Source organism: Deinococcus betulae, assembly GCF_020166395.1.
GTDB lineage: Bacteria > Deinococcota > Deinococci > Deinococcales > Deinococcaceae > Deinococcus > Deinococcus betulae.
The window spans coordinates 1-112,754 of sequence record NZ_JAIQXU010000008.1 but is presented as its reverse complement, the minus strand read 5'-3'; the positions used below and the strand labels follow the sequence as shown (position 1 = coordinate 112,754).

Here is a 112,754-nt window from a genome sequence, read left to right as displayed (position 1 = left end):
TTCACGGCGGCGCAGGACAGCGCCGGGCAGTGGCAGGTGGCCGCCCACGACCATGACCCGCAGGCGGTGATTGCCGCCTTCACGGCGCGGGGCGGCGGCGTGGCTCTTATCCGGGAACGGGCCGACCGCTTTCCCGAGGTGGAGCTGAACGGCGTGACGGTCACTGACCTGCACGCCCGTCTCCCCTTCTCGGCCCGCACCCCGCAGCACGTGGGCTTTGCCACCGAGCTGGGGGAAGGCGAAGGCTGGGTGCTGCTGCCCGGCGGCGAAGACCCGGCAAAGGTGCCGGCCCTGCTCAGTATTCACGGCGGCCCTCACACGGATTACGGCCACGCCTTTACGCACGAATTTCAGCTGCTGGCGGCGCGTGGCTACGGGGTGTGCTACAGCAACCCGCGCGGCAGCGTGGGCTACGGGCAGGCCTGGGTAGACGCCATTCATGGCCGCTGGGGTAGCGTGGACGCCGACGACCTGCTGAGCTTCTTTGACCGCTGCCTGGCGACGTTTCCAGTGCTGGACGACACGCGCACGGCGGTCGTGGGCGGCAGCTACGGCGGCTATATGACCAACTGGCTGACCGGACACACCACCCGCTTTCAAGCGGCGATTACCGACCGCTCTATCTGCAACCTGCTGTCGTTTGGCGGCACCAGCGACATCGGCCTGCGCTTCTGGGACGATGAATTAGGCCTGAATTTTCACCGCCGCGCCGACGCCCTGCGGCTGTGGGACATGAGCCCGCTGCAGTGGGTCGAAGACGTGCGCACGCCCACCCTGATCGTGCATTCGGTGCTGGACCACCGCTGCCCCATCGAGCAGGCCGAACAGTGGTACGCCGCCCTGACGCTGCACGGCGTGCCGGCCCGCTTTGTGCGCTTTCCCGGCGAGGACCACGAGCTGTCGCGCTCGGGCCGCCCCGACCGCCGCCTGACGCGCCTGACCGAATACCTGGCCTGGCTGGAGCAGTGGCTGACCCCGGAGAAAGTTACGGCGGGGCCTGAAGCTGTGAGCCGGTAGGAGTTCTTCCTTCCAAGGGCAGGCGGTGCCGGAGGTGGCGGGCCGCCTGCCCTTGTCCAGAGTCCATCTGCTCCACCCACACCCCAGGACCGGTGTAGAGGCTCCACGCCTGGACCCCACCCTCCTTCCTCCCCGGCTTATCGGCGCTTGCTCTGGCCGGCCGTAACCCGCTCGTAAATCTGTTCCAATGCCCTGGCGCGGCCGGTCAGGTCGTAACGGCCAGCGCTGGCCCGGGCACCGGCCTGCAGATTCAGGAGGCGATCTGGGTGCAGGGTGTCAAGTAGGCCCCCCGCCAGCGCGCTGGGCGAGGCGTCCCGAACGGTGCCGTTCACGCCTTCTTCGATCAGGTCCAGGGCGGCCGGGCTGCGGGCAGCCACCAGGGGCGCACCGGCGGCCAGCGCTTCAATCATGCTCATGGGCAGGACCTCGCTGGTGCTGGCGGTCAAGAAGGCGTCGGCGGCGGCCAGGGCCTCGGGAACGCGGGCGTAGGGCACGGGGCCGGTAAAGGTCACGCCTTCGCGCGCCTCGCGTTCCAGGGCGGCGCGGCTGGGGCCGTCGCCCACCACCAGCAGACGCAGTTCCGGGCGACTGGCGCGGGCCTGGTCAAAGGCGCGCAGCATCACGTCCAGATTCTTCTCGGGGGCTAGGCGGCCCAGCGACACCACCAGCGGGGTCTCGGGGGCAATGTGAAACTGCGCGCGAAACGCCGCGCCGTCGGCAGCCTGAAACGAGGCGAGGTCCACCGGATTCGGAAACAGCTCGACCTCGCCTGCGTAACCGTACTCGCGCAGCATGTCCACCATCGCCTGACCGGGGGCCAGCACCGCCGAGACCCGGCGGGCAAAAGCGCCCACATGCGGGCGCAGCACCGCGCGGCCCACCCGCTTGGGCATGGGCGCGTAGTGCAGGTACTGGTCGTACTGGGTGTGCGCTGTGTAGACCACCGGCGCCCCCGCCAGGCGCCCCCACTTGAGGGCCAGGCCCCCGGCCAGGAAGGGGTGCATGGTGTGCAGCACGTCCAGATCGCGCAGCGGCAGCCGGGACGTGAGCAGCGGCCCCGGCGCCAGCATGACCGGGTAGTCGGCCGGGGCGCCCAGCGCCCGCGCGCCGGCAAACGAGGAATTCAGGCGGTAAACGCCGTCCTCGTGGGGGGGCATCTGGGGATGACGCGGCGCAAAGATCCGCACGTCGTGGCCACGTTCACGCAGCCCCCGGGCAAAGAGGGCGGTGCTGGTCGCCACCCCATTGCGGGAAGGCAGGTAAGTGGCCGTGACAATCCCAACGCGCACGGAGGCAGTGTAGCCTTCCCGCGCCGCACCTGTGGCTGGCCGCCCGTATCCTGGGGCCCATGAGCCTGCCGCCTGCCCCCCTCATCATTCCCTGCGTGGACATTCAGTCGGGCCGCGCCGTGCGCCTGTATGAGGGCGACCCCGAGCGCGAAACCGTGTATTTCGAGTCGCCGCTGGAGGCCGCGCGCCACTGGGCAGGCCTGGGGGCCGGGCTGGTGCATCTGGTGGACCTGGACGCCGCCACCGGGCGCGGTGAGAACCGCGCCGTCATCCGGCAGGTGGCCGCCGAGCTGGGCGTGCCGGTGGAGGTGGGCGGCGGCATTCGCAGCCGGGACGCCGCCGAGGAGCTGCTGGCGCTGGGCGTGGAGCGGGTGGTCATCGGCACCGCCGCCGTCAAGAATCCCGAGCTGGTCCGCGACCTGATTGCCGCCCACGGCCCGGAGCGGGTGGTGGTCAGCCTGGACGCACGCGGCCTGGAAGTCGCCACCCACGGCTGGGCGCAGGGCAGTGGCCTGGAGGTCGCCGAGCTGACCCCCGTGCTCGCCGAAGCGGGCCTGGAAACCCTGATTTTTACCGACGTGACCCGCGACGGCACCCTCAGAGGCCTGGACCGCGACCTGATGCGGCAGGTGAGGCAGCTCTGGACCAACACCCTGATTGTGGGCGGCGGCGTGGCGGACGTGGCCGACGTGGCCTTGCTGCAGGAGGAACGCATCGAAGGCGCCATTGTGGGCCGGGCTATCTATGAGGGGACCCTGCCCTATCCGGTGAGGCTGGGCGTGGGCACGAGGCAGGAGGATTTGGGACAACTGGGGTGAGGGGCGGGGACAGTTCCCCAGCTGAGGGCGACGGACACCAGCAAGGCGGAGTGGAATCCTCCTTCCCCTCGCCGTCTGTCAGAACTCCTTGTTCACGTTCCATAAGCGACTTCCTACTTTCCTTGCGCCCACCCCCGGCCCAGCCGTACCAGCAGCAGCAGCGCGAAGGCCACGGCCACCATCACAGCCGACAGCACCAGAGCCGGGGCCAGGTCCGATTCCAGGGCGCCGTAAATCGCCAGGGTGATCGTGCGGGTCTGCCCCTGAAGCGACCCGGCAAACAGGATGGTCGCGCCAAACTCGCCCACGGCGCGCGCCCAGGCCAGCACCAGCCCCTCGAACAGAAAGGGAAAAGCCAGCGGCCAGGTAATCAGGCGGAACACCGCCCAGCGCCCGGCGCCGTCGGTGCGGGCGGCGTCTTCTACCTCTGGCTCGACGGCCAGAAAACCCGCCTTGGCCGTGCGCAGATAAAACGGCGCCGAGACAAACAGCTGGGCCAGCACCACCGCAGCCGGCGAAAACGCCACACGGATTCCCGCCAGTTCCAGCGGCGGCCCCAGCAGGCCCTGGCGCCCGAAGACGAGCAGCAGCCCCACCCCGGCCACCACAGGCGGCAGGACGATAGGCAGGTCCAGCAGCGTTTCCAGCGCCGCCTTGCCCGGAAACTCGAAGCGGGCCAGCGCCCACGCCACAGGCGTCACCAGGCCCACGACCAGCGCCAATGTGCAGCCCGTGGTCAATAGGCTGACGCGCAGGGCGTCCTGCACAGCGGGGCTCTGCACCGTGGGCAGAAAATCGGGCCGCACGCCCCGCATGAGCAGCGCCAGCACTGGCAGTACCAGAAAAGCCACCAGCACCGCCCCCAGCACGGCGGGCAGGACAGGAAGACGGGCGGGCTTTCGGCTCAGGGTCTGGCCGCCGGGGGCGCCAGGAAGCCCCACTTCTTCAGAATCTTCTGGCCATCGCTGGAGAGCACAAACGACACGAACTCCTGCGCCGCACCTGCATTAGCCGACGTTTTCACCGTGCCGATGGGGTAACTGGCACTCTGGTTAAAGCGGGTGGGCAGCGGAATGACGCGCACGCTGGGTTTCAGCGCTGGGGTCACGTCGGTCTGGTAGACCACGGCGGCGTCGGCCTCGCCCAGCTGCACCTTGAGAGCCACCTGGCGCACGTTGGGTTCCTCGCTGACCACGTTCCTCAGGGCGCGCGCCGAGAAGTCGGTTCCGTAGGCGCGCGACCCGTCAACGGCGCTCAGCATCCGGCGGGTGTAGTCGCCCACCGGCACCGCCTTGTCGGCAATCACCAGTTTCACGCCGGGCCTGGCGAGGTCCTGCATGGTGGTCACGGCCGTGTTGCTCCTGGGCACAATAATCGCCAGGCGGTTGCTGACAAAGAATTGGCCTGGGTTCACGACCCCGGCCTTGACCAGCGGGTCAAACTGCGCGGTGTTGGCGCTGGCGTACACGTCGGCCCGTGCGCCCTGGTCCAGCTGGGTGCGCAGCGCCTGAGACCCGGCGAACTGAAAGGTCGTCTTGTGGCCTGTGCGGGCGTCAAAGGCCCGGCCCAGTTCGGTGAAGGCGTCGGTCAGCGAAGACGCGGCGAATACAGTGAGGCTGGCGGCCTGGGCCGAGCCGGCTAGCAGCAGGGCGAGTAAAACAGTGGAGCGGGTCATGGGATCTCCTTGGGGGGTTGGGGGGCGGGACCAACGGTCTGCCAGAGGTCGCCGGCGTGGGCCGGGTCGTAGCCACCCAGCGCGCACAGGTCGCTGCGGAAGGCCGGCTGACGCACGGCCGCGAGCAGACGGTGCAGGCCTGGGTGGGCCAGAAATTCATCCGGCACCACCAGGTCAAAGCGCTCGGTTTGCAGGGGCACGAAGTCCAGCCCCAGCGCCAGGGCCGCCGAGCGGGGACCAGGCGCCACGTCGGCGGCGCCTGCCGCCACCCGTTCGGCGGCGGCCAGGGGCGTGCCGACCTCGTGACCGTAGCCGGCCAGGTCCAGGCGGCGCTCAGGGCCAATTCCGGCCGCGTCCAGCCAGCTGTCCAGCAGCAGGCGGCTGCCGGCGTCCGGCTCCCGGTTTTGCAGCCGCAGGCCAGGCCGCAGCAGGTCCTCTACCCCGGTAACGCCACAGGGATTGCCCGGCGCCACCATCAGGCCTTGCTCCCACATCCAGAGGGTCAGCACGTGGACCGCGCGGTCGGGCAGGGCCCGCTCCACGAAGGGCAGGTTGGACACGCCGCTGCGGGCGTCATACAGGTGAATGCCCGCCGCGTGGGCCTCGCCAGCAGCCAGGGCGCGCAGGGCCGCCAGGCTGGACAGCGGACGTAGCAGCAAGTGGCCCTCCTGGCGGGCGGCGTGGGTGCCCAGCAGGGACAGGGCTGGGTCACAGCCAGCCACCACCAGCGTCTGGGCCGCCCGCTGCGGGTCGCCCAGCAGTTCCACCTGGGCCAGGCCACCTGCCGCAGACTGGGCCAGGCCATCGGCAGCTTCGCCTAAACCCGCCTGACCACTCAGGGGAAAAGCCAGCAGCTCAGGGCCGACCTGGGCCAGCCGGACGCGGGCGGGCGGCGGGGCCTGGCCTACCAGCCGGGCCTGCACCCCAGCGGGCGCCAGGGCGAACAGGTCCTCTACACAGCACGACAGCACCCGCGCCAGTTGCAGGGCGGTGAGGGTGTTGGGCACGTAGGCGCCAGTCTCAATGGCGTGCAGTGCCTGCCGCGTGATGCCGGTCAGGCGGGCACACTCGCCCGCCCGCAGCCCCAGCTGTTCTCGCCGCGCGCGCACCTGGGGCGGCTGAGTTGTCGGTGGGGCGCTCAGGGTGACCCCTTATGCAGGCGGCGCCGGTTCATGGACCCAGGGTAAAGTCAACCGGACACTGCGTCAATGAAACCGGACAGAGCTGGAGGTCAGGTCCCTTCTGGGCTTTACCGCCGTTTGCCTCCAGTCAGACCCAGGAGCCGCAGCACAATCACAGCCGGCACGGCCAGCAGGGCCAGCACGACGTTCCACAGCGCGGCGCGCACCGTGGGCAGCACCCGGCCCTCGTCGTGGCGGGGCACCGGGGGCAGCACACGCGGCAACCGGGGGACTTTGACCCCCAGCACCCGGCCCCGCGCGTCGCGGACTGGCTGGTCGGTGGCGTCCTTGGCCGCCCGCTCCTGGGGACTTTCGGCGGCGCTGATAGCCACGCCCTGCTCGACCAGCGCTTCTTTTTTGGCGGTGTTCGCCGCGCCGCCCGCGCGGGTGCCGAATTTCTGGGAATACACCCAGGTCACCTCGGCCCCAAAGAAGAAAATCATGGCCGAGTAATAGATCCACAGCAGCAGCAGCACCAGTGACGCCGCCCCCGCAAACACGCTGTTGGGCGCCGCCTGCCCCAGGTACAGCCCGATCCCCAATTGCCCCAGCGTAAAGAGGGCCGCTGTAAAGATGCCGCCCACCCAGACCTCGCGCCATTCCAGCTTCACGTCGGGCAGCACCTTGTAGATGCCGGCAAAGACCGGCGAGAGAAACAGCGTGGAGAGCAGGGCCGTCCCCGCCCGCACAAAAAAAGCCCCGGCGCCGATGCGGTCACCCAGCCCCTGTGCAATGGCCGAGAGGTAGGTATTCAGGGCCAGAAAGGCAATCAGGATCAGCCCGATGCCCAGAATCATCAGGAAGGATTTCACCCGTGTCCACAGCACATGCACGAAGCCCTGCGGCGGCGGTGGGTCGGCGCCCCACATGGTATTCAGGGCGTCTTGAAGCTGCACAAAGAGGCCTGTGGCCCCCATGAACAGGGTGACAAACGCCACCACCGAGGCCACAGCGCTGCTTTTTTGCAGGCTCTCGGGCTTAATCAGGTCGCGCAGAAAGGCGGCGGCTTCCTCACCCAGATTCTGGGTAATCAGGCCCACCGGCCCAAACAGCTGCTCTAAAAACGCCTCGTTGGTCAGAAAGCGGCTGGCCACCGTGACCGCCAGCAGCAGCAGCGGCGCCAGGCTGAACATGGCGTAGTAGGCGATGGCCGCCGCCAGCCGCGGGGCCTTGTCCTGCCCGAAGGCCAGGAAGGCCTCGCGCAGCAGGGTGAACAGGTCGGCGGGCTTGAGCCTCATGGGGGGCAGTGTACGGAGGCGCGCCCCGCCGTCCGGCAGGAATGGATTAACACTCTGTCCATAAAGTGCTGCGGCCCTTACCGTAGACCCCATGCGTCCCATTCCTGCCGGCTTTATCCAGACCCTGACCGTGCGCGTGACCAGTGAGATGACGGTGGATTTTGGCGAACTGGGCCGGGTGCATCCGGTGTACGCGACCTACTGGATGGCCAAGCACTTTGAAGAAGCTGGGCGCAAAATCATCCTGCCGTTTCTGGAAGACGGCGAGGGCGGCATTGGGATGCAGGTGGAAGTCGTGCACACGGCTTCGGCGCTGCCCGGCATGACGGTGACGGTCACCGCCACCTTTCAGCGGCAGGAAGGCCGGCGCATTTACGCCTCCATGGTCGCGGTCAACGAGCTGGGGGACGAGATTGGGCGGGGCACCAGCCTTCAGGCGGTGTTGCCCCAGGAACGAATAGACGCCGGCTTTGAGGGCCTGCGTGAGCGCTGGGCGGCACACCAAGCCGGGGCACCGACCACGTAAGTGGCCCCGAAGCCGCGAGATAAAGTTCACGGCCTGAACATGGGTGCGGCGCGGCCAGTCCGCCGCCGTACTTTTTGTCCATACCCGCCTATGACCCTGAGACAAGCGCAGGCCGGTATGCTGTCAGCGCCATGCCGAAGTCTCCACCCGTGTCCCGCTACTACGACGTCAAGCGCGACCCCGAAGGCCAGCGCTACATCAACGTTCAGGTCACAGGGCTGGCCCTGCTGCAAAACCCGCTGCTGAACAAGACGACCGCCTTCACGCCCACCGAGCGGCGTGAGCTGGAGCTTGAAGGCCTGATTCCGCCGCACACCAGCACCTTCGAGGAACAGAAAGAGCGCACATACCTGCGCTACCTCAAGTGCAGCACCGACCTCGAAAAACACGAGTACCTGCGCGCCCTGCAAGACCGCAACGAGGTGCTGTTCTACGCCATTCTGGAAGACCACCTCGAAGAGATGCTGCCGATCATCTACACGCCCACGGTGGGCGAAGCCGTGCGCAACTATTCGAGCAATTACCGCTACCCGCGCGGCTTTACCGTCAGCACCGGCGACATTGACCGCGTGGAAGACATGCTGGAAAACGTGACCGTCAACGACGTGCGCATGATTGTGGCGACCGATTCCAGCGCCATCCTGGGGATTGGTGACCAGGGCTTTGGCGGCATGGCCATCTCCATTGGCAAGCTGTCGCTGTACACGGCGGCAGGCGGCGTGGGCCCAGACAAAACCCTCCCCGTCGAACTGGATGTGGGCACCAACCGCCAGGACCTGATTGACGACCCGCTGTACCTGGGGGTTCACCACCCCCGCCTGACCGGGGACGCCTACGACGAGTTTCTGGACGCCTTTGTCGAGGCGGTGGCGCAGCGCTACCCCAAGGCCATCTTGCAGTGGGAGGACTTTAGCCGGGGCACGGCCTTCCGGGTCCTGGAGCGCTACCGCCGGGTGATTCCGTCATTTAACGACGACATTCAGGGCACCGGGGCGATGGCCCTGGCGGGCCTGATGGGCGCGGCGCGCATCAAGGGTGAGGCCCTGTCGGCGCAGGTTTTCGTGATTGTGGGGGCCGGGGCCGCCGGCATCGGCGTGGCGATGGCGATTCGGCAGGGCCTGCAAGCCGACGGCCTGAGCCATGACGAGGCCAGCGCCCGCGTCTTCGTGGTGGACCGCCACGGCCTGCTGATGGACGGGCAACCTGACCTTGAACCTCAGCAGGAAAGTTTCGTGCGCCGCCCGGGCGACCTGGCCGGCTGGACCTACGCGGGCGAGTACCCCGACCTGCACGAGGTCATCGTGAACGCGCGCGCCACCGCCCTGCTGGGCTTTACCGGCGTGCCCGGCCTGTTCCGGCAGGAGACTGTGGTGGCCATGCTGGAGCACACGCCCCGGCCCATCGTGTTTCCGCTCAGCAACCCCAGCAGCCATGTGGAGGCCCGTCCAGCCGACCTGATCCACTGGACGGGCGGCGGCGCCATCATCGCCTCGGGCAGCCCTTTTCCCGACGTGGACTATGGGGGCAAGCGTTATCCCGTGGGCCAGGGCAACAACGCCTTTATCTTTCCGGGGCTGGGCTTCGGGGCGGTGGCCAGCCGCGCCCGCGAAATTACCGACGGCATGGTCATGGAAGCCGCGCGCACCCTGGCCGAATTTACCGAGCAGTACGGCGAGCGCGTCTATCCCCCCACCCGCGACCTGCGCGAGCTGAGCATTCAGGTGGCCGTCAATGTGGCCCTGCAAGCCATCCGCGACGGGGTGTGCGCCGAGCGCCGCATCCGCAACATGGACCGGGCGCAGCTGGAGGCCGTGATTCGGGACCGGGCGTGGCAGCCCCGCTACCTGCCACTGAAAAGGGCTTAGTCGGTTGACCGCAAACGGAAAAACCCTGTCTGGCTGCCCTGTTTCCCTCAACCCAACCTGCCTTACTGCGCCTCTGGCCTCCCGGCCTCTACACTACCCAGGTGAAGCGGCAAGTGGTTGAACAACAGCAGTTAAAAGCGCGTAGGGCTGGCCGTTTGTCTTTCCCACTTCCGACTTCCTCCTTCCCACACCCCGCCCCGAACCCGCAGAGCCGCGCCGCGGAGGGGCACCGATGAGCGCCATCTACCAGCGGGCCCGGCCGGTGCGCTGGGAAGACGTGATCGGCCAGGAACACGTCAAAGACGTGCTCAAGGCGGCGCTCTCGCAGGGGCGCGTGGGCCACGCCTACCTGTTTTCTGGCCCGCGCGGCGTGGGCAAGACGACCACCGCGCGCCTGATCGCCATGACCGCCAACTGCACCGGGCCGCTGCCCAAGCCCTGCGGCGAGTGCGAGAGTTGCCTGTCGGTGCGCGCCGGGTCCCACCCCGACGTGCTCGAAATTGACGCGGCCAGTAACAATTCCGTGGACGACGTGCGCGACCTGCGCGAGAAAGTCGGGCTGGCGGCCATGCGCGGCGGCAAGAAGATTTACATTCTGGACGAGGCGCACATGATGAGCCGCGCGGCCTTCAATGCGCTCCTGAAGACCCTGGAGGAGCCGCCGGGCCACGTCATCTTTATCCTGGCCACCACCGAGCCGGAAAAAATTATTCCGACCATTCTCTCGCGCTGCCAGCACTACCGCTTTCGCCGCCTGACCCCCGAAGAGATCGCCGGCAAGCTCACGGGGCTGGCCACCCGTGAGGGTGTGCGCGCCGACAGTGACGCCCTCCAGCTGATTGGCCGCCTGGCCGACGGCGCCATGCGCGACGGCGAGAGCCTGCTGGAACGGATGCTGGCGGCCGGCACCGCCATTACCCGCGCGGGTGTCGAAGAGGCGCTGGGTCTGCCGCCCGGCGAGCGGGTGCGCGGCGTGGCGGCGGCTCTGGTGGGCGGCGACCCCGGCGCGGCCCTGAGCGGCGCCTCGGCCCTGTACCGCGACGGCTTTGCGGCCCGGACGGTGGTCGAGGGGCTGGTCTCGGCGCTGGGCGCGGCCCTGCATGCCGAACTGGGCCTGGGCGGCGAGCGGCTGGAAGGCGCCGATGTGCCCCGCTTGCTGCGCCTGCAGGCGGCCCTGGACGAGCAGGATGCCCGCTTTGCCCGCGCCGCCGATGGCCAGAGTCTAGAGCTGGCCCTGACCCACGCCCTGCTGGCTGCTGATGGCGGTGCGGGTGCAGGCGGGGCCACTGCTGGGACAGGCGGCGCCGCCGTTCCTGCTGACCTGCTCCAGCGCCTGAACCGTCTGGAAAAGGAACTGGCTGGGCTGAAAGCCAGCGGCGTGAGGCCCGCCGGGACCGACGCCCCTCCACCGCGCGCGGCGGCTGGCCCCACACCGGTGCGCGCCGCCGTGCAGGCCGCCGCCGAGGAAGCCGGCGTGCCCCTGCCCGCCGCGCAGGGCAACTGGGCCGATGTGGTCCGCCAGGCCAGCATGCAGCTGAGGGCTTTCTTGAAACCGGCACGCATGCACGCCGAAGCTGGCTATGTCAGCCTGAGTTACGACGAACGCAACGCCTTTCATGCCAAGCAGGTCGCCAATAAGTTTGACGACATCGCCAAAATCGTCCTGAAAGTCTTTGGCCCGGTGACTTTTGAACTGATTGCCCCAGAAGGCGGGCGCCGACTGAAGTTGGGTGGCGCCAGCAGCGAGAACACGGGCACGGCCTCAGCCGCTCCTGCGCCCGCAGCCCCCCGCACACCGTCTCCAGCCGCTGCCGCTGCTCCGCCTGCCGACCTGGAGGTCGCGCCGTTTGACCCTGGCCGCAGCGCGCCGCCGCGCCGCCCCACCTCACGCGGGCCGGCGTTTGAGCCGGTGGAGTCGGCGGCGCCCCCAGCAGCGCAGACGGCTTCCCCGCTCCCTCAGGCCAGTGCGGTGCCGCCGCCTCGCCCGGCGGCCGTGGCCACGCTGCCCCCACCCCTGCCCGGCCGGCCCACGCCCGAACGCCGGGTGCCGCCCGCCAGCCCTGACGACGTGGCGCCCGCGCCGCTGCCAGTGGCCGATATCCCCTGGGACGAGGCGCACGCCGCCGACCCCGCTCCAGCCCCGGCTGACGCCCAGGGGGGCGACCGCCTGCCACCGGCCAGAGAGCCGTATCTCGTCGAAGCCATTACCGAGGAACCCGACTGGGACGCCTTCGGGGGGCCGGTGGACGAGGCTGGCCCCGCACTGGACGACGCGCCCTACGCTCAGTTCAGCGCCCCTAAACCGCCCCCCCGGCCGGTCCCGACCTCAGCACCAGCAGCGCCCGCCGAGGCCAAGCCCGCCTCTGGTCGCCCCGGCGACATCCGCGCCCACCCTATGTATGAGGACATCCGGGGCCGCTTCGGGGGCCGCGTGCGCGAAATCGGCAAGAACCGCAACACCCCGGCCGCAACGCCCGCCAGCACCGATGACAGCGCAGAGGACGACGCCGAACGCTGACCGCAGGCTGCCTTTGTCGTGAGAGGGCAGCGGAAACATCCGACCACCGCTGGTCCGCCACAAGCCCGCTCTCCTGCCCAGTGGTGCCAGGCTGCTTGTCCACCGCCGCTGTGGGCTATCACTTTCCAGTGAGGCCGGTGCGCTAGCCTGCCCGGCACGACCATGACCACCCTGCTGCGCCGCGCCGCCCTGCTGTTGCCCACCCTTCTTGCGCTGGGGCCCGGCGCCCAGGCGGCTGCCCCACCCACCCCCACGGCACTGACAGCCCAGCCCGGCGCGGGACTGCGGGGGCTGTGGATAGACGCCTTTGGACCGGGCCTCTATACCCCCGGCCAGGTCAAGGCGACGGTTGAGGACGCCGCGCGCCTGGGGGTGAACACGCTGTTTGTGCAGGCCATCCGCCGCGCCGACTGCCTGTGCCTGAAAGCGGCGGTGCCGGCGGCGACCGACCCCGAACTGACGCCTGGATTTGACCCACTGGCCGCCGTCATCCAGCAGGCACACGCGCGGGGCCTGCGGGTCATCGCCTGGATCAGCGTGACGGGCGCCGCCAACGAGGCCCGGCCCAACACCCGCCTGACCCACGTCATGCGCACCCGTGGCCCGCAGGCGGGGGCGGCCTCGTGGCTGTCGCGCCGCCCGGACGGCACCTGGCAGGAGGGCCGCGACGCCTGGCTGGACCCGGCCATTCCCGAAGCCGCCGACTACATGACCCAGGCCGCCCTGAGTCTGGTGCGCCACTACGACGTAGACGGCCTTCAGCTCGACCGCATCCGCTACCCCGACGGCGGCGCCTGGGGCTACGACGCCAAGGTGCTGGTCCGCTACCGCGCCGAAACGGGCCGCGCCGGCACCCCCGCCGCCAGCGACCCGGCCTGGCAGACCTGGAAACGCCAGCAGGTGACCAACCTCGTGCGCCGCATCGCCCTGGAGGCCAAGGCCCTGAAGCCCGAGGTCTGGATCAGCGCCGCGACCATTACCTACGCGGCGGCGCCCACGGACCTGGCGGCCTTTCAGAAGACCCGCACCTACGCCGACGTGCTGCAAGACTGGCCCGGCTGGATGAAAGACGGCCTGCTGGAACTGAACGTCCTGATGAACTACAAGCGCGACGGCGTGGCCGAGCAGGGCGCGTGGTACGACGGCTGGAACGCCTTTGCCCGGCAGGTCACCGTGCGGGCAGACGGCACGCAGGCGGCGGTGGCGGCGGGCAGCGCCATGTACCTCAACAGTCCGGCGGTCACAGCGGCCCAGGCGCGGCGCGCGGTGCAGGCGGGGCTGGGCTGGGTCGGGTACTCGTACCGGACGCCCACCGCCGACGTGTACAGTCAGCGCCAGACCACAGCGCAGGGCTTCCAGGCGGCGCTGGCGCTGCTGCGCTCGCCGGGCGGCGCGCTGGCCCAGCCCCAGCCCTGGGGCGACACGGCGCCCACCACGCGCGGCCTGCTGGGGCGGGTCACCGGCAGCGCGGTGCCGGGGGGGCGGCGCGTGCAGGCCTTCCAGGACGGACAGCTGGTGGCTGAGGGCCACACCGACGCGCTGGGTTACTACGGATTTGCCGCCCTGCGGCCTGGCCTCACCGAGATTCGGGTCAGTGGGCAGCGCTGGACCGACACAGTGCCGGTGCGTGGCGTAGTGCGCCTGCCTGACCTGCTGGTGCGCGACCTGACTGCCGAGCCGCTGGCCCCCGTGCCGGCCCTGCCACCTGCGCGGCCCTGATACCACCTCCGATGCAGCCCGGCTGAAGGGGTAAGGAGCTAAGAAGGCAAGTTCAGACAACGGTCTTATCAAGCGCCTGAGGCGGAGCCTATTCACCATTTTCCCGGAGATGTCGGAGATGGGCGGCCGTCCATATGAGGCCGTCCCGTCTCTGTAGCCCGAACGTCCCCACAGACCTCAGCCTTTAAACTCGCCGCATGACAGACACGCAGAACGTGACCGGCGGCCTCTCTCCCCAGGAGTTCCGGCAGACTCTGGGCCGCTTTGCCAGCGGCGTGACCATCATCACTGCGGCGGACGGTGACACGCGCCGGGGCATGACCGCCAGCGCCTTCGTGTCAGTCAGCCTGACGCCGCCTCTGATTCTGGTCAGCGTGGATCACCGCGCCCATATGCACGCCCTGCTGGCGCGGCCCGAGGTCACACATTTTGGCGTCAGCGTGCTGTCGGCCGCGCAGCGCCACCTCAGTGACCACTTTGCCGGGCGCCCCGGCCCCGACGAACTGGTCCCCTGGTTTGACCACGAGGGCCTGCCCCTGATTGGCGGCGCTGTGGCGCAGCTTGTGTGCCGCAAACACGAGGTGATCGAGGCCGGTGACCACACCCTGTACGTGGGCTTCGTGGACTACAGCCGCTACACCGACGACGACCCCCTGGTGTATTTCCGGGGCCAGTACCACGAGCTGGGCTAAGGGGGCCTCTCACACGGACTCTGATTGAATCGAGCAAAGGGCTTGATGAAATCCGAGCGGACTTAGAAAGCTGCGCCGCAGACTTGAAAATCTCTGCAGGAGAGCGAGAAGGAACAGATGCGGATTGCGCGATATGGAACCGCAGACGGTGCCTTGCCAGCTGTGCTGCGATGAAGCGGAATCCATGTCACACGGACTCCACCTGTTTCGTTGACCTATCGGAACAGCACTGCCTGGCAACCCCCACGCCCGTCAGCCCGCCTGAACTCCTTTTCCCTCTGCCCCGCAGCTTTGCCAGTGCGGCCAGAGGGAATCACCATTGCAAACGATTCTCCCAGAGTCCATCTCACCTGACCGGGCGCCCGGCAGGGGCTGGGCTAGACTCGGGTGCATGATTCGCCTCGCCATCCTCGCGGACCTGCACGCCAACCTGGCGGCCACGCTCGCGGTTCACGCAGACATTCAGCGGCGCGGCCTTTCCGACATCTGGGTGCTGGGTGACCTCGTGGGCAAGGGCCCGCGCCCCCGCGAGGTCGTGGACTGGACCCAGGCCCACGCCACGCGCGTGATTCAGGGGAACTGGGACGCCCGCGTGGCCGGCGCCACCCACCGCCCGCAGGACCTGTGGCCGCGCAGCAAACTCAGCCCCGAGGCCCTGACCTACCTCTCGGGACTGCCCTACGGCATCGAGGAGCAGTTTGGCGGCGCGTGGTGGCGCTTTGTGCATGCCAGCAGCCGGGGCCTCTTTCACCGCCTCTACCCTCACAGCAGCCTGCACGACCAGCTGGACGCCTTTGCGCCCAACCCGCAGTTTGGCCTCAAAGAACACGCCGACGCGCTGGTCTACGCCGACATGCATGAGGCCCTGATGCTGGATGTCGAGGGCCGTCCCCTGATGAACTGCGGGAGCGTGGGCAACCCGCTGGACTCCACCCTGCCGTGCTACCTGGTGCTGGAGTTTGACCCCCACGGCCCGGCCCACAGCGCCACCTATGTGCGGCTCACCTACGACCGGGACGAAGAAATCTCAGCGGCCGAGGCCAGCGATATGCCTTTTACCCGTGAGTACATCGCAGAACTGCTGACCGGGGCGTATCAGAAGCGCCGGGCACGAACAGGGGAGTAAAGGGGAAGAGAATGAAGAGAAAAAGGGTATGGACCAGAGACAAATTTCTTGACCGTTCGTATAGAGCGCGCTCAGGCTGTTCGCAGCCCACGGTCCACAGCCCTCCTTTACAATGCCCCCCATGACCACCTACCAGGACGACGGCTTTACCTCCACGCCCGAACTGAGTGCCGAGCGCCAGACACGCTTTTCGCAGGCCCCAGAACTGGGCGCAGGCATTGAACCCGGCAAGCAGTACCGCGCCATTCTGGAGACCAGCAAGGGCCGCCTGGTTGTGGAGCTGTACCCCGACGACGCGCCCATCACGGTCAACTCGTTTGCGTACCTGCTGCGCCACCACTATTACGACGGCATCAAGTTTCACCGCGTCATCGACGGCTTTATGGCCCAGGGCGGCGACCCCACCGGCACCGGCTCGGGCGGCCCCGGCTACGACTTTGAAGACGAGCCCAACAGCCGCCGCCACCAGGGCAAAGGCGTCCTGAGCATGGCCAACCGTGGCCCCAACACCAACGGCAGCCAGTTCTTCCTCACGTTTGTGGACACGCCCCACCTGGACGGCCGCCACACGGTCTTCGGCAAGGTCGTGGAGGGTCTGGACGTGCTGGACCGCCTGACCCGCATTCAGCCGGGCATGGGCGGCACGCCCGACGTGATTGAAACGGCGTACCTCGTCGAGAAGTAAGCACTGCTCACCGGGCGGCACCAGAGAAGGACGGGAAGAATCGCCTGTCCTTCTCTTTTTACCCAGCCGCGCCGTGGCGACAGTCCTGGCTCTTGAGGTCAACGTTCATTTGAATGCCCCTGATTGACGGCAGCATCGGGACGAGGCCGGTTTCATACCGCATAGCCCTTAGCTCTCTCTGTGGTCCTGCTCAGAGCCGCCGCGTACTGTACCGCTCAACCCCAACTTCACAGAGGAGGCCCTGATGCAGACCCGCGCTATTAGCCTGATGGCCCTGAGCCAGAACCCCGCCGAGGGTGCCCGGTTTTATCAGCAGCACTTCGGCTTTCTGCCCACGGCGGAACTGCCGTGGTTTGTCAGCTTGCAGCACCCTGAACATCCACAGTTCAACCTCGACCTGATTCAGAAGGACCACGAGGCCGCCGGGCCCTTTTTGCAGGGCAAACGCACAGCCGCCGTGATGCTGGCCCTAGTCGTGGATGATGTCGAGGCCGAAGCGGCGAGACTCCAGCAGGCCGGTCTGACTTTCCTGATGCCGCCCACCGCCGAGCCGTGGGGCCAGAAGCGATTGCAAGTGCTGGGACCAGACGACGTGGTGGTCGAAGTACTTCAGATGACCGCGCCCGATCAGGAGTGGTTGAAGCAGCAGATTTGAGGCGGCTTGACCTGGGCCGCCCTCTGCTCGCTCTTTGGGGCTACCGGGACGGCCAGCCCCCCACTTCAGGCAAAAGGCAGATGGCCAGGAAGCTCCCGGCCATCTGCCCTTTTGCCTCAGCTGAACGTCAGTTCTTGCTACCGCCCTCAAAGGCCGACTTGAATTTCTGAAGGTCCTCGGCAATCTGCTGGCTGGGTTCCTCACCAAACAGCTTGGCCACGGCGGCGCCCAGCGGCCCAGCGGGCGGGCGGTACGACAGCGCCACATGGACGCGGGTGCCGCCGTTGGGCAGCTCCTCGAACTGCACGCTGCCAGCATTGTCCACCGTCGCGCCGGGCAGCGAGTGCCAGCCGATGCGCTGGCCGGGCTTGTCGTTAACGATCTCGGCTTCCCATTCCACGTGAGTGCCCAGGGGCGCTTTGGCCACCCAGCGGCTGCGCTTTTCGTCCAGGGCCGTCACGCTTTCCAGGTGGCTCATGACCTGGGGCAGGTTTTCCAGCTTGCGCCAGTAGTCGTAGACCTGCTGCGCGGGGCGGTCAATCACCACGCTGTGTTCCACAAAGATGGGCTTGGCGGCCACAGCGCCCCCGCCCAGGCCAGCGGCGGCCATTACAGGGTCGTTGCCCGTGGCGGCGCGGTAGGCCAGGTAGCCGCCCACGGCGGCCAGACCCAGGCCCAGGACGCCGCGCTTGCGGAGCCCCAGCAGCAGCAGGGCGCCGCCTGCTGCGCCGCTGATCATGCGGCTTTGGTCCATACCGGCCAGTCCAGAAGTGTTGCTGTCGTTTGTCATGTCGTTCCCTCCGTGGGGGCAGTGTATGGGGTGCCTTGCGGGTTTCGCGTGAAGCGTCCCCCAACCCAGATTAAGGCCCGCGCCCCTCTTTCTGGGCGCAGACATGACGGGCCGGCCCGCTTTACTCTGCTTGGTCCCGTTCGTGCGCGTCCTGAATGGTCTGCGCCGCCCTCTGATCTTCCGGGGTAGAGGCGCCGCCCTGCAAGCTGGGGTCCAGGTTGGTGTTGGCGCCGTGGGTGCTGTGATCGTTTCCGGTGTGGTGGTCCATCGTTTCGGGGGTGCTGGCCGGGGTGGTCGGGGCCGTGTCTCTGGGGTCCGTCATGGCTGAGCCTCCTGTGCGCCTATGCTCTGGGCCGCGCGGGGGGCGCGGGTGTGGGGCACGCCGGGGGTCTTCTTAATCTGCCGGGGCGCTCTATGCTGGCGGGCGTATGCGCGCGCCCCCTGTGCCTGGCCGTCTGGACGCCCTCTCGCTGGGGGCCATTCTGGTCACGGTTGTGTTCTGGGCGTCGGCGTTTGCAGGCATTCGCGCGGGGCTGGAGGCCTTTTCGCCGGGGCACCTGACGCTGTACCGCTTTCTGGTGGCGGGGGCGGCGCTGGGGCTCTACGCGCTGGTGGCGCGCCTGCCGGTGCCGCCCCTGGCCGACCTGGGACGCATTGCCCTCCTCAGCTTCTCGGGCATCACGCTGTATCACCTGTGCCTGAATTACGGCGAGGTCAGCGTGCCCGCCGGCACTGCCAGCCTGATTATCGCGGCGGGGCCAGTCATCACGGCGCTGCTGGCCACCCGTTACGGCGGCGAACGCCTGAACTCCTTAGGCTGGCTGGGCACCTTGGTCAGCCTGGCCGGGGTCGTGCTGATCGTGCTGGGCGGCGGCCAGGGCGTGCAATTTACCCATGGCGCGCTGCTGATTCTGGCGGCGGCACTGTTTACCAGCCTGTACTTCGTGTTTCAAAAGCCGCTGCTGGCGCGCATGAATCCGCTGCACTTCACGGTGTGGTCGCTGCTGCTGGGCACCGTGCCCCTGCTGGCCTTTTTGCCGGGCTTCGGCACCGAACTGGCCCGCGCGCCGCTGGGGGCACACCTGGCCGCCGTCTACATCGGACTGTTTCCGGCGGCCCTGGCCTACCTGACCTGGACCTTCGCGCTGGCGCGGGTGGGGGCCAGCACGACTACCTCTTTCCTGTATGTCTCCCCGGTGTTTGCGGTGCTGATTGCCTGGCTGTGGCTGGGCGAGGTGCCCACGCCAGTCACCCTGCTGGGCGGCGCGGTGGCGGTGGCGGGTGTGGTGCTGGTGAACACGCGCGGGCGGCCCCGGCCCGCTGCGGTGAAGGCGTGAGCGCGCCCGGTGACCGGCCCCCCCTGGCCGTGCAAGACGTGACGGTGCGGCTGGGCGGCGAGGTCATCTTGAACAGCGTGAGCCTGGAGGTTCGCCGGGGCGAATTCCTGGCCCTGATTGGACCGTCGGGTGGTGGCAAAAGCACCCTCCTGCGTGTGCTGGCCGGGCTGCTCAGGCCGGAACGCGGCGCGGTTCACAGCGGCACGCCGCCCGCCCTGGTCTTTCAGGATTACCGCCTCTTGCCCTGGCGCACCGCCCTGCGGAACGTGGCCCTGCCGGCCGACCTGGGCGCGGGCGGTGGCCTGGCCCCCCAGGAGGCCCTGAAGATGGTGGGCATGGAGGCGTACGGCCCCTATTTTCCGGCCCAGCTGTCGGGGGGCATGCGGGCGCGGGTGGCCCTGGCACGCGCGCTGGCCCAGAGCGGCGACGTACTGCTGCTGGACGAACCCTTTGCCGCCCTGGACGCCTTGGTCCGCGAACGCTTTAACGCCGAGCTGCGCCACCTGCACGAGAAAACGGGGCGCACGACCGTGCTGGTCACCCATTCCATCCGGGAAGCCGTGTGGCTGGCCGACCGGGTGGCCGTGTTGCAGGGCGGTCAGATTGTCGAGGTCCTGGACACGCGCGGCGAGGGCCGCGTGAGCGCGTACACCGACGGCCTGGAAGCCCACCTGCGCGCGGTGCTGGGGACTGGGGACAGCACTCGCCTGCGCGCCGAAACCGCCGGCACCCGCAGCCGCTCGGGCTGGCTGCCAGCGCTGGCCGTGGCCCTGGCGCTGCTGGGCTGGCATGTGGGCGCTTCGGCCCTTAACCAGCCTTTTTTGGTGCCCACGCCCGGCGCGGTGTGGCAGGAAGCGGTCAAAACGGCCCCCGCGCTGGCCGCTGCCTTCTGGGTGACGGTGCGGGCGGCGCTGCTGGGCACCCTGCTGGGGGCGCTGGCCGGGGTGCTGATCGGGTATCCCCTGGCCAAGTGGCGGGCGCTGGAACGCTTTCTCAGTCCGTTTCTGGTGGCCTCGCAGAGCACGCCTATCGTGGTACTGGCCCCGCTGCTGGTGTCGTGGCTGGGCTTTGGGCTGCTGCCAGCGGTCGTCGTGTCGGCCCTCAGCGCCCTCTACCCCATGCTGATCGCCACATTGGTGGGCGTGCGCGAACTGGAAGGTACCTATCACGAACTCTTCAGCACCCTGCGCGCATCCCGCTGGCAGCGCCTGACCCGTCTGGAATTGCCCGGCGCGCTGCCCGTTCTCCTAGGCGGGCTGCGCCTGGCCGCCAGTCTGGCCCTGATTGGCGCGGTGGTCTGGGAGTTCGTGGACCCCAACCAGAAAGGGCTGGGCCTGGCCGTGCAGGTGGCCGGCGTGTACCAGAACAAGGCCGCGCAGTTTGCCGCCATTGCCCTGCTGGTCGGTTACGGCGTCCTGGTCTACACCCTGATTACGGCCCTGGAACGCCAGGTCATGCGGCGGCGGGGCCGGTAAGCATTCGTCCCCCCCGGCTGTCAGGCCCGCCCTGTAGGCTGGGCAGGATGAACAGACCGCTGGTGTGTGTGGGGGCGCTGGTGTGGGACAAAGGTGGCCGAGTGCTGCTGGTGCGCACGACCAAATGGCGCGGGCTGTGGGGCGTGCCCGGCGGCAAGGTGGAATGGGGCGAGACCCTGCTGGCCGCCGTGCAGCGCGAGTTTGCAGAGGAGGTGGGGCTGCGTCTCCATGACCTCCGCCTGGCCCAGACCCAGGAGGCCGTCCTCAGTCCGGAATTCCATAAGGACGCCCACATGCTGCTGGTGGACTTTTTTGCCGGCACAGACGGCCACGAGATCACCCCGAACGAGGAAATTGAGGCCTGGGCCTGGGTCACGCTGGACGAGGCGCTGACCTACCCCCTCAACACCTACACGCGCACGCTGGTGCAGCTGGCCCAGCGGGAGGAAGCGTGACCCGCCAGCGCGGCACCGCCCTGGTGACGGGCGCAGCGCGCGGTATTGGCCGGGGCCTGGCGCTGGCCCTGGCCGCCGAGGGCTTTGATGTGGCGGTGCATTACCGCCGCAGCGAGGCCGACGCCCAGGAGACCGCGCAGCAGTGCCGCGCCCTGGGCGTGCAGGCCGTGACCCTCGCGGCCGATGTCACGGTGCCTGCGCAGGCCCGCGCCCTGGTCGGGCAGGCCCACGCGGCTTACGGCGGCCTGGCCGTGCTGGTCAACAACGTTGGCAATTACGTTCACCGTCCCCTGATGGACACCACAGACGCCGAGTGGCACGACATGCTCAGCAGCAACCTGACGGCCACCTTCGCCACCTGCCAGGAGGCGGCGCCGCTGCTGCGGGCACGTGGCTGGGGCCGCATCGTCAATCTGGGGTATGCGGGGGCCGGGCAACTGGTGGCGCGCCCCGGCATCGTACCGTACGCCATTGCCAAGGCAGGGGTGGTGCAGCTGTCGCGCTCGCTGGCGCAGGTGCTGGCGGGCAGCGGCGTCAGCGTCAACGTGGTCAGCCCCGGCGTGATTGAAACGAGTGTCAGCCAGCCACTGGCCCAGATTCCCGCCGGCCGGGTGGGCACCGTGCAGGAGTTGGTGGACGCCGCGCTGTTTTTTGTCCGCGCCAGCGATTACGTCACCGGGCAGGAACTGGAAGTGGCGGGCGGCTGGCATCTGTAGCTAGGACAGCGGAGAAGATGGCCCCACAGCGCACTGGCGACGCTCCGCTGCTCTTTCAGTGGATTAAACACCGCGTCAGCCCCTCTGCGGTATGGCTTTGCTTGGCTGACGTGCCCATCCTGCTGAGGAAGAAACCTGGGTGGCTCTAGCTGCTGCTGTCTGTTGACAAGCAGAGATAAAGGCGCGTGACATGGTCAGAAAGGCACTCCATGTCCTCGGACACACAGAGAAGGGAGCAGGAGCATTACTCGGCCTCCCTCCTGCGGTCATGGCCGCTGCGACTTAGGCCCAGGCGATATGACAGCCTCTGCTCTGGGCAGCTAAAGCTCCAGATCGAGATACGTCTTTACGTTCAGCTGGCACGCTCCGCAGTCGCTTCGAGCAGACACCAAGGGGACTCAAGCCTTCTCAGAAACACTTCGCCTTTGCTCTGCCCGCACGTCACTGCGCGGCAAGACCTGACCTCTCTGACATTTTTCTGACAATCTCATGTATGGACGCCGTGCCAGACGCACTCAATTCCTGGGCGCATCTCATGTATAGACAGAGACAAAGATCCTCAGTTCTACCATTCTGCTCTGTGACTGAACCTTTTTAAAGCCGATGTACAAAGGAAAACTCAAACGCAAGTCCGAAAGCCTGTTTTTCCCTCAAACGACAGATTGTGAGCTTTTTGGTTTTATGTGTTTTATGAGTACATACTCATAATAAGGTGGGTTAAGTACCCCTGTCTCTTATATCAAGACGCCAGGAACAGGTGTCCAATGCGCGGTTTTTCTGTCATTTTGAACTCCCAACGTACAAATCGCACTTCATCTCCAGGGCATTCATCTAACGCGGCTTACAGGTGCGTATCATCAGCGAAGTTCCCAAATTTACTTGACAGAAGTGTCTGGTCGTGCCTAGTCGCGCCCCGGATGACATGACTTCGCCGGTCAGGTCGTGGAACGACCCAGGAGGACTCCCATGAATGCACGCATTGCTTTCGGTACCCTTGCGCTGACCCTCCTTCTCGCGGCCTGTGGTGGCCAGAACGCCGCCACCCCCCAGGCCAGCGACGTGGCCCGCACGCGCACAGAAGCCCCCCTTCTGGGCACCAGCAACCCCGAAGCCATTCCTGGGCAGTACATCGTGGTCTTCAGCGAAGGCGCCGGCAACAGCCTGGCCACCCAGAGCGCCAGCAGCCTGATCAGCAGCCTGAACCTTGACCCCCAGGGCGTTACCATCCAGCACCTCTACAGCGCGGCCCTGAGCGGCTTCGCGGCCAAGCTGAGCGCTCAGAACCTCAGCACGCTGCGCGCTGACCCCCGCGTCAAGTACGTGGAGCAGGACGGCGTCGTGAAAATGAGCGCCACCCAGACGGGCGCCACCTGGGGCATTGACCGCATTGACCAGCGCGACCTGCCCCTGGACGGCAACTACACCTATAACTCCACAGCCAGCGGCGTCAAAGCGTACATCATCGATACCGGCATCAACACGGCGCACACGAACTTTGGTGGACGCGCCACCTGGGGCACGAACACCACGGGCGACGGCAACAACAGCGACTGCCAGGGGCACGGCACGCACGTGGCCGGCACGGTGGGCAGCAGCACCTACGGCGTGGCCAAGGGCGTGAGCCTGGTGGCCGTGAAGGTCCTGAACTGCCAGGGCTCGGGCAGCAACTCGGGCGTGATTGCGGGCATCAACTGGGCCGTGACCAATAAGGGCAGCGCCACCGCCGTGGCCAACATGAGCCTGGGCGGCGGGGCCAGCCAGGCCACCGACGACGCCGTGAACAACGCCGCCAGCAAGAACCTGATCATGGCCGTGGCCGCCGGCAACGAGAACCAGAACGCCTGTAACGTGTCGCCTGCCCGCGCCGCCAGCGCCATCACGGTGGGCAGCACGACCCGCACCGACGCGAGGAGCAGCTTCTCCAACTTCGGCACCTGCGTGGACATCTTTGCCCCCGGCAGCGACATCACCAGCACCTGGAACACCAGCAACACCGCCACGAACACCATCAGCGGCACCAGCATGGCGACCCCCCACGTGGCCGGCGCCGTGGCCCTGCTGATTGCGGCTGGCAACACCACCAACAGCGCCGTTACCAGCGCCCTGATCAACGCCTCGACCCCCAACAAGGTCACGGGCGCCGGCACTGGCAGCCCCAACCGCCTGCTGTTCACCGGAACGGGCACGACCAACCCGAACCCGAACCCCGGGACGACCTACACGGGCAGCGTGACCAACCGCGGCACCTCCTACAAGCCCGGCACTGCAGGCTTTAGCTACGCCGGCGGCACCCTCAAGGGCAGCCTCACCGGTCCCAGCGGCACCGACTTTGACCTCTACCTCCAGAAACTGAACGGCAGCACCTGGACCGACGTGGCCTCCAGCGAAGGCGCCACCAGCACCGAGAGCATCACCTACAACGCCGCCAGCGGCACCTACCGCTGGGAGGTCTACAGCTACTCCGGCAGCGGCAACTACACCCTGGTGGAAAACAAGTAACCCCGCCCCCAACCCGCCGCTCTTCCCTCTTGGGCGGCGGGTTTTGTTGACCCTACAGATCCCGTGTCTGCTTTGACCCTGTGTCCTGAGTCCCTGGAGAATTGATGAAACGCACCCTGCTTTGCCTGTCCCTGCTGACCGCCGCCCTGTCCGCCTGTGGCACCACCAGCCCGACCTCTGCCCCCGACAGCGTGACCACCCTGCGCGCCGACAAGGCCAATCAGGGCGCCCTGCAACCGCTGATCGTGGGCGGCACGGTCTCGGCACGCGGCGCGCGGCCTTACCAAGTGGCCATGACCGACACCACCGGCTTTCAGTACTGCGGCGGCACCCTGCTGTCGAGCACCTGGGTCCTGACCGCCGCCCACTGCGTGCAGGGCACGTCGGCCTCCAGCATCCGCATTCGCGCCGGGGTCAACAAACTGAGTGACAGCAGCCAGGGACAGACCGTTGGGGTCAGCACCGTGACCGTGCACCCAAGCTACCGGGGCGTGTCCTCGGGGTACGACATTGCCCTGCTGAAGCTCAGCACAGCGGTCAACAACTCCTACGCCGCGCCCGCCAAGCTGCCCAGCAACGCGGTCGAGGCGGTGCTGGACGTGCGCGGCAAATCCGCCGTGGTGAGCGGGTGGGGCCTGACCCAGGGCAACAACAACAACAGCGCCAGCAACGACCTGCGCGAAGTCAGCATTCCCGTGACCCCCAACCCCGGCAGCTGCGGCGGCAGCGGCGTGCCCGGCAACACCATCTGCGGCGAGTACAGCGCGGGCAAGGATTCGTGCAACGGCGACAGCGGCGGGCCCCTGGCACAGACATACAACGGCAGCTTCTATGTGCTGGGCATCGTGTCCTACGGGCCGCCCCAATGCACCGGCAACGGCGTGTACACCCGCGTCAACGGCTACCTAAGCTGGATTCAGCAGGTCAGCGGCCTGACCCCCGACGGCACGACCAACCCGAACCCGAACCCCGGGACGACCTACACGGGCAGCGTGACCAACCGCGGCACCTCCTACAAGCCCGGCACTGCAGGCTTTAGCTACGCCGGCGGCACCCTCAAGGGCAGCCTCACCGGTCCCAGCGGCACCGACTTTGACCTCTACCTCCAGAAACTGAACGGCAGCACCTGGACCGACGTGGCCTCCAGCGAAGGCGCCACCAGCACCGAGAGCATCACCTACAACGCCGCCAGCGGCACCTACCGCTGGGAGGTCTACAGCTACTCCGGCAGCGGCAACTACACCCTGGTGGAAAACAAGTAAACCGGTTCGCTAAGGCTTTCTCCTCTTCCTTCTCTCTGTTCTCCCCGAGGTCTGTCATGTTGAAACCGCTGCATGCTGTTCTGTCCGCCCTGGGTGTTTTCGCGCTGTCGGCCTGCTCCATGCAAACCGCCCCGGAGATGGCCGCCGCCCTGTCCCAGGAAACCCTGACGGTGACGGGCACCGAGAAGGCGTTCAGTGAAGACCTCAGTGCCCAGATTGTCTACGGCACCGTGACCAACGTGACCAACCGGCCCTATCAGGTCAGCGTGACCCCCAGCAACTACCTCTCGGGCGGCTGGTGCGGCGGCACCCTGATCAGCTCGACCTGGGTGCTGACGGCCGCGCACTGCGTGGACGGCTACAGCGCCTCGCAGATGCGGGTGCGCGCCGGGATTAACGACCTGACCACCAGCACCGGGCAGCTGCGCACCGCCGCGCAGATCATCAAGCACCCCAGCTACAACACCAACACCAATGCCAACGACATCGCCCTGATCCGGGTGTCGGCCTTTACCCTGGGCAGCACCGTGCAGCCCGCCGCCCTGCCCAATAACGCCACCGAAAGCGTGCTGGACGTGAACGGCAAGTCGGCCGTGGTCAGCGGCTGGGGCAAGACCGAAACCGGGGCCTCCAGCCCCCGCGCCCTGCGTGAAGTCAGCATTCCGATTACTCCCACCGGCAGCGACTGTGGCAGCCGCCCCGCCAACACCATCTGTGGCAAGTACAGCGCGGGCCGCGACTCGTGCAACGGCGACAGTGGTGGCCCTCTGGCCGCGCGGTACAACAACAAGTTCTATGTGCTGGGCGCCGTGTCCTACGGCCCAGCCGAGTGCCGTGGCTATGGGGTCTACACCCGCGTGAACGGCTTTATCAACTGGATTGCCCAGAACACGGGCATCAGCGCGCAGTAACCATCACCGCAGCTTCTGCTGCGCGACCGCCCGGCCACCACAGGCCGGGCGGTTTTTTGTGGGGTCTGGCGGCGCAGCCGCTGGAGAAGTGCCCGACAATGGGGTCATGGCCGCGCCCCCCAGTCCTGCCCTGACCACCCACGCCGAGGCCATCACCCACCTCTCGCTTGACCCGGTGATGGCCGCCGTCATCGCCCGCGTGGGCGACCTGCCTGTCCTGCCGCTGACCTCCGACCCCTTTACCACGCTGGTGCGCAGCGTGACGGGCCAGCAACTGAGCGTGAAGGCCGCCGCCAGCATCTACGCCCGCGTGCAGACCCTGCTGGGAGCCGTGACCCCCGAAACGCTGCTGGCCGCTGACCCCGAGGCCCTGCGCGGCGCGGGGCTGTCGTGGGCCAAAGTCAGGACGGTGCAGGCCATCGCGGGCGCGGCGCAAAGCGGCGCCGTGGAGTTTGCCCATCTGGGCACCCAGGACGACGAGGCCGTGATTGCGGCGCTGCTGCCCCTGCCGGGCATCGGCCGCTGGACCGCCGAGATGTTTCTGATGTTTGGCCTCAGCCGCCCGGACGTGTTCAGTCTGGGCGACCTGGCGCTGCGCCAGGGGCTGACCCGGCTGTACCCGGAGACCCAGCCCGCCGAGGTGCTGGCCGCCTGGGCGCCGTACCGCACCCTGGCCGCGCGCTACGTCTGGGCGGACAATGCGCTGGTCAGGGCCGGCGGCGCGCCCGTTTAGGGGCCGCCCCTGCTAGCCTGCGGCCATGCCTGAGCATCCCAACTGGGCCACCCTGACCGAGGACGACGCGCAGCCCTGGCAGACCCTGGAATCCAGGGTGCTGGTCAGCGGCTTCCGCACCGTCTACGAGGACCGCGTGCAGGTCAGCAGTGGGGTAGAGACCCTGTACCAGTACCGCCCGCGTGGGCCGCGCGCCGTCTTTGTGCTGCCCGTGACCGCGCAGGGCGAGGCCGTGCTGATTCGGCAGTACCGTTATCCCCTGCGCGCCACCGTGACCGAGGTGGTGGCAGGCGGCGTCGAGCGCGGCGAGGAGCTGCACCACGCCGCCGAGCGCGAATTGCAAGAAGAGGTGGGCGGCGCGGCGGCCGAGTGGCTGGCGCTGCCCGGCTTCTATCCGCAGCCCAGCATCAGCGGGGTGGTGTTTTATCCGTTTCTGGCGCTGGGCGTGACCCTGGGCGACACCGCGCACGAGGCCACCGAAACCATTGAGCGCGTGGTCCTGCCGCTGCGCGAAGCCTACGCGCTGCTGGAAAGCGGCGGTATTCAGGACGGCGCCAGCAGCCTGACCCTGTGGCACGCCCGCGCGGCTCTGACGGCGCGGGGGCTGCTCTGACGGCAGACCTCCCGGCGCCCTACACGACGCTGGCCGGGCCCTGGCGTGAGGACCTGCTGGCCGAGAACAGCGAGTTCCTGGCCTTTGCGGACCGCGCCGAGAGCCCGGAGGAGGCGCTGGCGCAGCTGGCCGCCTTGCGGGCGCGCTACCCGGACGCCACCCACCACTGCTGGGCTTACCGCATCGGCCAGCTGTACCGCTTTCACGATGACGGCGAGCCGGGCGGCACGGCGGGCGCCCCCATCCTGAAAGCCATCGAGGGCCAGGGACTGGACCGAGTGATGACCGTGGTGGTGCGCTATTACGGCGGGGTCAAGCTGGGCACCGGCGGGCTGGCCCGCGCCTACAGCGGCGCGGCGGCCGCCTGCCTGCGCGCGGCTCCGAAAACAGAGGTGCGGCCCCGGCTGACACTGTGGGTCACCGTGCCGTTTGACCACCTGAGCCGGCTGTACCACCTGCTGGGCAGCGTGGACGCCGTGCGCGGCCAGGACACCTACGGCGCGGCGGGCGTGACGCTGGAGGTCGGCGTCTTTCCCGAGGAGGCCCCCGAGTTTATGGCGGCGCTGCAAGACGCCACGCGCGGCGCCGCCACCGCCGACCCCCACCCCCCGGCCTCTTAAGACCCCTGTGCCCGCCGCCTGCCCACCGCTCCCCCTGCCCCGCCCCTGCGGCGCGCTACCATGAGAGGCGTCCCCAGCCAATGTCTAACCTTTCCTTTCCCCCCTCTCCCCTGCTCCAGCCTGCGCCGGTCACGCTCCGCACCCTGGGCGACCTGCACCTGGGGGACTTCCGGAAAGTCAAATCGCTGCTGATGCTGGCCATCGTGGCGCTGGACGGCCCCACCAGCCGCCGCCACCTGGCGGCGCTCCTCTGGCCGCGCGCCGCCAAGCCTGAAGCCAGCCTGCGCGTGGCGCTGCACGCCCTGCGGGAGTCCTGCCCCGGCGCCCTGTCAGGCGAGGAGCGGCTGGACACGGCCCTGCCCTGCGACGCAGCGGCGCTGCTGACCCTGCGCGGCGAGGCGGCGGTGCAGGCGTACACCGGCGCCTTTCTGCCCGACTTAAAGGTTGAAGGGGTCTCGGCTGAATTTGAGGAATGGGTTGAAGGCTGGCGCCAGCGCCTGGCGCGGCACGTGCAGAGCGAGGCCCTGCTGCTGGCTGAGCGCAGCGAGCCTGGTCAGGCGGCGCAGTGGGCGGCGCGCGCCTACGACCTGCCGGGCGCCCCCCCCGCCGAGCCAGATACCCTGCGCCGCCTGCTGGCCCTGAGCGCCCCGGCCAGCGCCCTGGAAGCCGCGCTGCGCACCGAACTGCGCGAGCTGACCGGCCGCCGCGCCACCGACGGCCTGCCCGCGCCCCGGCGCGCCACGCGCATGATGGGCCGCGAGGCCGAGCTGGACACCCTGCTGGCCTGGGCCACGCAGGCGGGCGGCGGGGTGGCGGCCGTGACTGGCCCCGGCGGCATCGGCAAATCCACCCTGGCCCGCGCCCTGCTGCGCGAACTGACGGTGCTGGGCCGCGCCGTGACCCTGGTCGACACCGAGGGCGTGACCCATGCCAGCGAGGTCGCCGCCCGCCTGGCCGCCGCGCGCGGGCAGCCCGGCGGCGACTGGGCCGCCCTGGGGGGTGGCCTCAAGGAAGGCGCCGTGGTGCTGCTGGACGGCCTGGACGACCTGGACGACCTGGAGGACCTGCGCCGGGGCCTCGCGCAGCTGCCCGGCACGCGCTGGGTGCTGACCGGACGCCGCTCGCGGCTGGGCCGCACCACGGCGGCGCAGGCAAGAGGCGACCTGCTGCTGGCGCTGGGCGGCCTGGAGCGGCCGCCCCCCGAAGCCTCGTGGCTGGACGTGGGGGTGTGCAGCGCGGTGCAGGTGTTCGTGCGCGAGGCCGCGCGGGTGCGGCGCGACTTTGTGCTGAACGCCCAGAACGCTGGCCTGGTCGCCAGTCTGACCCGCCGCCTGATGGGACACCCCCTGGCGCTGACGCTGGCCGCGTCATGGCTGCGCGTCGAAGATCTGGATGCCGTGCATGCCCGCGTGCTTCAGGAAGCCGGCGCCCTGCGCACCGCCGACGGCGACGGCGACGGCCGGCGTGGACTTCAGGTGGCCGCGCAGCGGTCGTGGGCCATGCTCAGCCCGGCCCTCCAGGCGGCGGCCCTGCGCCTGAGTGCCGGCGCCGACTTTGACCCCGCCGACAGCGCCGCGCTGGGTGTGCCCGCCGACGCCGTAGACGCCCTGTTGGGCCACGCCTTTCTGGAAGCGTACCTGCCCGGCAGTGAGCGGCTGCGCCTGTACCCGGCCCTGGACGGCCTGATGGGCGCGCAGGCGGCCCTGCACCCCGCGCTGTACCGCGAGGCCCAGGCGGCGCACGCCCAGCACCACCTGAGCCGCTTTCTGGCCCTGGCCCCTGAAGACCCGGCCACCGACCCTGAACGCAGCAACCTGCACCTGGCCATGCAGGCGGCCCTGCGCGGCGGCACCTTGGCAGCCGCCCACGCCGAGCATCTGCTGGCCCACTATGACCGCCGGGGCATGCACGCCGCCGGCATGGACGCCCTGTTTGCCCTGAGCGACCTGGCCGAAGAGGTCGGCGCCCCGCCCGAGGTCCAGGCCGCCCTTCAGGTGGGCTGTATGTGGCTGGCCTACCGCGCAGGCCGCCTGCTGGACGCGCAGACGCTGGCCGCCGCTTTCTTGCAGGGGCCGCTGGCGACCCTGCCGAGCAGCCGTATGAAGGTGCTGAACACGTTAGCGTCGGTGCGCGGCGTTCAGGGCCAGATGCGCGCCTCGGCAGACCTAATGAGGCAGGCCCTAAGCCTTGCACAGGAACTGGGCGATGAAACTCGCGAGCAGTTTTACCGCATGAATCTACTGACCTCTTTGTCTTTCCTAGGCGATGATGAGGAATTGCAGTGCCAGTTGACCGAGATGGCCGCGCTAGCACTCACCTTGCCTGAAGCCCAGGCCTGGCAAATGCGGCAGCGTCTCTTAAACTTGCGTCTCTACCTGCCAGATGTAAATCTGACGGAGCTGCAAGAAGAATCACAAGCCATTCTGGCTGCAAGTGAGCGCAGTGGCGAAAAGACGCTTACCGTGTATAGCCTGCTCTGTAATGCCCAAATTGCCCTGAGAATGCGGGAATGGCGAGCAGCCGAACACTGGCTTCAAAGATTCAGTGCCGTTGTAGACACAGTGCAAGACAACACTGATTTAGTAAATAAACATCTCATTGAAATTGAGCTGTCTTACGCGCGCGGGCGGACTCCGCAGGCGCGGCGCGCCGCACGGCAGGCGCTGGCACTCTCTAGCTTGCGGGGCAATCCTTGGGAACTGGTCGAACTCTTCTTGATAGGGGCGCAGGACCTGCATCAAATTGAGCCGAACGGCACCAAGCAGCAGCTTTCAATTGTAAAGGACGATCAGCAATTACACGTTCATCAGCGGCGGAGAGCTGCTGAACTCCTGACGTCCTTCGGCGGATTTCCGTTGCCCACTCAACAGCCAGCGGCGCCGCTGGACTTGGCCGCGCTGCGCCACTGGCTGGGTAAACACTTAAATTAGCTGCCCGCTTTCTCCCAATGCTCAAGGCCCAAGGTAGGGACCGGGGAGTGTCAGCATTTCATTACTCTTATCCTGTGTGTCACTGCTTGGCTCCGCCAACTGCTTGGCATTGCCGCTTGGCGGATTCATCCCGACTTTGGCCGGCTGGAACATCGCGGGCTGCACGTCGCTGGCCCCCGAAGCAGGTATCCCCGGCACGTAGTACAGCGGCCAGCCCCGGTACAGCATCTGCTCCCAGGGCCGCACTGGGTCGCCTTCGCGCGCCTGACTGGTGATGTCCTTTTCGAGGTCGTCGGGCAACTGGTCAGGGGACAGCACCGGCATGGGCACGTACTGCAGGACGAACTCCTGGTTGTACTGCGGCCAGCTGGGCGCAAAGGGAACCTCATACTGGCCCCCGTACGCCTGGGCCAGCGGGGCAAACACGTACAGGGCCAGCGGCTCGCCCGCGTGGCTGACCGCGTACAGGCGGCCGTCGAAGGTGGTCAGGGCCAGAAACTTGAGGGGCTGCTCGGCTTGGGTCATAGCACTCCTGAAATGGAAAGAGGTTTAGGGGCCGTGCCGCTCGGCGCCCGGTGGGGGCAGCGGGGCCTGGGTGGCCAGCACCGGCTCAAACAGATGCGCCGCCACCCCGCCAGGCGGGCGGCCAGGGTGGTCGTAGGCATAGAGATACAGCGGCCAGCCCTGGTACGTCACCTGGTCCCAGGTGCGTAGCCCGTACAGGTCGCGCGCCTGCGCGCCCACCAGGGCGGTCACGCTGGCCTTGACCGGCAGCGGCGCTGGCAGCGGGACGTAACTGTAGACAAACAGTTTCAGGTGTTCGGGCCACTGGGCGGCGTAGGGCACGCGCTCGCCGCACAGCACCGCCGCCTGCAGCGGCACAAACCGGTAAACCGGCAGCGGCCCGCGCGGCGTGGCCACATGCAGCGCGCCGCCGTGCAGGCACAGTTCGCGCAGGTCGGCGGGCGGCAGCGGGCGCAACCGGGCCAGGCCCAGGCCGCGTCCACTGGTGCGGGCGGCCCCAGGCGCGGCATAGATTCGGCTCAAGGGGTCACCAGATGGGTGCGGCGCGGGTCAGGTGCAGGCGACTGCGCCGGGCGCCCCTGCCGCAGCAGATGCCCCAGTTCGGCGGCCAGCCCACCGCGCCGCGTCCAGCGCTGGCGGCCCAGCCGGCGCTCGGCGGCGCCCAGCAGGTCCGTCAGGGTGGTGCCGTCGTGCGGCGCGTGGGCCAGCGCGAAGGCAAAAGCGCTGCGCCGCAGCCGCCCCGGCACCCCCAGGGTGGCTAGCTGCCCACCAAACGCCGCCTGAAGCGGGTGCAGGTGCCCAGGCTGAAGCCGCTGCGGCGAACACAGCACGAATGAGTCGCCGCCCAGCCGGTACACCTGCGCCGGCCAGTTGCGCGCGGCGTGGGCCAGCACCCCGGCCAGCGCGCACAGCACCTGGTCGCCAGCCGCCTGGCCGCTGCGCCGGTTCAGCGCCGCCAGGCCGTCAATATCCAGCAGCGCCAGGGTGGCGGGGGCTGGGGCGTCGGCGGCGTCCAGCAGCAGGGCGCGGCGGTCAGGCAGGCGCGTCAGGGGGTCAGTGTGGTACGCCTGCACGTCCTCCAGCACCGCCAGACGCTCGCCGCCCGGCAGGGTCCTGAGCAGCATGCGGCACACCCGCCGCTCGCCATTCGGGGTGGTCAGGCGGGTGTGGTGCGCGCCGTCGGGGCGCTCAAGCAGTGGGGCCGGCAACGGACCATGCCCAAACACCCGCACGAAGGCGCGGTTTAGCCGCGCGGGGTGCCCGGTCACCCAGTACACGGCGGGCAGCGGCAGGTGTTCAAACAGGTCGTTGTCCATGTGTTTCATTCGCGGCGTCCCCCTGTGACCTGCAGCGTGCCGGGCGGCGCGTTACCGCAGCGTTAACGCGGCTCTAGACTGCGCCCCATGTCTGCCCTGCCCTTCCGCATTGGCTACGGAGAAGATGCCCACCGCCTCGAAGCGGGGCGGCCGCTGGTGCTGTGCGGCGTGCCAGTGCCCCACGCCGAGCTGGGCGCTGTGGCCCACAGCGACGGTGACGCCGCCCTGCATGCGGTGGCCGACGCACTGCTGTCGGGGCTGGCCCTGGGCGATATCGGGCAGTATTTCCCCGACACGGCCCCGGAGTGGCGCGGCCTGGACTCGCGTCAGATCGTGGCGCGCGCGCTGGAGCTGGTGCAGGCGCGCGGCTACGCCCCGGCCAACGTGGCGCTGGTCGTCACGCTGGACCGGCCCAAGTTGGGACCGCTGCGCGCCGAGCTGGCCCGCACCCTGGCCGAGTTGCTGGCCTTGCCCGAAACCGAGGTCGGCGTGAGCTTCAAGACCTCCGAGGGCCTGGCCCCAGCGCATGTTCAGGCGCGGGCGACCGTGCTGCTGACGCAGGTGGCCGGATGAGTGAGGTGCCGCCTCCCCTGCTGCGCGCCGTGCTGTTTGAACCTGAAAAGGCGGGCAACGTGGGCAACGTGGCGCGCACCTGCGCTGTGCTGGGCGCCGAGCTGCACCTGATCCGGCCATTCGGCTTTCACCTGCATGACCGGGAGTTCCGGCGCGCGGTGATGGACTACATGCAGGGCGTCGAGCTTCATGAACACGCGAGCTGGACGGCTTTTCAGGGGACACTGGCGCCGGACGCACGGGTCTGGGCCTTCAGCACCCACGCCCAGACCCTGCACACCCGCGCCGGGTTTGTGCGCGGCGACTACCTGCTATTTGGCCCCGAGTCGCGCGGCCTGCCCACCTGGCTGCGCGGCGCCCTGCCTGCCCTGAAACTGCCGCAACCGGGCGGTGGGCGCAGCCTGAATCTCTCGGTGGCGGTGGGCGTGGCGGCGTTCGAGGCTGGGCGCCAGATTGAGGGCTGGTAAGCCACACAGCTCATTTCGACAGGTATCGAATCGTTCAGAATGATTCGAGGAGGCTCGAAATGACTGAGGCGATGGAACGTATGAACAGGCAATACCGGCACATTCTTCAGGGCTTACAGGCCAATGCTGAGCGGGACGTGCGCCTGGCGCGGGCCGCAGGGGACCTGCAATCCACAGCCAAAGCCCAGGCGCGTCTAGACACGCTGCGCGCCGCGCTGGACATCTACGCGGCGTCGCATCTGGTGGCACACGGCACGCGGCCCTGGCGCCGACCAGAGCGCTCGTGAGCGCCGAACTGACCCGCACGGCGGCGCTGTTCCGCGCCCTGTCGCACCCAGCCCGCCTGGGCCTGCTGCGTCTGGTCTGGACCCAGGAAGCCAGCGGCGAGGGGCTGGCGCGCCTGATGAATCTGGCGCCGGCCACCGTCAGCCACCACCTCGCGCAACTGACTGAAGCGGGGCTGCTGACCACGCGCCAGGACGGGCATCACCGCCTGCACCGCGCGGCCACCGCCACACTGGACCTGCCTCTGGGTGACCTGGTGCGAGGGGCCGCCACCCCGCCGGCTAGCAGCGATCCCTACGAAGGGCGCGTGCTGCGCGCGTTTTTCAAGGAGGGCCGCCTGACGGTCCTGCCCGCCCAGCGCAAGAAACGGGACGTGGTGCTGCGCGAACTGGCCAGCCTATTTGACCCAGGCCGCCGCTACCCCGAGCGCGACGTCAACACCATACTGGGCGAGGTCTACAGTGACGTGATGACCTTGCGCCGCGAGCTGGTGGGCCTGGGCGTGTTGGCGCGCGAGGCTGGGGTGTACTGGCGCCCTGAGGCCACGCCCCTGGCATAGACGGCGCGCAGAGGCTTGAGCGCCTGAAGGCTTTAGACAGCTGGCGCCTACCCAGCGCGAGCAGCCAGCATAGAGCGGCCCCTCCGCCGACCGTCACAGACAGCCCAGAACCCCAGATCATGAGCGTCAGGCCCTGGATGGTCTGCCAGAGGCCGGTGCTCCCGGCACTCTGTACTTCCCCGCACCGCAGCAGGGACCGAGCGCCAGCCCAATCAATGACAGCAAGCAGTGGCCCAGAGGTGACTGCGCCCCACATCAGGACAGAGGCAGCTCTGGGGTTGTGCAGAGGCTGGCGCACCATCCACTAGACCGCTGCGGTCCTCTGGGCTCACGCCGCTAGAGTAAAAGCCATGACACAACCCAACTTCGACACCCTGCTTGCCCGCTACGCCGACCTGCTGGTCCATACCGGCGTCAACTTGCAAGCTGGCGGCAAGGTCCGGGTCAGCGCGCCGGTGGAGGCCGCGCCCCTGGCCCGCTTAGTGGCGCGCGCCGCCTACCGCGCAGGCGCCGCCGACGTGCGCGTGGTGTACGAGGACGCCCACCTGGCCCTGGCTCTGTACGAGGAGGGCCAGGACAAGGCGGTCAGCTTTGTTCCCGAGTGGTTCTCGCGCGAACGTGAAGCCATGATGGACGACGGGTACGCCTCGATTGCCATCGTGGGCGAGGACCCTGGGCTGCTGGCCGGGGCCGACCCGGCGCGCGTCGGGGCCCGCAGCAAGGCGCTGGCCCAGGCCCTGCGGCCAGTCAGCGAGGCGGCCGCCAGCTTCCGTATCAACTGGACGGTGGGCGCGGTGCCCACCCCGGCCTGGGCGGCGCGCGTCTTTCCTGACCTGTCGCCGGAAGAGGCCGTCGCGCGGCTGTGGACCGATATTTTCACCGTCACCCGCGCCGACCAGCCCGACCCGGTGGCCGCGTGGGCAGCGCACACAGAGCGCCTGGCCCGCCTGACGGACCTGCTGAACGCCCGGCAGTACGCCGCTCTGCACATCCGCAGCGAGCTGGGCACCGACCTGACGGTGGGACTGGCCGACCATCACGTCTGGCAGGGCGGCGCCGAAACCGCCCAGAACGGCGTCCGTGCCGTGCCCAACCTGCCCACTGACGAGGTGTTCACGGCCCCCCACCGCGAGCGGGTGGACGGCTGGGCGGTGGCCAGCAAGCCCCTGAGCGCCCGCGGCCAGGTTATTGAGGGCATTCGCATGCGCTTTGAAGGAGGCCGAGCGGTGGAATTCAGCGCCCGGCAGGGCGAAGACACTCTGCGGCAGCTGATGGCCACCGACGAGGGCGCACTCCGACTGGGCGAGGTGGCCCTGGTGCCGGCCTCGGCGCCCGTGGCGCGCACTGGCACGCTGTTCCTGAACACCCTGTTCGATGAGAACGCCGCTTCTCATATCGCCCTGGGCCGCTGCTATCCCACCAACGTGCAGGGCGGTCAGACCCCGGAGACCTTGCGCGCTGCCGGGGGCAATGCCGACAGCCTAATTCACGTGGACTGGATGATCGGCACCGCCCAGACCGACGTGGACGTCATCACCGCCAGCGGCGAGCGCGAGGCCCTGATGCGCGGGGGCGAGTGGGTGCTGGCACTGGACTGATCCGGCCTCGGATTGAATCGAGCAGGATGCTGGGTGGAATCCGAGCGGCCTTGGAAAGCGGCGCCGCAGGCTTGAAAAGCGCCGCAGGAGAGCGAGAAGGAACAGATGCGGATTTCGCGATATGGACGCGCAGACAGTGCCTTTCTTTGCTGTGTTGCAATTCAGCGGAACCCAGATGAAGGCCCTGACGACCCGACCAGCACAGCAAAAAGGGGGCGCGCAGATCTCTCCGCGCGCCCCCTTTTTGCCGCCCCTGATTACAGGGCGAGAATCTGGCTGAAGTCGCCGCTGAGGCCGTCGGGGAAGAAGCCACCCTTGACGGCGCCAGGGGCCAGGAACACGATGTTCCCCACCTGACGGGGCGTGCGGCTGTAGGCGATGCCGTTGCTGTCGGCCAGCACGATGTTCGCCGCGCCCGCTTCCACGATGCCCTGATCGGTGTCCAGGGCGCCGTCCACGCTGTCGCGCAGGTTGCTGATGGCCTGCACCACATCGGCCACCTTCAGGGCAGAGGTCACGTCGGTGTTGCGCTGCTGGTACAGCAGGGTGCGGATCATCCCGGCGTGGTACGCCTCGACGGCCAGAATGCCCGCCGCATTCTCCAGGTTGCCACCCGCACTGGTGTCGGTCAGCAGGCGCGCGGCGCCCTTGTAGGCGCTGACGCCCACGTCTTCGAAGATGAAGGCGCCGTGCAGGAAGAACAGGTCGTTGGCAAAGGGGTTAAAGCCGGTGATGGCCCCGCCCGACGCCGCCGCGCCCGCCGCCGCAAAGGCTGGCCCCAGGTCCAGGGTGGGCTGCGCCACAGCGCCAAAGCCCAGCACCTTGCGGATGATCTTGACGTGGTTCAGCTCGTCGGTGGCGACCTCGTTGGCGTAGGCGCGCACATCGGCCGACTCGAACTTCACGCCGTCGCCGTTCTTGCCGGTAAAGCCAGCGGGCAGGATGACCTTGCTGCTGTTGCCGCCAGCGGCGTCCAGTTCCTGCAAGCGGCCCACGGCGGCCAGATAGAAGGCGGCTTCCAGGTATTCGAGGTTCAGGGCAAAGTTGAAGATGGTGCCGTCCAGGTTGGGCCGGGCGCCCATGCCCATCGCGGGGGCGCAGCCCGCCAGCAGGCCGGTGGCGGCGGTCGCGCCGGCCACGCCAAGAAACTTGCGGCGGTTAAACGTGTCGTTGCTCATGGGAATCCTCCAGGGAAAAAGGGAAAGCGAAAGGCCGATGAAGCAACAAGGACACCCCAGCTGTCCGGGTCGGACAGCCCTGTGTGATGTCGGTTCTCCGTTCAGCCTTATGCCGCTTGCCCCTGGTTGGATTGCGCCGGGGTGAGGTGTGAAGAGAGTGTGAAGGGTCAGCTGGGCGGCTCTGAAACAGGCTGACCAGCCAGAGCCGCCGCCAGCGCACGGGCCCGTTCCAGTTGCCGGGCGAGGGTGACCTGCTTTTCTTCCAGCCGGGCGACTGCCGCCTGAACCTGGGCCAGCACAGTGGTTTTGAGCTGCTGGACCTGTTCGGGGGTGGGCTGATCTGCCTGCCGGTACACAGACATCACCCACTCGCCCTGTGTGGCCAGCCCGACAAGCCGCTGCCCCTGCAAGAAGGCGCGCACCTCATCCAGCGTCAGGTCCAGCGCCTGCCACTCCTGCACCCCACGCAATTCAATGACGTTGTGCAGCAGAAAGCGGAACCGGCCGCCCACCCGAAGCGGATGCAGCAGGTCTTCACGCAACAGGTGACGCACGGTGGTCACCGGCAGAGTCATCAGGGCGGCAAAGCGGCCAATGCCGACCCCGCGCGGGTCCAGCAGGGCTTCAAAGACCTCAGGGCCGCCGCAGAGGGCCTCCAGCCCGGCGCGCGTTGCCGGGGGCAGCTGGGCCAGATTGTCTCTGGAAAAGGCCACCAGTGTACGGAACTGCGCTTCAGTCAGGGCCATTACGCCAGCCGCCGAAGGGGCACGGTGACTGGCCAGTGGGGCCAGCGCAGGTGAGAGAGGCGAAGACGGGTGGGTCGAGCCTGCTGCGCGGCCTCGTGCTGGGCTGGCAACGCCGGCGTCCAGTTCGGTTCAATCATGGAAACCCTCCGGCCCCAGCGTTGAACGTGCAGTCCACTGCATGTCAAGCCGGGTCGCTGAGCACGGTCAGCTGATACCCGGCCCACTCCAGCCAGAAGGCGTTCAGGGCGCGCAAGCAGGTCACTTCCGCTTCCTGGGTCTGGGCAGAGGGCCGCCCTTCCAGCCACGCCTGGCCGAGTTGGACCTTCGCATGCAGAAAGGCGCTGTGATGTCCTGCCGTACCGCCGACGTTCTCCTGCACGGCCTCCCAGTCAAAGGCGAAGTGAGTCCAGAGCCACCCCTTCAGGCGGTCTTGAAGGTCAGGGTGGGGGCCACTGGGCAGCAGCGCCGTCACGTCCTGGGCCAGCCAGCGGGCAAAACGGGCTTCGAGTGCAGCGCGGCGTTCTGGGGAGGGCATGGCCTCAGCACAGCATAGCCAGAGGCCATTAGCACGCAAGGATCAACAAAAAGAGCGGCCCCACACCGGAGCCGCCCCTACCGCCTGACTTACTTCACCAGGCCGAGTTTGCGCACTTCATCGCGCTCTTCTTCCAGTTCCTTGGCGGTGGCGTCCATCTTGCCCCGGCTAAAGTCGCTGACGTCCAGGCCCTGCACAATTTCGTACCGGCCGTTCTTACAGGTAACGGGAAAGCCGTAGATCAGGCCTTCGGGCACGCCGTAGCTGCCGTCACTAGGAATCCCCATGCTGACCCACTCGCCCTCACTGGTGCCCAGGGCCCAGTCGCGCATGTGGTCAATGGCAGCGCTGGCGGCGCTGGCGGCGCTGCTCAGGCCACGCGCCTCAATGATGGCAGCCCCGCGCTTGGCCACGGTCGAGATATAGCTGTTCTCATACCAGTCACGGTCCACCTGGTCCAGGGCCGGCTGACCGTTCACGGTGGTCTGCGACAGGTCGGGGTACTGGGTGGAGGAGTGGTTACCCCAGATCGTCAGGTTCTTGATGCTGCTTACAGGCTGCCCGGTTTTCTCGGCCAGCTGCGAGATGGCGCGGTTGTGGTCCAGACGCACCATCGCCGTGAACTGCTTCGGGTCCAGATCGGGGGCATTCTGCTGGGCAATCAGGGCGTTGGTGTTGGCGGGGTTGCCCACGACCAGCACCTTCACGTCCCGGCTGGCCACCGCGTTCAGGGCCTCGCCCTGCGGCTTGAAGATGCCGCCGTTGGCGCCCAGCAGGTCGCCGCGCTCCATACCGGCCTTGCGGGGCATGGCGCCCACCAGCAGGGCGTAGTCGGCGTCCTTGAAGGCCACCATGGGATCGTCACTGGTCACGATGTCCGCCAGCAGAGGGAACGCACAGTCGCGCAGCTCCATGACCACGCCGTTCAGGGCCTTGAGGGCCGGGGTGATTTCCAGCAGTTGCAGAATGACGGGCTGGTCCTTGCCCAGCATGTCGCCGGACGCGATGCGGAAGAGCAGGCTGTAGCCAATCTGGCCGGCGGCGCCGGTCACGGCGACACGGACGGGTTGCTTGGTGGTCATGGGGTTTCCTCCTACAGGAATGGTTTTTCGGCCCACAATAACGCGGGCCGGGCGCATGGGGGCCAAGTTCCCCGGACAGAGACAGGGCTAAGCCAGCTGGAATACAGGCGGGAGACGGTCAGCCATGACCCGCTGCAAACCGCGTTTTAGCTCGGCGGAAGCGGCTTCCGTCAGGTGCAACTTCAGTTGGAATACAGAGGTGCCCAGCACACCTGCCGCCTCTTGGTCCAGGTGGAGTTCGAGAACATCCGCCGACAGGATGCAGGCTGTCACGCCCCCGTATACAACTGCACCGTTGGCCCGCACCAGACAATAGGTCTCCATGCCCAGGGCCATCTCCTGTTCATCCTCGAACAGCGCGCGCTGAAGCTCCAGCCACTCTTGTGGGTCGTCTGGATGGTCACTCAGGACCACTGCAAATGTCTCCAGGTCTTCAAGTTCACCGACAAACACGGCGTTGACGTCAAAGGTCACAGTCATTCTAAATCGGTGCATCCTCCTGAAACTTCGGCTCCCGCTTTTCTCGCAGGCTGCTCAGGCCTTCCTGCACATCTGGGCCAGTAAAGCCCAGGAATTCCAGCGCCAGGCTGGCGTCGAAGGTGGGGCCCATCGCGCGCAGCCAGTTGTTCAGGGCGTACTTGGTCCAGCGGACGGCAGTGGGGCTGCCCGCCGCCAGGGTCCGGGCCACCTTCCAGGCACGGTCCAGCAGCTCATCGTCAGGCACGCTGAGGCTGACCAGGCCAATGCGCTCGGCCTCCTCGCCACTGACGGGTTCGCCGGTCAGCAGGTGGTACTTGGCCTTGTTCAGCCCGCACAGCAGGGGCCAGATAATCGCGGCGTGGTCGCCCGCCGCCACCCCCAGGCGCACATGCCCGTCCAGCAGCCGCGCCGACCTGGCCGCCACGCTGACATCGGCCAGCAGCGCCACCGCCAGCCCCGCGCCGACGCAGGGGCCGTGAATGGCACTGACGATGGGCCGCGAGCAGTTGATGACGTTGTACACGAGGTCGCGCGCTTCTTTCCACACGCGGGCCAGGGCGGTGAAGTCGCCAGCCATCTCTTCAATCAGGGTAAAGTCGCCGCCCGAGGAAAACCCCCGGCCTTCGCCACGAATCAGCACGGCCCGGACACCCGGCGTGTCGTCTATGTCGCGCCACACGCGCGTCAGGGCACGGTGGGCGCCTGCATCCACCGAGTTCAGGGTCTTCTCGCTGCGGATAACAATTTCCAGAATGCCGCCGTCGTGCAGTTCAAGGGTCAGGCCGGGGTACTGGCCCGGCGCGGTCAGGGTCTCAGGATTCACCCTGGCAGGGTACGGCAGCCGCCTGCCAGGGAGAGCAGGCAAGCCACAGGCGCGGCCCCGCATTTCAGCAGGGACCGCACCATGAGCCATGCTTCCTAGCGCCGAATCAGTTTGGCCAGCGCCTCGGCGCGTTTCAGGTCGGTCAGCGGACCGCTGGAGGCTTCCTGCGGGTCCAGGGGATAGGTGTACACCGGCTTGCCCAGGCGCTTCAGCACCTCGTCGGTGGCGTTGCGGGGCACCATCTGGCCGTTGTTCAGGCGGCGCAGAATCAGCACGCGGTCGGTCTTCAGGGTCAGCAGTTCCTCGGTATTGAGCTGCTTGAAGCTGATGCTCGGGTCAATGCCGGCCGGCGTGTTCAGCGTCAGGCCCAACGTGGCGAGGTTCCGGCTGAAGGAAAAACCGCGCCCCAACACCATGATGGAGTTAGGCTCGTACATGTACAGCAGCGTGGTGTTCGGCGCCGCCTTGCTGACCGCCGCCAGTTGCGCTTTCAGGGTGGCAATGCGGGCGTCGTAGGTCTGCAAATAGCGCTGGGCCTGGGCCGACTTGCCAAACAGGCGGCCCAGTTCGCTCAGAGCGGTACGCCAGGGCAAGGTGTCGTAGTTGTAGGCCAGGGTGGGGCCGTACTTTCTGATGGTGTCGTAGGTGGCCCGGCTGCTCTCTTCTCCGTCCATCAGAATCAGGTCGGGTTTCAGAGCCGTCATCAGCTCGGCTGAGGGCTGGTTGTACGCGCCCACGAACACTGCACTTTGCAGGCTGCCCTTGGCCAGAGTGCTCAGATTCTGTGCCGGCTGACCCAGACGCCCTTCGACGCGGCCCGAGCCAAACCCCACCGCCTTGATGCCCAGTACACTGAGCAGTTCCGCCTGCTCCTCGCTGAGCGTCACCACGCGGGCTGGGGTCTTCTGAAATGCCAGGGTGCCCAGGCTGTGCTTGATAGTGAGGGGAAAGGACCCTGCGGCCCAGGCACCCGCAGCGGCGAGACAGCCAGAGGTGAACAGCAAAGAGGAGGCCAGACGAACACGGGTCATGTCTTCATGCTGCCTTAATCCGACTAGCTCAGTCAACTTTTACCAGGCAGTAGGCCCCTCCGAAGCGGCGGCTCTACGCCAACTCACCGGACAATAGCAGCGTGGGCCGCGCCTCCAGAGCCACACTGCCGGTGTCGTCCAGCCGGGCCAGCACGGCCTCAAAGCCCCAGTCCTGCGCCCAGAGCCGCTTGACCGCGTGCAGGGCGGCGGTGCCGGGAGGCTGCACCTGCGCGGTTTCGGCCACCTGTTCACCGGGGCGGCGCACCACGAGTGCGGGGCCCAGATCGGCTCGCGCCAGCGCCCGGTAAAACTGCTGCACAGCGTCGTCCATCAGGTAGGTGGTGCGAATCAGGACCTGGGCCTGGGCCGCCAGTCCTTCCAGGGCGTCCTCATCAATGCGCGCGGGGCGCAGAGGCGCGAAGAGGCGGCGCAGCTGCTCCGGCAGATTGCCGTGACGGTAAAAACTTTCCTCAAAGGTGGGCGGCAGGCCCAGGCCCCGCACGCCCTGTTCGGCCAGACGCGCGCCCTCGGCGCCCAGGTCGCGGGCCAGCTGTGCTGGGGACGCCCCCGCTTCGGCCAGAATCACCATGGGACCCAGCCTAGCGTGCTCCTCTGCCCGTGACAGCGAGCAGTTGCCTTCTGGCTGGGAAGACTAGTCGGGCCGTCAGGCGGTGTGAGCAGCATCAGACAAGCCAGCCTCTCCCTGAGAGTGATAAGGCTTCCTCTCAGTTCAGGCGGTGGCGCAGCCAGGCCTTGACGCCGCTGGCGCTGGGGGTGTCGCGTACCAGGGCCGCCACCACCCCGCCGGGCACCGGGCAGACCACCAGCACTTGCTCCTGAAATTCGACTTGCAGCGCCTTGATGGGCAGAGGCTGGGCCAGGTGATGGGTCAGGGTCTGCGCCGCCGTCATCAGAAAGCGCAGGTATGCACCCACCTCGGCGCCTATTTCGGTGGTCACGCTCAGGGCCGCGCCGCTGCTGTCAAAGGCGCCGGCTGCACTGACGCCCGGCAACACGCTCAGGCCTGCGATATACGCCTGGGCCTGCTCGGCGGCCTGGAGGCGGCTGGCCGCTTCCTGACGCTGGATAGATGTGGGAGCAGGCAGAGGCTGAGAGGCGGGCGCCTCTTCGGGCTCTGGGGGCGCCGGCAAAGCAGCTGGTTCAGCGGGCACCGGGGCTGCTGGCACCTGAGGGGCCTCTGGCGTCACTCGAATGGGACCCAGGCGCGGCGCAGGAGCAGGCGACGGGGGGGGCACCAGGGCCGCCTTCGCCTTGGGGTCAGGCAAGGTCAGCTGCCCGGCCAGCCACTCCTGCAAGGCCGGAAACAGCCGCTCGGCCCGCAGGGGCTTACGCAGCACGTCCAGCACCCCCAGCGCGCGGGCCTGGGCACGCAATTCGTCCTCGACGATACCGCTCATGAACACCACGGGCAGGTCAGGGTGGGTGCGCCGCAGCCGCTGCGCCAACTCCACACCGCTCATGCCGGGCATCCGCACGTCGGTCAGCACCAGGGCCGTGTCAGGGGTCAGGCGCTCCAGGGCGGCGCTGCCGCTGTCGGCCAGGGTCACCGGCAGGTGAGGCCGCAACATGGACTCCATGGTGTGCAGCAGCCCCGGACTGTCATCCACGATGAGAATCGAGGGCGGGTGGGGGGCGGCGGCGGTCATGCCCTACGGTAGCCGCCGGAGCATCACCCGCCGCTTACGCCCGGCCCGGCCTGCGTGAGGTTTCTCACCCAATCTCATGAAGTGGCGCCCCCCACCTGGGGGCATACTGCACCCATGAAGGAGCCTGCTTGACCTCGCCTCTGGCGCCGCTGCTGACGCATGATCCCCGACTGAACGCCGTGTGGACCTGGGTTCAGGGCAACATGCGCGCCGACGCCGCCCATGATGAAGGGCACCTGGCGCGGGTCGCCCGCTGGACGGTGCGCTGCGCCCCAGACGAACCCGCCGCGCTGGCCGTGGCGGCGGCCCTGACGCACGACGTCGTCAATCTCCCCAAAAACCACCCCGAGCGCGCCCAGGCCAGCGAGCGCAGTGCCCAGGCGGTGCGGGCGCATCTGCCAGGGCTGGGCTTTACCACACACGAAACCGAGGAGGTCGCGCTGGCTGTGCGCGACCACAGCTTCTCTCGCGGGGCCATTCCGCAGACCACGCTGGGCGCCGCCTTGCAGGACGCTGACCGCCTGGACGCCCTGGGGGCACTGGGGGTCCTGCGCGTGGCGGGTGTGGGCGGGCAACTGGGGCGCGCGCTGCTGCACCCCGAAGACCCCTGGGCGGTGGCCCGCACCCCCGACGACCTGACCTACACCGTGGACCACTTTTTTACCAAGCTGCTGCGCCTGGACGGCACCTTCCGGACCCTCCCCGGCCAGACCGAAGCCCGGCGCCGCACCCTGACCATGCGCGCGTTCCTGGCCGAGCTGGCCAGCGAGTTGGAGGTGGCGCCGCCGGAGTAAGGGGCGGACCTTCATCAGCTGTTGAAGAGAGGGGTGAGGGCGAGCCGCATAGGGAAACATGCGCAGCTCTGGACAGGCAGTAAAGAGCCTGGCGCCTGTCCCTCACCTGAACAAAGCTGTCTCAGCGCCGGGCCAGTGCCCGCCCCACCGCTGCCAGCAGCTCCACGGCGTTTCGCACGGCCACTTCATCCAACCCGTCAGCCATTCGATTTGCCCAGGCCGCCTGCGCCTCCTCAATAGTGGTCATCACCCGCTGGCCTTCAGGGGTAAGGCGCAGCAGCTTGGCGCGCTTGTGGTCGGGATTGGCTTCGTAAGCCGCCAGGCCGTCTCCTACCAGCAGGTCGGCCGTGCGCTGCACGCTCTGGCGGGTCAGGCCCATCGTGCGGGCCACCGCCGCCACCGACTGCGGCGCGTGGTCGATGCAGCCCATCACCTGCCAGCGACTGCTCGTCTGGCCACTGGGGGCCGTCAACCGGTCGCCGGCCTCCAGCAGCAACCCATTCAGGCGAAACACCTGCACCACGAGGTCGGCGAAGGCAGCAGCGGCGGGCGTGAGGGCCATATCTTGACAGCATACTGTCGTTTTGAGTAGGCTCATTAACTTGACAGAACACTGTCAAAAGGAGGCCTCTATGACTGTCCTTCTTTCTGTTCCAAGTGATGAGATTGAAGCGTTGGGGGAGTGGCTGGATGCTGTTCTGGCCGCGCAGTGGCAGACGGTACTGACCACGCACGCCGACAAGTTGGCCGATGCCTATGCCCGGGGCGGCGACGCGGCGTACGGCACCTACCTGAATCTGCTGCTGCGCGGGGCCAAGCGCGACCTCCGCGCTGCTGGTCTAAGCGCCGAGCCACCGCTGCCGGGCGAGTTCGGGGCTTCGCGCGAGTGGGGCAACGCCGACGAGACCGATCAAGAGCGCTGGATGTGGAGCGTAGTACGCAGCCCAACGGGTGAGGCGTTGGGCACCCTGGTCCTTACGGTGCCCCACAGCCACGCCCAGTTCCAGCTGCCCCGGCGGCCCCGCGCGTTTGGGTTACGAACGGTTGACCTGGCGGACACCGAGGCGGCCCTCTCGAAGAGGTCGCCCGACTTTGCTGCTGCTCTCCCCTTTCATGCCTGGTATCAGGCGTATCTAGATACCCAAAGGTTAAGCTCTGCTCAAGACCAAACGTCGGGGATTTTCACATCTGGCTCAGAGAGGCTGGGAGCAGGAGGACCATCCATGACGGAACGGGCATTCATTGAAGTGCGTGGGGCACGCGAACACAACCTCAAGAACATCTCGCTGAACATTCCCAAGCACCGCATTACGGTGTTCACCGGAGTCTCGGGGTCGGGCAAGTCCTCGCTGGTGTTCGATACGGTAGCCGCCGAGGCGCAGCGGCAACTGAACGAGACGTTTACGGCCTTTGTGCAGGGCTTCCTGCCCCACTACGGGCAGCCGGATGTAGACCGCGTGTCGCACCTGAATGCGCCGGTCATCATCAATCAGAAGCGGGTAGGCGGCGGGTCCCGGTCCACCGTGGGCACCTACACCGACATCGCCGCGCCGCTGCGCCTGCTGTTCTCGCGGGCCGGGCAGCCGTCGGCGGGGCCGGCCTTCGCCTACTCCTTTAACACTCCGCAGGGCATGTGCGCCGAGTGCGAGGGGATTGGCAAGACCACGCAACTGGACCTGGACCGGCTGCTGGACCGCACCCAGTCGCTGAACGGCGGCGCCATCCTGCACCCGGACTTCAAGCCCGGCAAGTGGCTGTGGAAGACCTACGCCCTGAGTGGCCTGTTCGACAACGACAAACCCGTGCAGGACTACACCGAACAGGAACTGCACCTGCTGCTGCACGGGCGTGACCTCAAGGTCTCACTGGGCGAGATCAACATGACCTACGAGGGGCTGGTCGAGCGCTTTGAGCGCATGTACCTCAAGAAAGACGCCGCCGCCATGTCTGACCGCAGCCGCGCCGTGTTCGAGCAGTTTGTGACCAGCCAGACCTGTCCGGTCTGCAGCGGGGCGCGCCTGAACGCTGCGGCGCTGGCCTCGCGACTAGAGGGGAAGAACATCGCTGAGCTGTCGGACCTGGAAGCGACCGAACTGCTGACCTTCTTGCAGGGGCTCACCGACCCCGCAGCAGCCCGCGTGGCGGCGCACCTGGCCGAGCGGCTGGCCCACCTGGTCGAGATTGGCCTGGGCTACCTGAGCCTGAGCCGCGAGACCGCCACGCTGTCCGGCGGCGAGAGCCAGCGCCTGAAACTGGTGCGGCACTTGGGCAACAGCCTGACCGACATGCTGTATGTGCTAGACGAACCCAGCGTGGGCCTGCACCCGCGCGATGTGTCGCGGCTGACTGGCCTGCTGGGGGCGCTGCGTGACAAGGGCAACACCGTGCTGGTGGTGGAACACGACCCGGATGTCATTCGGATGGCTGACCACGTGGTGGACATCGGGCCGGGCCCCGGCGTGCGCGGCGGCGAGGTGGTCTTTGAAGGAAGCGTCGAGGGCCTGGAAGCGGCGCCCACCCTGACGGGCCGGCACCTCACCCAGCAGTTGCCCCTGAAGGCGTCTGTGCGAGAGCCGCGCGGGTGGCTGAGTGTCAAAGGGGCGCGGCTCCACAACCTCAAAGACGTCTCCGTGGAGATTCCAACCGGCGTCCTGACGGTGGTGACGGGCGTGGCTGGCTCCGGCAAAAGCACCCTGATTCACGATGTCTTTCTCCCGCAGCATCCCGACGCCATCGTCATTGACCAGTCGCGCGTGACGACCAACAGCCGCTCGGCGCCCGCCACCTACACCGGCATCATGGACCCCATCCGCAAGGGGTTTGCCAAGGCCAGCGGCCAGAGTCCGGCCCTCTTCAGTTTCAATTCGGAGGGCAGTTGCCCGAATTGTGCGGGCCTGGGCGTCGTCTACACCGACCTGGCCTTTATGGAAGGGATCTCGGCGGTGTGTGAGGTCTGCGAGGGCAAACGCTTCAAGCCCGAAGTGCTGCGCCACACGCTGCGGGGCCAGACCATCAGCGACGTGCTGAACATGACGGCCGAAACTGCGCTGGCCTTTTTCACCGAGAAACCTATTCGCGCGGTGCTGCAAGCCATGAACGACGTGGGCCTGGGCTACCTGACGCTGGGCCAGCCGCTGAGCACCGTGTCGGGCGGCGAGGCGCAGCGCCTGAAGCTGGCGACCGAACTGCACAAGAAAGGCAGCGTCTACGTCATGGACGAACCCACCACGGGCCTGCACCTGTCGGACATCGGCCTGCTGATGGGGATCATTGACCGGCTGGTGGACGGCGGCAACAGCGTCATTCTGATCGAGCATCAGCTGGATGTGATTCGGCAGGCCGACTGGATAATTGATCTGGGGCCGGAGGGGGGCCGGGCCGGCGGGGAAGTGCTGTACAGCGGGCCGCCGAAGGGGCTGCTGGGCTGTGAGCGGTCGGTGACGGCGCGGTATCTGTAGACGGCGAGGGCGACAGCGCGCAACGCTTGAGCAATCAAAGGGTATGCACCTACCGAACGTGGCGGTTTCTGAATGGCCGTCCCCACCCCCCAGCCCCCTCCCCCAGGGGGGCAGGGGGGGCAATCGCTGCGCTGGGCAAGAGTTTCTACTGATGTTGGCGACGTTGCTCAACTCGTTCACGGGTCTGGCCTCGACGCCATCCTGCCGCCCAGCGGAAGGGCCTGCGCGCTGCGCTCACAATGGCCTCGCCTGGACCTGGGCGGGATTGGGGAAAGGTGTGCGGGTGTGAACAATAGGTTCTACTTTTAAAAACAGGTAGGGCTGTTGCTCCCTCCACGCCTATAGGGGACACAGAAAGCTGTGAAGCAGAGGACGGGGGCAGGGGCGTATGACCCCTGCTCCTATCTTTTCCCACTCCCTACTTCCCACAACCTGCTCCTTACTCCTCCAAATGAGCGTGGTCGTTGTAGGTCAGGAGGGTCCAGCGGCCGTCCACGCGGGTCAGGGTGGTCAGGCTGGTATGGGAGAGCTGATAGGGAAACGGCAGCACGTAGCCGGGTTGCGGTGTGGCAGGCCAGCTGAACAGGTCGCACAGCAGCGCGCGGATGGCTGCGCCGTGGCTGAAGGCGATCACGCGCCCACCTGCCAGACCCTCGGCCCAGTCGCGCAGGCGCTCGGCCACCTCCTGTAGGCTCTCGCCGTCGGGGGCCGGCTGCCCCCAGGGGTCGCGTTGCCACTCGGCATACCGCTCGTCGTGCAGCACGTCGTCGGTGGTCACACCTTCAAATGCTCCGAAGGCCAGTTCGCGCAGGCGCACATCCAGGATGAGGGGCTGCTCAGGCAGGGCCAGTATGGCGGTGTCAGCGGCGCGGCTCAGATCGCTGCTGTGAATGGCGTCGTAGGTGCGCCCAGCCAGCCGGTCTCTCAATTTCAGGGCCTGCGCCTGTCCCGCTTCGCCCAGTGGGGTGTCGGTCCAGCCCTGCCAGCGCCCGGAGCCGTTCCAGTCGGTCAGGCCGTGGCGCACCAGGGTCAGGTGCAGCAGCGGCGAGAGGTCGTCACTCATGGGCGGGCCTCTGGGTCCGGCTGGACGCTGCTGGTGTCCTGGCCTTCAGGCAGGGGCGGCACCGCTCTGGGCTTCCCGGCGTCATCCAGCGCCACAAACACGAAGTAGCCGGTGGTCGCTATCTCCTGCTCGCCGCTGGCCATGTGTTCGCGGTAGACATCCACCCGGATGGTCATGGAGGTGCGGCCCACCTTGACCACCTGGGCGTCCAGGGCCACGGCGTCCGCCACCCGAATGGGCACATGAAAATCCACGCCGTCCATGCGCGCCGTCACCACGTTGCCCCCGGCATGACGCACAGCGGCAATGCTGGCCGCCTTGTCCATCAGGGATAGAACCCAGCCCCCAAAGGCAGTACCGTGATAGTTCGTGTCCTTGGGAAACACCAGTTCCAGCATGCGGGCGCGGCTGCGCGGCGCTTTTCCAGGTTTTTCTTCCACTTCGTTACCCCTCTTTTACCCCTACGGCTCTTCCGGGATCAGATGATCTAGGCCCACGGCTGCCTGCATCCGCGCCGCTTTCCGGGCCTCAGCGCGTCCGTGAGTGTACAGGCGCGGCGGAATGCTCGGGTCGGTGTCGGCCGGAAATCAGATCAGCTCGTCAGAGGTCCACGCACCTCGGAGCGATCAGGGGATTTGATCTCTATGTCAACCAGACTGTTCTAGCAGAGGCCAAAGGCTCAGCTGGTCAGAGGCATCGCACAGCGATCAAGATGGCAGTACGCTGGCCACTCACGACTGGAATATAGGGACAGTCCCACAACACCTAAGGCTTAACCAAGCTCTAGAGTCTCAAAGCTATCTCAACAGTGATAGACCTCGGGGATGCCCTCGACACCGACCTTTTTGCTGATCGAGGATTCACCATTTGACCGCACGCTGATCCAGGCGGTCTTCGAGTTGGTCGCCCCCGAGGTGGTTCTGACTGTGGTGCCTGGAGGGCAGGCCGCGCGGTCATATGTGCAGACGACTATGCCCGCCGGCCCGCAGGTCGTCCTGTTGGGGCTCCACCTGGACGATGAGCAGGTCTGGGCAGTCTTGGCCTGTCTTCGGCAGCAGGGACCGTGGGCGACGATGCCGGTCATGGTGCTCGGGGCGGCTCTGCGCGAGGACGATCTGACGCGGGCGTATGGCCTGGGTGTGAGCGCGTGCGTACACAAGCCAGATGCCGTTGCCGAGTGGGAAGCGCTGGTGCAGCAACTGGTCGTGTTCTGGTCCGGCGTGCAGTATCACTCTGGCACGGGGCAGCGCTTCTCCAGATAAGCGCAAAAAAGCGACCCAGTGGCCGCCTTACTCTCCTGACTCCTGAGTGACTCATATGCGCTGCTTAATTGACCGGCAGTACACCTGCGCCAGCGGCCAACGCCGAACGAGGCGTATGGAGCACCAGCCAGAGCACCAGATTGCCCACCACCAGAGCAATCACCGTCAGCATCAACCAGACGGGAATGCCACCCGGTGCACCTTCTTTCAGATTCAGAGCTTTCACAGCCAGGTGTGCAGGCCTGCACCTGACGGGTGAGGCGTAGGCTAAGGGATGGACACCAACAAGGTCGCCTTTGCCACTGCTGCGCATCTGTTCCGCCTGTACGTGATGGCTTTTAGCGGTATTGAGTCTGAACAGGCGGCCGTGACCTCGGCGGGCGCAGCCGTCGAGGCTTATCTGGTGGACTGCGGCATGTCGCAACACGAAGCGGCACGGCACCGCGACGAACTTATGTTGTCGTTCCGAAATTAGGCCGCACGCGGGGGGGCCTGCCGCACCCCTCACGAACGCGGCAGAAACGACAGGTGCCCTTCAAAGGAACGGAGGCGCAGGCGGGCGGGGGTCTTCTCACTGAGGGTCCCCTGCATCCACCCGAAGGCGGTGTTGACCTGCACGGCACATTGCCCAGCGTTGGCCGCGCAGGCGTCTTGGACGGCTTGAAGATCAGAAGCCAGCACACCAGATAAAGGCCGAATAGGATCAGCAAAGAGTGTCATCCGTTTGGTCGGTGAAATTGCATAAAGGCCTTCGAGTCTCAACATCAGAACAGCATAGTTTATTTATGAAGTGTCAACTGCATGGGCAGAACTATTAGATCTCAAAAAACACGCCGATCAAATGAAGTTGAGAGAAGGATTTTTTCTTGCCATCAGAACATCATGAGGGTCAGATAGACTGTAAAAGTTCGGGCTTCATTTGGAGCTCTGGCAAAGCGAGGCAGTCATGAGCAGTTTTTCTTTCCTGGCCCTGTCCTGGGTGCCGGGCACGATGGACCGTGTGCAGTTCACGACCGCAGGACGCCGGTATACCGTCCTCTTGCGGCACATTGAACAGACCACGGTGCACGCCGTATCGGACCTGTATCTCAAAGGCCGAGTCATTCTTCAGGTCAGTGCCGAGCATCACGCTCAGCTGATGGGCACCCTGGCGCTGCAGGTTCGCGCCGTGCCCGCCTGAGTCCAGCTCCTGTCTGTGTGGCCGCTGTCTGAAGCGTGGCCCAGCGGTGTCGAGCGCGCCACGACTGGTTCCAATTCTTCTCCTGCGGTCCTGTCACACTGCACAGATGACGTGCCGAACAGACATCCTTGCCGTGGCCCGCGACCTGGCTGCCGGGCATCCGGAGGGCACGTTTTCAATGCAGGACATTGTGCAGGCTCTGCGCGCGCAGCAGACCACCCACACCGACGCGCAGATCCGCCGGCACGTGAGGATAATCATGTGTGCCAACAGCACTGAAAAGGGTGCCGGGCAGTTTCCAGATCTGGAATGGGTGGCGCGCGGCCGATTTAGATTGTTGGAACAACCGGCGTAAGGACCTCACTTTGGGCGGCGACACTGGCCGCCCATTTTCTCTTGCAGTGGCCCTTTGCCAGAGGGCTGATACGGATTCCGTTTGTTTCATTGACAAATCGGGAAAACGCCGATTTGCCAACTCCACGTCCGGAACCCGTTTTGCTCCTTCTCGCTCTACTGCGCAGCTTTGCAAGTCCGCTCGGATTTCATCGTTTTTGCAAACGATTCAATCGGAGTCTGTATGAGTTGGCACGCAGACTCAGGACCAGGTGACTTTCCCACTCGTCCAGATGCAGTCTGGGCAAGCTCCGAATCGGCACAGTGGCTCTAACGCCTTGCTGATCAGACCTCTGTCTCCCCTCTACACACCTCGGCTCTGCTCAGCGGCTGATTCCGCCACCAGCTGAATGAAGTGCGGCTAAGATGACGCCGGGCCGACCTGTTTTGTTGGCCTGCTGCCCCGCGCAGCCAGAGGAGACTTATGACCACCACGCTTCACCCTGCCGACGCCCAGACCGGGTTTCAGCGCCGCTACGACGTTCAGGACCTGTCGGCCATTGATGTGGCCATTCTGGACACTTTTCCGCATGTCCGGGAAGACGACCAGAGCCCGTACCCCGGCCAGCCCATCGAGATCGTGATCTCGACCGACGAGTTCAGCCCTGTGTGTCCCTGGAGCGGCCTGCCCGACTTTGGCCGACTGGAAATCCGCTACGTCGCGGCCGAGAAGTGCGTCGAGCTCAAGAGCCTCAAGTATTACCTCACCAGCTACCGCTTCGTGGGCATCTACCACGAACACGCCACGCGCCGCGTGCTGGCCGACCTGGTGCGGCTGCTGGAGCCGGTCCGCATGACCATCACCTGCGACTATGGCGTGCGGGGCGGCATCAACACCGTGGTCAAGGCCGAGTACACGCGGGCTGACTGAGCATGCCCTGGCAACTCAACACGGAGTTCACCTTTGACTCCGCGCACGTCATCACGGGCTACGACGGGCCGTGTGGCCGCCTCCACGGGCACACCTACCGGGTTCGCCTGGAGCTGCGCGCTGACCGTCTGCGCTCCAGCGCCCATGTGCGGCGCGCCATCATGGTGGCCGACTTCAAGACCCTCAAGTGGGCCAAAAAAGACGTCCAGGCGGGCGGGCTGGACCACGCCTACCTGAACGACCTGCTGGGGGACGACACCACCGCCGAAGTCATTGCCGCCCACATTCACGGCGAAACGCTGCGGCGAGTCCGGGACACCTTGGACCCCGGCGACCAGGGCCAGGACCTGCGCCTCAAAGTCATCCTCTGGGAAACACCCGATTCCAGCTGCGAGTACTGGGAATGAAATACCCGGTGTACGAACGGTTTTACACCTGGCAGGGCGAGGGGGTGCATCTGGGCCGGGCGGCGTATTTTATCCGCCTGTACGGCTGCCCCCAGGCCTGCCCGTGGTGCGACAGCGCCGGCACCTGGCACCGGGATTACCGGCCGGACTCGGTGCCGCTGCTCTCGGCGCAGGAACTGAGTGAGGCCGCCGAGCAAGAAGCGCCGCAGGGTGCCTTCGTGGTCCTGACGGGGGGCGAGCCTATCCTGTTTGACCTGGAACCGCTCGTGACCCTCCTGCATGCCCAGGGCCGCCGCGTCCACTTGGAGACCAGCGGCATTGCTCCTCTGCGCGGCGCGGCGGACTGGGTCACCCTCAGCCCCAAGCCGTTTGGCCAGCCGCCTCTGCCCGAGGTGGTGGCCCAGGCGGCTGAGGTCAAAATCATCGTTCACGAGCCGGACGACATTGCAGCCGGCCTGGCCACCCTGGAGGGCCTGCCGGCCGACGCGCCCATCTGGCTGCACCCGGAATGGAGTAAAGCCCGCGACCGAGACGCTGGCGTGCTGAACGCCATCACCCAGGCGGTTAAGGCCGACCCCCGGCTGCGGGCGGGCTACCAGCTGCACAAGCTGTACCGCCCCGATGAACTGGATCCCCACAGCGACAAGCGCTTAATTCCGCTGGGCGGCCAAGTGGCCCTGGGGTACTGAGATGGCCTGCGGCTGAGGGCATCAACTCCAGGCCCCTGAGCCCATTGCCGCCCCTCCTCCATCCAGCCAACTGTCACACTTTTCGCCACCAATTCAACCGGAGTTCGCATCATGCCTGAACGCGCCGTTGTTCTTCTGTCGGGTGGGCTGGACTCCAGCACCGTGCTGGGGCTGGCCACCCGCGCGGGCCTGGCCTGCACCGCCCTGTCGTTCCGCTACGGCCAGCGCCACACCATTGAGCTAGAGCGGGCCAGTCAGATTGCCGCCCACTTCGGGGCCACTCACTGCGTCGTGGACATCAATATCGGGGCATTTGGCGGCAGCGCCCTGACCGATGACACCATGGCTGTTCCGACCGGGGGCACCTCGGCCGAGATCATTCCGCCGACCTACGTGCCGGGCCGCAACACAGTCTTTATTGCGATTGGACTGAGTCTGGCCGAAGCCATCGGCGCTTCTACCCTCCACCTGGGCATCAACGCCGTGGATTACAGCGGCTACCCCGACTGCCGGCCCGAATACCTGGCGGCCTATCAGCGTCTGGCCGACCTGGCGACCAAAGCAGGGATTGAAGGGCGCGGGGCGCAGCTGGTGGCGCCCCTTCAGCACCTGACCAAAGCCGACATCGTGCGCGAGGCCCTGGCGGTGGGCGTGCCGGTGAACGTTACCTGGTCGTGTTATCAGGGCGGGCAGGAACCCTGCGGCGAGTGCGATTCGTGCCGGATTCGGGACGAGGCGGCGATCGCGGCTGGACACCCGGAACTGGCCACCCCCACGGGCCGCGCCCGCCTGACGTTGACCAGCCTGTCTTGACCGCCCTCTCACGGCCTCGCCAGGCCAGCAGCGCATGCTGGGGCATGACCCAGAATAGTGAAGATCCCAGCGTGGGCACCGAGCTGACCGACCAACAGGCCACCGAACTGAACGCCAACCCCGGCCGGGGCGCCCGCCACGAACCCGGCGCGGGTGAGGACCCAGACGAGGGCGCCGAGGCCCTGGAGCCGAACGCCACCCAGGACCGCCTGGAAGGGAACGACGAGGACGGCAGCCAGGCCCAGGACGGCCGCAAAGACGCGGGCTAAGAGCCGATGAGAAAGGCCCACCCGAATCAATGGGTGGGCCCTGCTGCTGCACTCAGCTGTGGCCGGGGTCGCTGTCGTCGCTGGGGCGACCGTGGGTGCCGTCCTCAGCCTCTGCCGGCTTGGGCTGCTGTGGTGGCTGGTCGGCCAGAGCCGGGGTTTCCGTTGGCTCGGTGCTGGGAGTGTCGGTATCGCTGACGGGCGTTTCGGGTGTTGGGTCGGTCATGGGCGCCTCCTGAGGACTTGAACCCCCTGAGCATGCCCGGCGCCACCCTCACCTGCCCCCAGACAACCTAAAGCCGCCTTGAGATCCATTAGGTGCGGTGTCAACGCACCCTGACACGCTTCTCCTCTGCTGCTTACATTGCCGCGTTACAGTGGCCTGAGTCGCCCCCAGCGGGCTGACTTCCGGACGAGAGCCCCGCCGTACCCGGTCACGACAAGACGGCGCAGACACACTGGAGGTGTCACGGTATGGCATGGACACTGCTTGTTCTGGCAGGTCTTCTGGAAGTCGGCTGGGCTATTGGCCTGAAATACACGGAAGGGTTTTCGCGGCCCTTGCCCACGGCGCTGACGCTCATGAGCATGGTCGCCAGTCTCGCCCTGCTGGGTCTGGCCACCAAGACGCTGCCCATCGGCACGGCTTACGGGGTCTGGGTTGGCATCGGCGCGGTGGGTGCGGGCATCCTCGGCATCGTGCTGTTTCACGAACCAGCCACGGCGGCCCGCATGGGTTTCATGGCGCTGATGCTGGTGGCCATCGTGGGCTTGAAAGTCACCAGCGGGCACTGACAGCCAGAGAGGTTGGACGTGCTGAGCTCCTGACCTCTCCACCATTCTCACTAGGCGTCCAGGCCCACCGCGTCTTCGACCGTCCTCAGGCCGTCGCGGCGCAGCAGCTCGGCTAGGCCCGCGTTCAATTCGCGCACCAGGCCGGGGCCACGGTAGATCAGGGCGGAGTACACCTCGACCAGGCTGGCCCCTGCGCGAATCTTGTCATAAGCGTCCTGGGGGGTAAAGATGCCGCCCACGCCCACAATAGGCACGCGCCCCTGCGTCTGGCGAAAGGCGGCGCGCACCAGAGCGGTGGCGCGGGCCGTTAGAGGGCGGCCGCTTAAGCCACCAGCTTCCCGCTGAGCCGGGTGACTCAGGCCGTCGCGGGCCAGGGTGGTGTTGCTGACAATCAGACCAGCGGCCCCAGCATTCACCACCGCGTCCACACTGGCTTCAAAGTCGGCGGGGTGCAGGTCAGGCGCTAGCTTCACCAGGACGGGCGGGACGCTGAGGGTGCGAACACGACCGGCCTCCACCTCTGCCAGCACCTCCCGCACCAGGGCAGCCAGGTCATCTGCCGCTTGTAAGGCGCGCAGACCCGGCGTATTGGGGCTGCTGACATTGACCACGAAGGCGTCGGCCACGTCTTGCAAGGCCGCCACGCAGCGGCGGTAATCCTGGGCGGCGTCCTCGTTGGGCGTCGCCTTGTTCTTGCCAATGTTCACCCAGACCGGCACAGCGCGCGTGCGTAGCCCGCTCAGGCGGGCGTGCAGGGCAGCGGCGCCCGCGTTGTTAAAGCCCATGCGGTTAATCAGCGCCTCGTCCTCTGGCAGGCGGAACAGTCGGGGCCGGTCATTGCCCGCCTGCGGCAATGGCGTCACCGTGCCGACCTCCAGAAACCCGAAGCCCAGCGCGCCGAAAGCCGGCACCGCCACCCCGTTCTTGTCCAGGCCCGCTGCCAGGCCTACGGGTGAAGCGAAGCGCTGGCCCCACAGCGTCTGCGTGAGGGCCCCGCCGCCAGGCACCGTCAGGGCGCGCGCCGCCTGGGGCCACAGGGGCACCTTTGAGGCGGCCTCCAGGCCCCCCAGGGTCAGGTGGTGGGCGTCTTCGGCGTCCAGGCGAAACAGGGCAGGCTTCAGCAGCGAACGGTACACGGCCTTCAGGATACGGGGGCGGCCGCCCGGCCTGTCCGGCCCAGCAGGCGCAGGGCCGCCAGGCCCACGAGCACCTGAATCACCCCTTGCAGGCAGATGACGGCCAGAATGCCCTGCGGCCCACGCGCCAGACTGGCGAGCCCTGTGCCCAGCAGCACCCCGGCGGCCATCAGGTGACCAGCCAGCCCGAAGACCCGGCCCAGCGCGGCGTCCGGGGTCAGGCGCTGCACCAGGGTGGTCCAGCCCGCGCCGGTGGCGGCGGCGGGCAGGCCCACCAGCGCCATCACCAGCAGCGGCGGCCACACCTGCGGAGTGAGCAGCGGCAGACAGAAAACCGCCAGGTCGCCCAGGCCCAGCCCCAGACTGCCCGCCACCAGCAAGGCCTCCGGGCGAAGATGCGCGGCGAACCGGGCCACCAGCGCGCCGCCCACCAGGCCGCCCACCGCCTGCACACTCAGCAGCCAGCCGTAGGTGCGGGCGTCACCGTGCATGACCTCGGCCACAAAGGGGGCGATCAGGGGACCGAACACCCCTTCCCCCAGCGCCGACAGGCCGGCCAGCCCTACCAGGAGGCGCAGTGGCGGCGAGCCGCGCACGGTGTGCCAGCCGGCCACAAACGCGGCCCGCAGCCGCGTCTGGGCGGCTCCCGGCGCGGCGGGCGTGCGCGGCACCCCCAGCAGCAGCGCCGCCGCCAGCAGGAACGACAGCAGGTCGGCCAGCACGGCGGCCCGCAGCCCCAGCGCCGCCAGCAGCGCGCCGCCCAGGGCCGGGCCCACCAGCCGCGCCAGATTGTTGTTCAGGGCATTCAGGGCGTTGGCGCGGGCCAGCTGGTCGGCGGGCACCAGCGTTGGCAGCAGCGCGCCCTCGGCAGGGCCCACCGGCAACGTCACGAGCGCCAGGAGCGCAGAGGACAGGGCGGCCGCCCACAGCGGCGGCAGGTCGCCCCCGCCCACCAGCAGCGGTAGCAGCGCCAGAGCCGCCAGCAAGTTGCTGGCCAGCAGCACGTCACGCCGGGGCCAGCGGTCAGCCAGCACCCCGCCCAGCGAGCCCAGCAGCACCCGAGGCAGGGTGCCGGCCAGAAACATCAGCGTTGCGGCGGGCACCGAGCGGGTCTCCAGATACACCTGCGCCGGCAGCGCCGCCGCCAGGAGCCAGTTGCCGGTCATGCTGATCAGGCCGGCCCACCACAGCCGGGCAAAGGGACCAGAGAGCATCAGGGTGAACATGCCCCGCAGCGTGCGAGCTACCCTCTGACCAATGACACTGCCTTCCCGTCAAAGACCTGTGGTGGTGACAGACCCGCAGGCGGCGGCGCTGCTGCTGGACGCGCGGGCAGTGCGCGCCCTGGGGCCGTTTCTGGGCCGCGTCCTGAACGCCCAGGCGGCGGCGCGTGAGGCCGGGCTGCCCATCAGCACCTTGCAGTACCGGGTGCGGCAGTTTCTGGCCTGCGGGCTGCTGCGCCGCGCGGGCCTCCAGCCCCGCGCCGGGCGCGCCATGCCGCTATACGAAGCCCCAGGCGCCCTGTTTGTGCCGTTTGCCTCCACCCCACTGGTATCAGACACCCTGCTGTCGGCGGCCAGTTTCGGGCGGTGGCAGGCGCGGCTGACCCGCTCTATCGGCGCGGCCTGGGTGCAGGCGGCGGGCCAGCGCCGCATCGGGCTGCATCTGATCGGCTCAGAGCAGGGCCTGATCTCCCGCAACGTTGAACCCGAACCTGACCCGGAAGCCCCCAACAGCTTTTTCGAGTATCTGCTCAGTGACCAGGGGCCGGCGGTGTGGGATTCCTGGGGCGTCCTGAGTCTCCCGCCTGACCAGGCCAAGGCTCTGCAACGCGACCTCGCGGCCCTGATGGGCCGCTACCGTTCGGTCGAGACCGAAGGCGTCACGCCGCATATCGTGCGCGTGGCCATCGCGCCGCTGGTGCCCGAGGACGGCGAGGCGGAACAGTAAAAAAGGCCAGCGCAAGACGCTGACCCTGGTCCCGCAGTTCACCGAAGTTTAAACCGGCGGGTGCGCGTAACTGCTTTCCAGCTGCACCAAGCGGGCGTGCTGCTGCTGCTCGCTCTCGACCATCAGGTCGGCCAGGGTGGTGCTTCCCAGCACGTCGCGCAGGGCGCTGTCCACGCGGTGCCACAGGTTCTGGGTGCCGCAGACGTTCTGGCTTTCGCAGACATGGTCGTCTTCTACGCAGGACACCGGGGCGATGCTGCCCTCCATGGCGGTCACCACGTCGTAGGCACTGATCTCCTGGGCGGGGCGGGCCAGGCGGTAGCCGCCGTGCGCGCCGCGAATACTCTTGATAAAGCCCGCGCGGCGCAGGTTGCTGGCAATCTGTTCGAGGTAGTGCTGGCTGATGCCCTGACGTTCAGACACGTCCTTGAGAGGTACGGCCTCACCGCCCCGGCGCGCGATTTCAATCAGGGCACGCAGGCCGTATTGCGCTTTGGTCGAAACCCACATGCCCCCAGTCTACTCCGGAAACCCGGACACAACGTAAGGGTTTTTTCGTTGTGACCTCCACGAAACGCCCATGCAACGGCCCAGGGCCTAACCTGCGGCCATGATTCCTCTGGTTCTGCGCCGCGCGGCCTTCCTCGCCCTGCTTCTTATGCCGGTGGCCTACGCCCAGAGCGGCTGTGTGGGCTTCGTGTGCAGCGCGCCTGGGGCAGGCACGGCGGGCCGGGGACCGCTGGACAGCGCGTATCTGGAGGTGCTGGGCCGCGTCAGCAGCGCCCAGGAACGCGGCCTGTGGGAGGCGCGGGGCGTGCGCGAGGGAACCCTGAGCGCCGCGCAGGCGGCCCAGGTGCGCGCCGAACTGCGGCGCAACGTGCACGCGCCCGCAGCCAGCACCCTGCTGAGCGACCTGACCCTGCGGGTGTTTCTCGATTCGTTCGGGGCCGCGCCGCACCCCAACAATCCCTTTTTCAAACTGCTGGGTCAGCTGGCCAAGAGGCCTGACAACACCTACGCCGGCCTGCTGGACTTCACGCGCAGCTACCTGCAAGACCCGCAGATTGACGGCGCCCGAGAAGGGCTGATTTACGCGGCCTACATCCGCAGCCTGGGCCGGCCGCCCAGCAGCGGCGACCTGACCTACTGGCAGGCGCAGGTGAAGGCCAGTGGCCGTAACTTCACCGACATCGTGCAGGCCGGCCAGGACTGGGTACTGAGTGCAGGCAATGAGGCGGAATTTTCGGCCCTGATTCGGCGGGCGTTCAAGGCCGCCGGCCGCGCCGCGCCCACGGGCGACCAGATCATCAAGATTCGGCTGGCCAACCAGACCACGCGCCGCACCTTCGACGAATGGAAGGTCTTTGTGCAGAAGTTCTAGCCCAGGGCACTGGGGACTGGGTGCTCTCTGGGCCGCCTGGACATCCTGGCAGGGCTCCAGCCTGGGGAGGCCGTGACCCAGGCACCTGCTTTCGCCGCAGAGACGAGTAGAATCCGCCCCGTGACGGCGCCTCCAGTGTTGCCCCCCGACCTGTCTCCGGCCAGCGCCCTGCGCCGCCTGCATGCGGCTGGAGCGCCGGGGCTGGTGCTGCTGGAATCGCTGGGGCCGGTGGTGGAGTACGGAAGGTATACATTTCTGAGTGCGTGGCCGAGCCAGGTTCGCCGTGAGCTGCCGGACGTTCCGGCTGGGAACGCCTTCTTTCCCGCCTGGCTGGGCGGCCTGAAATACGAGGCGGCGCGGGGCTTTGGCCTGAACACGCATCCGGCTCAGGGCGAGGCGATGTGGTGGGGCCACTACCCCTCGGGGCTGGTGTGGGACCGCGCCGCCGGCACGCTGGACGTGGTGGGCAGGGCGCACCTGGACTGGGCGGCCCTGCTGTCGGGCGACCCTGGCCCTGAGCCTAGGCTGACCGTGGGCCCTTTCGGCGCCGATGACGTGGACTATCCAGCTGGCGTGCGGGCCGTGCAGGAGCTGATCCGGGCGGGTGAGGTCTATCAGGTCAACCTCTCACGCGGGGTGCGCGCGCAGGCCCACGGCGACCCGCTGGCGGCCTACCTTCGGCTGCGGGAAGTGAACCCCAGCCCCTTTATGGCCTACGCCGATCTGGGGGACGAGGTGGTGGTGTCGTGTAGCCCCGAGCGGCTGGTGCGGTGGGCCGGCGGCCTCGTGTCGGCGCGGCCGATTGCCGGCACCCGCCGCCGGGGCGACACGCCACAGGAAGACGCCGCCTTTGAGACCGAGCTGCGCGCCAGCCCGAAAGAAACCGCCGAACACACCATGCTGGTGGACCTCGTGCGGCACGACCTGGGCCGGGTGGCGGCGCCGGGCAGCGTCACGGTCCCCGACCTGATGCTGGTCGAGCGCTACAGCCACGTCATGCATCTGGTCTCGGAGGTGCAGGCACAGGCCAGAGCCGGCGTGACGCTGCGCGAGGTGCTGGCCGCCACCTTTCCCGGCGGCACGATCACCGGCGCCTCCAAAGAGCGCGTGATGGAGGCGATTGCGGCTCTGGAACCTGGCCCGCGCGGCTGGTACACCGGCGGCCTGGGCCTGGTCAGCGGAGCGGCGGTGGACCTGAATATCCTGATTCGCACGGCGGCGTTTACCCGCACGGACAGCAGCTGGTCGGTCGAGGTGCGCGCGGGCGGCGGCACCGTCATCGACGCCGACCCGGCGCGCGAAGCCCAGGAAACGGTCCACAAGGCCCAGGCCCTCCTGAGCGTGCTGGCGGGCGTGCCAGGCCGCCCAGCGCAGCCGCCGGCCCCGCCGGTGCCAGGCCGTCCCTGGGCGCCGCCCCCGGCCCAGACCTCAACCGGCCTGCGGGTGCTGCTGCTGGACAACCGCGACTCGTTTACCTGGAACCTGGCCCACGACCTGCTGGCGCTGGGAGCGCAGGTAGACGTGCGGTCTCAGGATGAGGCGGCGCGCGACCTCCTGGCCAGCCAGCCGGACGCGGTGTTGGTCGGGCCGGGACCAGGGACGCCCGAGACCAGCGGCTGTACCCTGGCCCTGACGCGCGCCTGTCTGCAGGTCGGCGTGCCGCTGCTGGGCGTGTGCCTGGGGCATCAGGCGCTAGGGCAGGTGCTGGGCGGGCAGATTGCGCGGGCCGCCCCGGTACATGGCCGCCCAGAGTACGCGCGCCACAGCGGCGCCGGCCTGTTTGCGGGTGTGCCGCAAGGCGCGGCCTTTGGGCGCTACCACTCGCTGGTCGTTCGTGACCTGGACCCCGCCCTGGTGACCGCCACCAGCGAGGACGGCGAGGTCATGGCGCTGGCAGTGCCGGGCCAGCCCGCCTGGGGGGTGCAGTTTCACCCCGAAAGTGTTCTGAGCCCCGCCGGACGCACCCTGCTGGGCAACTGGCTGGGGCTCAGCGCGGCGCACCGGCGATGAAGCCCCTGCCCGACGAGCTGAACCAGCCCGCCTGGCTGCACGGGGCGTCGGCCTTCACGACCGTACGGACCCGGCACGGCACAGCGCTCCACTGGCCCGCCCACCTGGACCGGCTGCGTAGCACCTGCGCCTTTCTGGGCCTGCCTGCGCCGGACCACGTTCTGCCCACCTTTGACGCCCTTCCCTGGGGCCTGCTGCGCGTCACGGTGACCGAGGGCGGCACCTTCTGGTCCCACCGTACCCTGACCCCTGGCCCCCGCCCATCCGGCGTGACGGTGCGCCTGACGGACGTGCAGGTTCACCCTCAACTGGCCGCCCACAAGACGGGCAACTATCTGCCCGCCCGTCTGGCGGCCAGGCAGGCGGCCCCCGCCTTTGAAGGCTGGCTGCAGGACGCTGGCGGCCACGTTGTGGACGGCAGCCGGACGGCACCACTGCTGGAACTGGACGGCGAGCTGGTGGTGCCCGCCGGCGGCCTGCCCAGCATCACGCGGGCGGCGGCTCTGGCGGGGCGATCCCACGTCACGCGCCTGGCCCACAGGACCGACCTGCCCCGCATCACCCGCGCCTGGATCTGCGGCAGCGGCGTGGGTGTGGTGCCTGTGCAGAAGATTGAGGGGCCAGAATTAAACTTAGCTCTGCCGACCACCTGGCTGACCACGGCGGACCCTGCGCTGGTATGGCCGGAGTGAAGGGGGTGTAGGTCATAGGATGTGGAGTGTAGGAAAGGCTGGAACATCCATAGGCCGTGCGCGGGACAGGGCCGAAAAAAGCTCGCCCTGAGCGCCGCACCCCGCGGGAGCTTCACAAGTTCTTCACAGCAGAGAGGAAGCCTCAACCATCAGGTCTTTTGAAAAGTAGAATCTCTCGCCCGCACCAGGGCTTCCTGCCCCGTATCGCCCAGGTCCAGGCGAGGCCATTGTGCGCGGAGCGCGCAGGCCCTTGAGGTAAGTCGAAGGATGGCGTCAAGGCCAGACCCATAAACGTAAAGAGCAAGCTCGCCGACGCCAGTAGGAACTCTTGCCGAGCGCAGCGATTGCTCCCCCTACCCCTTTGGGGAAGGGGGCTGGGGGGTGGGGCCAACGCACCACTCAACACCATCAAAAAAAAGCCCCGACCCAATCAGGCCGAAGCTCCTCGCCAACGCTGCTTAGTGGCCGTTGTTGCCCGTACGCTCACTCTGCAGCTGCCCGCCGCCCACCACATCATCCAGCTTGACCGCGCCAAACTTTCTCATCAGGCTCAGCGCCTCATCGGTGCGCGCACCATTGGGGTCACGGGCAATCACCATGACGTGCCCGCCCCGCAGCCCCTGGTAAAACTTCTCGGCCTGTGCAGCGGGAACGCCCATGCGGCGCAGCAGCTTCACGTAGTCGCCGTGGTCACTGCCGGCCAGGGCGCCGAACAGACCACCCAGCCCGGCGCCGCCCAGAACGCCGAACAGCACCCCAAACAGCCCGCCTTCCTGATAGATGCGCGTGACCGGGTAGACAATGAGGATGAGCCAAACGGGGACCGTCAGGGCCAGGCCGCCCAGGATGCCCAGCAGGGCGCCCTTGATCACGCTGGCCGAGCCGCCGGGCGCGCCAGCTTCGGGGCTGACGCCGGTTTGCTGGGCAATATCGTCTTCGGCCACCACGTCGGTCAGGGCAAAGCCCAGGTGATCACGGTCAAAGCCGCGCTGTTGCAGGGCCTGCAAGGCGCCCTGCGCCTGCTGAGGTTCGCGGAAAAGAGCCACGACGCTTTCCATATCCTGTTTTGTAGCACGCGGCCCTCCTGGCCTGCGAGGGACAAAGCGGGGGAATTGCTTTAGATCTGGGGCAGCACCGTGGGGCCGGTACGTTTTACCCGCCGCCGCTTTTCTATACTGAACCCCATGACTGGCGTGGTGGCCCTGGGCGTGCCGGACGCGGCCTTTGAGGCGCGGCTGCGCGAGGTGCTGCGTTCGCGCGTGGAGTTCATAGAGCTGATTGGCGACGACCTGGTGGCCGCTGGTGGCAAGCGGGTGCGGCCCCTGCTGACCTACCTGGCCGCTCAGGCGCTGGGCGCCCATCCTGGCCAGCCCGACTGGGCCGGCGTGCGCGACCTGGCGGTGGGCGCCGAACTGCTGCACTCGGCGTCGCTGCTGCACGACGACCTGATTGACGACGCCGACACCCGCCGGGGACATCAGGCGGCGTTCCGGCGCTTTGGCAATGTGGTCAGCGTCATGAGCGGCGACTTCATGCTCTCGCGGCTGCTGCTGCTGCTCTCCGGCCTGCCGGCCAGCGCTGAACTGACGCGCCTGTTCGGCACGGCCGCCAGCGTCATTTGCGAGGGCGAGGTCCTGCAGTTTCAAGTCGCGGCCTACCAGGACTACGCCTGGGAGCACTACCTGCAAGTCATTCATGGCAAGACCGCCGCCCTAACCGAGCTGGCCACCGCCGCCCCCGCCGCGCTGCTGGGGGCCAGCGCCGCCCACCGCGAGGCCCTGGCCACTTACGGGCGCGAATTTGGGATGGCCTTTCAGATGCAAGACGACCTGCTGGACCTGACCGGCGACGAGGGCCGCACCGGCAAGCCCGTCGGCGGCGACCTGCGCGAGGGCAAAGCCACCGCGCCGACCCTCTACCTGCTAGACGGCCCCCACGCCGCCGAAGTGCGCGAAGTGCTGGAGCGCCGCGCCGCCCAGCAGGGTGACGTGGCGCGCGTGCATCTGCTGGCCGAACAGAGCGGCGCCCTCCAGGCCACCCGCGCCGAGATTGCGCGCCGCAGCCGCCTGGCCGCCGACGCCCTCTCTGCCCTCCCCCCCTCTGACGCCAGAGCCGCCCTGCTGGACTTGGCCACACGAGAGAGAGAAAGAAGCCACTGACCAGATCGTCCCGCATGGCAGAACATGGCTGTCCTCTGCTCTGAGCTGGGGCGCTTTACACATGCAAGGTTGAACCGAGCGATCACAGCAGCTGCACGGCTGGAATCGCTTCATACCTGAACTGTGTACAGCGCGCCTGGGCGGCCTTGACCCCTGTGCCCGCGCCCGCTACAACGGGGGCGGCCCGGACGGCCAGACGGAACACCCCCAACCTGTCTATGCGTCTTTTCAGAGGCGTGTATGCTTCAAAAGCAGCCAAGCTTTCACCCACCCAAAGTTCCCACCGAAGGGAAGGAGACTGTTACATGCGGGCATCAGGACTCAACTGGCAGGGCCTTATGGAGCAACTCCAGCAGGCGCTGCCCCACTGCGAGGTCACCGACCAGTCCCTCGCGTATTTCAAGTATCCCAAGCGGACGGTCAGCGTCAATCTGCCGGTGCGGATGGACGACGGCCGCATTCGCGTCTTCAAGGGCTACCGCACCGTTCACAGCACCTCGCGTGGCCCCAGCATGGGCGGCGTGCGCCTGCGTGAGGGCGTCAGCGCCCACGAATGCGAGGTCCTGGCGGCGATCACCACCCTGAAGACCGCCGTGGCCGACCTGCCGCTGGGCGGGGCCAAGGGCGGCGTGGACGTGGACCCTGGGTCTCTCAGCCCACACGAACTGGAAGGCCTGACCCGGCGCTACACCAGCGAACTGGTGGAACTCATCGGCCACAACGAGGACATCCTGGCCCCCGACGTGGGCAGCGACGCCCAGATGATGGCCTGGATGCTCGACACCTACGCCGAGAACACCGGCACCACCAGCAACGGCGTGGTGGTGGGCAAGCCCATTCCGCTGGGCGGCAGCTACGGCAGCAAAGACGCCCGTGGCCGCAGCGCCGCCCTGGTGACCGCGCGCGTGCTGGACACCGCCGGCGAGAGCCTAAGCCGCGCCCGCGTGGCCGTGTACGGCTTTGGCGACGTGGGCCGCAATGCCGCGCAGACCCTGGCCGCGCAGGGCGCGCTGGTCATTGCGGTCAGCGACCAGAACGGCGCCACCTTTGCCAGCGCGGGGCTGGATCTGGGCGCCCTGGCCGAGTGGCGAGAGAACAAGGGCACCGTGGCGGGCTTTGCCACCGACATCACCCCGGATGAGGTGACCGAACTGGACGTGGACGTGCTGATGCTGGCCTACGACTACGGCACCATTCATGCTGGCAACGCCCACGCCATTCGCGCCCGGTACGTCGCAGAAGCCACCAACCGCGCCGTGCTGCCCGAAGCCGAGCGGTTCCTGATCGAGAACGGCGTCAAGGTCATTCCCGACCTGATTGCCAGCATCGGCGGCGTGATTGTCAATTACCTGGAGTGGGTGCAGGACGCCAGCAACTTCTTCTGGTTAGAAGACGAGATTCTGGCGGCCATTGACCTGCGCGTGAACGCCGCCTTAGACGCCGTGCTCGCCACCCAGCGCGCCAGTCAGACCGACCTGCGCACCGCCGCCTACGCGCTGGCCTTGAACCGCCTGCACAGCGCGACGGTCATGCGTGGGGTGTATCCATAACGCCGGTGGCTGAAGGCCAATGGCAGATGGCGAACAGCTAGAGCCAGAGCATCAGCCCTCGCTTGTCCACTCCCCACTTCCTATTCCCCTCCGAAGGAGGCTTCCCCATGACCGCCACCCAGGACCCCACCAACAACGCTGGCCCCAAGACCGGCGCCCACACCATTCCCAGCTACCTTGACCCCAACAACATCGGCCCCTACGAGATTTACCTGGAACAGGTCGAGCGCGTCACACCTTACCTGGGCAAGCTCGCCTACTGGGCCGAGACCCTCAAGCGGCCCAAGCGCATTCTGGTGGTGGACGTGCCGATTCACCTGGACGACGGCACGGTCGCGCACTTTGAGGGTTACCGCGTGCAGCACAACACCTCGCGCGGCCCGGCCAAGGGCGGCATCCGCTACCACCAGGACGTGACCCTCTCTGAAGTGATGGCTCTGTCGGCCTGGATGACGGTCAAGAACGCCGCCGTCAACCTGCCCTACGGCGGCGGCAAGGGCGGTATCCGCATTGACCCGCGCAAGTACAGCACCGGCGAGCTGGAACGCCTGACCCGGCGCTACACCACCGAAATCGGCCTGATTATCGGGCCGGAAAAGGACATTCCCGCCCCCGACGTGAACACCAACCCGCAGACGATGGCGTGGATGATGGACACCTATTCCATGAACGTGGGCCGCACCGCCACGGGCGTGGTGACGGGCAAGCCCGTGGCCCTGGGCGGCAGCCTGGGCCGCAGCGACGCCACCGGGCGCGGCGTGTTCGTGACCGGCGCCGAGGCCATGAAGAAGCTCGGCATGCCCATGCAGGGCGCCCGAATTGCCGTGCAGGGCTTCGGCAACGTGGGCGAGGCCGCCGCGCGCATCTTCCATGAACACGGCGCCAAGATTGTGGCCATTCAGGACGTGACCGGCACCATCGCCAGTGAAGCCGGAATTGACCCAGCCGCCGCCCTGGACCACCTGCGCCGCACCGGCAAGATCACCGAGCTGCCCGGCACCGAGGAACTGAAGCGCGACGAGTTCTGGGACGTGGCCTGCGACGTGCTGATTCCCGCCGCGCTGGAAAAGCAGATCACGCTGGAGAACGCCGGGCGCATTCAGGCCAAGTTGATCGTGGAAGGCGCCAACGGCCCGACCGTCCCCGCCGCCGACGACCTGCTGGCCGAGCGCGGCGTGACGGTGGTGCCTGACGTGTTGGCCAACGCGGGCGGCGTGACGGTGTCCTACTTCGAGTGGGTGCAGGACTTTTCCTCGTTCTTCTGGACCGAGGAAGAAATCAACAAGCGCCTGGACCGCATCATGAGTGAAGCCTTCCTGAGCCTGTGGGACGTGAAGGAGAAGCACGGCGTGACCCTGCGCACCGCCGTGTATATCGTGGCCTGCACCCGCGTGCTGGAAGCGCGCGCACTGCGGGGACTGTACCCTTAAAGCTGTAGATGGTTTAAAGGTGATGGTTGATGGAAAAGGGCGTTCTCCATCAACCATCACCCTTCTTTCATCACCTTCAGTACAGCTTGCCCAGCACGTCATCCTTCATCACAAAGGCGTTGTCCTTGGTGGGGAACTCGCGGGCGCGCACTTCTGCCGCGTAGGCCTCAATGGCCTCGCGGGCAGCGCGGCCCAGTTCCGCGTAGCGCTTGGCGATTTTCTTCTCCTCGCCCTCGTAGACACCCAGCAGGTCGTGGGTCACGAGCACCTGACCCCCGCAGTGGACCCCGGCGCCAATGCCGATGGTGGGAATCCTCAGGCGCTCACTGACCAGTTTGGCCAGGCGGGCAGGAATGACCTCCAGCACGATGGCAAAGGCTCCGGCAGCTTCCAGGGCGGCGGCGCCGTCCAGGGTCAGGCGGGCCGAGGCGTCGTCCTTGCCCTGCACGCGCAGACCACCCTGAGCGGTGGCGGTCTGGGGCAGCAGCCCCACATGACCCATTACAGGAATCCCGTTGCGGGTCAGCGTCTGCACCACCTCCAGAATCTCGGGGGTGGCGCCCTCCATCTTGACCGCGTCGGCGCCCGTTTCCTGAATCACGCGCACGGCGTGGCGCATGGCGTCCTGCACGCCGGTGTGGTACGTGCCAAATGGCAGGTCCACGACCATGAAGGTGTCGGGCGCTCCCCGCCGCACCGCGCGGGCGTGGTGAATCATGTCGCTCAGTGTCACGGGCGCCGTCGAGTCGTAGCCCAGCACCACGTTGCCCAGCGAGTCACCGACCAGAATCAGGTCCACGCCCGCCGCCTCGGCGTGGCGCCCGCCGGGATAGTCGTAGGCCGTCACCATGACCAGCGGGACCTCAGCCTGCTGCAACTCGGGGATGGAGCGCTTCATGGTGGGCAGCGTAACAGAAGGGGGTGGGAGCAACTGACAGCCGCCTTCCGTTGCCGTGAGGGGACTACACCCCTCAAGTTCAACTCCTGTCCATGACCGTCAGTTGCGCAGCTGCGTGGCCTGGACAGCTTGCGATGGAAAGCCTGCCCCTTTTAAGCCAAGCCGTCAGGCCGCTGACCGGCCCAGCGCTCAATTCAGTCCTCAATGTCGTCCAGATTCATGGCCCGCAGTTCGGGGGCCAGCAGGGTGGTGGCCGCCACCACGACCAGGGTGACCACCCCGCCCAGCCACACGCTACGGGCGGTGCCCAGCAGCCGCGCCGCCACGCCACTTTCAAAAGCCCCCAGCTCATTGCTGGCGCCAATAAACATGCCGCTGACTGCATTGACGCGCCCGCGCATGTGGTCTGGGGTCTTGAGCTGCAGCGTCGCGCTGCGAATGACCATGCTGATGCCGTCAAAGACGCCGGCAGCAATCAGCGCCGCCACGCTGAGGGCCAGGTTCTGCGAGAGCCCAAAGACGATGATGCTCAGGCCAAAGCCCGCCACTGAAACGAGCAGCGTGCGCCCCGCACCCTGGCCAGGCGGGCGCCGCGTGGCCAGCAGCGTCACCGCCAGCGACCCCACGCTGGGGGCCGCCACCAACAGACCCAGCCCAGTCGGCCCAGTCCTCAGGATGTCGCTGGCGAAAATAGGCAGCAGCGCCACTGCACCGCCGAACAGCACGCTGAACAGGTCCAGGGCCATGCTGCCCACCAGCACCTGCCGCTGCACCACAAAGGCCAGGCCCGCTTTCACGCTCTGCATAAACGGCTCGCCGGGGGTGAAGGCCGGGCGCCCCTTACTTTTGACGAAGGCCACGCAGCCCAGCGACACCACGAACAGCACGCAGGCCACCAGATACGCCCCCTGCGCCCCCACCGAGGCGTACAGCACGCCGCCCAGCGCTGGCCCGATGATGGCAGCGGCTTGCCAGGCACTGGAGCGCCACGCCGACGCCCGCAGCAGCAGTTCGCGCGGCACCACCTGCGCCTGAAAGGCGGGCAGCGCCGGATCCGAAAAACCGCGCGCCACCCCCAGCATAAAAATCAGGGCCAGCAGCGGCCAGATGCCGCCCACCCCGGCGTGCGGCGCGTACAGCGCGAATAGGGCCGCGCAGGTCACCTCCACCCCGATGGTCAGCAGCAGGATGCGCCGCCGGTCACTGCGGTCAGCCACCACCCCGCCCAGCAGGGCCAGGCTGAGGGCCGGAATAGCCTCCACCAGCCCCAGCAGCCCCAGGGTCAGCGGGTCTTTGGTCAGTTGATACAGCTGATAGGCCACCGTCAGGGCCACCGCGCGCCCGGCCAGCGTGCTGGTCACGGCGGCCACCAGCATGGCGCGGAACTCGGGGTACTGCAGGACGTTGGCCGACGCGGGGGCAGACTTCACGCGGCCGAGTCTAGGCCGGACAGACGCCGGCCTCTGTCACCCCGCTCCCGTCTGGCCAGCCGCCGTGGTCAGACCTGGCCTGCCTCCGTTAAGGCGCCTCCGGTCACCCTCTCTTCTTCCCGGTTTGGTGGCAGATGCGCTGGAACAGAATTCAAAAAAAGCTCCGCACCACGCACGGAGCCCAGCTTGTCTTTGGCTTCAGCCGCCCTTGATAACCTCGCCCCAGCGGCCCAGCACCAGATAGATGATCCAGCCCGTAACGGCCACATACAGCCACACCGGCACTGTCCAGCGCACCCAGGCGCGGTGCTTGTTGAACTGGCCGCGCGCCGCCGGGGTGTCGATGTTGTTCAGGTTGCCAGCGGCCTTCAGGCCTTTAACCGCGTGCCACAGGGCGCCCACGGCCAGCGGCAGGTTGGCCGCCGCCAGAATGATGTGGCTGATCAGCAGAACAAAGTAGGCCGTGCGCCACTCCTCAGGGCCAACATACTTCTTCTCATAGCCCAGGCCCAGGCGGGTCAGGTACAGCACCAGAAAGATCGTTGCCAGGCTGCTCGCCACAATCATGGCGCGCATGTGGGCTTCGCGCAGACCGCGCCGGATTAGGTACACGCCCACGCACAGGGCCAGGCCGCTCAGGATGATCGTGATGACCGCCCACTGGTTGATGGTTTCCGCCATAGTCGCTCCGCAGTGTAGGGGCGCGGGCACAGGGCAGGTGTCCGCCACCCGCCCCAGGGGACAATCTGCTCCCAGTCCCCCCCGGTACAATGCCGGGCGTTGACCGCCGCGCCCTTGAAGGGGCCGCGCAGGCGGCGAGGACGGTGACGATGAGTGGAACCCTGAGTATGCCCCGCGCGGCGGGGGCGTGGCTCCCCCGCCTGGCGTGGGCGGCGCTGGCCTACAACGTGCTGGTGATTCTGTGGGGCGCCGTGGTGCGGATCACGGGGGCGGGCGCCGGCTGCGGCGACCACTGGCCGCTGTGTAACGGCGTGGTCCTGCCGCAAAGCCCCGAACTGCACACCGTCATTGAATTCAGTCACCGCCTGACCAGCGGCCTGAGCGGCCTGCTGGCCATCGGGCTGGTGGCGCTGGCCTTTCAGACGACCCCCAAAGGGCACCCCGCCCGCTTTGGCGCACTGCTCAGCCTGGGGCTGATCATTCTCGAAGGCTTGGTGGGCGGGGTGCAGGTGCTGCTGGGGCTGACTGCCGACTCCACGGACCCGGCGCGCGGCTTTGTGCAGGGCGTTCATCTGGCCAACACGTTCCTGCTGCTGGGCGCGCTGCTGCTCACAGCCCTGTGGGCCTCGGGTGCATCGCGCCTGCGGCTGCGCGCCCAGGGTCTGGTGGGCGCCTGGAGTGGCGTGGGGCTGCTGCTCCTGCTGCTGCTCGGCATGGCCGGCGCCGTGACGGCGCTGGGGGACCTGCTGTTTCTGCCTGCCGACGGCAGCACGCCCCTGGCCACCGTCAAACGCGACTTTGGCCCAGCGGCGGGCCTGATCGAGAACCTGCGGGTCGTTCACCCCATGCTGGCGGTGATGACCAGCGCCTTTCTGGTGTGGCTGGGCACGTTTTTGCGCCGTGAACGGCCGGGCACCGAGGTCCACCGCTGGAGTGGGGCGCTGTGGGCCCTGATCGGCGCGCAGATGGTCGCCGGCTTTGCCAACGTGGCGCTCAAGGCGCCCGGCTGGATGCAGCTGACCCACCTGCTGCTGGCCTGCGCGCTGTGGCTGGTCACTGCGCTGCTGGTCTTTCACGCCCTGACGGGCCTGCGGGTGCGCCCCGCAGCGGGGCGGGCATGACCACCTCTGAACCCCTGAGCGCCCCCCCCGCCCGCGCCACCTGGCGCGACTACCTCTCGCTGACCAAGCCCAAGGTCATCAGCCTGCTGCTGTGGACCACCGTGACCGCCATGGTGATGGCCGCTCAGGGCTGGCCAGGGCTGTGGCTGCTGCTCGTGGTCAGTGTGGCCGGCTACATGTCGGCGGGTTCGGCGGGCGTTTTTAACATGATTATTGACCGCGACATCGACATCAAGATGGCGCGCACCGCCCAGCGGCCCACCACCAGCGGCCTGATCAGCACGCGCGACGCGGCCATCTTCGGCGCCTCGCTTCAGATTCTCTCGTTCGTGATGCTGTGGGTCTGGGCCACGCCGCTGGCCGCCTGGATGAGCCTGGCGGGCTTTCTCACCTACGTGGTGGTCTACACGCAGTTGCTCAAGCGCAACACCTGGCACAACATCGTGCTGGGGGGCGCCGCCGGGTGCTTCCCGCCGCTGGTGGGCTGGGCGGCGGTCACGGGCGACCTCAACCTGTTTGCCTGGTTTCTGTTCGCCATCATCTTTTTCTGGACCCCGGTGCACTTCTGGGCGCTGGCCCTGATGATCAAAGATGAGTACCGCGAGGTCGGCATTCCCATGCTACCAGTCGTTCACGGCGACAAATTGACGGTGGCCCAGATTGGCCTGTACGCCATCTACACGGTCGTGCTGTCCGTCATGCCGGTGTTTTTTCAGGAGGTCGGCGGGCTGTACTTCGTCTCGGCGCTGGGTCTGGGCGGCTGGCTGCTGGTGCTGTCCTGGCGCCTGTACCGCCACGTGATGGCCGGCCACAAGGTCGAGCGCAAGGTGGCGGTGCCGCTGTACCTGTATTCCATGCTGTACCTGGCGCTGCTGTTCGTGGCCGGCGCCGTGGACCGCGTGCTGCTGGCCGGTCTGTAACGACGGATCAGGACACATGCCCGGCCCCTCATCTGGTCTCATGCAGCCCTGGGCTGACCGCTCGGTAGAATGGCGCGGCACAGCGCAGGCCCGCCCATCAGGCCGGCCGCACACGCATGGCCACGCGGAACGTCTTAGACTGCGGGGCAGAGGAAAGGAGTGACGTTGAATACCACACACCGCCACAGTGGCACACGGCGAACCAGGTGGGCACTGCCCTCCCTGGCCCTCTTTGGCGCGGCCCTGCTCACCGGCTGTCAGCAGGCGCAGCAGAGCCTTTCGATTGGGGACATGGCGTCGGCCTTCAACCGGGAAATCTGGGTGATGAGCATCTGGGCCATCGCGCTCTCGGTCATCATCTTTATTGGCGTGTCGTTCGCGCTGTTCTACACGGTGCAGAAGTTCCGCGAAGACAAGCACGACGCGCCGCCCGCGCAGTTTCACGGCAACAACAAGCTCGAAGTCTGGCTGGTGGCTGTGCCGGTGGTCATCGTGATTTTCCTGAGCGTGCTGACTGTGCGCTCGATGGCCATCCTGAACCCCACCCCCGACCAAGCCACCAAGATTGACGTCCTGGCCAAGCAGTTCTGGTGGAACTTCACGTACCCCGAAACCACCGCCGACGCCGGCGGCAAGGTGGCCAACGGCAACGAGCTGCTGATGCCCACCAAGCAGCCTGTGGCCCTGACCGTCACCAGTGGCGACGTGATTCACGGCTTCTGGGCGCCCAACATCGGCGGTCAGCGCGCCGCCATGCCCGCCGTGCAGAAGACCTGGCAGGTGGACACCGACCGCGCAGGCGTTTACCAGGGCAACTGCTCGCAGCTGTGCGGCGCTTCTCACGCCAACATGCGGTACAAGGTCGTCGCGCTGGAGCAGGAACGGTACAACACTGTCCTGGCCGCCATGAAGGCCTACCGCGCCCCCGAACCCGCCGCCGGCAGCGCCGAGGCGCGCGGCCTGCAACTGTTCTTGCAGGGCAAGCCCGAAACGGGCGCCGCTTCCTGCGCGGGCTGCCACCGCGTGCAGGGCACCTCGGCTGCTGGTCAGGTGGGCCCAGACCTGAGTTTCTTCGGCACGCGCCGCACCCTGGGCGCCGGCATGTGGGAAGGCGAGAAAGCCCAGGAGATGCTCATCCCCTGGCTCAAGCACGCTCCGCGCGTCAAGCCCGGCGCGCTGATGCCCACCTATGACGGCAGCAAGTACATGTCGAAGGGCAAGCTGCTCAAGGGCGGCACCCTCACCGACGCTGAAATCAGCGATATCGCCGCGTACCTGCGCAGCCTGAAACTGCCTGAGGAAGCGGATTACTGGCGTGACGTGCCCGTGATTGGCGCGGCCAGCACCGGAGGCACCCAGTGACCGTTCAGCACGCGCCCCTGAAGGACCATGTCGCCCGCCCTGGGCTGTGGCACGTCCTGAAGGACTACATGATGACCACCGATCATAAAAAGATCGGCACCCTGTACATCGCCACCAGCATCCTGGGCTTTGCCATCGCCGGGATTCTGGCGGTCCTGATCCGCCTGCAACTGGCGGTGCCGGACAACACCTTCCTGGTGGGCAACGCCTACAACCAGGTGCTGACCCTGCACGCCGCCCTGATGATCTTTTTCTTCCTGATTCCGATTGGCCTCTTTGGCTTCGGGAACTGGTTCCTGCCACTGCAACTGGGCGTGCGCGACGTGGCGCTGCCACGTGTGAACACCTTCGCGGTGTGGCTGTTTATCTTCAGCCTCATTCTGGTGGTGCTGGGCCTGGCCAACGGCGGCGCCCCTGGCGTGGGCTGGACCTTCTATTACCCGCTCTCGGTGGACGCCAACCAGACCGGCGTGGCTGTCCTGATGGTCGCGCTGACCCTGAACGGGATTGCCTCTTTGCTCGGCTCGGCCAACTTTGCCGCCACCATTGTCAACATGCGTGCGCCGGGCATGAGCCTGTGGAAGATGCCCATTTTCGCCTGGAGCATCTTTGCCACCTCTATCCTGCAGCTGATTTCGCTGGGCGGCCTGACGGCAGCGGCGCTGGTCACCTTTCTGGAACTGAAACTGGGCCTGAGCCTGTTTAACCCCGGCATTGGCGGCGTGCCGGTCATGTTCCAGCAGTTCTTCTGGTTCTACTCTCACCCCGCCGTGTACGTGATGCTGCTGCCGTACCTGGGCATTGGCGCCGAAATCGCCAGCACCATGGCCCGCAAGCCGCTGTTCGGCTACCGAGTGATGGTGTACTCGATTCTGGGCATCGTGCTGGTCAGCCTGCTGGTGTGGGTACACCACATGTTCGCCGTGGGCCTGCCCGAAGCCTGGCAGATTGCCTTCATGATCGCCACCATGATCGTGGCGGTGCCGACCGGCGTGAAGATCTTCAACCTGATCGGGACGCTGTGGGGCGGACGCATCATCATGAAGTCCCCGACCTACTGGCTGGTGGGCTTCATCTTCAACTTCCTGATCGGCGGGATCACCGGCGTCTCTCTGGGCATGATTCCCTTTGACTACCAGGTCACCATGTCGTACTACGTCGTGGCGCACTTCCACAACGTGATGATGTTCGGCACGGCGTTCCTGGCGATGGGCGGCCTGTACTACTGGTGGCCCAAGATGACCGGCCGCTTCATGAACGAGAAACTGGGCCTGGCCCACTTCTGGCTCTTTATGGTCGGCTCGTGGATGACCTTCCTGCCGCAGTACATCCTGGGTCTGCTGGGCATGCCCCGGCGCTACTACACCTACCCCGAAGGCAACTTTGCCTGGAGCGAACTGAACCTGATTTCCACCCTGGGCGCCCTGACGCTGCTGGCGGGCGGTATTGTCTGGGTCTGGAACATGATCCAGAGCTTCCGTGGCCCGGTGACGGCCTCGAAGAACCCCTGGGGTGGCTTTACCCTGGAGTGGACGGCGGACAGCCCGCCCCAGCCCTACAACTTCGCCCACGACTTCCCCAAGTCCTTTCCCACCGAGCGCCCCCTGTACGACTGGGAGCAGAGCGGCGAAACCCTGATTCCGGTAGACCCCAAGACCATCCACCTGCCTCAGGACTCTATCTGGCCCTTCATGACGGCTGTGGGCATGATGCTGATGGGCTACGGCCTGAGCTTCGGCTGGTTTACCAACTACACGCCCGGCGACGGTCTGCGACCCTTTGCCGATGCAAGTTTCGGGTTCCAGCTTGCCACGGTGCTGCTGTACATCAGCATTCCTGTCTTCCTGTACAGCCTGTTCAAATGGGCGGGCACCCGTGAATATGCTGTGCCCGTCGCGCACCATCACCTGACCAAGTACGACAACGGCTTCATGGGCATGGCGTGGTTCATCATCTCGGAAGTGGGCCTATTCGGCGTGCTGATTGCCGGCTACGTCTACCTGCGCGTGATCGGCGCCGCCGAGCCGCCTGCCCTGCGCCCTAGCATCTGGCTGGCCGCGCTGAACACCCTGATTCTGGTGGCCAGCTCGTTCGTGATTCACCGCGCCGAGCAGGATAACCACCACGGCAAGCTGACCCGCTTCCGCCTGGGCCTCTTTATTACCCTGATCCTGGGCGCTGTCTTCATGATCTTCCAGGTATATGAGTTCACGCTGTTCGGGGTGGAAAGCGACTGGCGCCAGAACCTATGGCAGGCCTGCTTCTTCACCATCGTCGGCCTGCACGGTCTACACATCCTGATTGGCGGCACCGGTGTGGCGCTGCCCTTCTACCAGACCATGACCGGCAAGATGGACAAGTACAACCACGGCTCGATTACGCCGGCCAGCTTGTACTGGCACCTGGTGGACGTGGTGTGGCTGCTGATTCTGGCAATTTTCTACGCCTGGTAAAGGCAGTGGGAAGAAAGAGGCGCTCCCTGGTGGGCGTCTCTTTTTTGGCTTGGTGAGAGGAGTCTTGAACTGATTGGCCCCACCCCCCAGCCCCCTCCCCCGGAGGGAAACGACTTCGCCGCGCAGGGCGGCCTGCGCGTTGCCGCTGGTTTGACTGACGCGCCTGAAACCTGGTGACAGGGGGAGCAGCGCTGCGCTGGGCAAGAGTTTCTACTGATGTTGACGACGTTGCTCAACTCGTTCACGGGTCCGGCTTCGACGCCATGCTTCGCCCCACCGGAAGGGCCTGCGCGCTGCGCGGACAAATGGCCTCGTCTGCCTCGTCTGAACCTGGGTGCTGAGGGGGCAGGAAGGCTTAGTGCGGCTCAGAAGTTCTACTTTTGAACAGCAAAGAGAAAAGAAGAGGAGCGCCCTTTTTCTTACGTTTTTGCCTTTGAAAAGTAGAACCTCGTGTTTTAAGCGTCCCCACTCTGCGGCTGTACGGGGCCAGCAACGGAAGCCGTCGTGCGCGCAGCGCGCGGGCGTGGGGCGATGGGCGGTAGGAGCGCCACGGCGTCTACTGCGCAGAAAGACAGCACTTGTCCGCCGCGTCAGTCAACCCCTGCCCAGTGCTAACGTCTGCTCCCCCTGCCCCGCCGGGGTAGGGGGCTGGGGGGTGGGGCCACACCGTAAACGAACCCGCCCAACGCCCCGACCCATTCAAGGGACACCCCACCCCGGCCCCCTCCCCTACCCTGCACCCATGAAGCTGCTCACCCCCAAAAGCATGACCGCCGCGCTGCTGCTGGTGGCCGCTGTGCTGGCGGCCTTGCTGCTGTGGCGGCAAGCCGGAGCTGCTCCGCTGGGCGGAGACGCCATGCCCACCCCCCGGCCCCTGCCTGCGCTGGCCCTGCTGAATGAACGGGGTCAGGCCACCACCCTGGCCGCCAGCGACGGCCGGCTGCGGCTGGTCTTTTACGGCTTCGTGCGGTGCCCGGACGTCTGCCCGGTCACCCTGGCCAGCCTCAAAAATACCTACGCGGCCCTCACGCCCGAGCGGCGGGCCAGGGTGCAGGTGCAGTTCATCACCGTGGACCCCGAAAACGACCGGCCTGCCGTGGTGCGCGATTACCTGGCGCGCTTTGACCCAGCGTTTACGGGTCTGACCGGCCAAGCCGCCGCCATTGACGAGGCCGCGCGCGAGATGTTTGTGACCAACGTTAAACCCCTGCCAGCGGCCCAGGACCACAGCGCTCACATACAAGAGGAGCAAGGGAGCGGGGCCACCAACGCCCAGGCCGCCGGGGCCAGCGCCGCAGCGGCCGCCCGCTTACACGGCGACCAGCTGAGTGTGGTGGACAGCCAGGGCCGCTTTGTGCGGGTCTACGGCAACACAGCCGTTGTGGATGGCACCCTGGACCGCGACCTTCCAGGGCTGATTCGCCAGTATGCCAACTGAGCCCGGGCGCCCCAGGTGCTTCCAACTGTGCCTAGGATATTCCGCTCTGGGCAGAATCGCGCTACACTGTTTGGTATGACTGAACCGCTCGACGCCGCCCTGCGGCCCAAGACCCTGACGGAATACGTCGGGCAGGAGCGCCTGAAGGAGAAGTTGACGGTCTACCTTCAGGCCGCCAAGGGCCGGCGCGAGGCGCTGGATCACACCCTGCTGTTTGGCCCGCCCGGTCTGGGCAAAACCACCCTGGCTCACATCATCGCCCACGAACTGGGCGTGAACATTCGCGTGACCTCTGGCCCAGCCATCGAGAAGCCGGGCGATCTGGCGGCCATCCTCACCAACAGTCTGGAAGAGGGCGACGTGCTGTTCATTGATGAGATTCACCGCCTGGGCCGTGTGGCCGAAGAACACCTGTACCCCGCGATGGAAGACTTCAAGCTGGACATCGTGCTGGGGCAGGGACCAGCGGCCCGCACCATTGAGCTGCCCCTGCCGCGCTTTACGCTGGTCGGGGCCACCACCCGCCCTGGCCTAATTACCGCGCCCATGCGCAGCCGCTTTGGCATCATTGAGCACCTGGAGTACTACACCCCGGAAGAGATTGGGGTCAACCTGCTGCGCGACGCTCGCCTGCTGGGCTTCGGGCTGGTTGAGGAAGCCGCCATTGAAATTGGCGCCCGGTCGCGCGGCACTATGCGTATTGCCAAGCGGCTGCTGCGCCGCGTGCGCGACTACGCTGAGGTGGCGGGTGAGAGCACCATTGAACTGCCCCGCGCCCATGACGCCCTGGACAAGCTGGGGCTGGACAGCGCCGGTCTGGATGACCGCGACAAGAAGTACCTCGAAACCCTGATTCACCGCTTTGCCGGTGGCCCCGTGGGCGTGGATACGCTGGCGACCGCCATCAGTGAGGACTCGCTGACGCTGGAAGATGTCTACGAGCCCTACCTGATTCAGCTGGGCTTTATCAAGCGCACGCCGCGTGGGCGCGTGGCGACGGCCCACGCCTACGACCACCTGGGGCTGCCGGTCTCGGGTCATCTGAGCGACGGCCCCGGCTTCTATACGAACTAAGGCATGTCCGTCCCGCCCGCCGGCCTTTCTAGACCAGCGGGCCGCCTTTTGGCCGCAGACGCCGCATTACACTGAGGCCCATGAGCGACCTTCAGGTGCAAATTTTCGGCACCCGCAAAAGCAAGGAGACGCGCGCCGCCGAACGCTTTTTCAAAGAGCGCAAGGTCAAGGTGCATTTCGTGGACCTGCACGAGCGCCCCATCAGCAAAGGGGAACTGACCCGCTTTGTGCAGAAATATGGCCTGAACGCCCTGCTGGACTTAGAGGGTAAAGCCTACGAACGCAGCAATCTCGCCTATCTCCGCACCACCGAGGACAGCGTGATCGCCAAGGTGATCGAGACGCCGGAACTGCTCAAGCTGCCCCTGGTGCGCGGCGGTAAGGTGCTGGCCGTCGGAGACGACGCCGAAAAATGGAAGGAAATGGTGGGTCAAGGTAGCGCCTGATCTAGAGGTGTCTGGCCTTACTTCAATCACTCCCAATTTGAGAGCGCTTTCATTTCTCAGTAAGCCTATTTCTATTCCCGAAGGGTCAATCTAGGCAGCGGGCTCTCAATTTTGCTCGACCTGTCTGTCAGATGCTGTGTACACTCAGCCTATTCCACACAACAGGCCTGCCGTTCGCTTTGCCGAAAGCGCTTTCAGGTGTAGGCTCCGCCGCTTCGCTCATTTCTTCCCTCTTGCCGTGCACCCGAGGAGCCTTATGCAGCGTTCTGCCCTGATGCTTTCAACCGCTTTCCTGCTGGCCGCCTGTGGCCAGGCCACCCAATTGACGCCGCAGGCTCAGGCCCAACAGCCCCAGCTGTCTGCCCAGGCAGTCAGCTTCTACGCCGACCCTGGCGGCGCCGCGGCCACGTGGGTCAGGAATAACCCGAACGATGGCCGCACGAGCCTGATTCGCAGCCGCGTGTCCACCCAGCCCGCCGCGCGCTGGTTTGGCAACTGGAGCGGCGACGTCCGTTCGTCGGTGAACAGCTACGCGGCGGCGGCGGCTCAGGCGGGCAAAACGCCCATTCTGGTCGCTTACAACATCATTGGGCGTGACTGCGGGCAACACAGTTCGGGGGGTGCAGGCAGCGCCGACGCCTACCGCACCTGGATTCGTAATTTCAGCCTGGGCCTGGGGCAGCGGGCTGCCGTGGTGGTCGTTGAGCCCGATGCGCTGGCACAACTGACCCAGTGCCTCAACGCCAGCGAGCAGAGCGTCCGGCTGGGCCTCCTGAGCTACGCCGTGGATCAGCTGGCCACGAACGCCCCCAACGCCAAGGTGTACCTGGACGCCGGCAACAGCAATTGGATTGGGGCCGCCGACATGGCCGACCGGCTGAAAAAAGCCAATGTGGCGCGGGCACGAGGCTTTGCCCTGAACGTCTCGAATTATTACCTCACCAGCGACAGCACGACCTACGGGAACGCCGTGACGAACGCCCTCAATGGGTTAGGGGTCGGCGGTCGGCGCTTCGTCATTGACACCAGCCGCAACGGCGCCGGCCCGGCAGGCGGCGAGTGGTGCAACCCCGGCGGGCGCAAACTGGGCAGTCCGTCGCAAGTGACGGCGAACACCAGCGGGCTGGAAATGCTGCTGTGGATCAAAAATCCCGGCGAGTCGGACGGCAACTGTGGGATTGGCGGCGGCTCCAGCGCCGGGCAGTTTCTGCCCCAGGCGGCCTACGACATGGCGAGGTAGAAGCGCTCAGCACCATAAAGCCTTGCAGGTCTCACCCGCTCACTGATTTACGAAACCCACACAGAATGAGATTGCCCATCAGGCCCGAGTTCGTATCCACGTCCATACTTGGGCCCGAAGAAGAACTCAACGGTGAAGTGCCCATTGGCTGGATTGCGGGCGAAAGAGCCTCGGCCGATGTCAAACAGCGGAGGTGCCTGACCTGAACGTCGGGGCCCCTCCGCCTCGGTGTGCCAGATCTGCTACACCGGCATAACGTAGAAACGCCGCCATGCCAGCAGATCACGTAGCTGGACGCCACTGTGATCGAAGTACCAGGCACGAATCGGCCACTCCTGCTGTTGCAGCAGGAAGCCATTGGCCGACCATTCGAAAGGCTCTTCAGTCAAACAGAACGCCTGAGAACACAATGACTCGTAGCGGTACCAATCGGTATAGAGCAGGTCCAGCACCTCGCGTGGAGGAAGGGTCAGCCTAGCCCTCCACCGGCACCAACCGGATGCGGGTGTTGTGAAAGGTGCTGCCGCCGCCCAAGTCGGTGAGGGTCTGAGCAGTCAGCTCGTTGATGCTGGTGCCGTCGGGGGCGGACAGGCCCCACCAGGTGCCTTCCACCACCGCCGTGCCCGGTTGCGCAGCGTCGGTGACTTTCACGCGGCGGCGCACGGCACCGATCTCAGATTCCAGGCGGGCGTATGCAGCGTCGTGCAGGCCAAACTGCTGGGCGTCGTCGGGATGCACCAGGACATGCGGCTCGCCGCCCTCGGCGCGGTTCAGGTTCTCCAGGTTGCCGTAAGTGGAATTGAGAAAATGGTGCGCGGGCGGCGTCAGCAGGCGCACCGGGTACTCGGTGTTCAGTGCCGCCTCTGGCTCGCGGTGCTGGGGAGCCGGCGAGAGCTGCACCTTGCCGCTGGGCGTCTCGGCGCCGTGGGCGTAGGGCAGAAAGAGGTCGGGCAACTGGAGACGCACGCTGCCCTCGGCCTTCAGACGCTCCGGGGAAATGCCGGCCAGGTGTGGATGGTCGGTGGTCAGCAGGTCGCTCAGCAACTCATCCACGGTCCAGTACACGCTGGGCTCGGTCACGCCCAGGCGGCGCGCCAGCTCCTGCATCACCCAGGAATTGGGGCGCGCCTCGCCGGGGGCGGCCAGTTCAGCGCGGTTGTAGCCCAGGTAATGATGCCCGTAGCTGGTGTACACGTCCTCGTGTTCGGCAAAGGTGGTGGCCGGGAGCACATAGTCAGCCAGGCGGGCAGTGTCGGTCATGGCCTGTTCCAGCACGACCACCAGCAGGTCGTCGCGCTGCAGGCCCGCGCGGACCCGCCCCGCGTCGGGGGCCACCACGGCGGGGTTGCAGTTGTAGATGACGGTCGCGCCAAGACCCGCCTCGGGTTGAAGGGCGCGGGCATATTCGTTCATGTTGACGTGCGGTGTCTCAGCGCGAATCAGGTGAGCAGCGCCCAGCCGGCGGCGGTTGAGCTTGAAGGCCCCGCTGGCACTCAGGGCGCAGCCGCCGCCCCGCTGGCGCCAGTCGCCCGTCAGAGCCGGGATCAGGGTGACGGCGCGCAGATTGGTGCCGCCGTGTTCATGGCGGGTCATGCCGTACCCCACCCGGATGTAGGTGGGGCGAGTGGTGCCGATGGCGCGCGCAAACTCGCGCACGGTGTCGGCGCTGAGGCCCGTCACCTCGGCGGTGCGTTCCGGGGGCCACTCGGCGGCGGTCTGACGCAGATCCTCTGCGCCCACCGTGGCCTCTGCAAGGTAGGCCTCGTCGGTCCAGCCATGCGCGAACAGTTCGTGCATGACGCCCAGGGCCAGCGCGGCGTCGGTGCCGGGCCTGAGTTTCAGGTGCTCGTCGGCAAAAGCGGCGGTGCGGTTGCGGTACGGGTCCACCGCGAGAATGCGTGCCCCAGCCTTGCGCGCGGCTGTCAGGTGCGGGGTCAGGTGGCTGTTGGTGGACAGCGAATTGATGCCCCACAGCACAATCAGGCGGGCGTGGGCCACGTCCTGCGGGTCTACGCCGTAGCGCGTGCCGTAGCCCAGTGCCCAGGCCTCACCGCCGGCCGTGGCACAGATGGTCTCGTCCAGTTCGGGGGTGCCCAGGGCCCGGAACAGGGCGTGCACATGGGTGCCTTCCATCAGCCCCATGGTGCCCGCGTAGTTGTAGCGCAGCAGGGCCTGGGGGCCGCGCGTGTCCAGCAGCGTTCGCAGGCGGCGGGCAATGTCGTCCAGCGCCTCGGCCCAGGTCACGCGCTGCCACACCGGAGCCTCGGTTTTGGCGTTCAGGCGCCGCAGGGGGTAAAGGGGCCGCTCGGGGTGGTTGGCGCGGGACGGATAGTGCACCGTCTTAGCGCAGGCAAAGCCGCGCGTGACCGGATGGGTGGGGTCGCCGGTCAGCTTGGTCATCCGCTCCTGGCTGTCCTCGCCGCGCGTCAGGGTCACTTTCAGGCGGCAGGCGTCGGGGCAGTCCAGCGGGCAGGTCAGCAGCACATCACGCGAGGCGGGCAGGGCCGTCATAGCCGGCATTTTAAAGCGGCCGCCTGGGCCGCACTCAGAGCCACTTTACACAGGAGGCAGCAGGCCAGATCAGCCTGGCCGCAGGGTGAGCCCCCGCGCGGCCAATGCGGCCCCGAGCACACGCAGAGCCTTTGGGCCCACGCCATGCAGGGCCAGTAGTTCTTCTTTTGTCAGGCAGGCCACCCCAGACAGAGTGGTGACGCCCCTGGCGGCCAACGCCGCCGTCGCAGGGCGGCCCAACGCGGTGGGCAGCGCGTCCCCCTTTACGGCACGTTCAGCTGCCACGACACGCCAAAGCGGTCATTGACCCAGGCAAAGCGGGCGCTAAATCCGTAGCTGTCCGGCGGCATCAGCACCTCGCCGCCGGCCGACAGGCCCGCGTACAAGCGCTCAAAGTCGGCCAGCGTCAGCCCGTCTACAAACAGGGACAGCGACGGTGTGAAGGTAAAGGCATGCGAAATCGGACTGTCCGAGACGCGCAGGCGTTGCCCCGCCAGTTCGACCTCGGCGGTCAGGATGGTGCCGGGGGCGCCCGGCCCGTCGGCGCCGTAGTCCTGGCGAGCGATCACCTGGGCGCCTGGAAAGAGCGAGAGGTAAAGGCCCAGCGCCTCGGCCGCGCGGCCTTCGAACATCAGGGCGGGGGTGAGCTGAGTCATAGGGGCCTCCTGTCAGGGTCGGGCGCTGATTTGTTGCACGGCCCAACCGTTGCCATCGGGGTCGTCAAGAAAGAGAAACCCAACGTTGTTCAGGTCTTCGCCGGGAACGGCGGGGCGGGCGCCTGACGGCCCCAGAACCTGCACTTTACTCACTGCCACGCTCCGCGCTGTCAGTTCGGTGTGGGCAGCCCGCACGTCATTCACGACCAGTTGCAGGCCCCGCAGCGACCCCGGCGCCATTTCGCTCAGGCCCTCGCCCAGCACCACCGAGCACCCCGAGCCGCGTGGGGTGAGCTGCACGAGACGCCGCCCCGCACCCAGTTTGGTGTCGTGGTCCACCACAAAACCCAGCCCGCCGGTGTAAAACGCCACTGCCCGCGCCACGTCGCTGACCGGCACCACCACCACTTCCAGGGTCCAGTTCATTTCAGTCTCCAGGGTGGGCCAGAGGAGCTGCGTCGTCGGTGGTCGAAGTCTGCGGCTGCCGCGTGGCGCGCAGCCCCAGGGCCAGGCCCGCCGCCAGCACGCCCACGCCCGCTGCCGCCAGAAAGGCTAAGTGCAGCCCGGCCACCTGGGCGTCGGTGGCGGAGGCACCGGCCGCGGTCAGCTGGGCGGCACGCCCCGCCATCAGCGCCACCAGCAGGGCGGTGCCGGCGGCGCCCGCCACCTGCTGCAGCGTGCTGAGAATGGCGCTGCCGTGCGAGTACAGGTGGGGCGGCAGCGGCGCGAGGCTGCTGGTAAACACTGGCGTGAATAGCAGGGCCAGCCCGCCGCTGAGGGTCAGGTGCAGGGCCAGCAGGGCCCAGATGGACGTACCTGCGTCAATGCGGCTCAGGCCCAGCAGCACCGCCGTCATCAGGACCGTGCCCGGCAGCGCCAGTGGCCGCGGACCAATCCGGTCATGCAGCCGCCCCACGGTGGGAGCCAGCAGTCCCATCAAGAGGCCACCCGGCAGCAGCAGCAGGCCCGTTTGCAGGGTACTCAGGCCCCGCAGATTTTGCAGGTACAGCGGCAGCAGAATCATGCCGCCGAACAGCGCCACCATGGCGATCACCAGCAGGCCTACCCCCAGCGCAAACTGCGGAAACCGGAAAGCGCGCAGGTCCAGCAGCGGCTCGCCCCGGCGGCCCAGCACGACCTGCCGCCACAGAAACGCGGTCAGTGCCAGGGCGCCCACCAGCAGCGGCGCGTCCGTGGCCAGGGTTAGTCCACCCCGGCCCCCCTCGCCCACCTGGCTGAGGGCGTAGACCAGGCCACCAAAGCCCAGCGCGGCCAGAGGCACCGACAGCAGGTCCAGCGCCACCGGGCGGGGCGTGCCCACATTGCGCAGGGTACGCGCGCCGTAGGCCAGGGCGGCCAGCGCCACCGGCAACACGAACACGAACAGAAAGCGCCAGGGCAGCACCTGCAAGATCAGGCCCGAGAGGGTGGGGCCAATGGCCGGCGCCACCGAAATGACAATGCTGAGGTTGCCCATCACGGCCCCGCGCTGGCGAACCGGCACCAGGGTCAGCACGGTGGTCATCAGCAGGGGCAGCATGATCGCCGTGCCCGTCGCCTGCACCACCCGCGCCAGCAGCAGCGGCACGAAGCCTGGCGCCAGTGCGGCCAACAGCGTGCCCACACAGAACAGGCCCATCGCGGTGAAGTACACGGTGCGGGTCGCCAGCCGCTGCAGCAGGAACCCCGTAACAGGAATCACCACCGCCATCGTGAGCATAAAGGCCGTGCTGAGCCACTGGGCCAGGCGGGCACTGACGTCCAAGTCGGCCATCAAGCGCGGCAGGGCCACGTTCATGATGGTCTCGTTCAGGATGACCACGAAGGTCGAAATCAGCAGCACCAGAATGACGGTGCGGTCACGGGGGGTCAGGGTGTCAGGCGGGGTCATGGGAGGCCTCCGGGGCCGGGTCAGCGGGCCTGGTACGCCGCGCTCAGGGCGTCCAGCAGGGCGGCGTCCGGCTCGCCTGGGCTGGTCAGCCGCAGGCGGTGGGTCACCATCGTGTTCCAGGACCCGGCCGGTTCAAACGGGGCGGCGGGCACCTGACTAGGCAGGCGCAGGCCCACATCGGCGCCCTTCACACCCGGCTGCAGCAAGGCAAACTTCTTGCCGCCTCGGGTCAGGCTGAGATACGTCTCGGTGGGCGCCACGCCCACATCGGCGCCCAGCGCCTGCACGTGGGCCAGCAGCGCCGTCCAGAGGGGCTGCCAGGCCACCTTCTTGCCGCTGAACACGGCGGCCACGCGCTCCTCTGGGGTGGCTTGCCGGGTCTCGGCCTTGAGCAGCGCTGCGGCCACCGCAGTGGCGTGCCCATGCCCCAGGCCGTGCTCGGTCTTGAGCCAGGTCACAATCTGGCCGTGTTTCTCCAGGCCTTTGGCACCGGCCAGCTCGCGGAAATCGGAGACCGTCTTGCCGGTCTGGGCCCGCACCATATCCAGATACGCCTGAAAGGACATGGGCGCTCAGCCTCCCTGAACGGCTTCGGCGTTCAGCAGCCAGTGGATGCCGTACTGGTCGGTCAGGTGGCCAAAGGTGGAACCCCAGAACGACGGGCCCAGCGGCTGCGTGACCGTGCCGCCCTCGGCCAGCTTTTCGAAGGCAGCGCGCGCTTGCTCGGCGCTGTCACACTGCAGCATCAGCGAGACCGACTGGGTGCGCCCCGTGTCCTGCGTCATGTCCGACGCCAGCAGCGTCAGGTCGCCGGACACCAGCCGGCCGTGCAGCACATGGTTCTGCATCTCGGGGGGCAGCTGGGCCGCGACGGGCGAGGCTGCCACAGTCATCAGATCCAAGTCGCCGCCCAGGCAGGCCTGGTAAAAGGTCATGGCCTTCTGGCAGTTGCCGTTAAAGCCGAGGTAGGGCTGAAGCTGGGGCATGGAACTCCTTCGGCTGTTCGGGGCGTGGATGTCCAGCCGCCACGCCTGCACGTGACGGGCTGCGATTGTGCCCGAACTTCCTTTATCTCGTTTAGCTTAGAACAGAATGCTCCGCAATTGCAAGTCTTCACTCCGTTTTTCGGAGGAGACCCGGTACACTGGGGCCTCAATGCCTGGAAAGCGCGTCTACGATGATGGCTGCGCCGCCGCTCACGCCCTGGACCTGGTGGGAGAGCGCTGGGCGCTGCTGGTCGTGCGCGAACTGCTGCTGGGCCCGCGCCGCTTCACCGACTTGCAAGAGCAGCTGCGGGGCATCAGCCCCACGGTGCTGACCCAGCGCCTGGGTGACCTAGAAGAGGTGGGGGTGGTACGGCGCGAGCAATTGCCACCCCCCGCCAGCGCGCGGGTCTACGCCCTGACGCCCTGGGGCCGCGAGCTAGAACCTGTCTTGCAGGCGCTAGGCCGCTGGGGCGCCCGCTCGCCTGGCCGCCCGGCCCAGGCGCCCATCAGTACAGCGACCCTGCTGACCGCCTTAAAAACCATGAATGGGGGTGAACTGCCTGGGGCGACCGTGGCCCTGGACCTCGGGCCAGAAGGGCAGTACACCGTGCTCCTCCGGGGGCAGACGGCGGAAGTTACTTCTGGGCTGAGCCTGGCAGCCGAGGTGACCCTTACGGGCCCGGTGGGTGCGCTGGGCGCCGTGATTTTCGGCGGGCAACCGCTGGACGAGACTATAAAGGTGGCCGGCGACCGCGACCTGGCCGAGCACTTCGTCCGAGCCTTTCCGCTGCCGCCTTTGGTTGAGCGGAGCTGAAGGGCACTGGCCTCTGCACGCCTTTCCCTGGCGCCATCATGGGTCCTATGACGGCGGACCCACCCGATGCAGCCTCGCTGCTGGCCGATCTGACCTCCCGCGACCCGCAGCGCGTGTGGGCCGCTTCCCATGCGGTGATCCGGCTACCCGTCGCGGCGCGCCTCCCCCTGGTGCCTCACCTGGCCGCCATTCGGCAGGCTACTGACGGTTTGGATCTGGGTGGGGCCTTTTATTCCAACAACGACCATTTGCGCCAAGCGCTGCGGACGCTGGAGGCGGCGCGCGACGGACGCTGCTCCTGCACGCTCTATCCGGGCTACCTGTTCTATAACCCCAACAAGGAACAGGCCAGCGGCGCCGTGAACATCCTCTCAACCTCACCGCCCGACTGGAACATGACCTACCGCTGCGGGTGCCGGGTCTGCGGCACCGAGTACACCGTGGAACAGGGTGAATACCACTACACCTGGTGGGACTGGACACCTATACCCCGTCCTCAGGCTTGAGGATTGCTGAAGCTCAGCAGGGGCTTCCCTCAGCGCCGCCGCACAGGAGTCCCCTACGGTCAGGGTATGGTTTCGCTGCGACGTCTGACCGCCTGCACGGCCCTGCTGCTGGCTGCTGCCGCCTCCGCCCAAACGCCGAACGCGGCGGCCCTGCAGGCCCTGGGCACCGCCTACGCCACCTACCTGAGCGCCGGGCGCCTGCGCGACGACTGCACGGCGCGCGATCCGGGTACGGCGGCCGCCACCAAACAGGCGTATGCGGCCTGGCTGAGCGCCCAGAAGCTCGAAGGCTTTGACGCCGGGCTGCGCAAACGTCTGGGCGACGCCAACGTGACGCAACTGCGCTCAAGCCTCAACCCCCAGCTTGACGCCCTGGTCGGCAGTATGCGGACTCTTGGGACGGCAGCCCAGGTGTGCGCCGCTTACCGCGCGCAGCTCAAGGGTGACACCTTCGACGTGCGCGGCAAGGTGCCGCAGCTGAATACTCTGCTGGGCACCGGGACTGCGGCCGGGACGACTGCGGCGACGACCACCACAACTAAGGCTGCGCCGGCCTCTACTGGGCCCACCGTGCGCTACACCGTGGCGCAGCTGTCCTCCCTGGCGGGGCAGACGCTGGCCGCCCTGCCCAAGACCACGTCCAGCAGCGTTGCCGAGCAGGCCGTGGTGAGTAAGCTCCGCGCGCTGGGACCACAGGTGGCGGTCACGGGTACGGTCCAGCGCAGCCGCTCGCTGACCCAGAGTGACGACCGCCGCGAGGTCAAGTGGTCGGTGTACTGCTACGACATGGCCGGCGACGCGGCCGACCCGCCCAAGGGCCAAACCGTCACCGTGGTCGGCCGGGTCCGCGACTTTGACCGGGACACCTCTCTGACGCTGGAAGGGTGCCGCGTGGTCAATCCGGCCGGCCTGAAAGCCTCAACCCTGTCCGCAGCAGATGTGGGCTGGCGCTTTAAGAACCAGCCCGCCGAACGCTTTCTGGTGGCGGCGGGGCAGGGTCTAAAGGACAGCGAGGTGCTGGGTGTCTACACCACCCAGTCCAGCGGCATCGGGGTGGGCGGCATGGTCATCGTGACCTTCCCGCCGTACCTGTTCTTGAAAGACGGCACGGTGTACAACGACCCCTCGTGGGCGCCCAGCAGCTTTAACGCCAAACTGTCGCGGCAACTTGAACCCCAGAAATGGGGCAAGTGGAGCCGGCAGGGCCAGAACTTCCAGATTCGCTGGGGTGACGGCGAAACCGAGACCTTTGAGGTGCAAGACGCCATCAAGCCGGCGGCGGCCGGGCTGAAACTCAGCGGCGCCTACGCCTCACTGGGCGGCGGGGGCAACACGGCGATGGGCGGCGATGTGATGGTGGCTGGGGGCAGCGATTACACCTTCAAACCAGACGGCACCTTTACTGGGGGCCGCTTTGGGGGCGCGTCCACCTCAAACATGGCGGTGGGCAGTCAGTCGCGCGGCGGGGGCCGCTACAGCATTCAGGGCTACGGCATCACGATTAAGCCCACCAGCGGCCCAGAGCAGCGCCTGCTGTTTTACCGCTTTGGAGACGCCCTGCACATCGGCGGCTCGGACTTCGTGCGAGACTGACGCCGCTTAGCCGGGGAGACTGACCGCGAAGGAACGGAGCGCCGCTTCGGTAAAGGTCCTGTGCCGTTCTCGCAGCTGCTGTTCCAGGGCAGCGGACAGGCCCCAGGTGTGCAGCCGCCCGCAGGGCCGCAAGGCGGCGCGCAGATCCCAGTAGGGCAGGTCGGTGAGGGCTTGCCCACTGAGCGCTGTGTATGTCTGCGTGAAAGCGTCCACCGCCGCCTCGCCTTGAAAAAACAGGAGTTCCAGGCGGGTATTGCCCACATCGGCCAGCGGATGACCCAGCGCCGCGTCTTCCCAGTCGATCACCGCCGACAGCTGCCCGGCGTGCCACAGGGTATTGCCGGGCCAGAGGTCGCCGTGCAGGAGCGTGGTCTTCCCTATCGGCCTGGGGACCGTGGCCAGCGCCGCCCTGAGCCGGCCTTCTGACAGCGAGTCGTCCAGTTGCGGCCCGGCTGCGGGGACTTCGCCCAGTGGTGCCAGCGGCCAATCCACCGGGGGCAGTGCCTAAAGCCGCGCCAGAAAGGCCGCCAGTTGAACCGGGTCGGCGCCTGCCTCGGTGCCACTGCGGCCCTCTACAAAGGCTGTAACCATTCCCCCCAGCGCCTGATAGAGCGGCTCGGGCACTGGAAGACCAGCGGCCCAAAGCCGGCGCAGCAGGGCCGCTTGCTGTGCCGACGTACCTGGCCCCTGCCGCACTACTACGCGGCGCGCTGGCCCTTGACCCAGAACCACCTCACAGGCGGTGACCGTCGCCGACACGCCGCCCGGCAGACGCTGAAGGCGCTGGACCTGCACTTCCGGATGCCAGGCCCGCAGCAGGCTCAGCACGGGGGCAGTCCCTTCATTCAGCCTAATCCCACTGGGGGCGGGCGCTTTCTGGGCTGGCAATGCGCGCCGCCTCGCCCTGCTCTAGCCCCTCGATCTGGGCCATGTCTTCGTCGGTCAGCTGCAGCGTCTGCGCACCCAGGTTGCTGGCCAGGTTTTCACGTTTGGTGCTGGAAGGAATCACGCTGTGTCCCTGCCGCAGGGCCCAGGCAAGGGCCACTTGCGCGGGCGTGGCGCCGTGCGCGCGGGCAATGGCCTGCATCACCTCATCGTTCATCACCTTGCCCACCGCCAGCGTCATGTACGAGGTCAGATGAATGCCCTCCTGGCGGGCAAAATCGACCAGCTTGCGGTTTTGCAGGTAGGGATGAATCTCGACCTGATTGGTGGCCAGGGGCACGCCTCCGAGCACCGCGCGCGCCTGCCGCAACCCAGCAATATTGAAGTTTGACACGCCAATTTCGCGGGTCAAGCCCAGTTCATGCGCTTCGGCCAGGGCAGCCAGATATTCCTCGGCCTGCACTTCTCCATTCGGCACGGGCCAGTGAATCAGGGTGAGGTCCACCTGCTCCAGGCGCAGCTTGTCGAGGCTCTGGCGCAAGCTGTCCAGCAGAGCCTGGCGGCGGTAGTTGGCGGGCTTGATCTTGGTGGTGACGTACACCTCGGCGCGCGGCACCCCGCTGGCCTGCAAGACCTCGCCAATCTCGGCCTCGTTGTCATAGCCCTGGGCTGTATCAATGGCGCGGTAACCCAGGTCCAGCGCGTCGGCCACCACGCGGCGCACCACATCGTCTTTCAGTCGAAACGTGCCCAGTCCAAATGCCGGTACAGTCATGTGTCGTCCTCCTGTGTGGCGCCCAGGATAGGCCAGCGGGCAGGAAAACTTTGTCGTGAAGTCCGGAACTGTCCAGGCCGCGCCTTAAAAGCTGGAGCGCGGATGCTGGGCACAGCGGATTGAGCGGCTCAGGTCACCTGCTCAAAGGTTCTGACTGCAGCGGCCTCTCGGCACCAGCCGCGCTTCCTGTTGGGCCGGGCCCCAGTGCCGGTAAGCAGGAAGGCATGGCCAGCGGGAATAGTCCAGACCCGTCCACTCCTCCCTACTCCTCCCCCAGCCTCAGCAGCGAGCCGGGCGGCGCATAAACCCGACCAAGACCAACACCGCGCCGACCGTGACCACTGCGGGATTGCCCACAGCCGCCCCCACACCGGCCAGCGCCACTCCCACCAGGGCCGGCGTCCAGCGTGCGGGCCAACTCAGCAGGGTTAGCAGATGCAGCGCGCTTTCGAGGACCGTGCCAAGCAGATCTTTCATGTCTCTCCATACGCGGCGGGCAGCTCAATCGTTGCCGCCGTCCGGCGCGGCCTGACCGGTGCGGGATAGACTGAGGTTCATGATTGGAAAGACATACACGACGGTGCTCGGCAGCCAGGAGCTGAGCATCGAAACCGGCAAGCTCGCCAAACTGGTGAGCGGCAGCGTCACCCTGCGCTACGGCGACACGGTGGTGCTGGTCACAGCCCAGGCCCGCGCGGAAAAAAGCACGCTGGACTTTCTGCCGCTGACGGTGGAATTTGAAGAGCGGCATTACGCGGTGGGCAAGATTCCCGGCTCGTTTCACCGCCGCGAGGGGCGCCCCGGTGAAAAGGCCATTCTCTCGGCGCGCATCACAGACCGCCAGCTCCGGCCGCTGTTTCCCAAGGGCTACCGCCACGAAACGCAGGTCATCATCACCGTGCTGTCGGCGGACGGCCAGAACCTGCCCGACGTGCTGGGGCCCATCGGCGCCTCGGCGGCCCTGAGCATCAGCGACATTCCCTGGCAGGGACCCACCGCCTGCGTGCGCGTGGGCCAAGTGGACGGTCAGTTCGTGCTGAATCCCACCACCGACCAGCTGGCGCATAGCCGCTTGGACCTCGTCGTGGCCGGCACCCGCGACGCCGTGATGATGGTCGAGGCCGGCGCACAGGAGGTCAGTGAAGAAGACCTGGTGGCCGCCATTGAGTTTGCCCACGCCGGGATGCAGGGCGTGCTGGACCTGATCGAAACCATGCGCGCCGAGCTGGGCCAGGAGAAGTTCAACTTCCTGGCCGACGGCGACCTCAGCACCGACCTTGTGCCCGAACTGGCCGAGCAGGCGCGCGCCGCTGGCCTGCGCGACGCCCTGCTGACTGGAAAGAAAAAAGACCGCAGCGCCGCTATCCGCGCCCTGCGTGACCGCCTGATTGAAGCGCGGATTCCGGCCGGCGAGGTCGAGGGCGCCGAGGAGCGCATCCTGGCCCTCAAGTCGGCCTTTGGCAAAGTGGAAAAGCAGGAATTGCGCCGCCTGATTCTGGACGACGACCTGCGCGCCGATGGCCGCAACGCCAAGACGGTGCGCCCCATCTGGATTGAGGCCCGCGCCCTGCCCCGCGCCCACGGCAGCGCCATCTTCACGCGCGGCGAGACGCAGGTGCTGGGTGTGGCGACCCTGGGCACCGAGCGCGACGAGATTCTGATTGACGACCTGACCGCCGAGACCGGCGACAAGTTCCTGCTGCACTACAATTTCCCGCCGTACTCCACGGGTGAAGTCAAGCGCATGGGCGGCCAGTCGCGCCGCGAGATTGGGCACGGCAACCTGGCCAAGCGCGCCATTCGCGCAGTGCTGCCCTCCTTTGAAGAGTTCCCCTACGTGCTGCGTCTGGTGGGCGAGGTGCTGGAATCGAACGGGTCCAGTTCGATGGCCACCGTCTGCGCCGGCACTCTGGCCCTGATGGACGCGGGCGTGCCCATCAAGGCGCCTGTGGCCGGCGTGGCGATGGGCCTGGTCATGGAAGGCGAGCGCTACCGCGTGCTGACCGACATTCTGGGTCTGGAAGACGCGCTGGGCGACATGGATTTCAAGGTCTGCGGCACGGCCCAGGGGGTCACGGCGCTGCAAATGGACATCAAGGTGGGCGGCATTACCCCGCAGGTCATGCGCGAGGCGCTGGCCCAGGCCAAGGAAGGCCGCCTGCACATTCTATCCAAGATGGCCGAGGTACTGCCCAGCCCACGCGCCGAACTCTCCCCCACCGCGCCGCGCATCATCAGCCTGAAAATCAACCCCGAGCTGATTGGCAAAGTCATTGGCCCCGGCGGCAAGCAAATCCGCGAACTGGAAGCCATGGGCGCGCAGATCACTGTAGAAGAGGACGGCACCATCCGCGTGTTCTCGGCCGACGGCGGCGCCGCGCAGGCTGTCAAGGCGCGCATTGAGGGCCTGACCCGCGAGGCCAAGGTGGGCGAGGTCTTTACCGGCACCGTGGTCAAGACGGCGCCGTTTGGGGCGTTTGTCAATCTGTTCGCCGGCCAGGACGGCATGCTGCACATCTCTCAGATGAGCGAGGAGCGGATTAACGCGGTTGAGGACATCCTGAATGTGGGCGACACTCTGCAGGTCAAGATTGCCGGGATTGACGACCGGGGCAAGATTGATCTGATTCGCCCGGAGCTGGAAGGCAAGATTGCCCCTCGTGAACCCCGCGCGCCGCGCCCTGGCAGCGACCGGGGTGGCCGCCCGCCTCGGCGCGACTGAACCCTCATTCCTCCCGCCCCCGGCCCCAGTGGTCGGGGGTGTTGTCTCTCTAAGGTCGCCCAGCTCCTTCAGCCCAGACCCTGTGCCTGAGATAGGGGCATCTTTGATCTAGCTGGCGTCTATGACATGGGGTAGTGGCCTAGACACAGCTCCTCCTGCTGCGCTCTCTCAAAGTCCGTCTGCTCCAATCGGGCCTGCTCGGCCTACAGCAAGGCGCCCCTCCAACTTTCGGAGGGGCGCCTTGAAAGAACTGTGCTTAGCGGATCGTGGCCTGGAAGCAGGCCGTCACACTCTCGCCCGCCAGCAGGGTGCCCAGGCCCAGGGTCATGGTGCCCCGGCTGAAGGTGCCGCCCGTGGTGGTCAGCGTGCCGGTATCGCCGTCGGCCACGCTGGTGCGGTAGGTGGTGGTGGTCACGCCTGCCGTGGTCCGCGCCACGCGCACCCCAAAGCCGGTGGCCGTCGTGGGTTCATCGGCGTCGTAGGCCGTGGTGAGAGCGTTCACGTTGCCGGGCACCTGGTCGGTCAGGGCGTAGCCGGGGAGATCAGCGCCGCCCAGGTTGGTGGTGTCCAGGCAATATTCCAGCACCTCGCCTGGCTTGCCGCCGCCAGACGTGCCGAACGCGCTGTTCGTGGTGACATTCCGCACGCGCTTGGTGATCTCGTTCAGCACGAAGCGGGTGGTCACCGGGGCCGAGGTGTTGTTGGCTGCGTTCGTGTCGCCCGTGGCCGAGAGGCTGGCCGTGTTCTGCGCGCTCTTGACCCCGGCCGCAGGGCTGATGGTGGCGGCAGCCGGCGCCGTCACGTTCAGGGTCAGGACGGTGCTGGCGTTGCCCGCCACGCTGGCCAGCGTCCAGGTCACGGTGCGGGTGCCTGCGTTGTAGCTGCCGCTGTTCGTGGCGCTCACGAAGGTCAGGCCGGTGGGCAGGATGTCGGTGACCGTGACGGTGGTGGACGGCGTGGCCGTGGTGTTGGTCACGGTGATGGTGTAGGCGAAGGCCTCGCCCGCCTTGGCAAACGCGGGGCCCGCCTTGGTGATGGCCAGGTCCAGCACCGCGACCGGGGTGACGGTGGTCACCGTGGCGTCGTTGGCCGTCGCGGTTGCTGGGTCATCAGTGACGGCCGTCAGAACAGCGCCGTTGTCGCGGGTGCTGACCGCGCCCTGGTTCGACACCTGGGTCGGCGGATTGGCAGTATTGACGGTCACACGGAACTTGATGATCGCCTCACGGTCCGTGGTGTCGGCGGGCGTCTGATCCACCAGCAGCGAACCCACCTGCTGACCAGGGCTGTTGATGGGCTGACCGCTCTGGGTGTAAGGCATTACACCGCCTGTCGCATCCGTTACTGCGGTCCCGTTCAGGGTGGTGGTGCCCGCCACGTAGGTGGTGCCTGCTGGAATCTGGTCCAGGAACTGGGTGTTGCCCGCTGCCACCGTGCCCGTGTTCTTCACCGTGATGGTGTATTCCAGCGTATCGCCCGGCTGCACGGTGGTGCCGCCGCCCACGCGCGTGGCGGTCTTGATGGCGCTGATGGTGCGCGTCAGACTGGGGAAGGTGCAGCTGGCCAGGTCAGTGGCGCCGTTGTTGGCCGTGCCCACGGGGGTCGCGGTGAACGCCCGCAGATCCACGTTAATCATGCGGCCCGAACCCCCGCGCCCGAACAGACCGTTGGGCGTGGCGCCAAAGCCCCCGTAGGTGCCCACGATATCCGCATCGGACAGACGACCCAGGTACACCAGATTGTTGTTGGCCGGCTCGATTTCCCAGAAGTCCAGAAAGCCGTCGGCGCCAGTGCTGCTGAGCAGGAAGAGGTTGCCCCGGTTGTCGGCAAAGAAGTCACCGCTGGCCCCCAGCGCAGGGGCACTGGCCGGCAGCTTGGTCAGGGCCGGAAGGGCCGTGTAGGCGGGAGTAGCTGTGGTGGTGAAGCTGAACAGATTGCCCGCACCGTCCATGACATAGCCCACGTCGTTGGAGGTCACGGCCATGCGGATGTAACGGCCCGTAGGGGTGGGCAGCGCCTGCCCTTCGGTCCAGGTATTGGTGGCCACGTCAAAGCTCAGGAGGCGCGAATCGGCGTCACGCACCACGAAGAACTTCGAGCGGTCGGGCTTGATCGCCAGGGTGGCGCTGTAGCCCGTCACGCCGCCACCGGTCTGCGGCACAGTGGCAATCAGCGCGCCCAGCACGTTGTCGGTGTCACCAATGACGCGGATGTCCGTGCCGTTGTTGTTGGTCGTGAAGTCGCCGCCGACCAGGCCATACAGATTCGAGCAGACGATCTGCGCACTCACTACAGTCTGAACACTGGCCGAGTTGTTGGCCGTCACAGTTTCTGTGACGCCGCCTGGCGCGGCAATGGCCGCCGTGTTCGTGACCGTGCCGTTGGTGGCAGCGGTACCCGTCACCGTCAGGGTCACGTAGTTAGTGTCGGCAGTGGCCGCGCTGCCTGTATCGACCGGCAGGTTGGCACCCAGGCTGATGCTGTTGCCCGTTCCACTAGCCGCGCCGCAGGTGGCGGTGCCAGTGGCCACGCAGGTCCAGCTCACGCTGGTCAGGTTGGCAGGAACGGTATCAGAGATGGTAGCACCCGTCACGGCGCTGGGGCCGTTGTTCCAGGCGCGGATGGTGTAGGTCACGGCAGCGCCCTGAAAGGCAGTCGCTGGGCCAGTTTTGGTGATGGCCAGGTCCACCACGGGCGTTACGGTCAGCGTAGCCGTGGCGTCGGCCACCGGCGGAAGGCTCTGACCGTTGATGGTCCCTGTCACCGATGAACCCAGGATGGTATTGGTCTTGGCGCCTACGGTGGCGCCACTGGGCACCTGAACCGTCAAGACGACCGAGCAGCCACCGGTTGGCAGGGTGCCGCCGGTCAGGGTGTACTTGCCGTTCGTGGTGGTCACGGTGCCCGTACCCTTACAGGTATCGGTGCCTACGGCCGTGATGGTCAGCCCCGTGACGCCCGTGGTGGTGGCAATGTCATCGGTCAGTGTAAAGCCGGTAGCGGCCACGCCGTTGGGGTTACTGACATTGATGGTCAGCTGGGTGGTGCCGCCCTGGGCCACGGTGGCCGGGCTAAAGCTCTTGGTGACCACGGGTGCCAGCGGCCGCACGGTCAGGTTCACCGTACCGGACGCGGCGCCGCGCGTGGGAGTTTCGGTGCTGTTCACGCCGCTCGCCGTGTTGGGATTGACGCCAATCTGCGTGCCTTCAACCTGTACCGTGACCGTGCAGCTGCTGGCAGCAGCGAGACTCGGAATGGTGAGGTTCAGGGCTGTCGCACCCACAGCCAGCGCCGGGCTGTTCGTCACCGAGGTGCAGGTGCCGCCGATAGCCGTGCTGGCGACCCGCATCCCAGTCAGCGTGTCGGTGAAGTTGAGGTTGGTCAGCGCCGGGTTGCTGCCGGGATTCCCGTTGGTCACCGTAAAGGTGATCGTGCTGGTGCCGTTCAGGGCCACGCTGGCCGGCGAGAACGCCTTGGTGATGGTGGGTGCCTGCTGGCTGACCAGGGTGGCGCTGGTGATGGTGGTCAGCGTGCCGGTGGACCCCTGAACGCTGTTGGCCGCAATGGTGTTGGTGTAGCTGCCAGGAGTGTTCGCTACGTTCACTGTAGCCGTAATGGTGCAGCCGCCCACAGGAATCGTGGCGCCTTTCGCCAGTGTGATGGCGCCCGTGGTGGCCGTCAGGGTATTGCCGTTGTCATCACAGGTGCCGCCCAGGCTGCCCGTATTGACGGTCATACCGGTGGGCATGGTGTCCACAATGTTGGCAAACAGGTAATAGGGCGCCAAATTGCTGTTCTCTACATTAATGGTCAGCGTACTGGTGGTGGCAGGTGACTGGATCGTTGAAGGGGAAAAGGCTTTCGTGGCTGTTGGCGTATTCGGCACCGTACCGCAAGACGCCAAATCCGTAACGCCAGCGATGCTGCCCTTTAAGGTGGCGGCCCCGCTTGGTGTGGCATTGCCTAAACCATCCAGGCCGTACAAAGACCCGTTGCTGGACAGGTAGAAAAGACCTGTGACCGCGTTGATAGCCAAACCGTTAATCGAGCTAGAGGACGTACCAGAGATCGTGACGTATTTGGTTGCGGCATATGTGGTCCCGCTGGGGGTCAGCTTATATAGCGCTGCCCCGGTAGCAGGGTTGCTAATCGCCCACAACTGACCCGAACTGTCATACGCAATGTCACCGTTAGTGCCGGCAACAATATCCGAACCGGTAATGTTCTGAGCCGCACCAAAGGTGCGCGTCGTAATATTGACTGTCCGGATAGTCAGACTGCTCCAATAGGTGATGAGTCCACCTGCCGGCGTAAACGTTGCCCCCACCAGAAAGTCTGTGCCGTTGTTGGTCATCTGCCCTACGGCGACGGCTGTTGGCGTGGCAGCAGCTGGATTAATCCGGTAGAGCGTAGGCGGCGTTGTGCCGCGATCAAAGAAATAGACCAGGCCGTCAATAGGATTGATGGCAATGGCATTGGGTTCGCCGGCGCCAGAGACACTCTTAATCAGTTCGCCGTTTGCCGGGTTGATGCCACTGATTGTTGGGGTTGTTTGCGCGGAATAGATCGCCGTGCAGTAGCTGGCCGCAGCCTGGGCCGTACTGCCCAGCGCCGCCATGCCCAACCCCACGACGGCCAGACGTGACAGCCGTGAGACCAGGCCCTTCATGTTGCTCCGAATAGAGTGAGCGCCCATTTACTTCTCCCCTCCCAGGGTCTCGTCCAGTGTCAGGTCAAGGCGCAGGTAAGCCCCCTGCTTGGTGTAGGCGTTGCCCAGACCAGTGAACCCAGCCGGATTGTACCCAGCGGTAATCCAGGTGCCGGGCAGCGCGCGGAACGACGCTTCCAGGCCGTAGCCGTACTGCGTGCTGCCGCTGCCCGGCTGCGTCAGGGCGCGGCCCCAGGCACCGACACCAATGCGGTCGGTCACGTAGTAGGTGGCGCCCAGGCCCAGCTGCGCGGTAAAGCTGCCGCTGTCGCTCAGCAGGGTGCGGGTGTCCAGGCCGGCGCGCACAGCCCAGGTGGGCTGGCGGTATTCGGCGGCGAGGTTGCTGCTCAGTTCTGGCTGGCCGCCTGCCAGGCTGCCGCTGACATAGCGGACGGTACCCAGGCTGTTAAAGGTGCGGTTGCGGTAGGCGTAGCCGATGGCCGCGCGCAGGCCGCTCTTGCCTGCCCCGAGCTCGCCCAGGCCGTCGGCGCTGAGGGTCAGGTGGTCGCTGAGTTGCCCTGAGACACCGCCGCGCAGCACCACGCCAAACTGGCCGCCCTTCAGGGTCAGGTCCGTGCCGGTGCTGGCGGTCAGGCGGTCGGTCTTGTACAGCAGGTCGGCGCCGGCCGTCAGTTCAGCCGCGCGGGTGCTCACGTCGTACAGGGCGCTGCCGCGCACACCGGCCGTCAGGCGATCGGTCAGAGGCAGGCTGGTGCTCACGCCAAAGCGGGCGCGGTTGCCCTGGCCGCCGGCCGTGGGCAGGTCGTAGGCCACCTGATAGTTGGTGTTGCCCACCGTGCTGCTCAGCGACAGGGCGGCGCGCTGGCCGGTGTTCCAGTTGATCTCGTCGGTCAGGCCCACGCTCAGGGTGTCGCTCAGGGCGTACTTGGCGGTCACGGTGGTGACCGGGTCCAGGTTGCCACTCAGGGGCTGCACGTGCGTGATGTCCACGTCAATGGGCGCCTGGTGGTAACCGGCGCTCAGGACCGCCCCCAGACCGCTCTGGGTGCCGAATGCTGCCCGCAGGCCGGCCCCCACACTGAAGGGGTTCAGGCGGTAGTCGGCGCGCGCCGTCACGCTGCCGCCCTGCGTGCTGGCCGTGCGGGTGTAATCGGCCTGCACGTTGGCACTCAGCTGCTCGGTCAGGCGGGTGTCCACGCTGGCGCTGACGTTCAGGCCCGGCGTCAGGGGCGCGAGGCCCTGATACTGCCCGTCCTGGTAGCGCACGCGGCCCTGCACGGTGGTCTGGCCCAGCTTCACGCCCAGGTCGGCGCTGGCCTGCAGGCCGCCCGAGTAGGCCACCAGGCCGTCGGCGCTTACGGTGCCGTTGTCAAAGGTGGCGCGCACGCCGGTAGTCACGCGGCCGTCCAGGCTGACGGCGGCCACGCCCACGCCGTAGCGCTCGGCGCTGTACTTGGCCTGCACGCCGTAGGCCAGGGTGCGGTTGGCCAGTGGGCTGTCCAGGCGGTAGCTGGCCAGCACGACCACGTTGTTCAGCTCGCCGTCCACGCGCTCCAGAGCGCGGGTCAGGGTGATGATGCCAGTGCGGGTGTCCAGCACGTAATCCACGTTGCGGGTCAGGGTGGTGCGGCGCAGCTCCTTGCCGCTGCTCTCTTCCAGGGTCAGGACTTCCAGGGTCTCGCTGCCCAGGGCCACGCCGCCGCGCGCCAGGCGCAGCAGGCGGGTGCCTTCGGGCGTGATGCGCTCGCCGGTAATCCGGTCACCAGGCACCAGGGCCGCAAAGCCGCTGACCTGCGCCGCGCCCTTGGTGCTCACGGTCAGGGCCGTCAGCTGCTCGCCCACGGGCAGCACGTCAATCGGCAGGGCGCTGCGGCGGTAGTCCGCGCGGAAGCTGGGGTGGTCGTAGCTGACAGCCACCGGGTCAATGCCCTGCAGCGGCGCCGACGCCACCGAGCTGTCGCCGTACAGCGAGAAGCGCTTGAGGGTGTCGTTGTCGGTGGGCAGGCCGCCGGTGTCAGCGGCCACGTACAGCTTGCCGCCGGCCAGGGCTCCCTCATAGGAGGCGCGCGCCTGAACGCTCAGGTCGTCGGCCAGGTTGAGGCTGCCGTCCAGGCCCAGGGTCGCGCTGACCACGCCCACGCCCACGCGGCTGCCGTCGGGGCGCACGTCGTAGCGGGTGGTCACGGCGCCCTGGCCCTGCGCGGCGGTCACGCTCAGGGTGGTGGGGGCGGCCTGCGGCTGCAGCACCAGTTCGCCCTCGCCGCCGCGCAGCGCCACCTGATAGCCGGCGGTCGCCGGGTCGGCGTCGGGGGTGCGGGGCTCCAGGCTGGTCGTCAGGGTGACCGTGTCCTGCTCAGTGAGATTGCCGGCGGCGTCCAGCGCGCGCACCTTCAGGCGCAGCGGGGTGCTGCCGTCGGCCGTCAGGGCCACCGGGGTCAGCTCAATTCGGGCCGTGGCCCCCACCAGCTGCACATCCACGGTGTCGCGGCCAGACTGCAGCGTGTTGGCCCCAGCACGCAGCGGCACCCCCACAAAAGTCACGGTGCGGCTGCCGTCCTCGTTCGTGGCGACCTGGCCAACACGGTCCTCGCCCACGGGCTGCCCGTTGACCGTCAGGGTGGGCTCCTGGCCAGCAGGCACCTGCAGCACCACGTTGATGCGGTCACGAATACGGATCAGGCTGCCCTGCAAAGGAAATTTGATGACGCCGGCATTCTCGGTGGCGGTGGCCGGCGCGTTCAGAGGCTGGGCGGCGTTCAGGTCCGCCTCGCTGAATTCGCCTTCCAGCACTTCCTGGCGCTCGCCGGCGTAGCGGGCCAGCAGTGCGGGCCGGCTCAGGGCGCCCAGCGGGCCACTGTGGGCCAGGTCATACGTGACCGTGCCGCGCCAGGCCGCCTCACCCTGGGTCAGGGCGCTCTGAGGAATCACCCAGTACAGCTGGCCACTGGGGCCGCGCAGGGGGTCGGCCACCGGCTGTCCGTTCAGGCGGGCGCTGCCGGCCACAAAGGTGGCGCCTTCAGGCACGGCGTGCGCCACCACGACTTCACGGGTCTGGCGGGGCACGTCAAAGGGCAGGGTCACGGTGCTGGCCCGCCGCGCTTCGGGAGCAGGCTGGGGGGCAGCTGTGGGCACCGGAACCGGCTGGGATGCCGGGGCCTGCGCGACCAGGGTGCCGCTCACGGTCTGGGTGGCGGCGCACTCGGGGCTGCGCAGCGAGGCGTCCAGGCGCGCCGTACCGGCCACGGTCACGCGGGCCCGGTAGCTCAGGGCGCGGGTCTCGCCGGCAGCCAGCTCGCCGCTGAATGCTGTGGTGTCCAGCGCCTCCAGGCCGCCCAGGGCGGTGTCGGTCAGCGTGAACGGCACCGCCGAGGCGGCCGTGTTCGTCACGCGCAGGGTCACCGTGACTTCATCGCCCGGCGCGGCCGTGGGCAGCGGGTCGCGGCTCAGTTGCAGTGAGGTCGCGCTGGCCAGCACATTCAGGTCCAGCGTCTGCGCCTGGGCCCAGGGGGCCAGGCGGGCCGTGACGGTCAGGGGGCCCGCCTGGGTGGCGGTGGCGGTCAGGCGCAGCTCGCCGGGGCGGGCGGCGCTCAGGGTGCCGGCCAGGGTGTTCACGCCCTGCACGTTCAGGCCCGGCGTGTCCAGGGTCAGGTCCAGCGGCAGATCGCCCGCAAACGCAGTCTGGGCGCGGGCCGTCAGGGTCACGGTGTCGCCCACGCAGACGGCCTGCTTGTCGGCCGTGAGGCTCAGGGCCACCTCGGGGCGCACCTGAATGCGGGTTTCTCCGGTGCCGCCGCGCGGCACGGTCACGCTGGGGGCCGCCACGCTGACCTGCGCGCCGGTCACCGGGTCGGGGGTCACAGGGTAGGTGCCGGCGGCCACCGTCTGCTCCAGGGTGCCCGGAATTGTCACAGAAGTCTGACCCACCAGGGCCGTCGTCTGGACGGGCTGGGTGCTGCCGGGCAACACCAGCTCGGCCGTTACCCGCAGCCGCCCGGTCTGGTCCACGCGCGCCACGCTCAGGGGCACGCCCTGGCCAGCGCGGGTCAGCGAAAAGCCCACGGTGTTGCTGTACTGGCGGGCGCTGGCGGGCTGGCGCAGTTCCACGGTGTAGTTGCCGGCCTGCGCGGGCAACGGCAGGTCGCTGAAACTCAGGTCAGCGCTGACCTGCAGGGGCGTTACGTTGCCGCTGGCGTCGCGCAGCTGCGCTTCCAGTTCGCTGGGACCGTCACCGTCGTACAGGCGCAGCACATGGCCGCTCTGGCCATCCACACTGACATTCAGGGCCGGCACCCACTCGCGCGAGTGCACGTTGACGCTCAGGCGCTCGGTGCTCAGGGCCGCGCTCACGCCGGCCAGGCGCACGGCGAAGGTGTTTTTACCGTTGCCGCTGGTGACCGCCCGCAGGCGGTACTGGCCCGCCGGCAGGTCCTGGTCCAGCAGGGTTTCCCAGGCGTGCTCGCCGGGGGCAAAGCTGCGGCTCAGGACAGTCTGGCCACTGGCATTCAGGAGGCTAAAGGTCGTGGTGACCTGGCTCTGGTTGGCGTCGTACTGCTCGTCGCCGTAGTAGTTGTCGCTGCGGTAGTCGCCCTGGTCCACGCGGGGGCTGTACAGCTCCAGGCGCACGCGGCCCGCCACCTGAACCTCCAGGTTCAGGTTCTGGTCGCCCACCGTCCACATGAGGCGGTCGCCTACCGTGGTGAGCGGCAGACTGGTGCTGATGTCCTGTGCGGCGCCGTGTCCGGCCGCCAGCAAGGCGGTCAGAAGAGCAGCGAGGCACTTGGGGGTTGATTTCACGCTTAGTACCTCCAGCTCAGCGACGGATCGGTGGTGGCCGCACGCGGCTCGCCCGTCCAGTCGAAGCGGTAGGTGAGATTCAGTTCACCTGCGGCCAAGTTACCGCTGTAGGTATTGCGGCCTTCTTTCAGAACTGCGCCGTCTGGCAGGGGGTCCAGCAGACTCACCGCCTCCAGGGCGCGGGGGCTGACCACGCGCAGGGTGACCACGTAGCCGCCCTCGACCACATACACCGCTTTTTCCACGCGCACGTCGCCCACGAGCAGCACGGTGCGGCGCAGGGCATCAATGTCACCGCCCAGCGGCGCCAGCGGGAAGTCCACGCTGGTCAGGCCGCGCACGAACACTGTCTGGGTGCCGCTCAGGCCCCCGTCCTGCGGCACATGCAGCGGCGGATAGGGCGCCGAGGCCGGGTCCAGACGCAGCGCCTGGGTGCCGTAGGCCACGTTCGGGAACGAGTAGCGCCCGGCCGGATCGGTCAGCACCTGACGCCCGCCCGCCAGCAGCACGCGCGCGCCCTGCACCGGGGTGTCCAGCAGCGGGTCAAAGAGGCCGTTGCGGTTGCGGTCCACGAACACGGTGCCCAGCAGGTCTGCCAGCGGCGCAAACTTGAGGGGATTGAGTTTAGTCACAGCGGTGGCGCGGTTGCTGGCAATGGCGCGCGCCACACCGCCGGCCCCGGTGCCGCTGACCTGCACGGTGTTGACCAGCTGGCCGGTGGCCTCGGGGGTCACGCGGGTCTGGTAGGCGATGGTGACGGTGCGCCCAGCCGGCAGCTCGGCGACAGACCAGCGCAGCACGCCCCCCTCGATGGTTGGGTCGGCCAGCGGCTGCCCGTTAAGCAGGCTGGTGCCGGGGATGTACTCCAGGCCGCGCGCCGGGGTGTCGGTAATCACCGCGTTCACGATGGCCGTGGTGGCCGAGGCATTGGTGATGTTCAGGGTGTAGGTCAGGCGGTCGCCAAACCCGGCTTCCTGGGCACTCACGTCCTTACGGATCAGCAGCTGCGCCGTCCATACGGGCGTCAGCACCTCGTTGCTGGGCAGAGGCGCCGTCAATTCGGTGGTGACCAGGTTAAAGACGTTGCGCAGCGCCTCGCCGTCCACAGCGCGGGTGGAGACCTGGGTGGTAATGGTCAGGGTGCGGGCTTCACCGGGTTGCAGGGTGCCCAGGGCCCAGGTGACCGTCTGCGCGCCGGGCTGACCGCTGACCACGCCGCCGGCCGAGGCCTCCTTGAAGTCCACATGGGCGGGAATGGGGTCGCTGGCCACCGCGTTCGTGAGGGGCCGGGCGTAGGGGTTACGCACGGTCAGGGTGTAGGTGATCGTGTCGCCGGCTGCCACAGTGCCGCCGTCCGGCACCGTGACCACCTGGCCGCCTGTGCCCTGGGTGGTCGCCACGTACGACTTGCGCAGTTCGGGCAGGCCTGCTTCCACGGCCGCAATCTGGTCACGGGTGGCGTTGCTCTCTCCCCGGTCCCCGGTGATGGTCACCAGCGCGTCCATGGGGCCCGCCTGCTGGGCGTCGTAGCACACCCGCACAAAGGCCGTCTGGCCGGGTTCCAGCACGAGCGGCTGCACCAGCGGCTGACCGTTCTCGCCCTGCACCTCGGCGCGCGCCGCGCCCTGGGGATAGGTGACCGTCAGGCGGAAGTTGTCGCGCACGTCCCCGGTGTTCTTGGCGGTGTGGTCAAAGCACACCAGCTGCCCCACCACCGCAAAGGACTTTTGCTGGGTGTCGGCGGCGCTGCCCTCGGGGGCTTCGGGGTTGCCCACGGGGCCAATGGCCACGGCCGGCAGGTACCGCACGTCGGCGCTGGCGCTGCCCGAGACTTCACGGCCACTCGTGCGAGCGGTGGCGGTGTTAGGAATCACGCGGCCCTCGGCCTGGCCAGTGGCGAGCATCCGGAAAGTCAGGGTGATGGCGGCGCTAGGGGCCAGGCGCTCAACGCGCACGCGCACGCCGCGCACCGGCTGAACCTCCTGCTCGGTCCAGGTGGTGCCGTCGGTGGTGTATTCCAGGATGCCCACGTTCGTGCGGGCGCTGCCGGGCACAAACACCAGGCCCAGGGCAATCTGGTCGGCCAGCAGGTCGGTCAGCACCACCTCGCGGCTCTCGCCCTGGCCACTGTTGCGGCTGGTCACCGTCACGGTGGTTTCGCTGCCAGGCCGCACCAGCGAGGGACTGAAGGTCTTTTGCACGCCCAGCACCGGGGGCGGCCCCACGCGCACCAGGCTGACGTTGTTGCTGTCAGTACTCTCGCCGCCAGCGCAGGACGCCACCAGGTTGGCGTAGGCGTCTCCCTGGGCGTCGGCGGCGGGGCTGGTCTCGACCACCAGCAGCAGCGCGGCGCGTTCGTCAGGGGCCAGCGCCACGCTGGTGACGTCGGGCTCGGCCGCGTCGGGCTGACCGTTGCCGTTCAGGTCGCGCACCACACGCGCCTGTGGGGTCAGAGTGCTGGCCTGTTCAAAGCGGGCCAGCACGGGAAACTCGCCGGTGGTGTTGCCGGTATTGACCACGCTGTAGGCAAAGACCGCCCGTTCGCCGGGCAGCAGGTCAGCACGCTGACCAGGCTGAGCCACGGTGCCGTCGGGGGTCACGCTGACCGAGCACACCGCCTGCACCACAGTGCGCACCACGTTTGAGGTGGCCAGGCCACGGTCGTCCGGTACGGGCGGCACATATTCGGCCGTCGCCTGGTTCACGATTTCGGTGCCGGCTGGGGTGGCGGCCAGGGCCGGCGCGGCGGCGCTGAGAAGTCCAGTCAAGGCCAGCGTGGCAGACAGAAAGGGGGAGCGCTTCAAGAGGGGGTCTCCTTAGAGGGGGTGCAGGGGGAATCGGGGGGCGCACAAAAACGTGCCTGGTCAAAAAATAGGTCTGGTGTTCTGACGGGGCTGTGACAGAAAAAAGGGAGCAGGAAGGCGAGCAACGGAAAAGCCCCGGCGCGGCGCAGGCCACGCCGGGGCGCAGAAAGGGGCTTACTTAACCGTCACCACGAAGTCGGCACTCAGGCTGGCGCCGGCGGCCAGGCTATCGGGCTGGTTGTTGGCGTCGGCGTCCAGGGCGACGTCGATCACGGTGCCAGCCGCCAAGCCTGCGGCGGGGGCGGTGACGCTCCAGGCGCCGCCGTTGACGCGGTAGATCGTGCGGGTGGGCACGGGGTTCAGGGCCACGCTGGCAAAGGTGGTGTTGGCCGGCACGGTGTCACGCAGGAAGAAGCCGGTCACAGCGCTGTTGTAGGTGTTCTTGCCGATGATGCGGTAGCTGATGTTCGCGCCGGGCTGGGCGCCGTTGGCCCCCGTGGCGGTGTAACCAGCGGGGTTGTCAATGCCGTTGGCGGGGTTGGTGGCGGCCGCCACACCGGCCTTGGCCACGAACTTGGCCACGTTCACGCTGCCGTTGGCCGAGACGCGCACAATGTCATTGTTGTCGGTCAGGACGATGGTGCTGTAGTTGGCCGTGGCCGTCTGCGACACCAGGTAGTCACCCGTGGCCGTGTTGGCCAGGGTCTGAATGACCGCGTAAGGCTTGTACTCGGTGCCGGGGGCCAGCACGGGGGTAATGAACTTGTTGTAGTCCGCGCTGTTCGGGTCGTTGCTGACGCGGGGCAGGATGGTGCCGTCAGGGGCGTAGTAGCGCACCGGCACGACCGTGGTGGCGCTCGTGGTGGCGTCGGTCAGGGTCACGCTGCCCACCAGGGTGTAGCTGTCGTTGTACTGCCCGTTGTTCACCACGTCCATCGAGAACACGGCCGTGCGGTCGCCGGCTGCGCCGCCGCCGTCCGGGCTGCTGACGCCGCCCGTCGCGCCGTTGGGGTTGACGGTCTGCACCGGGGTGGGGGTCGGCACGGTGCCCAGGGCCGCCGTCGCGTCACCAAACTGCATGGCGGGCGGCAGGATGATGTCAGTGGTAGTGCTGTTGGAAGTCAGGTCGGCGTCTTTGAGCGAGTCGGCGCCTACCAGGACCGTGACGGCTGCCACAGGGTTGCTGTCGTCGGGGTCGGGGAAGGTCACTTCGGTGCGGTACACGGCCGTCTTGCCAGTAGGGATCGAGACCGTGGGGTACTGCGCCACCGTGGGGTTGTTGGGATCGGTGGATACCGCGATGGGCGCGCCCGTGATGGGGTCCAGGAAGCGGATGCTCACGCCAGTGGTGGTGTTGGTAAAGACACCAGTGGCGGCGTTAAAGGTGTAGGCCGGGTCTACCGTGCCGTTGGCCAGTGCCGGGAACAGCTGCACGGTGTCGGTGGCGCCGCTGCGGTTGACCAGGTTGTTGGTAAAGGTCACCACGTCGGGGGTGTTGTTGGTGTCGGCGGTGGGGTAGGCAATCTGGGCGTCGCCGGCCACATTGGGGGTGATGGGTGTGCCGCCGATAGTGGGGTCGCCTGCCGGCGTGGTGGGGTTGCGGTAGCCGGGGGTGGTCACGACTGGGGTGTTATCGCCGGTCTTGCCAGTGGTCTCGGTGGGCACGTCCACGTTGGTGATGGGCGGCACTTTGGTGGGGTCGGTAATCGGGGTGCCCGCCGAATCCACGGGGTTCGAGGGCCCAGAGTTGGGCAGGTTGTCCAGGTTCGGCGCAAACACGCGAATGCGGACGAACTGGCGGTCGGTGTCCACGGCCTTGCCGTCTTCGTAGTTGGCGCTGCCGTTTGCGTAGCCGTTGCCGGGGGTGACCAGCGGGTCGGCGCCCTGGGTGCCGGTCACAACGCCCTCGGGCGAGGCACCGAAGATGCTGTTCACGTTGATCTGCGCGGGGTCGGTGGGCAGGGTGACCACCTGAACGATCTTCACGATGCCTTCGTCCGTGCCGGTGGTGGCGGGGTCGTCGGGGTTCAGGGTCACCGAGGTCAGCGGGGTGGCGTTGTCGGCCACGCCGTCGCCGTTGGCATCCAGGAAGTACTGCACCGTCTGACCGGCGTTGGCTCCGGTGGCGTCGGCGGTGAGAGCCACGGTCAGGGCCACGTTGCCGTTGTTGACCACAGAGTAACTGGTCACCACGCGCTGGCCAGGCACGGCGCCCGTCACCTGCACGGTAGTGGTGGTGATGTCGTTTTGGGTGCCGCCGTCAGCGGTGCCACCCGTGAACACGATGTCAAAGCCGGGCTTGGGCAGCACGACGGTGTTCACTGTGTTGGAGGTGCTGCTGATGGTGTTAGCGGTGTTCGCCGGGTCCTGGAAGCTGGCGCTGGCGGTGTTCTGAATGGTGGTGCCGGCGATGGTGCCAGCGGCGCTGGCGGTGCCGACCGAGAGAGCGGCCATTACAGCAAAGAGGGCAGTGCTTTTCTTCATGGGGTTCCTCCGGAACATGGGGGTTACTTGACCTGAACGCGGTAGCCGAGCTTCAGCGTCTGGTTAGCAGGGAGTTCACGAACCATCCAGCGAACGGTGGTGTATTCGCTGGGCTTCACTTCAACTTCTTTCTGGACCGTCTTGCCGTTTTGCGTGACGGTCACAGTCTTTTTCAGGGGCGCGGCCGCAAAGGTCTTTCCGCCGTCAATGGAGTATTCGGCGCGGGTGGCGTCGAGGCCCTGCTCGGGTGCCAGATACACCGTGTTCTTGGGAACGGGCAGCGTGATGGGCAGGTTAACAATGGACTTGGTGGTGGTGTTGCGCGCGGTCACGACCTGGCTCAGCACGGCGCCGGGCAACACATTGCCGGGGTTGGGGGTCAGCTGCTCGGTGACCTTGCCACCAACCGTGACGTTCCGCACCAGACTCATGGTGAGGCTCAGGGTCACGGGCGACACGGTTTGCGCGGTCTGCGCGGCAGCAACGCCAGCGGCCACCAGAACCAGCGCAGTGAGCAAGGGGCGTTTCATCTCAGTCTCCTTCATAAACGGGCGGTTAATTCTGAGGGCCGGGAGTGCGCGGTGATGACCGCCGCAACTGTCAAGGAGCGTAAATTTGGTCCTCTTACGCCCTGCTTACAGATAATTTGTAAGATTAAGATGACCAAGGGTCAACTGTAGGAAATGCTCCAGAGTCCTAGAATCTCAGCCTGAAACGCTTGAAAAAGACGCCCATTTCAGGCTTTTTGTGTCTTTTATTTCCCCCGTTGGGGGCGTCTTTGGAGGGAGAAGGCCTTAAGAGCGCCCTGGCCCTCATGCAGCCTTCAACTGACCGAAGCAGCTAGAAGGCAGGCTTTGTAAGTCAGCAAGCAGCGAGGCCAATTTCAGGCCAGACTCTCAGCAGACCTACCGCCCAGCCGTCGTAAAGACGCTGGCGTGAGGACGGCACGTCAAGTGCTTCTGCTTTCTGATCGGCCAGCATGGAATCGCCGGGAAGGTAGGTCATACCAGGGCTGCATCAGACGGGCAAATTTAGGTTTCTCTAGCTTCAGGCACTGACCGAACGAAGATTCTCCGCGACTCTTTGCCGCGCCTCTTCAAAGCTGATGCTCAGCGGCCGAAGCGGCGCTCACGACCCTGAAATTCTCGTAGAGCACGCAGAAAATCCACGCGCCGAAAGCCAGGCCAGTAGACATCACAGAAGTAATACTCGGAATACACGCTCTGCCACAGCATGAACCCAGACAGGCGGATCTCGCCGCTCGTGCGGATAATAAAGTCAGGGTCGGGGACATCGGCGGCGTACAGATGGGCGCTGATGTCGCTGGGCTGCAAGGTGCGCGCCACCTCGTCCAGACTCAGCCCTGCCTGGGCCTGGCGGTGCAGATGGATTTTGACGGCGTCCACGATTTCTTCACGGCCTCCGTAGCCCACGGCGATATTCAGGCGCATGCCGTCGTAGTCGGCTGTCTTCGCTTCTAGGTCTTGCAGCGCGGCCAGCACCTGCGGCGGAAAACCCTCGTGCTGCCCAATGGCGCGCACCCGCACCCGGTTGGCATGAATGCGGGGGTCGGTGGCCAGGTTGCGCGCCTCTCGCTCCAGCAGCGACAGGATATGCGCCAGCTCGTTGGGGTCACGGCTGGTGTTGTCGGTAGACAGCACCCAGATGGTCGCCGCCGGAATGCCCAGTTCCAGGCACCACTGCAAGACCTCGTGCGCCTTGTCGGCGCCAAATGAATGGCCCACTTCCCGCTGAAGGCCACTGGCGCGGGCAAAGCGGCGGTTGCCGTCCAGAATCAGCCCCAGGTGGCGGGGCAGGCGGCCGTGGGCCTGCACGTCGCGGCCCAGGCGCTGTTCGTACCCCCACACCAGGGCGCTGCGGGCCGCGTTTCTCGCCTTCTGAAGGGTACGGACAGCGAGTTGTGCAGCCTCGGACGACATATCGCGCCCAGTGTAGCGCCCACTGCGCCGCAGGCATCCGCCAAAAGAGGGCCCGGCAGCGCCAGAGACAGATAGTCTGGCCTCCTCCAACCAATTGTCACAGCTTTCTGACAAAAAACTACGCAGGAGCCTCAGGCCCTGCTGGACGTGGCCCGAATTGGTCAGCCTTGAGCGTGGTTCTGACTCATACAGCAGCAAACACGTTGAAGACATTGAAAGAAAACTGTCAGAACAAAGCCCAGAGCCGTCAGATGGCTCTGGGCGCTGAAATCGAAGGGCTGGTCAGGAGAAAGAGGGGCTAAGACTCGCTAACACCCTCCGCAGACCTGGTCGGAACGCTTGCCCATTCCCAGGCCTACGGAAGACCATCGTCAGAATTTCTTGAAGCGGGTGAGCTTGAAGGGCGTTTCTGGCGTGCCGCCCTGCAACTTGTCCAGCTGGCCCTGAGCCACCACGGCGTCCGTGCCCACTGCCGCCAGGGTCGTGGGAAAGCGCAGGCCGGCCAGCGGCTCATCCACCATCAGGGTGCCGGAGGTGTAATCGGCGCTCAGCATCACCTTGCTCACCACCTGGTCCATATTGCGCGCCACATACAGCGTGCGGCCGTCCAGCAGCAGCCCGTCACCGTTGTTCAGGCCACCCATCACCTTGCGAACGGTCTTGGTCTTCAAGTCAATGCGCCACAGATCACCGGTGTTCAGCTGAACCGCCAGCAGCGCGCGGCCATCTGGGGTCGCCACGATGCCGTTCAGGTTGATGCCCTTGCTATACCGGATGGGCGTGGTATTCAGGTCCAGCCAGGGAGTCGCCCCCGCTGCGGTGACGCGCCACAGCACGGGCCGCCCGGAATCGGTGACATACACCGCGCCGTCGGGCCCTGCGGCCAGGTCATTCAGGTAGGCGTTGGGGTCAGGCGGCGTGGCGATGCTGGCCACCGGGGCGCCGTCACGGCTGAGAACACTGACGACGCCGGTCGTGCCGCCCGCAATCCACAGTCGGCCCTGGGCATCCAGTTCCAGGCCGAGCGCACTGCCGCGTCCCTGACCGCCCCCCTTCGAGAAGAGACTGACAGCGCCCGTGCTGGCATTAATGGCATAGATGTCGCCGGTGCGGGCACTGCCGGTGAAGATCAGCCCCCGTTTGGCGTCATAG

109 protein-coding genes and 1 riboswitch (1 of these 110 running past the window's edge) are annotated in these 112,754 nt (G+C 67.1%); of the genes, 57 read left to right on the top strand and 52 right to left on the bottom strand.

All coding sequences use genetic code 11. The annotated features are described in order from the left end of the window. Positions 1-1,017, top strand: partial view of an alpha/beta hydrolase family protein gene (locus K7W42_RS08375; protein ID WP_224573831.1) — the 3' portion only. The gene continues 999 nt to the left of window position 1, outside the view; the window shows 1,017 of its 2,016 coding nt (coding positions 1,000-2,016); its start codon lies off the left edge, out of view; it ends in the stop codon at positions 1,015-1,017. A gap of 137 nt (positions 1,018-1,154) precedes the next feature. Here K7W42_RS08375 and K7W42_RS08370 read toward each other — a convergent pair whose 3' ends face one another. Further along, positions 1,155-2,306 carry a glycosyltransferase family 4 protein gene (locus K7W42_RS08370; protein WP_224573829.1) on the bottom strand — a complete coding sequence of 384 codons (1,152 nt, stop codon included), beginning with the start codon at positions 2,304-2,306 and terminating at the stop codon, positions 1,155-1,157. Positions 2,307-2,365: 59 nt separating this feature from the next. Between K7W42_RS08370 and hisA the strand changes: the two genes are divergently transcribed. Next, positions 2,366-3,124, top strand: a complete 759-nt coding sequence (gene hisA, locus K7W42_RS08365; RefSeq protein ID WP_224573827.1) for a 1-(5-phosphoribosyl)-5-[(5-phosphoribosylamino)methylideneamino]imidazole-4-carboxamide isomerase — start codon at positions 2,366-2,368, stop codon at positions 3,122-3,124. 113 nt (positions 3,125-3,237) lie between these two features. Here the strand turns inward: hisA and K7W42_RS08360 are convergent, their stop codons facing one another. The 4 genes from K7W42_RS08360 to K7W42_RS08345 all read right to left on the bottom strand — a co-directional run bounded on the left by K7W42_RS08360 (position 3,238) and on the right by K7W42_RS08345 (position 7,218). Beyond that, a complete protein-coding gene (locus K7W42_RS08360; RefSeq protein WP_224573825.1) occupies positions 3,238-4,065 on the bottom strand; it encodes an ABC transporter permease in 828 nt (275 codons plus the stop codon). Beyond that, positions 4,029-4,799, bottom strand: a complete 771-nt coding sequence (gene modA, locus K7W42_RS08355) for a molybdate ABC transporter substrate-binding protein (protein WP_224573823.1) — start codon at positions 4,797-4,799, stop codon at positions 4,029-4,031. The genes K7W42_RS08360 and modA overlap by 37 nt, the downstream gene beginning before the upstream one ends. Then, complete coding sequence (locus K7W42_RS08350; RefSeq protein ID WP_224573822.1) at positions 4,796-5,908, bottom strand: XRE family transcriptional regulator; 1,113 nt, start codon at positions 5,906-5,908, stop codon at positions 4,796-4,798. Before K7W42_RS08350 ends, modA begins: the two co-directional genes overlap by 4 nt. A gap of 140 nt (positions 5,909-6,048) precedes the next feature. Further along, positions 6,049-7,218 (bottom strand): YihY/virulence factor BrkB family protein, encoded by a 1,170-nt coding sequence (locus K7W42_RS08345; RefSeq protein ID WP_224573820.1) that lies wholly within the window; start codon positions 7,216-7,218, stop codon positions 6,049-6,051. 91 nt (positions 7,219-7,309) lie between these two features. Here K7W42_RS08345 and K7W42_RS08340 point away from each other — a divergent pair, with 91 nt between their 5' ends. From K7W42_RS08340 to K7W42_RS08305, 8 genes are all read left to right on the top strand, one after another. Then, on the top strand, positions 7,310-7,744 hold the full coding sequence (locus K7W42_RS08340; RefSeq protein WP_224573818.1) for a thioesterase family protein: 435 nt from the start codon (positions 7,310-7,312) through the stop codon (positions 7,742-7,744). A 131-nt stretch (positions 7,745-7,875) separates the two neighbouring features. Beyond that, positions 7,876-9,609: an NAD-dependent malic enzyme gene (locus K7W42_RS08335; RefSeq protein WP_224573816.1), complete on the top strand. Its 1,734-nt coding sequence runs from the start codon at positions 7,876-7,878 to the stop codon at positions 9,607-9,609. A gap of 232 nt (positions 9,610-9,841) precedes the next feature. After that, complete coding sequence (gene dnaX / locus K7W42_RS08330; RefSeq protein ID WP_224573814.1) at positions 9,842-12,127, top strand: DNA polymerase III subunit gamma/tau; 2,286 nt, start codon at positions 9,842-9,844, stop codon at positions 12,125-12,127. Between the two features lie 162 nt (positions 12,128-12,289). Beyond that, positions 12,290-13,846, top strand: coding sequence for a glycoside hydrolase family 10-like protein (locus K7W42_RS08325; RefSeq protein ID WP_224573812.1), 1,557 nt, complete (start codon positions 12,290-12,292; stop codon positions 13,844-13,846). A 197-nt stretch (positions 13,847-14,043) separates the two neighbouring features. Continuing rightward, positions 14,044-14,538: a flavin reductase family protein gene (locus tag K7W42_RS08320; RefSeq protein WP_157459026.1), complete on the top strand. Its 495-nt coding sequence runs from the start codon at positions 14,044-14,046 to the stop codon at positions 14,536-14,538. 391 nt (positions 14,539-14,929) lie between these two features. Next, positions 14,930-15,664 carry a metallophosphoesterase family protein gene (locus tag K7W42_RS08315; protein WP_157459027.1) on the top strand — a complete coding sequence of 245 codons (735 nt, stop codon included), beginning with the start codon at positions 14,930-14,932 and terminating at the stop codon, positions 15,662-15,664. Positions 15,665-15,776: 112 nt separating this feature from the next. Beyond that, positions 15,777-16,349, top strand: coding sequence for a peptidylprolyl isomerase (locus tag K7W42_RS08310; RefSeq protein WP_157459028.1), 573 nt, complete (start codon positions 15,777-15,779; stop codon positions 16,347-16,349). Between the two features lie 244 nt (positions 16,350-16,593). Beyond that, positions 16,594-17,004 (top strand): VOC family protein, encoded by a 411-nt coding sequence (locus tag K7W42_RS08305; protein ID WP_224573810.1) that lies wholly within the window; start codon positions 16,594-16,596, stop codon positions 17,002-17,004. Between the two features lie 127 nt (positions 17,005-17,131). Here the strand turns inward: K7W42_RS08305 and K7W42_RS08300 are convergent, their stop codons facing one another. Together K7W42_RS08300 and K7W42_RS08295 are read right to left on the bottom strand one after the other, a co-directional pair. Beyond that, positions 17,132-17,794 (bottom strand): SRPBCC family protein, encoded by a 663-nt coding sequence (locus tag K7W42_RS08300; RefSeq protein ID WP_224573808.1) that lies wholly within the window; start codon positions 17,792-17,794, stop codon positions 17,132-17,134. Positions 17,795-17,915: 121 nt separating this feature from the next. Further along, entirely contained in the window at positions 17,916-18,116 is a 201-nt protein-coding gene (locus K7W42_RS08295; RefSeq protein WP_224573806.1) for a hypothetical protein, read from the bottom strand. A gap of 106 nt (positions 18,117-18,222) precedes the next feature. On the opposite strand from K7W42_RS08295, the gene K7W42_RS08290 reads away from it, so the two are divergent. The 11 genes from K7W42_RS08290 (at position 18,223) to K7W42_RS08235 (ending at position 31,345) form a co-directional block, all read left to right on the top strand. After that, a complete protein-coding gene (locus K7W42_RS08290; protein ID WP_224573803.1) occupies positions 18,223-19,131 on the top strand; it encodes a DMT family transporter in 909 nt (302 codons plus the stop codon). Beyond that, entirely contained in the window at positions 19,128-20,606 is a 1,479-nt protein-coding gene (locus tag K7W42_RS08285; RefSeq protein ID WP_224573801.1) for an ABC transporter permease subunit, read from the top strand. The genes K7W42_RS08290 and K7W42_RS08285 overlap by 4 nt, the downstream gene beginning before the upstream one ends. A 47-nt stretch (positions 20,607-20,653) precedes the next feature. Further along, positions 20,654-21,061 (top strand): NUDIX domain-containing protein, encoded by a 408-nt coding sequence (locus K7W42_RS08280; RefSeq protein WP_224573799.1) that lies wholly within the window; start codon positions 20,654-20,656, stop codon positions 21,059-21,061. Beyond that, the gene (gene tmpR / locus K7W42_RS08275; protein ID WP_224573797.1) at positions 21,058-21,777 is read left to right on the top strand and encodes a bifunctional dihydropteridine reductase/dihydrofolate reductase TmpR; all 720 of its coding nucleotides are present in this window, start codon (positions 21,058-21,060) and stop codon (positions 21,775-21,777) included. The genes K7W42_RS08280 and tmpR overlap by 4 nt, the downstream gene beginning before the upstream one ends. Before the next feature lie 966 nt (positions 21,778-22,743). Continuing rightward, positions 22,744-24,276: a S8 family peptidase gene (locus K7W42_RS08270; protein ID WP_224573795.1), complete on the top strand. Its 1,533-nt coding sequence runs from the start codon at positions 22,744-22,746 to the stop codon at positions 24,274-24,276. Between the two features lie 104 nt (positions 24,277-24,380). Further along, positions 24,381-25,538 carry a trypsin-like serine protease gene (locus K7W42_RS08265; RefSeq protein ID WP_439648857.1) on the top strand — a complete coding sequence of 386 codons (1,158 nt, stop codon included), beginning with the start codon at positions 24,381-24,383 and terminating at the stop codon, positions 25,536-25,538. Positions 25,539-25,594: 56 nt separating this feature from the next. Further along, positions 25,595-26,449, top strand: coding sequence for a serine protease (locus K7W42_RS08255; protein ID WP_224573793.1), 855 nt, complete (start codon positions 25,595-25,597; stop codon positions 26,447-26,449). A 106-nt stretch (positions 26,450-26,555) separates the two neighbouring features. Next, positions 26,556-27,182: a DNA-3-methyladenine glycosylase family protein gene (locus tag K7W42_RS08250; protein ID WP_224573791.1), complete on the top strand. Its 627-nt coding sequence runs from the start codon at positions 26,556-26,558 to the stop codon at positions 27,180-27,182. 25 nt (positions 27,183-27,207) lie between these two features. Beyond that, positions 27,208-27,795, top strand: coding sequence for an NUDIX domain-containing protein (locus tag K7W42_RS08245; protein ID WP_224573789.1), 588 nt, complete (start codon positions 27,208-27,210; stop codon positions 27,793-27,795). Beyond that, a complete protein-coding gene (locus K7W42_RS08240; RefSeq protein WP_224573787.1) occupies positions 27,753-28,415 on the top strand; it encodes an IMPACT family protein in 663 nt (220 codons plus the stop codon). Before K7W42_RS08245 ends, K7W42_RS08240 begins: the two co-directional genes overlap by 43 nt. An 80-nt stretch (positions 28,416-28,495) precedes the next feature. Then, positions 28,496-31,345, top strand: a complete 2,850-nt coding sequence (locus K7W42_RS08235; protein WP_224573786.1) for a hypothetical protein — start codon at positions 28,496-28,498, stop codon at positions 31,343-31,345. Between the two features lie 21 nt (positions 31,346-31,366). On the opposite strand, the gene K7W42_RS08230 is transcribed toward K7W42_RS08235, so the two are convergent. From K7W42_RS08230 to K7W42_RS08220, 3 genes are read right to left on the bottom strand one after another with little or no spacing between them, the layout of a single operon-like run. Beyond that, positions 31,367-31,870, bottom strand: coding sequence for a hypothetical protein (locus K7W42_RS08230; RefSeq protein WP_224573784.1), 504 nt, complete (start codon positions 31,868-31,870; stop codon positions 31,367-31,369). Between the two features lie 24 nt (positions 31,871-31,894). Further along, positions 31,895-32,392: a COG4315 family predicted lipoprotein gene (locus K7W42_RS08225; protein WP_157459042.1), complete on the bottom strand. Its 498-nt coding sequence runs from the start codon at positions 32,390-32,392 to the stop codon at positions 31,895-31,897. Continuing rightward, on the bottom strand, positions 32,389-33,186 hold the full coding sequence (locus tag K7W42_RS08220) for a diguanylate cyclase domain-containing protein (RefSeq protein ID WP_224573782.1): 798 nt from the start codon (positions 33,184-33,186) through the stop codon (positions 32,389-32,391). Before K7W42_RS08220 ends, K7W42_RS08225 begins: the two co-directional genes overlap by 4 nt. Positions 33,187-33,273: 87 nt before the next feature. On the opposite strand from K7W42_RS08220, the gene ispF reads away from it, so the two are divergent. From ispF to K7W42_RS08195, 5 genes are all read left to right on the top strand, one after another. After that, positions 33,274-33,759: a 2-C-methyl-D-erythritol 2,4-cyclodiphosphate synthase gene (gene ispF / locus K7W42_RS08215; protein ID WP_224573780.1), complete on the top strand. Its 486-nt coding sequence runs from the start codon at positions 33,274-33,276 to the stop codon at positions 33,757-33,759. Then, positions 33,756-34,226 carry a tRNA (cytidine(34)-2'-O)-methyltransferase gene (locus K7W42_RS08210; RefSeq protein ID WP_224573778.1) on the top strand — a complete coding sequence of 157 codons (471 nt, stop codon included), beginning with the start codon at positions 33,756-33,758 and terminating at the stop codon, positions 34,224-34,226. The genes ispF and K7W42_RS08210 overlap by 4 nt, the downstream gene beginning before the upstream one ends. Positions 34,227-34,285: 59 nt before the next feature. Continuing rightward, positions 34,286-34,513 carry a hypothetical protein gene (locus K7W42_RS08205; protein ID WP_224573776.1) on the top strand — a complete coding sequence of 76 codons (228 nt, stop codon included), beginning with the start codon at positions 34,286-34,288 and terminating at the stop codon, positions 34,511-34,513. Continuing rightward, entirely contained in the window at positions 34,510-35,070 is a 561-nt protein-coding gene (locus K7W42_RS08200) for a DUF2087 domain-containing protein (protein ID WP_224573774.1), read from the top strand. Before K7W42_RS08205 ends, K7W42_RS08200 begins: the two co-directional genes overlap by 4 nt. A gap of 350 nt (positions 35,071-35,420) precedes the next feature. Continuing rightward, positions 35,421-36,668 carry an aminopeptidase gene (locus K7W42_RS08195; protein ID WP_224573772.1) on the top strand — a complete coding sequence of 416 codons (1,248 nt, stop codon included), beginning with the start codon at positions 35,421-35,423 and terminating at the stop codon, positions 36,666-36,668. 257 nt (positions 36,669-36,925) lie between these two features. On the opposite strand, the gene K7W42_RS08190 is transcribed toward K7W42_RS08195, so the two are convergent. The 10 genes from K7W42_RS08190 to K7W42_RS08145 all read right to left on the bottom strand — a co-directional run bounded on the left by K7W42_RS08190 (position 36,926) and on the right by K7W42_RS08145 (position 44,210). Continuing rightward, positions 36,926-37,846: a ferritin-like domain-containing protein gene (locus tag K7W42_RS08190; RefSeq protein ID WP_157459049.1), complete on the bottom strand. Its 921-nt coding sequence runs from the start codon at positions 37,844-37,846 to the stop codon at positions 36,926-36,928. 167 nt (positions 37,847-38,013) lie between these two features. Continuing rightward, on the bottom strand, positions 38,014-38,592 hold the full coding sequence (locus K7W42_RS08185) for a MerR family transcriptional regulator (RefSeq protein ID WP_224573771.1): 579 nt from the start codon (positions 38,590-38,592) through the stop codon (positions 38,014-38,016). Continuing rightward, positions 38,592-38,729, bottom strand: a complete 138-nt coding sequence (locus K7W42_RS08180; protein ID WP_224573769.1) for a hypothetical protein — start codon at positions 38,727-38,729, stop codon at positions 38,592-38,594. The genes K7W42_RS08185 and K7W42_RS08180 overlap by 1 nt, the downstream gene beginning before the upstream one ends. A 44-nt stretch (positions 38,730-38,773) precedes the next feature. Further along, positions 38,774-39,127: a hypothetical protein gene (locus K7W42_RS08175; RefSeq protein WP_224573768.1), complete on the bottom strand. Its 354-nt coding sequence runs from the start codon at positions 39,125-39,127 to the stop codon at positions 38,774-38,776. Between the two features lie 89 nt (positions 39,128-39,216). After that, positions 39,217-40,209 (bottom strand): malate dehydrogenase, encoded by a 993-nt coding sequence (locus K7W42_RS08170; protein WP_224573766.1) that lies wholly within the window; start codon positions 40,207-40,209, stop codon positions 39,217-39,219. Positions 40,210-40,296: 87 nt separating this feature from the next. Next, positions 40,297-40,689: an Imm10 family immunity protein gene (locus K7W42_RS08165; RefSeq protein WP_224573764.1), complete on the bottom strand. Its 393-nt coding sequence runs from the start codon at positions 40,687-40,689 to the stop codon at positions 40,297-40,299. A gap of 1 nt (position 40,690) precedes the next feature. After that, positions 40,691-41,512: an enoyl-CoA hydratase/isomerase family protein gene (locus tag K7W42_RS08160; RefSeq protein ID WP_224573762.1), complete on the bottom strand. Its 822-nt coding sequence runs from the start codon at positions 41,510-41,512 to the stop codon at positions 40,691-40,693. Between the two features lie 95 nt (positions 41,513-41,607). After that, positions 41,608-42,543, bottom strand: a complete 936-nt coding sequence (locus tag K7W42_RS08155; RefSeq protein ID WP_224573760.1) for an ABC transporter substrate-binding protein — start codon at positions 42,541-42,543, stop codon at positions 41,608-41,610. A 73-nt stretch (positions 42,544-42,616) separates the two neighbouring features. Beyond that, the gene (locus K7W42_RS08150) at positions 42,617-43,132 is read right to left on the bottom strand and encodes a hypothetical protein (protein WP_224573758.1); all 516 of its coding nucleotides are present in this window, start codon (positions 43,130-43,132) and stop codon (positions 42,617-42,619) included. A gap of 136 nt (positions 43,133-43,268) precedes the next feature. Beyond that, positions 43,269-44,210: a response regulator gene (locus K7W42_RS08145; RefSeq protein ID WP_224573757.1), complete on the bottom strand. Its 942-nt coding sequence runs from the start codon at positions 44,208-44,210 to the stop codon at positions 43,269-43,271. Positions 44,211-44,338: 128 nt separating this feature from the next. On the opposite strand from K7W42_RS08145, the gene K7W42_RS08140 reads away from it, so the two are divergent. Beyond that, positions 44,339-45,004 carry an HD domain-containing protein gene (locus K7W42_RS08140; protein ID WP_224573755.1) on the top strand — a complete coding sequence of 222 codons (666 nt, stop codon included), beginning with the start codon at positions 44,339-44,341 and terminating at the stop codon, positions 45,002-45,004. A 121-nt stretch (positions 45,005-45,125) separates the two neighbouring features. Here the strand turns inward: K7W42_RS08140 and K7W42_RS08135 are convergent, their stop codons facing one another. Next, on the bottom strand, positions 45,126-45,566 hold the full coding sequence (locus K7W42_RS08135; protein ID WP_224573753.1) for a MarR family winged helix-turn-helix transcriptional regulator: 441 nt from the start codon (positions 45,564-45,566) through the stop codon (positions 45,126-45,128). A 70-nt stretch (positions 45,567-45,636) separates the two neighbouring features. Between K7W42_RS08135 and K7W42_RS08130 the strand changes: the two genes are divergently transcribed. Beyond that, on the top strand, positions 45,637-48,462 hold the full coding sequence (locus tag K7W42_RS08130; protein WP_224573751.1) for a DUF6022 family protein: 2,826 nt from the start codon (positions 45,637-45,639) through the stop codon (positions 48,460-48,462). Positions 48,463-48,901: 439 nt separating this feature from the next. Here the strand turns inward: K7W42_RS08130 and K7W42_RS08125 are convergent, their stop codons facing one another. Both K7W42_RS08125 and K7W42_RS08120 read right to left on the bottom strand, forming a co-directional pair. Next, positions 48,902-49,525, bottom strand: a complete 624-nt coding sequence (locus K7W42_RS08125; RefSeq protein ID WP_224573749.1) for a histidine phosphatase family protein — start codon at positions 49,523-49,525, stop codon at positions 48,902-48,904. Further along, positions 49,522-49,923 (bottom strand): acyl-CoA thioesterase, encoded by a 402-nt coding sequence (locus tag K7W42_RS08120; RefSeq protein ID WP_224573893.1) that lies wholly within the window; start codon positions 49,921-49,923, stop codon positions 49,522-49,524. The genes K7W42_RS08125 and K7W42_RS08120 overlap by 4 nt, the downstream gene beginning before the upstream one ends. Positions 49,924-50,349: 426 nt before the next feature. Here K7W42_RS08120 and K7W42_RS08115 point away from each other — a divergent pair, with 426 nt between their 5' ends. Then, a complete protein-coding gene (locus K7W42_RS08115; protein WP_157459064.1) occupies positions 50,350-50,787 on the top strand; it encodes a response regulator in 438 nt (145 codons plus the stop codon). Positions 50,788-50,851: 64 nt separating this feature from the next. On the opposite strand, the gene K7W42_RS08110 is transcribed toward K7W42_RS08115, so the two are convergent. Beyond that, positions 50,852-51,013, bottom strand: coding sequence for a hypothetical protein (locus K7W42_RS08110; RefSeq protein WP_157459065.1), 162 nt, complete (start codon positions 51,011-51,013; stop codon positions 50,852-50,854). Positions 51,014-51,061: 48 nt separating this feature from the next. Between K7W42_RS08110 and K7W42_RS08105 the strand changes: the two genes are divergently transcribed. Beyond that, the gene (locus K7W42_RS08105; RefSeq protein ID WP_157459066.1) at positions 51,062-51,262 is read left to right on the top strand and encodes a hypothetical protein; all 201 of its coding nucleotides are present in this window, start codon (positions 51,062-51,064) and stop codon (positions 51,260-51,262) included. Between the two features lie 29 nt (positions 51,263-51,291). Here K7W42_RS08105 and K7W42_RS08100 read toward each other — a convergent pair whose 3' ends face one another. Further along, a complete protein-coding gene (locus K7W42_RS08100; protein ID WP_157459067.1) occupies positions 51,292-51,552 on the bottom strand; it encodes a hypothetical protein in 261 nt (86 codons plus the stop codon). A gap of 181 nt (positions 51,553-51,733) precedes the next feature. Between K7W42_RS08100 and K7W42_RS08095 the strand changes: the two genes are divergently transcribed. The 7 genes from K7W42_RS08095 (at position 51,734) to K7W42_RS08065 (ending at position 55,409) form a co-directional block, all read left to right on the top strand. Then, on the top strand, positions 51,734-51,967 hold the full coding sequence (locus K7W42_RS08095; RefSeq protein WP_224573747.1) for a hypothetical protein: 234 nt from the start codon (positions 51,734-51,736) through the stop codon (positions 51,965-51,967). Positions 51,968-52,073: 106 nt separating this feature from the next. Next, a complete protein-coding gene (locus K7W42_RS08090) occupies positions 52,074-52,322 on the top strand; it encodes a DUF7669 domain-containing protein (RefSeq protein ID WP_224573745.1) in 249 nt (82 codons plus the stop codon). Positions 52,323-52,784: 462 nt separating this feature from the next. After that, complete coding sequence (gene queF / locus K7W42_RS08085; protein ID WP_157459070.1) at positions 52,785-53,231, top strand: preQ(1) synthase; 447 nt, start codon at positions 52,785-52,787, stop codon at positions 53,229-53,231. Between the two features lie 2 nt (positions 53,232-53,233). After that, complete coding sequence (locus tag K7W42_RS08080; protein ID WP_224573743.1) at positions 53,234-53,638, top strand: 6-pyruvoyl trahydropterin synthase family protein; 405 nt, start codon at positions 53,234-53,236, stop codon at positions 53,636-53,638. Beyond that, positions 53,635-54,327: a 7-carboxy-7-deazaguanine synthase QueE gene (locus tag K7W42_RS08075; protein ID WP_224573741.1), complete on the top strand. Its 693-nt coding sequence runs from the start codon at positions 53,635-53,637 to the stop codon at positions 54,325-54,327. Before K7W42_RS08080 ends, K7W42_RS08075 begins: the two co-directional genes overlap by 4 nt. A 111-nt stretch (positions 54,328-54,438) precedes the next feature. Next, positions 54,439-55,140 carry a 7-cyano-7-deazaguanine synthase QueC gene (queC, locus tag K7W42_RS08070; RefSeq protein WP_224573739.1) on the top strand — a complete coding sequence of 234 codons (702 nt, stop codon included), beginning with the start codon at positions 54,439-54,441 and terminating at the stop codon, positions 55,138-55,140. Positions 55,141-55,184: 44 nt separating this feature from the next. Beyond that, complete coding sequence (locus K7W42_RS08065; protein WP_224573737.1) at positions 55,185-55,409, top strand: hypothetical protein; 225 nt, start codon at positions 55,185-55,187, stop codon at positions 55,407-55,409. A 52-nt stretch (positions 55,410-55,461) separates the two neighbouring features. On the opposite strand, the gene K7W42_RS08060 is transcribed toward K7W42_RS08065, so the two are convergent. Then, on the bottom strand, positions 55,462-55,632 hold the full coding sequence (locus tag K7W42_RS08060) for a hypothetical protein (protein ID WP_224573735.1): 171 nt from the start codon (positions 55,630-55,632) through the stop codon (positions 55,462-55,464). Positions 55,633-55,790: 158 nt separating this feature from the next. Continuing rightward, positions 55,791-55,860: riboswitch (guanidine-III (ykkC-III) riboswitch) on the top strand. A 20-nt stretch (positions 55,861-55,880) separates the two neighbouring features. Here K7W42_RS08060 and K7W42_RS08055 point away from each other — a divergent pair. After that, complete coding sequence (locus K7W42_RS08055) at positions 55,881-56,201, top strand: DMT family transporter (RefSeq protein ID WP_224573733.1); 321 nt, start codon at positions 55,881-55,883, stop codon at positions 56,199-56,201. 50 nt (positions 56,202-56,251) lie between these two features. Here the strand turns inward: K7W42_RS08055 and K7W42_RS08050 are convergent, their stop codons facing one another. Continuing rightward, the gene (locus tag K7W42_RS08050; RefSeq protein ID WP_224573731.1) at positions 56,252-57,337 is read right to left on the bottom strand and encodes a quinone-dependent dihydroorotate dehydrogenase; all 1,086 of its coding nucleotides are present in this window, start codon (positions 57,335-57,337) and stop codon (positions 56,252-56,254) included. A 5-nt stretch (positions 57,338-57,342) separates the two neighbouring features. Further along, a complete protein-coding gene (locus K7W42_RS08045) occupies positions 57,343-58,563 on the bottom strand; it encodes an MFS transporter (RefSeq protein ID WP_224573730.1) in 1,221 nt (406 codons plus the stop codon). Positions 58,564-58,594: 31 nt separating this feature from the next. Between K7W42_RS08045 and K7W42_RS08040 the strand changes: the two genes are divergently transcribed. Further along, positions 58,595-59,287, top strand: coding sequence for a hypothetical protein (locus K7W42_RS08040; protein WP_224573728.1), 693 nt, complete (start codon positions 58,595-58,597; stop codon positions 59,285-59,287). 48 nt (positions 59,288-59,335) lie between these two features. Here K7W42_RS08040 and K7W42_RS08035 read toward each other — a convergent pair whose 3' ends face one another. Continuing rightward, entirely contained in the window at positions 59,336-59,797 is a 462-nt protein-coding gene (locus K7W42_RS08035) for an RrF2 family transcriptional regulator (RefSeq protein WP_157459080.1), read from the bottom strand. 100 nt (positions 59,798-59,897) lie between these two features. Between K7W42_RS08035 and K7W42_RS08030 the strand changes: the two genes are divergently transcribed. The 3 genes from K7W42_RS08030 to K7W42_RS08020 all read left to right on the top strand — a co-directional run bounded on the left by K7W42_RS08030 (position 59,898) and on the right by K7W42_RS08020 (position 63,370). Further along, positions 59,898-60,668: a hypothetical protein gene (locus K7W42_RS08030; protein WP_224573726.1), complete on the top strand. Its 771-nt coding sequence runs from the start codon at positions 59,898-59,900 to the stop codon at positions 60,666-60,668. A gap of 120 nt (positions 60,669-60,788) precedes the next feature. After that, complete coding sequence (locus tag K7W42_RS08025; protein WP_224573725.1) at positions 60,789-62,678, top strand: chorismate-binding protein; 1,890 nt, start codon at positions 60,789-60,791, stop codon at positions 62,676-62,678. Continuing rightward, entirely contained in the window at positions 62,675-63,370 is a 696-nt protein-coding gene (locus K7W42_RS08020) for an aminotransferase class IV (protein ID WP_224573723.1), read from the top strand. The genes K7W42_RS08025 and K7W42_RS08020 overlap by 4 nt, the downstream gene beginning before the upstream one ends. A 458-nt stretch (positions 63,371-63,828) precedes the next feature. Here K7W42_RS08020 and K7W42_RS08015 read toward each other — a convergent pair whose 3' ends face one another. Further along, positions 63,829-64,428, bottom strand: a complete 600-nt coding sequence (locus K7W42_RS08015; RefSeq protein ID WP_224573720.1) for a general stress protein — start codon at positions 64,426-64,428, stop codon at positions 63,829-63,831. A gap of 126 nt (positions 64,429-64,554) precedes the next feature. Here K7W42_RS08015 and K7W42_RS08010 point away from each other — a divergent pair, with 126 nt between their 5' ends. The 3 genes from K7W42_RS08010 to K7W42_RS08000 all read left to right on the top strand — a co-directional run bounded on the left by K7W42_RS08010 (position 64,555) and on the right by K7W42_RS08000 (position 68,509). Beyond that, on the top strand, positions 64,555-65,529 hold the full coding sequence (locus tag K7W42_RS08010) for a polyprenyl synthetase family protein (RefSeq protein WP_224573718.1): 975 nt from the start codon (positions 64,555-64,557) through the stop codon (positions 65,527-65,529). Positions 65,530-65,834: 305 nt separating this feature from the next. Then, positions 65,835-67,079 (top strand): Glu/Leu/Phe/Val family dehydrogenase, encoded by a 1,245-nt coding sequence (locus K7W42_RS08005; protein ID WP_224573716.1) that lies wholly within the window; start codon positions 65,835-65,837, stop codon positions 67,077-67,079. A gap of 107 nt (positions 67,080-67,186) precedes the next feature. Next, entirely contained in the window at positions 67,187-68,509 is a 1,323-nt protein-coding gene (locus tag K7W42_RS08000) for a Glu/Leu/Phe/Val family dehydrogenase (protein ID WP_157459086.1), read from the top strand. A gap of 76 nt (positions 68,510-68,585) precedes the next feature. Here the strand turns inward: K7W42_RS08000 and panB are convergent, their stop codons facing one another. The 3 genes from panB to K7W42_RS07985 all read right to left on the bottom strand — a co-directional run bounded on the left by panB (position 68,586) and on the right by K7W42_RS07985 (position 71,518). Next, positions 68,586-69,407 (bottom strand): 3-methyl-2-oxobutanoate hydroxymethyltransferase, encoded by an 822-nt coding sequence (gene panB, locus K7W42_RS07995; RefSeq protein ID WP_224573714.1) that lies wholly within the window; start codon positions 69,405-69,407, stop codon positions 68,586-68,588. 194 nt (positions 69,408-69,601) lie between these two features. Further along, the gene (locus tag K7W42_RS07990) at positions 69,602-70,837 is read right to left on the bottom strand and encodes an MFS transporter (RefSeq protein WP_224573712.1); all 1,236 of its coding nucleotides are present in this window, start codon (positions 70,835-70,837) and stop codon (positions 69,602-69,604) included. A gap of 198 nt (positions 70,838-71,035) precedes the next feature. Further along, positions 71,036-71,518: a DUF420 domain-containing protein gene (locus tag K7W42_RS07985; protein WP_157459088.1), complete on the bottom strand. Its 483-nt coding sequence runs from the start codon at positions 71,516-71,518 to the stop codon at positions 71,036-71,038. A 149-nt stretch (positions 71,519-71,667) separates the two neighbouring features. Between K7W42_RS07985 and K7W42_RS07980 the strand changes: the two genes are divergently transcribed. The 8 genes from K7W42_RS07980 (at position 71,668) to K7W42_RS07945 (ending at position 81,572) form a co-directional block, all read left to right on the top strand. Continuing rightward, positions 71,668-72,639 (top strand): COX15/CtaA family protein, encoded by a 972-nt coding sequence (locus K7W42_RS07980; protein WP_224573890.1) that lies wholly within the window; start codon positions 71,668-71,670, stop codon positions 72,637-72,639. After that, positions 72,636-73,559, top strand: a complete 924-nt coding sequence (locus K7W42_RS07975) for a heme o synthase (RefSeq protein ID WP_224573710.1) — start codon at positions 72,636-72,638, stop codon at positions 73,557-73,559. The genes K7W42_RS07980 and K7W42_RS07975 overlap by 4 nt, the downstream gene beginning before the upstream one ends. 165 nt (positions 73,560-73,724) lie before the next feature. Next, the gene (gene coxB, locus K7W42_RS07970) at positions 73,725-74,921 is read left to right on the top strand and encodes a cytochrome c oxidase subunit II (protein ID WP_439648856.1); all 1,197 of its coding nucleotides are present in this window, start codon (positions 73,725-73,727) and stop codon (positions 74,919-74,921) included. Beyond that, positions 74,918-77,374 (top strand): cbb3-type cytochrome c oxidase subunit I, encoded by a 2,457-nt coding sequence (locus tag K7W42_RS07965; protein WP_224573708.1) that lies wholly within the window; start codon positions 74,918-74,920, stop codon positions 77,372-77,374. The genes coxB and K7W42_RS07965 overlap by 4 nt, the downstream gene beginning before the upstream one ends. Before the next feature lie 742 nt (positions 77,375-78,116). Continuing rightward, positions 78,117-78,812 (top strand): SCO family protein, encoded by a 696-nt coding sequence (locus tag K7W42_RS07960; protein ID WP_224573706.1) that lies wholly within the window; start codon positions 78,117-78,119, stop codon positions 78,810-78,812. A gap of 75 nt (positions 78,813-78,887) precedes the next feature. After that, positions 78,888-79,886, top strand: a complete 999-nt coding sequence (ruvB, locus tag K7W42_RS07955) for a Holliday junction branch migration DNA helicase RuvB (protein WP_224573704.1) — start codon at positions 78,888-78,890, stop codon at positions 79,884-79,886. An 80-nt stretch (positions 79,887-79,966) separates the two neighbouring features. Beyond that, a complete protein-coding gene (locus tag K7W42_RS07950; protein WP_157459093.1) occupies positions 79,967-80,332 on the top strand; it encodes an ArsC/Spx/MgsR family protein in 366 nt (121 codons plus the stop codon). A 256-nt stretch (positions 80,333-80,588) separates the two neighbouring features. Then, positions 80,589-81,572 carry a glycoside hydrolase family 6 protein gene (locus tag K7W42_RS07945; RefSeq protein ID WP_224573702.1) on the top strand — a complete coding sequence of 328 codons (984 nt, stop codon included), beginning with the start codon at positions 80,589-80,591 and terminating at the stop codon, positions 81,570-81,572. Positions 81,573-81,814: 242 nt separating this feature from the next. On the opposite strand, the gene K7W42_RS07940 is transcribed toward K7W42_RS07945, so the two are convergent. From K7W42_RS07940 to K7W42_RS07910, 7 genes are all read right to left on the bottom strand, one after another. Further along, a complete protein-coding gene (locus K7W42_RS07940; protein ID WP_224573700.1) occupies positions 81,815-82,024 on the bottom strand; it encodes a hypothetical protein in 210 nt (69 codons plus the stop codon). Positions 82,025-82,046: 22 nt separating this feature from the next. Then, on the bottom strand, positions 82,047-84,083 hold the full coding sequence (locus tag K7W42_RS07935) for a molybdopterin oxidoreductase family protein (protein WP_224573698.1): 2,037 nt from the start codon (positions 84,081-84,083) through the stop codon (positions 82,047-82,049). A gap of 263 nt (positions 84,084-84,346) precedes the next feature. After that, the gene (locus tag K7W42_RS07930) at positions 84,347-84,739 is read right to left on the bottom strand and encodes a VOC family protein (protein ID WP_224573696.1); all 393 of its coding nucleotides are present in this window, start codon (positions 84,737-84,739) and stop codon (positions 84,347-84,349) included. Between the two features lie 12 nt (positions 84,740-84,751). Further along, on the bottom strand, positions 84,752-85,165 hold the full coding sequence (locus tag K7W42_RS07925) for a VOC family protein (protein ID WP_224573694.1): 414 nt from the start codon (positions 85,163-85,165) through the stop codon (positions 84,752-84,754). 1 nt (position 85,166) lies between these two features. Then, positions 85,167-86,630 (bottom strand): DHA2 family efflux MFS transporter permease subunit, encoded by a 1,464-nt coding sequence (locus tag K7W42_RS07920; RefSeq protein ID WP_224573692.1) that lies wholly within the window; start codon positions 86,628-86,630, stop codon positions 85,167-85,169. Between the two features lie 20 nt (positions 86,631-86,650). Continuing rightward, positions 86,651-87,196: a DUF4287 domain-containing protein gene (locus tag K7W42_RS07915; protein WP_224573690.1), complete on the bottom strand. Its 546-nt coding sequence runs from the start codon at positions 87,194-87,196 to the stop codon at positions 86,651-86,653. 6 nt (positions 87,197-87,202) lie between these two features. Continuing rightward, positions 87,203-87,616 carry a VOC family protein gene (locus tag K7W42_RS07910; RefSeq protein WP_224573689.1) on the bottom strand — a complete coding sequence of 138 codons (414 nt, stop codon included), beginning with the start codon at positions 87,614-87,616 and terminating at the stop codon, positions 87,203-87,205. Positions 87,617-87,785: 169 nt separating this feature from the next. On the opposite strand from K7W42_RS07910, the gene K7W42_RS07905 reads away from it, so the two are divergent. The 3 genes from K7W42_RS07905 (at position 87,786) to K7W42_RS07895 (ending at position 90,529) form a co-directional block, all read left to right on the top strand. Continuing rightward, the gene (locus K7W42_RS07905; RefSeq protein ID WP_224573688.1) at positions 87,786-88,430 is read left to right on the top strand and encodes a winged helix-turn-helix transcriptional regulator; all 645 of its coding nucleotides are present in this window, start codon (positions 87,786-87,788) and stop codon (positions 88,428-88,430) included. A gap of 47 nt (positions 88,431-88,477) precedes the next feature. Beyond that, entirely contained in the window at positions 88,478-88,936 is a 459-nt protein-coding gene (locus K7W42_RS07900; protein WP_224573687.1) for a hypothetical protein, read from the top strand. Positions 88,937-89,002: 66 nt separating this feature from the next. Beyond that, on the top strand, positions 89,003-90,529 hold the full coding sequence (locus K7W42_RS07895) for a hypothetical protein (protein ID WP_224573686.1): 1,527 nt from the start codon (positions 89,003-89,005) through the stop codon (positions 90,527-90,529). 6 nt (positions 90,530-90,535) lie between these two features. Here K7W42_RS07895 and K7W42_RS07890 read toward each other — a convergent pair whose 3' ends face one another. From K7W42_RS07890 to K7W42_RS07875, 4 genes are all read right to left on the bottom strand, one after another. Continuing rightward, positions 90,536-91,021, bottom strand: coding sequence for a phosphotransferase family protein (locus tag K7W42_RS07890; RefSeq protein WP_224573685.1), 486 nt, complete (start codon positions 91,019-91,021; stop codon positions 90,536-90,538). A gap of 12 nt (positions 91,022-91,033) precedes the next feature. Continuing rightward, complete coding sequence (locus tag K7W42_RS07885) at positions 91,034-91,357, bottom strand: RIO2 family protein (RefSeq protein ID WP_224573684.1); 324 nt, start codon at positions 91,355-91,357, stop codon at positions 91,034-91,036. A 22-nt stretch (positions 91,358-91,379) separates the two neighbouring features. Next, positions 91,380-92,189 carry a 2,5-didehydrogluconate reductase DkgB gene (gene dkgB, locus K7W42_RS07880; protein ID WP_224573683.1) on the bottom strand — a complete coding sequence of 270 codons (810 nt, stop codon included), beginning with the start codon at positions 92,187-92,189 and terminating at the stop codon, positions 91,380-91,382. A gap of 279 nt (positions 92,190-92,468) precedes the next feature. After that, positions 92,469-92,666 carry a hypothetical protein gene (locus K7W42_RS07875; protein ID WP_224573682.1) on the bottom strand — a complete coding sequence of 66 codons (198 nt, stop codon included), beginning with the start codon at positions 92,664-92,666 and terminating at the stop codon, positions 92,469-92,471. Positions 92,667-92,745: 79 nt separating this feature from the next. Here K7W42_RS07875 and pnp point away from each other — a divergent pair, with 79 nt between their 5' ends. Further along, entirely contained in the window at positions 92,746-94,911 is a 2,166-nt protein-coding gene (pnp, locus tag K7W42_RS07870) for a polyribonucleotide nucleotidyltransferase (protein WP_224573680.1), read from the top strand. 256 nt (positions 94,912-95,167) lie between these two features. Here pnp and K7W42_RS07865 read toward each other — a convergent pair whose 3' ends face one another. The 8 genes from K7W42_RS07865 to K7W42_RS07830 form a co-directional block, all read right to left on the bottom strand. Next, a complete protein-coding gene (locus K7W42_RS07865) occupies positions 95,168-99,580 on the bottom strand; it encodes a beta strand repeat-containing protein (protein WP_224573678.1) in 4,413 nt (1,470 codons plus the stop codon). Positions 99,581-99,607: 27 nt separating this feature from the next. After that, entirely contained in the window at positions 99,608-104,374 is a 4,767-nt protein-coding gene (locus K7W42_RS07860) for a DUF11 domain-containing protein (RefSeq protein ID WP_224573677.1), read from the bottom strand. Between the two features lie 2 nt (positions 104,375-104,376). Next, complete coding sequence (locus K7W42_RS07855) at positions 104,377-107,178, bottom strand: DUF11 domain-containing protein (RefSeq protein WP_224573674.1); 2,802 nt, start codon at positions 107,176-107,178, stop codon at positions 104,377-104,379. Between the two features lie 174 nt (positions 107,179-107,352). Next, positions 107,353-109,662, bottom strand: a complete 2,310-nt coding sequence (locus K7W42_RS07850; protein ID WP_224573673.1) for a beta strand repeat-containing protein — start codon at positions 109,660-109,662, stop codon at positions 107,353-107,355. 23 nt (positions 109,663-109,685) lie between these two features. Beyond that, positions 109,686-110,192 (bottom strand): hypothetical protein, encoded by a 507-nt coding sequence (locus tag K7W42_RS07845; protein ID WP_224573671.1) that lies wholly within the window; start codon positions 110,190-110,192, stop codon positions 109,686-109,688. Between the two features lie 331 nt (positions 110,193-110,523). Further along, complete coding sequence (locus tag K7W42_RS07840; RefSeq protein ID WP_224573669.1) at positions 110,524-110,667, bottom strand: hypothetical protein; 144 nt, start codon at positions 110,665-110,667, stop codon at positions 110,524-110,526. Between the two features lie 104 nt (positions 110,668-110,771). Further along, positions 110,772-111,602: an isoprenyl transferase gene (locus tag K7W42_RS07835; protein WP_224573667.1), complete on the bottom strand. Its 831-nt coding sequence runs from the start codon at positions 111,600-111,602 to the stop codon at positions 110,772-110,774. Between the two features lie 371 nt (positions 111,603-111,973). Next, positions 111,974-112,754 (bottom strand): SMP-30/gluconolactonase/LRE family protein (locus K7W42_RS07830; RefSeq protein ID WP_369411331.1); only part of this gene is annotated, 781 nt, incomplete at its 5' end.

Bases quoted from the DNA above. Each gene is read 5' to 3' on its own strand.
- K7W42_RS08120 (WP_224573893.1), bottom strand. From the start codon at position 49,923: ATGCTGGAACTGGTGTTTCCCAAGGACACGAACTATCACGGTACTGCC.
- K7W42_RS08170 (WP_224573766.1), bottom strand. From the start codon at position 40,209: ATGACCACCAAGCAACCCGTCCGTGTCGCCGTGACCGGCGCCGCCGGC.
- K7W42_RS07920 (WP_224573692.1), bottom strand. From the start codon at position 86,630: ATGACCCCGCCTGACACCCTGACCCCCCGTGACCGCACCGTCATTCTG.
- K7W42_RS08340 (WP_224573818.1), top strand. From the start codon at position 7,310: ATGCGTCCCATTCCTGCCGGCTTTATCCAGACCCTGACCGTGCGCGTG.
- K7W42_RS07845 (WP_224573671.1), bottom strand. From the start codon at position 110,192: ATGAAACGCCCCTTGCTCACTGCGCTGGTTCTGGTGGCCGCTGGCGTT.
- K7W42_RS08310 (WP_157459028.1), top strand. From the start codon at position 15,777: ATGCCCCCCATGACCACCTACCAGGACGACGGCTTTACCTCCACGCCC.
- K7W42_RS08255 (WP_224573793.1), top strand. From the start codon at position 25,595: ATGTTGAAACCGCTGCATGCTGTTCTGTCCGCCCTGGGTGTTTTCGCG.
- K7W42_RS08270 (WP_224573795.1), top strand. From the start codon at position 22,744: ATGAATGCACGCATTGCTTTCGGTACCCTTGCGCTGACCCTCCTTCTC.
- K7W42_RS07980 (WP_224573890.1), top strand. From the start codon at position 71,668: ATGAGTGGAACCCTGAGTATGCCCCGCGCGGCGGGGGCGTGGCTCCCC.
- K7W42_RS07960 (WP_224573706.1), top strand. From the start codon at position 78,117: ATGAAGCTGCTCACCCCCAAAAGCATGACCGCCGCGCTGCTGCTGGTG.
- K7W42_RS08205 (WP_224573776.1), top strand. From the start codon at position 34,286: ATGACTGAGGCGATGGAACGTATGAACAGGCAATACCGGCACATTCTT.
- K7W42_RS07835 (WP_224573667.1), bottom strand. From the start codon at position 111,602: ATGTCGTCCGAGGCTGCACAACTCGCTGTCCGTACCCTTCAGAAGGCG.
- K7W42_RS08035 (WP_157459080.1), bottom strand. From the start codon at position 59,797: ATGTGGGTTTCGACCAAAGCGCAATACGGCCTGCGTGCCCTGATTGAA.
- K7W42_RS08150 (WP_224573758.1), bottom strand. From the start codon at position 43,132: ATGGTGATTCTGGCCGAAGCGGGGGCGTCCCCAGCACAGCTGGCCCGC.
- K7W42_RS08190 (WP_157459049.1), bottom strand. From the start codon at position 37,846: ATGAGCAACGACACGTTTAACCGCCGCAAGTTTCTTGGCGTGGCCGGC.
- K7W42_RS07865 (WP_224573678.1), bottom strand. From the start codon at position 99,580: ATGAAGGGCCTGGTCTCACGGCTGTCACGTCTGGCCGTCGTGGGGTTG.
- K7W42_RS08345 (WP_224573820.1), bottom strand. From the start codon at position 7,218: ATGAGGCTCAAGCCCGCCGACCTGTTCACCCTGCTGCGCGAGGCCTTC.
- K7W42_RS07950 (WP_157459093.1), top strand. From the start codon at position 79,967: ATGAGCGACCTTCAGGTGCAAATTTTCGGCACCCGCAAAAGCAAGGAG.
- dkgB (WP_224573683.1), bottom strand. From the start codon at position 92,189: ATGACTGTACCGGCATTTGGACTGGGCACGTTTCGACTGAAAGACGAT.
- K7W42_RS08000 (WP_157459086.1), top strand. From the start codon at position 67,187: ATGACCGCCACCCAGGACCCCACCAACAACGCTGGCCCCAAGACCGGC.
- K7W42_RS08180 (WP_224573769.1), bottom strand. From the start codon at position 38,729: ATGATTGAACCGAACTGGACGCCGGCGTTGCCAGCCCAGCACGAGGCC.
- K7W42_RS08175 (WP_224573768.1), bottom strand. From the start codon at position 39,127: ATGCCCTCCCCAGAACGCCGCGCTGCACTCGAAGCCCGTTTTGCCCGC.
- queF (WP_157459070.1), top strand. From the start codon at position 52,785: ATGACCACCACGCTTCACCCTGCCGACGCCCAGACCGGGTTTCAGCGC.
- K7W42_RS08065 (WP_224573737.1), top strand. From the start codon at position 55,185: ATGACCCAGAATAGTGAAGATCCCAGCGTGGGCACCGAGCTGACCGAC.
- dnaX (WP_224573814.1), top strand. From the start codon at position 9,842: ATGAGCGCCATCTACCAGCGGGCCCGGCCGGTGCGCTGGGAAGACGTG.
- K7W42_RS07925 (WP_224573694.1), bottom strand. From the start codon at position 85,165: ATGAACTGGACCCTGGAAGTGGTGGTGGTGCCGGTCAGCGACGTGGCG.
- K7W42_RS08090 (WP_224573745.1), top strand. From the start codon at position 52,074: ATGACGTGCCGAACAGACATCCTTGCCGTGGCCCGCGACCTGGCTGCC.
- K7W42_RS08335 (WP_224573816.1), top strand. From the start codon at position 7,876: ATGCCGAAGTCTCCACCCGTGTCCCGCTACTACGACGTCAAGCGCGAC.
- K7W42_RS07895 (WP_224573686.1), top strand. From the start codon at position 89,003: ATGGTTTCGCTGCGACGTCTGACCGCCTGCACGGCCCTGCTGCTGGCT.
- K7W42_RS08015 (WP_224573720.1), bottom strand. From the start codon at position 64,428: ATGGAAAGCGTCGTGGCTCTTTTCCGCGAACCTCAGCAGGCGCAGGGC.
- K7W42_RS08130 (WP_224573751.1), top strand. From the start codon at position 45,637: ATGACTGTCCTTCTTTCTGTTCCAAGTGATGAGATTGAAGCGTTGGGG.
- K7W42_RS08300 (WP_224573808.1), bottom strand. From the start codon at position 17,794: ATGACAAACGACAGCAACACTTCTGGACTGGCCGGTATGGACCAAAGC.
- K7W42_RS08010 (WP_224573718.1), top strand. From the start codon at position 64,555: ATGACTGGCGTGGTGGCCCTGGGCGTGCCGGACGCGGCCTTTGAGGCG.
- K7W42_RS07985 (WP_157459088.1), bottom strand. From the start codon at position 71,518: ATGGCGGAAACCATCAACCAGTGGGCGGTCATCACGATCATCCTGAGC.
- K7W42_RS08315 (WP_157459027.1), top strand. From the start codon at position 14,930: ATGATTCGCCTCGCCATCCTCGCGGACCTGCACGCCAACCTGGCGGCC.
- hisA (WP_224573827.1), top strand. From the start codon at position 2,366: ATGAGCCTGCCGCCTGCCCCCCTCATCATTCCCTGCGTGGACATTCAG.
- K7W42_RS08105 (WP_157459066.1), top strand. From the start codon at position 51,062: ATGGACACCAACAAGGTCGCCTTTGCCACTGCTGCGCATCTGTTCCGC.
- K7W42_RS08320 (WP_157459026.1), top strand. From the start codon at position 14,044: ATGACAGACACGCAGAACGTGACCGGCGGCCTCTCTCCCCAGGAGTTC.
- K7W42_RS08005 (WP_224573716.1), top strand. From the start codon at position 65,835: ATGCGGGCATCAGGACTCAACTGGCAGGGCCTTATGGAGCAACTCCAG.
- K7W42_RS08030 (WP_224573726.1), top strand. From the start codon at position 59,898: ATGATTCCTCTGGTTCTGCGCCGCGCGGCCTTCCTCGCCCTGCTTCTT.
- pnp (WP_224573680.1), top strand. From the start codon at position 92,746: ATGATTGGAAAGACATACACGACGGTGCTCGGCAGCCAGGAGCTGAGC.
- K7W42_RS08155 (WP_224573760.1), bottom strand. From the start codon at position 42,543: ATGACCCGTGTTCGTCTGGCCTCCTCTTTGCTGTTCACCTCTGGCTGT.
- K7W42_RS08045 (WP_224573730.1), bottom strand. From the start codon at position 58,563: ATGTTCACCCTGATGCTCTCTGGTCCCTTTGCCCGGCTGTGGTGGGCC.
- K7W42_RS08305 (WP_224573810.1), top strand. From the start codon at position 16,594: ATGCAGACCCGCGCTATTAGCCTGATGGCCCTGAGCCAGAACCCCGCC.
- K7W42_RS08235 (WP_224573786.1), top strand. From the start codon at position 28,496: ATGTCTAACCTTTCCTTTCCCCCCTCTCCCCTGCTCCAGCCTGCGCCG.
- K7W42_RS08280 (WP_224573799.1), top strand. From the start codon at position 20,654: ATGAACAGACCGCTGGTGTGTGTGGGGGCGCTGGTGTGGGACAAAGGT.
- ruvB (WP_224573704.1), top strand. From the start codon at position 78,888: ATGACTGAACCGCTCGACGCCGCCCTGCGGCCCAAGACCCTGACGGAA.
- ispF (WP_224573780.1), top strand. From the start codon at position 33,274: ATGTCTGCCCTGCCCTTCCGCATTGGCTACGGAGAAGATGCCCACCGC.
- K7W42_RS08075 (WP_224573741.1), top strand. From the start codon at position 53,635: ATGAAATACCCGGTGTACGAACGGTTTTACACCTGGCAGGGCGAGGGG.
- K7W42_RS07930 (WP_224573696.1), bottom strand. From the start codon at position 84,739: ATGACTCAGCTCACCCCCGCCCTGATGTTCGAAGGCCGCGCGGCCGAG.
- K7W42_RS07975 (WP_224573710.1), top strand. From the start codon at position 72,636: ATGACCACCTCTGAACCCCTGAGCGCCCCCCCCGCCCGCGCCACCTGG.
- K7W42_RS08115 (WP_157459064.1), top strand. From the start codon at position 50,350: ATGCCCTCGACACCGACCTTTTTGCTGATCGAGGATTCACCATTTGAC.
- K7W42_RS08145 (WP_224573757.1), bottom strand. From the start codon at position 44,210: ATGACCGCCGCCGCCCCCCACCCGCCCTCGATTCTCATCGTGGATGAC.
- K7W42_RS08220 (WP_224573782.1), bottom strand. From the start codon at position 33,186: ATGGACAACGACCTGTTTGAACACCTGCCGCTGCCCGCCGTGTACTGG.
- K7W42_RS08195 (WP_224573772.1), top strand. From the start codon at position 35,421: ATGACACAACCCAACTTCGACACCCTGCTTGCCCGCTACGCCGACCTG.
- K7W42_RS07840 (WP_224573669.1), bottom strand. From the start codon at position 110,667: ATGACCTACCTTCCCGGCGATTCCATGCTGGCCGATCAGAAAGCAGAA.
- K7W42_RS08095 (WP_224573747.1), top strand. From the start codon at position 51,734: ATGAGCAGTTTTTCTTTCCTGGCCCTGTCCTGGGTGCCGGGCACGATG.
- K7W42_RS07945 (WP_224573702.1), top strand. From the start codon at position 80,589: ATGCAGCGTTCTGCCCTGATGCTTTCAACCGCTTTCCTGCTGGCCGCC.
- K7W42_RS08125 (WP_224573749.1), bottom strand. From the start codon at position 49,525: ATGAGTGACGACCTCTCGCCGCTGCTGCACCTGACCCTGGTGCGCCAC.
- K7W42_RS08135 (WP_224573753.1), bottom strand. From the start codon at position 45,566: ATGGCCCTCACGCCCGCCGCTGCTGCCTTCGCCGACCTCGTGGTGCAG.
- K7W42_RS07875 (WP_224573682.1), bottom strand. From the start codon at position 92,666: ATGAAAGATCTGCTTGGCACGGTCCTCGAAAGCGCGCTGCATCTGCTA.
- K7W42_RS08250 (WP_224573791.1), top strand. From the start codon at position 26,556: ATGGCCGCGCCCCCCAGTCCTGCCCTGACCACCCACGCCGAGGCCATC.
- K7W42_RS08325 (WP_224573812.1), top strand. From the start codon at position 12,290: ATGACCACCCTGCTGCGCCGCGCCGCCCTGCTGTTGCCCACCCTTCTT.
- modA (WP_224573823.1), bottom strand. From the start codon at position 4,799: ATGACCCGCTCCACTGTTTTACTCGCCCTGCTGCTAGCCGGCTCGGCC.
- K7W42_RS07935 (WP_224573698.1), bottom strand. From the start codon at position 84,083: ATGACGGCCCTGCCCGCCTCGCGTGATGTGCTGCTGACCTGCCCGCTG.
- K7W42_RS08020 (WP_224573723.1), top strand. From the start codon at position 62,675: ATGAAGCCCCTGCCCGACGAGCTGAACCAGCCCGCCTGGCTGCACGGG.
- K7W42_RS07910 (WP_224573689.1), bottom strand. From the start codon at position 87,616: ATGCCCCAGCTTCAGCCCTACCTCGGCTTTAACGGCAACTGCCAGAAG.
- K7W42_RS07900 (WP_224573687.1), top strand. From the start codon at position 88,478: ATGACGGCGGACCCACCCGATGCAGCCTCGCTGCTGGCCGATCTGACC.
- K7W42_RS08295 (WP_224573806.1), bottom strand. From the start codon at position 18,116: ATGACGGACCCCAGAGACACGGCCCCGACCACCCCGGCCAGCACCCCC.
- K7W42_RS08210 (WP_224573778.1), top strand. From the start codon at position 33,756: ATGAGTGAGGTGCCGCCTCCCCTGCTGCGCGCCGTGCTGTTTGAACCT.
- K7W42_RS08100 (WP_157459067.1), bottom strand. From the start codon at position 51,552: ATGTTGAGACTCGAAGGCCTTTATGCAATTTCACCGACCAAACGGATG.
- K7W42_RS08230 (WP_224573784.1), bottom strand. From the start codon at position 31,870: ATGACCCAAGCCGAGCAGCCCCTCAAGTTTCTGGCCCTGACCACCTTC.
- K7W42_RS08055 (WP_224573733.1), top strand. From the start codon at position 55,881: ATGGCATGGACACTGCTTGTTCTGGCAGGTCTTCTGGAAGTCGGCTGG.
- K7W42_RS08185 (WP_224573771.1), bottom strand. From the start codon at position 38,592: ATGGCCCTGACTGAAGCGCAGTTCCGTACACTGGTGGCCTTTTCCAGA.
- queC (WP_224573739.1), top strand. From the start codon at position 54,439: ATGCCTGAACGCGCCGTTGTTCTTCTGTCGGGTGGGCTGGACTCCAGC.
- K7W42_RS08245 (WP_224573789.1), top strand. From the start codon at position 27,208: ATGCCTGAGCATCCCAACTGGGCCACCCTGACCGAGGACGACGCGCAG.
- K7W42_RS08265 (WP_439648857.1), top strand. From the start codon at position 24,381: ATGAAACGCACCCTGCTTTGCCTGTCCCTGCTGACCGCCGCCCTGTCC.
- K7W42_RS08060 (WP_224573735.1), bottom strand. From the start codon at position 55,632: ATGACCGACCCAACACCCGAAACGCCCGTCAGCGATACCGACACTCCC.
- K7W42_RS08290 (WP_224573803.1), top strand. From the start codon at position 18,223: ATGCGCGCGCCCCCTGTGCCTGGCCGTCTGGACGCCCTCTCGCTGGGG.
- K7W42_RS07850 (WP_224573673.1), bottom strand. From the start codon at position 109,662: ATGAAGAAAAGCACTGCCCTCTTTGCTGTAATGGCCGCTCTCTCGGTC.
- K7W42_RS07915 (WP_224573690.1), bottom strand. From the start codon at position 87,196: ATGTCCTTTCAGGCGTATCTGGATATGGTGCGGGCCCAGACCGGCAAG.
- panB (WP_224573714.1), bottom strand. From the start codon at position 69,407: ATGAAGCGCTCCATCCCCGAGTTGCAGCAGGCTGAGGTCCCGCTGGTC.
- K7W42_RS08080 (WP_224573743.1), top strand. From the start codon at position 53,234: ATGCCCTGGCAACTCAACACGGAGTTCACCTTTGACTCCGCGCACGTC.
- K7W42_RS08040 (WP_224573728.1), top strand. From the start codon at position 58,595: ATGACACTGCCTTCCCGTCAAAGACCTGTGGTGGTGACAGACCCGCAG.
- K7W42_RS07905 (WP_224573688.1), top strand. From the start codon at position 87,786: ATGCCTGGAAAGCGCGTCTACGATGATGGCTGCGCCGCCGCTCACGCC.
- K7W42_RS08165 (WP_224573764.1), bottom strand. From the start codon at position 40,689: ATGACTGTGACCTTTGACGTCAACGCCGTGTTTGTCGGTGAACTTGAA.